The sequence below is a fragment of the Sphingomonas sp. AX6 genome (assembly GCF_902506605.1).
Lineage (GTDB): Bacteria > Pseudomonadota > Alphaproteobacteria > Sphingomonadales > Sphingomonadaceae > Sphingomonas.
In genome coordinates, this window is sequence record NZ_LR733979.1 from 2,663,179 (window position 1) to 2,777,113 (window position 113,935).

Sequence of the window (113,935 nt, forward strand, 5' to 3'; positions counted from 1 at the left end):
CCGGGTCGTCCAGCGTGATCCAGTGCGGCGTTGGTTCGCTCGCGATCAGCGTCCGGACATGGCCGCGACGATCGATTGGGCCCAAGCTGCAGAAACCATCGCGCGCATGGTGACGGCACTCGACCATGGTAGCTATCGTAATCCGCTCGGTGCGCCCAAGGCTTTGGTCGACGAGACGCTGGTCTTGGTACAGCAGCTCGAAATATTGACGACCAGGTCGGGCCAAGAACCGGGATCAGTGGTAGCCGCGGGAGCCACACCCATCATAGCGACCGCTACCAATGACGTCCGCATTCTCCACTTCACAGATTGTGACGGCAAGATCCTGGCTCAATGGCCCGGTATGGTGGGAGCGGTATTGCACGTTCCGGGCGGCGAGCAACGGATAGCCCTCAATGCCCTCGACGCCGCTGCGGCGACGTACGAAAATTGGTGGGGCAGGCATCTATCAGCTCGAGACCCGCTGCTGCTCCCGGTCTTTCGCGCCGCAGATCAAGGCACGACGCGTTACACGGTCGAACAATCTGCCACCCCCGCACTCCCGCCAAACCAGGTCCTCGCAGCTTTGATCACCTTGCTTGGCCGAACAGCGGATCGAGGCAAGATCAGTGTGGGCTATGGAGATCCGGTCCATTCGACGCGCATCGGCTCGCTGCGTCCATGGTTTGCCGACGAGTTGCCATTACAGGTCGAACTCGATTGGACTGCTCCGCTTTCTGCGGTCCAGAACGCGCTGACTTTAGAAATCGCAGCACTGCACAGGCGGGTCGGCGTGCCACGCGACTTAATTGCTCGCAGCCCCGACCTGCGCAATCAAAGTTTCGCGCATCCGGTCTCAATACGACTGGTCGATCAATTGGCCGACGCGCGGTTTGACGCGCGAACGGTGATCGGTGTCGCGATTGAAGCATCAACCGGACGATTGGCGTGGAACTACGATCCAACAAGGGTTGACGCGGGAGCCGTACGAGATCTGCAAAGCGCCTATAAGGCGCTCACAGGTGACGCCGTTGCTTTTTCGGACAAGCCAATCTGCGATCTAGCGTTGATGTCCAACGTGGACCTTGGTGAATTGAACGCCGTCAGCACTGGCCCGGACTCGCCATTCGATGCGGATTGCGGTATCCATTCTTTGTTCGCCGCCCAGGCCGCTCGAACACCTGATAAAGCCGCTGTCACCTCGCGCGGGATATCGCTCACCTATTCCGAGCTGGACGCCCGATCGAGCCGATTGGCGTGGCATCTGGCGGGTTTGGGCGTTGGACCAGATACGCTCGTCGGTCTCCACCTCGAACGGTCTGTCGATCTCGTGGTGGCGATCTTAGGAATACACAAAGCGGGAGGCGCCTATGTGCCGCTCGATCCCGCATATCCCGCCGACCGACTGGCACATATGATTTCGGATTCAGGATTGACCGCGATCGTCACACAGCATTCGCTCGCGAGGGAGTTACCAACGACAGGCGCCCGGATCATCGAACTCGACGGCGATGCTGGCCTAATCCAGGCTATGTCGGATGCCGGGTTCGACGGCGGGGCGGGCGAAGCGAACCTCGCTTATGTCATCTATACCTCGGGCTCGACTGGCAAACCGAAGGGCGTGATGGTCGAACACCGCAACGTCGCGAACTTCTTTGCGGGGATGGATGAGCGGCTCGACGATGACGGCGTTTGGCTAGCGGTCACCAGTCCGAGCTTCGATATATCGGTGCTCGAACTGTGCTGGCCGCTTACCCGCGGATATCACGTCGTGATCGCAACCGAGCGGGAGGTGCGTGGCGACGTCGCGCCATCCCAGCCTGCTGTTAACGATGCCCGTTCGCTCAGGTTCAGCCTCTTCTATTTCGCAAGCGCAGCCAACGACGGCACCAGCAACGCAGACCAGTACCGACTACTGCTGGAAGGCGCTAAATTTGCCGACACCCATGGTTTCGAAGCGGTCTGGACGCCCGAGCGGCATTTTCATGAATTTGGGGGTCTCTACCCCAACCCCTCGGTGATCTCGGCAGCGATCGCTGTCTCCACATCACGGGTGCAAATCCGTGCTGGGAGCTGCGTGGCACCGCTTCACCATCCGGCGCGCATCGCGGAAGAATGGGCGCTGGTCGATAACCTTTCGAACGGACGGGTTGGCATCGCCTTCGCATCGGGTTGGCAGCCGAACGACTTCTTGCTGCGCCCTGACAACTTCGCCGACAAGAATGCCGCGCTCATGCAAACCGTTGGCGATGTGCGGGCCCTGTGGCGCGGCGAGAAGCGCAGCTTTCCGGGACCACTTGGTACACCTGTTGAAATCGGTGTTTTTCCGAGCCCGGTGCAGACAGAGCTGCCTTTCTGGATTACATCGGCTGGTAACCCCGAAACCTTTGCCGCAGCCGGCCGGGCCGGCGCTAACCTGCTGACTCATCTGCTTGGACAAAGTGTAGCGGAGGTAGCAGTCAAGCTCGATGCCTATCGGCGCGCTTGGCGCGAGGCAGGGCACCCCAGCGACGGGCATGTGACGATGATGCTCCATAGTTTCGTTGGTGATGACGCCGACGAGGTTCGGCGCATCGCCCGCGGCCCGATGATCGAGTATCTTCGAACCTCTACCAGCCTGCTCAAACAATATGCCTGGTCGTTCCCGGCATTCCGGCGACCCGAAGGTGCCGACGCCGCTGAGCAGCCCGATCTGGCAAGCTTAAGCCCTGAGGAAACCGATGCGCTACTGGAACATGCGTTTGAGCGTTATTTCGATACCGCCGGGTTGTTCGGAACGCCGGAAAAATGCGTCGATCTAGTCCATCAACTGGCGGCGGTCGGGGTAGATGAGATCGGTTGCCTGATCGACTTCGGTATCGCGACTCAAACGGTCCTCGACCAACTGCCTCAGCTCGACATGCTGCGCCGATTGGCAACTGCGCCGCGTGCGACCAGCACCGAACAACCGCTGCACAAGCTGATTGCGCGGCACAAAGTGACGCACCTCCAATGCACACCATCGCTGGTTCAAATGCTGGCAACCGATCGCGCGTCCCGCGAGGCGCTTCGTGGGCTGAAGCGGTTGATGGTCGGCGGGGAGCCCTTCCCCGTTTCGCTTGCGGAGGACATGACCCAGTTGGTCGGCGGCACGGTAATGAACATGTACGGCCCGACCGAGACGACAATCTGGTCGGCGGTTCAATCACTCGAAACTAATTCAAGCGGCCCGCCGCCGCTCGGAACCCCCCTTGCCAACCAGCAGCTTCACGTCGTCGATAGCCGGATGCGTCCCGTGCGCCCTGGCACGCCCGGCGAGCTGCTCATCGGAGGCGCGGGGGTCGTGCGTGGTTACCACGCGCGTCCCGAACTGACTGCCGATCGGTTCGTGCTCGATCCCTTTAAGGACGGACGCGCCTATCGTACCGGAGACGTCGTGCGGCGCTCAAGCAGCGGCCGGATCGAGTTCCTCGGTCGTGTCGATCATCAGATCAAGATACGCGGCTACCGGGTCGAGCTGGGCGAAATAGAAAGCGCGCTACAGGAATACCCGCAGATACGAGAGGCGGTGGTTGTTGCACGCCATGAGGGTGGGGTCGCACGGCTGATTGCATATTACGTTTCCGACGAAACGATCGCGAACGATGCGCTGCGTACATCGATGGCCCGCAACCTTCCTGACTTCATGATCCCGTCGACCTTCGTGTCACTCCCCGTCATGCCGCGAACACCCAACGGAAAAATAGACCGCGCAGGCTTGCCCGATCCAACCGTCACGCCCGTCGCAATAGAGACTTCGCGCACCACTGACACGCCGCTTCAAGCCCAGATCGCCGCGATATGGCGCGATGTGCTCAAGGTGCCGTCTGTGGGCTTGCACGACAATTTCTTCGATCTGGGCGGGCATTCGCTGCTGGTGGTGCAAGCGCATCGACGGCTCGTCGAAATCGTTGAGTCTCCGGTCAGCCTGACCGATCTGTTCCGCTTTCCGACCGTAGAGGCGTTAAGCGCGCATCTCGGAAACGGACCGTCCGCCGGAAATCGGGTCGACACCGGCGGGCGAGACCGTGCGCGCAGTCGGCGGCTGGCGATGCAACGCCGCGCCTATGGCGGTGCCAATGTAACAGTCGGAGGGTGAGCGGGGTGTTGCAATATCGCAGTGAGTTCGATCCGGCGGCCAGCGATAATGCTGAGAACGCCATCGCGATCGTCGGGATGGCGTGCCGGTTCGCAGGCGCGCGGTCGATCAACAGCTATTGGGACTTGCTGGCCGAAGGGCGCGAAGGTGTCGAGGACTTAAGCGAAACGGCGCTTCTCGCCGCAGGGGTTTCCGCCACGACCTTGCGCAAGCCCAACTATGTCCGTCGCGCTGCGCCGCTCGAGGACATGGAATGTTTCGACGCGGGGCTGTTTGGGCTATCCCCGCGCGACGCGGCGATCATGGATCCGCAGCACCGCCACTTCCTGGAATGCAGTTGGGAAGCACTGGAAAATGCGGGCCATGTGCCGCACCGTTTCGGCGGCGCGATCGGCGTGTTCGCAGGCTCGGGGCACAACGCTTACATGCCCTATCACTTGCTCACCAACCGAAAACTGGTGCGCGATGTCGGGCTGTTCCTGCTTCGACACACCAGCAATGACAAGGATTTCCTGACAACCCGGGTATCCTATCTGCTTAACCTGACCGGCCCCAGCATCAACGTCCAGACCGCGTGTTCGACCTCGCTGGTTGCCGTCCATATGGCAGCGCAAAGCCTTCTCTCGGGCGAATGCGACATGGCGATCGCGGGCGGCGCATCGATCGAGCTGCCGCACCGTCAGGGTTACATCTACGAACAAGGCGAAATCCTCTCGCCCGACGGCCATTGCCGCCCGTTCGATGCGCAATCGCAAGGGACGGTGTTTGGCAGCGGTGTGGGCGTTGTCGTGCTTCGTCGGTTGGCCGAAGCGGTAGAGGCGGGCGACCATATATACGCAGTCATCCGCGGTTCGGCGATCAACAATGACGGCGCTGGCAAGGTTGGTTATCTCGCCCCGAGTGTTGATGGGCAGGCGCGCGCAATCGCCGAGGCGCTAGCAATCGCCGATGTCGATGCCGACACGATCTCATATGTTGAGACCCACGGCACCGGCACCCCGGTCGGCGACCCGATCGAGATCGCCGCGTTAACCGAAGCATTCCGCGAAACCAGTGACCAGGTCGGGCAATGCGCAATCGGATCGGTCAAAGCCAACATCGGCCATACCGACACGGCTGCAGGCACAGCGGGCCTTATCAAAATTGCGTTGTCGCTGCATCACGAGGCGTTGCCACCATCAATCAATTACGCAGCACCAAATCCGGCTTGCGCGTTCGGAGGCACCCCCTTTTTCGTGCAGAGCCGACTTTCCAGTTGGGCTCGGGGCGGCCGACCACGGCGTGCGGGGCTCAGTTCGCTCGGAGTGGGAGGAACTAATGCTCATGCGGTAATCGAAGAAGCGCCCATCCGCTCGGCCGGATCGACTTCGCGGCCGCTACAATTGCTGACCGTCTCTGCCCGCTCGGCGACGGCGCTAACCACCAATGCAACAGAGTTGAGCGCTCATTTCGCCAGCCATAGCACCGATCTTGCGGATGCCGCCTACACGCTGTCCAACGGACGTTCTGCACTCCCACTTCGTCGATGTGTGGTTGCTGGTAACGTAGCGGAAGCTAGCGAAGCGCTGGCGGCCGTCGCGGCGCGTACTGACACTCCGACCGCTTGCCTACCAAATCGCGAAGCGGCGTTTATGTTCTGCGGCGCAGGCTCGCAGCATGTCGATATGGCACGCCGTCTTTACGACCACGAAGCGCAGTTCCGCTCCTCGATCGACGCAGCCTTGGAAGCGCTCGACCTCATAGGCGTGCCTGAAGTTCGTCGCTGGTTGTTCCCGGTGGAGACCGACCGCGCCAAAGCCACCGCAGCGCTCGAACGCCCGTCGATCGCCCTGCCTGCGCTGTTTACGGTTCAAGTTGCGCTTGCGCGGCTTTGGATTTCGCTTGGCATTCGCCCGACCGGTATGATCGGCCACAGCTCGGGTGAATATGCCGCCGCGCACATCGCAGGGGTGATCGACCTCGAAAGCGCGCTGCGCATCGTAAGTGCGCGCGGCCGGCTATTCGAGACGGTTGAGCGCGGCGGCATGCTGAGCGTTCCACTCAGCGAAGCCGAACTTGACCCCCTCCTTCCCCCCACCCTCTCCATCGCGGCAATCAACGCACCGAAGCTATGTGTTGTGTCGGGCGCCGCCGACGAGGTTACAAAGTTGCAAGCCTCGCTGGCTGCACGGGAGATTGAGGCGCAGGTCGTCCGGATCTTGGTTGCTGCCCATTCGCCCATGCTTGACCCCATCCTCCCGCAGTTCCGCGCGCTGATGGAAACGATCACGTTACGCCCGCCGCAACTTCCTTTCGTGTCCAATTTGACCGGCGACTGGATTTCGGATGCCGAGGCAACCAGTCCCGACTATTGGGTCCGTCATCTCCGTCAGACTGTCCGGTTCACCGATGGGTTGCAGCGCTTGTTGGACGACCCTTCCCGCGCGTTGTTGGAAGTCGGCCCCGGGCGTTCGATGGCGAGCCTTGTGCGTCAACATCCAGAGCGGTCGCGGGACCAACCGGTGCTCAGCTCCCTTCCCCACCCTGACCAACCCGTTGCTGAAGATCGGTTCTTCTGGTCGAGCGTGGGCGAGTTTTGGACGCTGGGTGGCTCGATCGATTGGGATGCCTATTGGGATGGCGAACGCCGCCTGCGCGTTCCGCTTCCGACCTACAGCTTTGATCGCCAGCGGCACTGGATTGAAGCCGGAACGATTGCCGACAGGGATGTCGATGATGGAGAGGCACCTGAGCGGATCGACGATCCCGTTGACTGGCTTTTCGCTCCCGTCTGGACCCGCGGCGCGGATAAGCCCTTCAAACCTACCAAAGGCCCGGCTTTGGTTCTCGACGATGGTTTGGGTCTGGGTGCGGCCATCTCGGCGGAACTCCGAGAAGTCGACTGTGATGTAGTCCTCGTTCGGACAGGGCGTCGGTTTCGCGAAACTGCGCACGGATTCACAATCGCCCCCGCAAACCGCGACCATGCCGACGAGCTATTCCAACGGCTGGCCGCGACCAATCGCTTGCCGACGCAGATCTACCATTGTTGGTCGGTAACCGGGGACCGGCGCGTGGTGCACGATGCGCTGCTCGATCTCGGGTTTTTCAGCCTCACCGCGCTCGCGCGCACAGTCTCGCACCATGCCGATGAGATGCCGGTTCGTATCGCACTGATCACTGACCGTGCCCAGCGCGTCGCGGCGGACGCTCCACCGATGCCAGCCAAGGCTAGTATGATTGGCGGGTCGCAAGTCATTGCGACCGAATATCCCGCGCTGAAGCTATGCCCGATCGACCTCAGCCTGCCTACAGCACAAAACCGGCGCGGTCTCTCGGAGCTGGCTCGGGCAGTAATCAGCGAACTTGCCGATGTCGATCGGCCGACTCCGGTCGCGCTGCGAAGCAGAGAGCGCTGGGTGCGCGATTATCAGCAGGCCCGCTCCGCGATGGATCCACACGCGCCAGCCATCCGCGGCGACGGCGTCTATCTGATCACCGGAGGACTTGGCGGGATAGGCCTGACTATCGCGCGCGACCTGGCAGCAAAGGGCGCGCGTGTCGCGCTTTTGACCCGCACCGCATTGCCTCCTCGTAACCGGTGGCCCGACTTGCTAGCTGCGCCTGAAACCCCGGCCGCCACAGCCGATCGCATTCGCCGGCTTATGACGCTCGATGCAACGAGCGCGCGCGTCGAATTGGTCACCGCCGACGTCGCCGACCGCCGCGCGATGCGACGCGCCGTCGTGCATATCAGGCGCACGCTTGGCCCAATCACCGGCGTCTTCCACACTGCGGGCACTCTCGACGACGCCTTACTCGAGGATCGCTCGCGCGGGGCGATGGATGCGGTGCTACGGCCAAAGATTGCGGGTACGCTTGCCTTGGCCGAGGCATTGGCGCGCGAGACGCCAGAGTTTTTCCTTCTCTTCTCCTCAATTAGCGCCTTTGCCGGACTGCCAGGACAAAGCGATTATGCCGCCGCGAATGCCTTTTTGGACGCTTATGCCGATGCCCGCCTCGACGACCCCTCAACCCGCGTGGTGTCGATTGGCTGGAGTCAGTGGCGCGAAGTTGGCATGACCGCGAAGCTTGGGACCGGGCCTGGTTCCGAAGCAGCGCCCCCCGAGCTGCTGGAAGGGGGCACCGAGATAGGCCATCCATTTCTTGAACGTATCCACCGCCTTTCCCACGACTGCATGGTGGCGACCGCAACCCTCTCGCCCGATCGGCACTGGTTGCTTAACGAGCACCGTCTCGAGGGCTTGGGCGCGTTGATTCCGGGAACTGGCTATCTCGAGCTGGCGCGCGCCGCCTATTCGATGGTCGAACCCGGCGCGTTCGCGTTCAGCGACTTGCTCTTTCTGTCTCCCTTTACGGTGGCCGATGGTGCGGAACGGGAATTGCGCGTTCGGCTCGACCGTCGCAGTGGCCGTGACTGGCGGTTCGCTATCCTCGGGAAGTCGGATGACGGTGTATGGGTCGAGCACGCGACCGGTACGATTGGTAGTTTAGACGCAGAAACCCCTGAGAATTTGGACGTGGCCCAACTGCTGGCGGCATACTCCGACCATAGCAATGGCCCGCGAGGTAAAAGCGCGCTGCTGTCCTTCGGACAACGCTGGAACAACGTTACCGATAGTTCAGCAGGTGCCGGAGCCATGCTGCTTCACCAGACCCTGTCCGACGCGTTCCAGCCCGACCTCGAAGGCGTCGCGCTGCACCCTGCCCTTCTCGATCTCGCAACTGCAGGCGCCCAAACGCTGATTCCGAGCTACGATCCCGCGCGCGATTTTTTCGCCCCATTTGCCTATCGGCGGATCGCGGTTCATGCGCCCCTTCCATCACGGATCATCAGCCATATTCGCTACCGTGGTCCCAGCGACGCGAACGCGACCACGGCGGCGTTCGACATTACCATTGCTGACCAGGACGGCCTGGTGCTCGCCGAAATCGAAGAGTTTACGATGATGCGGGTGCGCGAACCGGCGCGCATGGCAAATAGTGTTCGTCCTACTCCTATCGTGGCGTCTCGCGCGGCAGCGCTTGATCGGCTGGAGGGACTTCTACCCGAGCAGGGTTTGGCAGCGATCGACCGAGTGCTTGCGGGATCGCGCGGGTCGCACTTAATTGTCTCACCCTACCCGCTCCTACCCTTGCTTGCCCATCTTCGCGCTCCTCGGGTCGCACCGAGGGTTCCCGCCCCCGACGGAGATGCCGCAGTCGAACTGCCCGTAACCGCGATGGAACGCGTCGTAGCAACATTTTGGGAAGACCTATTGGGCGTTGCGCCAGTCGGGCGTCACGACAATTTCTTCGATCTAGGCGGCCATTCCCTTCTGGCTGTTCAGTTCGCAAACCGCTTCCGCAAGCAAACGGGCAAATCGCTCCCGCTATCGGCGATGCTGGATACGCCCACCGTCGCCAATCTGGCCCTGATCGCAGACCCGGATAGTGCAGTCCTGCACGTCGAAGGCGACGCTGGTTCCCCGGTTCAGATTCCCGACATCGTGACCATCCGGCCGGGCGGAGAGAAAACACCCGTCTTCTTCGTCCATGACGGTCTCGGCGAGACACTGCTTTACCGTGGGCTTGCTCTGCGTATCGATCCCACTCGCCCAGTATTGGGGATTGAACCACGCCGCACGCCTAACGGCGGCTTCGCACACACTCGAATTGACGAAATGGCAGCGGACTATGTCGCGCGTCTGCGCGTTGCGCAGGCCAGCGGCCCCTATCTGCTAGCCGGGCTATGTGCCGGGGGAGTGATCGCGTTTGAAATGGCGCGGCAGCTCGATAAGCTCGGCGAGCGCGTGGCCTTTGTCGGGATCATCGATGCTGCCGACGTCGCGGCAACAAAGCGCAGGTTCTACCTCACCCGCCAGCGGATGGAGCGACTGTCGATACTGTTTCGCGAAGGTACACACCCGCGGACGGTTGTGACGCTTGCGCGTCGCGTCGCTAATGCGGTGATCTGGGAAATCGGCTCGCGACTGCGCCGACTGAAGGATCGCCAAAAGGTACGGCAAATAGAAGAGAGTGCCGCCGCCCCAAGCGGAGCGACAATCGAATTTTTACCGCTTTATGAGGTTGCCCACACGCGACACCAGCCCGCTGGGCTATTGTCGACGGGGCAGGTCACGCTGTTCAAGGCGAATACTGGCAATGGCACGATCGAAGATATTCCCTATCAGGAAATCTACAGCGACATTCTGCTCGGATGGGGTCGGCGCGTAGCCGATGAGGTAGGCTTGGTGTCAGTGCCGGGCGGGCATGGCAGCGCGCTTCAGGAGCCCCATGTCGCTACGCTTGCAGTTCATTTTCAAGCAGCGATCGACCGGGCGATGATCGATGCCGAACCAAGGTCGCCAGAACTTGCGGAGACCCCGATCGACGAGGCGTTGCTCACGCTGGCGGCCGAATGACCATGGTCGCGCAATCCCCCTCGATCGACGTGATTATCGTCAACTATTGTACAGGCTCACTGGTCGTCGCCAGCCTAGCCAGTTTGGAGGCAGAGCGTCTGTTGGTACCCAAGTTGCGCGCGATTGTTGTCGATAATGCTTCTCCAGACGGATCGGGCGACCTCATCGCGCAGGCGGTTGAGGCGCGCGGATGGGATTGGGTCAAAGTTTTGCGGTCACAACGCAATGGGGGGTTCGGCGCAGGCAATAATCTTGGAATCAACTGGGCACTGGAGCGCTCCGACGCCGCCGAGCTTTATTGGCTCCTCAACCCCGACACGATCGTGCAGCCATGTGCCGCCTCAGCCCTCACGCAATTCATGGAGGCGGAACCGCTGGCGGGGATCGCGGGCAGCGCATTATTGGAGGCTGACGAGACCCCTTGGCCGTTTGCATTCCGATTTCCCACAATTCTTGGCGAAGTCGAACGTGCCGCACGGTTGGGACTGCTTTCCCGCATACTCAAGAAACGCGCAGTAATGCGAGCGATGGGCAGCGCGCCTGAACGCGTCGATTGGGTTTCCGGCGCCAGCTTCGTCATTCGGCGCGCCCTTCTCGAGCAAGGGTTGCGCTTCGATGAGTCCTTTTTCCTTTATTATGAGGAGACCGATTTCTGCCTCCACGCCGCACGTGCCGGATGGGAATGTTGGTATGTGCCCGGCGCGGTCGTGCTTCACGTGGCCGGTCAAAGCACAGGCGTAACCGGTCACCAACTCGCATTGAAGCGATTGCCATCCTACTGGTTTAGGTCCCGGCAGTATTATTTCTTAAAGAACCACGGTCGGGTTTACGGCATGTTGGCCGATATTGCCTGGATGTCCGGGCACATTGTCGCAGTGATTAAAGCGCGTCTCCGTGGTGCATCATCGGTTGATCCGCCGTGGCTACTGATCGACTTTCTCCGCCATTCGGCCTTCATGCCTCAACGGCTGAACCGCGACTGGAGCGCGACGGGGGGTGCGTGAACGAGCCGCCGCAATTCTCAACGAATTGGGCATCACTGCCCAGCTAGTCGCTACGCCCGGTGCCCCACTAACGCTGTGGATGGCCACCGAATGGCCGCGGCCTGATTTGCGGCACCGGTCGCTGCTCTCCAGTGGCGAGATCGAACGTGCGGGTCGTCTGCGGAGCGCGCGGCTTCGCGATCGCTTCATCGTAGCCCACGCAGCACGCTGCGTGATCATCGATTCGATGTTTGGTGTTACTTGTTGCGACCAGATTGTGGGACTGGGGCCGCGGGGGAAACCCTGCCTGGTTGATCGCCCCGAGATCCAGTTCAATCTCAGCTACAGCCAGAACCGGTTCGCGATCGCAGTTGCACGCGATATCCCCATCGGGATCGACATCGAGCATTTGCGCACAATCGAGGATGCGGTTGCGTTGGCAACGCTCCACTATTCTCTGTCTGAACTCGACGCGCTGGCAGAACAGCCTTCTGGCAGCGAAGGGTTTGATCGGATTTTTTTGAGTGTGTGGACCCGTAAGGAAGCCTTTCTGAAGGCTCTCGGTCGGGGTCTGGGCGATTTGCCGCTCCATGAGATCGACTGCGGCGCTTTTCGAACTGAGACGGTGCGGATGGGTGATCGCCAAATCCGCACCGACACGACCCTAACCAGTTCTTATCTAGTTTCTTGGGCTTGGGAACATATCGGTTGTTTAACGGGCTCAAGCCGCAAACGGCAGCTCTGAATGCCGATCTTGATTGAGTAGCCCTTCACGAATGACATGCGCGATCATATGCGCACGATTTCTGGTCCTGGTCTTCAAACGCACGTTTTCGACATGTCGCTCAACAGTACAAGGCGAAATGTCCAGTTCAATTGCAGCCTCTTTTGCCGAAAGACCGAGTGAAACGAGGTAGAGCACCTCGGATTCACGATTGGTCAAACGAATCAGTTCTTCTATTTGTCGTGGCATTGGATCCTCCTTCTGTCATGTCCCTCCCCTAGGATCACCACCGGGATCATCATCTCAATTCGTCGTAATGTCTCGCACGATTCTGGGTAGCGGCAACCCAATGGTGCACCCGTCCGTGCACCTGTTTTGGGGGGTTGCAGGTCTTTCGAATAGGCGGCGCGATCCAAAAGGATAATTTGCGCCGGAATCGTGGGGTTTTTGCGATATCGCAAAGCATCAAGCCATTGTTCGCTCTGGAGTTTTTAACCGATTAGGCGGGTCGCCGAGGGACGGGCTTGCCAGCACGATCTTGGCCCAAATTGAGCCGAGCTGTTCCGCAGATGTGCCGGGATGTGACACTGCTGCCGCCAGCGCGCGAATCTTATGGGTCAAAAGAGAACGGTTCAGCGCAGTGCTTCGCCGTTCGCACCCGCGTCACTCTCGAAAGGGAGCATTGGAAACCGCGCCATCATCGCTGCCTGCGTCCGATTGTTCACGGACATTTTTCGAAAGATCGTCTTCACGTGCAATTTGACCGTCGCCTCGCTGACGCCCAGCCGCCGTGATATGATCTTGTTGGGCATCCCCATGACCAGGCATTCGAGAATTTCACGATCGCGCTCGACCAGCCCGTATAACGCTGCGACATCTGTCGTCTGGCGTTCCACTGGCATCGCCTGACGATCGGACAGGCTGTCGATCAGTTCGCTCGGTGCAACCTTCTCGCCCAATGCGACGAGCTGAATCATGACCAGGAACGACTGATACGGAATGTTCTGGGGAATGTAACCATACACCCCGGCCGCGAAGGCGCGGTTCATCCGGTCGAAATCGAACGATTCGACCAGCAGTACCACCCGGCATTCAGGTGCAGCAGTCATCAGGCTAGCAAGCGGATCGAGGTCGCAATCGGAACCGCGCACTGCACCGTCGTAAAGCACGATGTGTGCGCCATTCACCTGGTCGACGTCCAACTCGTCCAAACTGGCGGTTGCTTGCGCCACTCCGAACCCGTTGTCGATCAGAATGCGCTTCAGTCCTTCGCGCGTCAGCGCGTTCTTGACGACCAAGCTAGTCAATATCGAGCAGTCCATACCTTAGTGCTCCAATCCGCGAAGATGGAGAAGCTGCCCGCTGTACTAAATCGCGCCGCCCCCCCCTGTCTCTGCAGGAAATGACTGGATTACGCACGACCCCCGATACGCACGCTATACCACCGACCTACTCTTTTGAGAACGCAGAAGTTTGATCGTGGCGAGCTTCGATGAATGGGCTTAGATGCCTGAAATATAGCGAGTTTGCCGGCGCCAAGTGCTTGGAATGACGATAATGGCACGACCAGCCAGCCGATTGTCCCGGTAAGAAACGCATCGCGAGCCGAGTCGATCTCAAATGGCAGAAAACAGTCAAATGTGTCAGGCTGCTCGATGGTGTGAGAGCGATCGCACAACACCCTCCAGATCACGTTCCATAACCGCGCCGATGATAGCCCGACCATAAGCGGTCTTACCGAACCTTTCGCTGTGTTCGATCGCTTTGCTGGCGGTGATAAACCCTTGGTTGAACGCAATTTCTTCCAAGCAGGCAATCTGAATGCCCTGTCGGTTCTGAACCGTGCGGACGAACTCTCCGGCTTCGAGCAGGCTGTCGTGCGTTCCGGTATCCAGCCATGCGTAGCCCCTGCCCATCTGTTCGACATGGAGGGTTCCGGCATTGAGATAGATCCGGTTTAGATCGGTAATTTCTAGCTCACCGCGCGCCGACCCGCGGAGTTCCCGGGCATAATCGACCACCCGATTGTCGTAGAAATAGAGCCCGGTGACGACCTGGTTCGATTTCGGCGCTGCTGGTTTTTCCTCAAGGCCGATCGCCCTACCCGCTTCGTCCAGTTCGACCACGCCGTAGCGTTCGGGGTTATCGACCCGATATGAGAACACCGTCGCGCCGTGGCGGCGTGCGCTGGCGCTTTCGAGCAGGTGAGTCAAGTTGGCGCCGAAGAACAGATTGTCGCCCAGCACCAGCGCGACGTTGTCGTTCGCGATAAAATCGGCACCGATCGTCAAGGCTTGGGCGAGACCTTCGGGTCGCGGCTGTTCGGCATAGGACAGGCGAAGCCCGAGCGCCGATCCGTCGCCGAGCAGCGACTGGTAGCTTGGCAGAAATTCGGGACTGGAGATGATCAGGATATCGCGGATGCCGGCGAGCATAAGCACCGACATTGGGTAATAGATCATCGGCTTGTCATAGACCGGCAGCAACTGCTTGTTGACGGCGAGTGTCGCCGGATGAAGCCGCGTGCCGTTGCCGCCTGCGAGAATGATGCCCTTCATCGTTTCCTCCCATGATCTCGTCCAGAACCTGTCTCAGGCTTTCCTGCCATCGGCGCGGGTTGATGCCGTACGCGTCGCGAATTGCGGTCAGCCCGAGGGCGGAATTGGCAGGACGGCGGGCCGGGCGAGAATATTGCGTGCTCGCGATCGGCTCGACGTGGGCAAACGGCCCGCCGCGTGATGCCGATTGCCGGAATATCTCCGCAGCGAAATCGGCCCAACTCACCGTCCCGCTACCGGCGAAGTGGAATATGCCGGTGGGGGCATCGGGGTCATCGACGAGGCGCATCGCCACGTCGGAGATAGCGACGGCCAGCTCGCTCGCTGACGTCGGGTTGCCGCGCTGGTCATCGACCACACGAACAATTTTCTGCTCGACCGCCATCCGAAGCATGGCAGTGACAAAATTGCGGCCGCTTGCGCTGTACAACCATGACGTGCGCAAGATGACATGTCGCGCGCCAGAGGTGCGAACCGCAAGTTCGCCGCCCAACTTCGACGCGCCGTACACGTTGATCGGGTCGACGGGATCGTTCTCGAGCCGATCGCCCGTGCGCTCGCCCGAAAACACATAATCGGTGGAAGCCTGCACCAACGGAATGCCCGCGCGCGCGCATGCAGCAGCCAGCGCCGCGGGTGCCAGGGCGTTGACCGTCCATGCCGCAACCGGATCGGTCTCCGCCGCATCGACCGCGGTGTAAGCGGCCGCGTTGATGACGACCGAACAGGGGTGATTGCCGACCAGTGCAGCAATGGCATCCGGATCACTCAAATCGACCGCCGAGCGATCGACCGGATGGATCTGCCAGCAGTTCGGCCATTCGATGCGTTGCAATTCGCGGCCAAGTTGCCCGTTCGCACCGGTAACGAGAATGGTACGGCTCTTAGGCATCTTCACGCCGCAAGACCGCGGCGGCGATCGGCCTCGCGGTCGGCGATGATCGACTGCCACCATCGTTCGTTCTGAAGGTACCAGCGCACGGTTTTGCGAAGCCCGGTTTCGAAACTCTCGCGCGGTGCCCAGCAGAGTTCGGCGCCGATGCGACCGGCATCGATCGCATATCTGAGATCGTGCCTTGGCCGATCGATGACGTGGCGGATTTGCAAGGCGTAGGATCTGCCATCCGAGCGCGGACGCAATTCATCCAGCAACGCACACACCATTTGCACCACGTCAATGTTTCGTTTCTCGTTCCCACCGCCGACATTATAGGTCCGGCCAACCTGTCCGCGTTCGAGCACGGCGCACAGCGCGCGGACATGGTCCTCGACATAGAGCCAGTCGCGGACCCGGTTGCCAGCGCCGTAGACCGGCAAATCCTCTCCGGCGAGCGCGCGGACGATCATCAGCGGGATCAGTTTCTCAGGAAAATGATAAGGTCCGTAATTATTCGAGCAATTGGTGATGAGCACAGGAAGCCCGAACGTATGTCCCCATGCCGAAACCAGATGATCGGCCCCTGCTTTCGATGCGGAATAAGGAGAGCGCGGATCATAGGATGTCTGCTCGGAAAACAGTCCCGTGTTGCCCAACGATCCGAATACTTCATCCGTAGAAACATGGTGCAATCGGAATGCAGCACGAGCATCGGCGTCCAGCATCGACCAATAGCGACAGGCTTCGGACAATAAATTCAACGTTCCCACGACATTGGTGCGAACGAATGCTTCAGGACCATCGATCGATCGGTCGACATGCGTTTCAGCCGCCAGATGCACCACCACGTTCGGGCTGAAATCCTGCATCGCGGCCCGGACGGCGTTGGCGTCGCAGATATCGCCATGGACGAAGCGATGCCGGATGTTGTCAGCGACGCACGCGACTGTCGAAAGCGAACCGGCATAGGTCAGCTTGTCGAAGTTGAGCACCAAATGTGGCGTGTCTTCGATTAGATAACGCACCAGCGCCGACCCTATAAACCCGGCGCCGCCCGTAACCATGATGCGCATCGCGGCGATCCCTTTCACGCGATCGCGGCCAACCGGCGATCATCACGGTCGAACGAGATGGCGAGCTGTTTCAGAGTAGGTTGCGCGCGATCTCTGGGACTCAGTTCGGGCCTTTGTTCGCCAGGTAACGGCCACTCGATCGCCAGGTTGGGATCGTCCCAACGAAGGCCGCTTTCGTATTGCGGCGAATAGGGAGCCGAGCACTTATAAATGACCTCTGTATCTGGCTCGAGAGTCAGAAAGCCATGCGCGAAGCCGGTGGGCACGAACATCTGATCGCCGTTCTCAGCAGAAAGCTCCGCCCCCACCCACTCACCAAAGGTCGATGCCCCGCGACGTATGTCGACCGCGACGTCGAAAATCCGACCGCGTACGCAGCGAACCAGCTTATCCTGGGCAAAAGGAGGGGATTGAAAATGTAGTCCGCGAAGCGTGAAACGCGTCGCGGAGTAGGAGTGATTGTCCTGAACAAATGAGCAATCGATGCCGAGATCGCGACAGCCGTCTTGGGAATAGGTTTCGGAAAACCATCCACGTGCATTGCCATACCGGCGAGGTCTAACAATTTCGACGGATCCAGACATCGTGTTTGATACCCCATTCCAGGAACAGGATAGCGGAGGAGCGAGAGCCAGATGATCCTTCTTTTTCCCAGCCGTCGATTGAGTGGGCAGGACCAACCGGCGAGGCGTTGATTTGCGACATCCCGTTGAACCGCGCCGAGTTTATTGGAGGCTTCAACTCCTGAGAAGGTAGAGACTGTATGAGCAAGACAACGAACTAGTATGCGCCGGAAGTCCGCGAGCGCGCAGTGCGGATGGTTCTGGATTACGAGAGAGATCCTGCGTCGCGCTGGGCGGCGGTGGTGTCGATCGCGGCGAAGATCGGCTGTGCTGCGCAGACGCTGCATGAGTGGGTGAAGAAGGCCGAGGTAAATGGCGGCCGACGTGCGGGCGTGCCGACCGATGTCGCGGCTCAGCTAAAGCGCTGGCACGCGAAAACCGCGAGCTGCGCCAAGCCAACGATATCCTGCGTAATTCATCTGCATATTTTGCTCAGGCGGAGCTCGACCGCCCGTTCAAGCGATGATCGCGTTCATCGACGATCAGCGCGCAGTTCATGGGGTCGAGCTGATCCGCAAGGTCTGCCGATCGCCCCATCAACCTACCACGCACACATCGTACAACGGCGGGATTCACTGCGCCTGTCGGCGCCGGCGAGGCGCGACGTTGTGCTCAGAATCGAGGTGCGGTGTGTTCAACGCCGACTTCCGCGCCTCCGGAGTCCGCAAAATCTGGCGGCAGCCCCACCGTGAGGGCTTCGACATCGCGCCATGTATGGTCGCTCGGCTGATGCGCGAGATGAATTTGGCGGGGGTGATCCGACGCAAGTCGGTGCGCACGACGATCAGCGATCGGTGCGCGCCTTGTGCGAAGCTGGTTAGGTGATTGGTCTCACGACCTTCGAACGCAGCTGTGCGGATGTGGAAGGCGTCATGGCTGTCTATCGTCATGAGGACGTGATCCCTGTGAGCGAACCGTTATGCTTCCTGCCTTATAAAAGTTCGCAAACCATCCCTTAAAATACCGGCAGCTTTTGGGGACATGCAGCCATGACTTGAACGACCGAAATTGGGGCGCTTTGCTGAACGACGGCAGTCAGAGTTCCTGTGCAGTGGGACGGAAAATGAGCTCGTTAATATCGAGCTCCTCCGGCTGGGCGATTACAAAGGCGGCAATGCGCGCGAAGCTGTCAGCCGGAACGCCGACCGCGCCTACAAAATCCTGGTTGGCCTTTTGAATGTCAGTTTCGCTGATGTGCTCCAGCAGCTCGGTTTGAACCGCGCCCGGCGAAATGTTGGTGATCCGGATATTGTACGGCTTTAGTTCTTGGCGCAGCCCCTCCGAAAAGGCCCGCACCCCGAACTTGGTTGCGGAGTAAACAGCGGACCCGGGAAACAGCTTGTGTCCCGCAACGGACGACAGGTTGATGATGTGACCAGACTTCTGCGCAGTCATGTACGGGAGGGCCGCGGCAACCCCGTAAAGCACCCCCTTGAGATTGACGTCGATCATCTGATCCCATTCGTCGATCTTAAGCCGCTCGACCGGCGACAGCGGCATCACCCCGGCGTTGTTGATCAGAACATCGATGCGCCCGTAGGTTTGGACCGCAGTTCCGATCAGTCGGATCAGATCATCACGCCGGGTTACGTCGGTAGGCACGGCGATTGCTGTGCCCCCCGCTTCCTTGATCTGGGCCGCAATCGCTTCGATCCGCTCAGCGCGGCGGGCGCCCAGCACCATATTGGCGCCTTGGGCTGCAAGATGCCGCGCAGCCGCCTCACCCATGCCGCTCGATGCGCCGGTGACGACGATGACTTTGCCTTTAATGCCGTTCATGTTGATAGCCTTGCTTGATTCAATGGGGTAGCGATTGCGCTGAGGCGCCCTAATCGGCGAGCGCGAGAGAGACGGTCACACCTTTGGGATTGTCGAACTGCGACAGATCGCCGCTGACTTGTCCAAGGATGATGATGCCCGGCGCAGGAACCCGGCCTTGGCCGTAGTAGATGACGAAATCGCGGTCTTCCCACAGTCCAAGTGTGCCGACCGAGAATTCGGTTTGCCGTTCGCCATCAGGCAACCGCGAGGGGAGCTCGCCGGTCTTCTCTTGACGCAGATGGTCGCGCATTTCGAGGCGGAGGGGCAGCATCCTGGCGAGCGCCTTGGCAGCCTCATTATCGGCAAGCCGAGCGCGGAGTTGACCATTGCCGGTCGCAATCAGGATCTCGGTGTTAGTCATCGTACTGCCTTTCTCTCCATCGACAGTCGTCGCGTTGTTTGCGGTTGCGATCTCGCTTTCCGGTGTGGCTGACTCAGACGGCGCGCTGCATGCGCTCAAGGCCAGCGCGGCGACTAAAGCGCGCGAAGAGTGCATCACGCAGGTCCGACGTCGTAGGTTTCGTCCGGCACTTGCTCCATCCACTCGACGGGCGAGCCGTTCTCGGATTCCTGGATTGCGATGTGGGCCATAGCCGTGGTTGGGGTTGCGCCATGCCAATGGCGGGTGTCGGGCGGACACCAGATGACATCGCCAGCGCCGATCGCTTCGATCGGCCCGCCTTCCACCTGCGTCCAGCCGTTTCCTTCAAGAACGACCAGGCGCTGTCCAAGAGGATGCCTATGCCAGGCTGTGCGAGCGCCGGGCTCAAACCGCACCTGCGCCGCCCCGACCTGAGATGGGCCCTTCGGATCGAACAACGGTGTGATCGTCACATCGCCGGTAAACAGATCGGCGGAGCCAGGCGTTGGCGATCGCTCTGCACCACGACTCACTTCCATCGCGCTTCCGTCAGCGGAAGCACCGCTGGTTTTTGTCGCCTCGCTCGTTGAGGGGGCGGTCGATTGTTCAGATTCGGGCGCGCAGGCCAACAAAGGAAGCGAACAGACGGCTGCAACGAGAATTCTCATCATCATTGGTCTCCGGCGAGATGCTGTTGGAAAAAGGCCGCGAAGCGGTCGAACGGGATCACGTCCGTGCGGTCGTAAAGGTCAGTGTGGTTGGCGCCTGGAACGATCACGAGCTCCTTAGGGCCAGCAGCGGCGGCGTAGGCCGTCTCGCTGAAGTATCGTGAGTGGGCGTTCTCGCCGTGCACGAACAGGATGGGGCGGGGCGCGATTTCATCAATGTAGTTGAGGATCGGCATGTTCATGAACGACAGAGGGTTGGTGACCGTCCACGATGCGTTCGAGTTGACCGACCCCGGGTGGAAGCCGCGCGGGGTCTTGTAATAATCGTGATAGTCGACCAGGAACTGGGCCTCGCCGCCTTCCAGCTCGTTCATGGGCGGGCCGTATTCCGGGGTGTCGTTGGCGGCGTCCTCCCAGCGCTGGCGACTGAGATCTTCAAGCGTCTGCGTGCGTTCTGCCAGCGTGACACTGTCGTTGTAGCCACGCGACATCAACCGGGTCATGTCGTACATCGTGCTGACGGCGACAGCCTTGACCCGTTTGTCGACAGCCACGGCATTTAGCGCCATGCCGCCCCAACCGCAGATGCCGATAATACCGATCCGCTCGCGGTCCACTGCGGCGTCCAAGCCAATGAAGTCGACTGCCGCGCTGAAGTCTTCGGTATTGATGTCGGGTGAGGCGACATTGCGCGGGAAGCCGCCACTCTCGCCAGTGTAGGAAGGGTCGAAAGCCAGCGTTGCAAAACCGCGCTCGGCTAGAGTCTGGGCATAGAGGCCCGACGACTGTTCCTTCACCGCACCAAACGGTCCGCTGATCACGATGGCCGGCAGGCGGCGGTCAGCGCGATCCTTCGGCAGATAGAGATCGCCAACGAGAGTGATGCCGTAGCGGTTGGTGAAGGTCACCATCCTGTGATCGACCCGTTCGCTCTTGGTGAAGACCTTGTCCCACTGCTGGGTCGGTTGCAGGTCAGGTCCGTTCGGTTGTCGCTCAGATGACTGCGCCGAGGCTGGCTGGGCGACGACGAGCGCCAGGGCAGCAGCAGTGAGCAGGCCGCTATATGCAAGGACTCGTCGACTGATCGACTCGTGGTGGGGGTGAGAAAGGGTCATCGTAATTCTCCAGTTCAATTAGCAGGGGTCGCGGTACGGAAGGGATTTGACCGATCGCTCGCGGCGCGTGATCCGCGCGCGGCAAGCCAGGCAACCAGGCCTGACAAGATCAGGAGCACCGCACTGGCAAGGAAGGTGGCCTGGTAACCCCAGCCGTCGAACAGCAAGCCACCGACTGATGCCCCCAGCGTGATCGCCAGTTGCACCACCGCGACCATCAAGCCCCCACCAGCCTCGACTTCACCAGGCAGTACTCTGCTCAGCCAAGTCCACCAGGCGACCGGGGCGGCCGTGCCGATTAAACCCCACGCGGCAAGCAGGACCGCAACGCTGACGGGGGAATGACCAAGAATGACAAGTCCGCCCGCAATCGCTGCCATGACCAGCGGCATCGAGATCAAAAGACCGTAAAGCCCGCGCTTGAGCGCGATGCCGATGGCATAGGTGCCCGCCAGACCCGAGACCCCCAGCCCCAACAGCATGAGGGAAAGGGTCGTGACGTCAACCGCGGTAACAGTCTCAAGGAAAGGCCGCAGGTAAGTGAACAGCGCGAACTGGCCCATGAAGAAAAGCGAAATCGCTAGCATGCCAAACGGTACCTGGCGGCGGCGGAGCACCTTGAAGGCTGCGACACCACTTGCCCGCTCGCGGCTCGGCAGATTTGGAAGGCTTATGAAAAGCCATGCAAATGTCACCGCAGCCAGCGGGACAACGCAGAAGAAGGCACCGCGCCAGCCAATGAACTGACCAAGGTAGCTGCCCAACGGTGCCGCGATCGTGGTCGCCAATGCGTTGCCGCCGTTGAGCAAGGCCAACGCTCGCGGCACTGCCTCCTCGGGTACGAGGCGCATGACGGTGGCAGTCGACATCGACCAGAACCCACCGATAGCAACGCCGAGCAGTGCGCGGCCGACCATGAAAAACAGGTAGTTGGGCGCAAAGGCTACGAGGACACCGGACACCAGCATCGCAGCGGTGAGTCCTAGGAAAAGAGTTCGCCGGTCGATGCCCCTGCTGGCCCACGCGATGAACAGGCTGGTGGCGACGGCGAAGATGCCCGACACGGCGATACCCAGCCCGGCCTGGCCTTCGCTGACTTGCAAGCCATCAGCCACAGGGGTGAGCAGACTGACCGGCATGAATTCTGAGGCGATCAGCGTTGATACGCAAAGCGTCATTGCCAAAACTGCTGGCCAACCGCCACGGGTTGGATTGTCAGCAGTAGGTTGCTGTCGCTGATTAGGATGCTGAGCGATTTCCATGGGGTTGAGATAAGGCATCCCCATCAGATGAATTACCCATTATGATGCGTATGCGGCTGTGAGCAGGATTCATCGATGCAACGCGAGACAATGTCAGATTTGGTGGCGTTCCTTGCCGTAGCGCGGGAGCGGAGCTTCACCCGCGCGGCTGCTAAGCTCGGAGTTTCACCCTCCGCGCTCAGCCATACGATCCGCAAGCTGGAAGAGCGACTAGGGGTTCGGCTGCTAACCCGTACCAGCCGCAGCGTCGCGACAACCGAGCCCGGCGAGCGGCTGCTTGAAAGGGTCGGACCGCATTTCGATCAGGTTGCCGACGAACTTGATGGGCTGATGGACTTGCGCGACACGCCTTCAGGAACGCTGCGTATTACCACTGGGGATCAACCTGCCGAAAGCATCCTGATGCCCGCAGTGACGAAGCTGCTTCGGCTCTATCCGGACCTGACCATCGAGCTAATCATCGACAATGGCTTCGTCGACATCGTCAACGAGCGTTTCGATGCCGGTGTGCGCCTGGGCGAGACCCTTGCACAAGATATGATCGCGGTCCGTATTGGTCCCGATCTCCGCATGGCGGTCGCGGCATCACCCGACTACCTCGACACTTATGGCCGGCCCGACACGCCCGACGATTTGGGCAACCACAACTGCATCAACCTGAAGCATCAGGCCAAGGGCGGCATTTCAGTCTGGGATCTCGAGAAGCACGGACGGGTCGTCAATGTGCGCGTCGAGGGGCAGATGGTGGTCAACGACATCTCGCTCGTACGTCAGGCAGCCGTTGATGGCCTGGGCCTATGCTACTTGCCTCGCGACTACCTCGATGCGCGGATCGAAAGAGGCGAGCTCATACCCGTGATGGAAGACTGGTGCCCGCCGTTTCCGGGCTATCACCTTTATTACCCCAGCCGCCGACAGCAGTCGCCCGCTTTGGCGGCGTTTGTTGCGGCCGTTCGATACAAAGGCTGAAGCGGATTTCGTTCGAAGAGCTTAGTCGAATTAATGGTGCCCGGTTGCGTTGGCAAAGGCCTCAAAAGGGCGCTCGAAGCCGCCGCCGAGCTCAACCTAAACGACCGGTTTTGGGATCACGCCGGTACCGGTCGAATGACAGGGTTTGGGGCGCTTTGCTGACCTACATCCTGCCTTCCGGAGCGTAGCAGAGGACCCGAGCTCTTGCCGCTCGCTAGTGGCTTGCCACCAAAATTGGTAAAAATGTTGGCCTGCACATTTTTACGGTATTGCGCCTAAACGTTTGTCTCGACCAAACGCGTTCTTTGTCACGCGGACGATGCCCCATCGTCCTGGTATTTTCCGATCCCTGTCACGGGTGGATCGCGTGCCCTTTCCTCCCAGTTCATCAAAAAGTTAGCACTTTGATCCAGTGGGACAGGATCACATCGCGCTGGACAGGAACAGCTATGCTCACGTTGAAGCTCGACGAGCTATTCGGTCCTAAAATTGTTGCAGCGTTCCAAGCGCAATGGTCTTCTGAACCCGACGCGGCGCTGGCACAGGCAGAGCGTGCCGTGAGAATGATCGTAGCTCCCAAAAATGAAAGTGAGCGTTCGATCGCTCGTCTCGTGCTTGCTCTGGTTGGTCCTGAGCCTGACGGCCTTGCCTGGCTCGAGGCTTTGGCGGTGGGAAGTTTTCAACTTCGGGAAAACGTGTCCTATGCCATCGGTCGAGTGGGGGAAAGTCCGTCCAAGTTCATTGATCGGCAGCGCGAGAGAATTCGATCTCTGGCTGACCATCCGAAGGCAAAGGGTCGGGAAAAAGACTACGAGAATGCCTATTTGGACGCTCTTAGGTTGGTCGTCGCAACTACCCTGTTGGTCCAGATGCGTACTGGGGTTGCTGCGAAGGCTGCTATCGGTCCTGCATGGCCGCTAATGGTCGCAGTTGATGCGCATCTGAAATTGGCTGAAAAGCGGGCGCTGTTCATTCACGGCAATGATGCGGCACTTCAAGCCGGTATTGCAGATGCAGTGCGCACCCTCCTTGCGGACTACGCCAAAAATGACGGGCCGCAAGAAACAAGGCCGAGCGGCCAACCTACCACCAACCTGCCACCAGGGGCCGACGTCATATCGTATTTTCGGAACAAGGAGGAGCAGCGGAGCTTCGAGATATCGCCTGAGCTTCGACGGAAACGATCGCCGACAATTCCGCAATATATCTTGGAAGCGTCGCCAAACCGAAGCAGACCGGATCAGTCTTTCCGAATCTCGTACAGAGTAAATATCCACATGGTCTGTCTAGAGGAAGCACGGACTGGAAAAGCCGCATTTAGCCTTGCTCTTCGCTCCGAAAGCCGAAGGGTCGCTCGCGAAAACTGGCGGCAAAGCACCAGCTCCGGAGATCCACCGCACGACTTCGACATTCAATGTGCAATTTGGGATCACATCCGCGCGGGCGGGTATTTTCCTCTGTCCATTCCCGTAGACCACATCCGCTACCTTGAAGAGGATGCCTGCTGGCATTTCAACGAATTGGGAGATGCCTGGGTGGGGCTGGAGAAGTGGCGACAGGGAGGTTTCTTCAGATTTGAACGTGATCCTCTGTCCGTCGATGGCATCGAGATTTAATTCGAATCAAAAGTTTGCGTTGGGAGTTGCGGGGGACGGTCAGCGCGCGTACAATACAGGTACAGCGCTGTGGTACAGCGGCATATGGTCCATCTAGCGAGAAGCCCACCGAATGGGCTCTTCTGCTTGAAGGGTTCCCCTCCCGTAGGGGTCACCATCCACATTTCAGAATGTGTGGGATTGTGACGAGCCTTTGATTTCATCAGAAGCTTCGCGGCGGTGACCGACGTCGAACGTCTCTCGCCACCCTTCCCTATTCGTAGCTCGGGCTCGAATAATCGCCGACATAGTCGCTGAAGCGCGTAATCTCCGGCTCGAAACGCAGCGTCACCTTGCCCGTTGCGCCGTGGCGCTGTTTGGCGACGATCAGCTCGGCCAGACCGAAGACGCGCTCCATGTCCATTGCCCATTTGGCGTGATCTTCAAAGATCTTGGCGTCGTCGCCTTCGGTTGCGCGCTTGGGCTCCTTGGCGGCGACATAATAATCCTCGCGATAGACGAACAGCACCATGTCGGCGTCCTGCTCGATCGACCCCGATTCGCGCAGATCGGATAGCTGCGGCCGTTTGTCCTCGCGCTGTTCGACCGCACGGCTGAGCTGCGACAGCGCCAGCACCGGCACGTTCATATCCTTGGCCAGATTCTTCAATCCGCGTGAGATTTCGGAGATTTCCTGGACGCGCCCGTCGCCCGATGCCTTTGCCGAACCCGACAACAGTTGCAGGTAATCGACAACGACAAAACCAAGCTGGTTCCCCAACCGCCGCTGCAACCGCCGCACGCGGGTATGGAGCGCGCTGATCGAAAGGCCCGCAGTATCGTCGATATAAAGCGGCAGGTTCTGCAGGTCCGACGCGGCTTCCGCCAATTGCCGGAATTCCTGCTTGCTGATCTTGCCCATGCGCAGCGCTTCGGACGAAATTCGCGACTGTTCGGCCAGGATACGCGTTGCGAGCTGATCTGCGGACATTTCCAGGCTGAAGAACGCGACCTTTGCGCCGACCGATTTTTCTGGTGCGATCCCGGCATTCATATCGTCCATCCAGCGCCGCGCGGCGTTGAAGGCGATGTTGGTGGCCAGCGAGGTCTTACCCATGCCGGGGCGTCCGGCCAGGATCAAAAGGTCGGATCGGTGCAAACCACCGATCTTGCCGTTGATCGAATCGAGGCCGGTGGTGATGCCCGACAAATGCCCGCCCGAATTGAGCGCCCGGTCGGCCATCTGGATTGCCAATGTGGTGGCTTCGGCGAACGACTTTACCGCATTCTCGCTGTCGCCGTCCGCCGCGACGCGGAACAGCTCTTCCTCGGCCAGCTCAATCTGTTTGCGCGGGTCGATCGCCTCGCTGGTATCGGTCGCGCGGTCGACCAGCGTCCGCCCCACCGTGACCAGCGAGCGAAGCATGGCCAGGTCGTAAATCTGTTGCGCGAACTGCTTGGCCCCGATCAGACCTGCGCCAGAACCGGTTAGCTGTGCGAGATAGGCGGGGCCGCCCAGCTCCTTCATACCGAGATCCTCGACGAACATCGGACGCAGCGTCACCGGATTGGCGAGCATATCCTGCGCGCGCAGGATGCGGATCTTCTCGAAAATGCGGCCGTGGACGGGCTCGTAGAAATGGTCGGGCTCAAGCCGCTCGAGCATGTCGTCGGCGAGCCGGTTGTCGATCATCATGGCCCCCAGCAACGCGGCCTCCGCCTCGATATTCTGGGGCAGGCGAACTTCGCCCTCGGCAGGCTGCGGAAAATTGATCTGGGTGGCCATCGCGGCCTTGTCACAGAGCCGACCGATTCCGGCAAGCGACGATGCTGTGGATTACGGGCACGGCGCGCCCGGTTGCATTTGGCCACCGAAAGCCGCATCGCGTGGAGCAAATGTCCGATCCGCGCATCATCGACGTCGAACTCGACCAGGGCACGATCCTGTGGCGATCGGCGGATATCGAGCAGGAACGGCGCATCGCGATCTACGACCTGGTCGAGGGCAATTATTTCGAGCCGCAGCGCATCGCCGCCGCCGATCCCGGCCCCTACCGCATCAAATTGCGCGTCGAGGAAGGGCGGCTCGCGATCGACATCGCCAACGAAACGGGGACGCACCTCGAAACTCTGGTGCTCGGCATGGCCCGACTGCGGCGACCGATCCGCGATTATTTCGCAATCTGCGACAGCTATTATCAGGCGATCCGTTCGGCCACGCCGCAACAGATCGAAACCGTCGATATGGCGCGGCGCGGCGTGCATAATGAAGCAGCCGAGATGCTCAAGGAGCGGCTGGCGGGCAAGGTCGAGATCGATTTCGACACCGCACGGCGACTGTTCACGCTGATCTGCGTGCTGCATATCAAAGGCTGATTGGGGGGCGAATGCGGATCTGGCACGTCATTGCCTTGGCGGTCGCAAGCTTCGGGCTGATTGCAGCGGCTTGCTGGACCTATGCCACGGGCTGGGAGCCCGATCGCACGCGCTTTCCGGTGCAGGGCGTCGATGTGTCCGCGGCCAACCAGGGAATCAGCTGGGATGCGGTGCGCGCAAACGGCGCGACCTTCGCCTATATCGTCGCGACCCAAGGCGCGCGCGCTCGGGACGCCGCGTTTCAGTCGCACTGGGAAGGAGCCTACATGGCGCGGCTGCGGCGCGGCGCGATCCACCGCTATTCGCTGTGCGATCACCCGCGCGCGCAGGCGACCAATTTCATGGCAACCGTCCCGCGCACCACCGACCAACTGCCCGCGATCGTCGAGTTCGCATTCGACGAGCAGTGCGCGGCGCGCCCCAACCGTGAAGCGTTGCTCGACGATGTCGCCTCTTTCCTGACCACCGCAGAAGCCCATCTGGGTAAGCCCATGCTGATCGCTCCGACCGAGCCGTTCGAAGACGAATATGCCCTGAGCGAAGGCATCGCCCGTCCGATCCGAGCTTCATCGACCTGGCTCGAGCCGAATTACCTCCCGCGCGCCTGGACGCTATGGCGCGCATCAACGCTGAAGCGGATCGACGGCGTCGATGGCCCGCTCAACTGGAATGCCGTCGCGCAATGACCGATCCCGAACAAGCCCGCCTGCTCATCGACCATGCGCGCGAGGCTGCGCGCAACGCGCACGCCCCCTATTCCAATTTCGGCGTCGGCGCGGCGGTGCTGCTGACCGACGGATCGATCGTGACGGGCGCGAATTTCGAGAATGCGAGCTACGGTCTGTCGCTGTGCGCCGAAACCGTTGCGATCGCGACCTTGTCCGCAGCGGGGCAATTGCGCGATGTCGTCGCGATCGGCGTCATCGGCGGCATGATGGAGGACAATGTGCCAAGGGGCGAGACGCCGGTGCGCCCCTGCGGCCGCTGTCGCCAAGTGCTGAACGAAGCCGCGCAAATGGGCCGACGCGACCTGACCGTCTATTGCGGCGGGGCGGAGGGCGAGGCGATCGAGACACATAGACTGTCCGACCTCCTCCCCCATGCGTTCGGTCCCGCCGACTTGGGGCTCTGACGCAAATGCCGACCGCCCTCGTCATCGGTGCGGGGATCGGCGGATTGGCGGCGGCAATCGGATTGCAGAACGCGGGCTATCACGTCGCGGTCCACGAACGCGCCGCCGACCTGAAACCGCTGGGTGCAGGCTTAAGCCTGTGGTCGAACGCGGTTCAGGCGTTACGGGCTTTGAATGCCGCGGCTCGGATCGAAACCGAGGCCGAACCGATCGAGACGATGGTGCTGGCGACTCGCCAAGGTCGCGCGCTGCTCGGCCCGCGCCGGGTGACGTCGGCTGAAGGGGTTTCCGCATATCTGGTCACCCGCGCGCTGCTGCAATCGGCGTTGCAGGCCGCACTGGGCGGCGATGCGATCCACCTCGACAGCGAATTGGTCGATGTCGCGCAGGACGACGAGCGAGCGACCGCACGCTTCGCCGATGGCAGCACCGCTAGCGCCGACCTGATCGTGATCGCCAATGGCATCTGGTCGCCTCAGGCCACCGCGTTGATCGGCAACGCACCGCGCCATTGCGGCTATGGCGGCGTCTTCGCTCTGTCCGATCCCGTCGACCATCCGCAAAGCGCGCGCCGAGTCGCCGAATATTGGGGCGACCGCGAACGGTTCGGGCTGTGCGATATCGGCGGCGGGCGGCGATACTGGTTTTATATCGTCGATCAGCGGCCAGGTGCAGCGGCGATCGGCCATGACGACTGCCTGGCGCGGGCGTCCGACGGCTGGCCTGACGGGATCGTCCAGACGGTTGCTGCGACAACCGCCGATCGCTTGATCGCGTTCGATTGCCACGCGCGCGCTGCACCCCGGCGGTTGGGCGTGGGTCGCATTCTGTGCGTCGGCGATGCGGCGCATGCGATGGAGCCCAATCTGGGTCAGGGCGCGTGCCAGGCGCCGGAGGATGCGGTCGCGCTGTCGGTGGCGGCACAGCGAGAATCGCCCGAGCATGTCGTTTCCGCGGTCGAGGCCATGCGGCTGAAACGGGTGCGCTCCTTCGTCATCCAGTCCCGCCGGGGACGATACGGAACCCATGCCCCCGTGATGGTGCAGCATTGGGTTCGCGCGACGCTGTCCGCGATTCCGGCCGCGATTCACGACCGGGCGATCGGGTCCGCGCACCTTATGCCCGACTATCGCTGAACGCCCCTTGCCGATGCGGTGATTCCCCGCGAAAGCTGTCGCGACATCTTTCAGGGGGGAACCATGGCCATCCTATCGGACATCTGGATTCGCGAAGCCGCGCTTAGTCAGCGGATGATCGAGCCGTTCGTGGAAGCGCAACGCCGCGAAGGCTGTATCAGCTACGGCCTGTCCTCCTACGGCTATGACGCGCGCGTCGCGGACGAGTTCAAGATCTTCACCAATGTCGATTCGGCGGTGGTGGACCCCAAGGATTTTGCCGCGAACAGCTTCGTCGATCGCAAGACGGATGTGTGCATCATCCCGCCGAACAGCTTCGCGCTTGCCCGCACCGTCGAGTATTTCCGCATCCCGCGCGACGTGCTGACCATCTGCCTGGGCAAATCCACCTATGCGCGCTGCGGTATCATCGTCAACGTGACCCCGCTGGAGCCCGAATGGGAGGGACATGTAACCCTCGAATTCTCGAACACCACGCCGCTGCCTGCCAAAATCTACGCCAATGAAGGCGCGTGCCAGTTCCTGTTCCTGAAGGGCGACCAGCCCTGCGAGACGAGCTATGCGATGCGTGCGGGCAAATATATGGGCCAGCGTGGCGTTACCCTGCCCCGTTTGTAAGCGATCAAGTCTTCACGCTCAGCGCGCCAGTGCTGCCGACCAACAAAAAAGGGTGCCCCGCGGGGCACCCTTTTTATTTCGTTCGGTCGGCAATCTGAAAGGATCAGAAGGCCGCGCGATATTGCTCGTTACCGACGAAGCCAAGATTGGTGATCTGCGACCGTTTGATGATCGCGAGCACTTCATCGACCTTTTCGTACCGGGCCATCGGGTCGGGCTGGAAATGCAGTTCCGGCGCGGGATCGATGGTCAGCGTCTGTTCCAGATACTGGGCCAGCGTCACTTCATCGATCGGTGCGTCGTTCCAGGTCAACTGACCCTGCGGCGTCACGATCAACTTATTGCTGATCGGATCGATCAGCGGTTGATTCGGACTGTCGTTCGGCTGCGGCAAATCAACCTTCACCGCATGCGTCTGGATCGGAATGGTGATGATGAACATGATGAGGAGCACGAGCATGACGTCGATCAACGGCGTCGTGTTCATTTCCATCATCGGTTCACCGTCATCGGTGCCAGCACTCATTGCCATATCGGGCTACTCCTAAACTCTGAGGGCTTACTGCCGCGAAGTCACTGCGCCCGCGGGCGGTTCGGAAATGAATCCGACCTTCGCGAAACCAGCCGACTGCATGGTGTAGATGGTGCCCCCGATGCAGCGATAGGGTGTGTCCACGTCGCCGCGGATATGCACTTCGGGAAGTTCGAGACCTGGTGCGGTCGGACCGCCCTGACGTTCGACTTCTTCTTCCAGCTTCGTCACTGCGCGCTCGAGCAGGTTTTCGGCCGTCACCGGAGTCATGTTCCAATAGACCTGGCAGGTGTCGCCCTGGCCCATCACGGAAAGATTGACGTTCTCGGGTTTGGTGGTGGTCGGCTCGAACTGCACTTTAGGCAGGTTCAACTCGACCGATTGCACCACGACCGGAATCGCAATCAGGAAGATGATGAGGAGAACCAACATGACGTCCACCAGGGGCGTCGTATTGATGTCCGACATCGGCTTTTCATCGGAGCCATCGCCCCCAACGCTCATCGCCATCGGCGTTATCCTATCCTTGTAACGCGTCTCGCCCGAAGGCGAGTAGAGGTGGCGCGCGAACCACGCGCCACCCGATACTCAATCGATTACGTGCGCGGCGTCTGCACGCCACCGGTCTGGCCAGCCGTCGTCGTCACAGGCTTTGCTGCAACCGGCGCAGGCTTGGTCGTCGTCGTGGTCGTGGTGGTTGCACCACCAACCGCCGGACGAACCGCGCCTTCCGATGCCAGGAAGCCGAGCACGTCGGTCGAGAAGGCCGACAGGTCTTCCGCGATCGCCTTGTTGCGGCGCTGCAGCCAGTTGTACGAAAGCACCGCGGGAACCGCCACGGCCAGGCCGAGTGCGGTCATGATCAATGCTTCACCAACCGGGCCTGCGACCGCGTCGATCGATGCCTGACCTGCCGCACCGATCTTGATGAGCGCGCGGTAGATGCCGATAACCGTACCGAACAGACCGACGAACGGCGACGTCGCGCCTACGGTCGCGAGGAAGGCGAGACCGCCGCCCAGCGACGAATTGATCGACGCTTCCGAGCGTGCCAGCGAACCGTGCAGCCAGTCATGCGCTTCGACCGGGTCGGTCAGCTTCTTGTGCTGTTCCTGCGCCGCGATGCCGTCATCGACGATCTGACGGTATGCCGAGTTCTTTTCGAGCTTTGCAGCGCCTTCGCGAAGGCTGTTAGACTTCCAGAAGGTCGTGCGCATGCGCTTGCCCTGATTGATCACCTTCTGCTGTTCGAACAGCTTGGTGAACAGGATGTAGAACGAACCGATCGACATGATGACGAGAATCGCGAAGGTCGCCCAGGCGATGACACCGCCCTGCTCGAGTGCTTCCCAGAAACCGTAGGGGTTCGACCCTTCGGTGGCAGCCGCACCGGCGGCAAGAATGTTGATGAGCATGTGAATTTCTTCCTTAGAATATTCTGCTTCTTACCAGCGCCTGCGCACCGGTCGCGGGCAAGAGATTAGCGATCAAGCTGCCAGGTAACCGACAACGGGTAAGTCGACTGGACGGGCTGGCCCGCCTCATTCTGGGCCGGCGTAAACCGCGCCCTTCGCGCACCACGACACGTTGCATCGTCCAGCGCCGAATTGCCCGACGAACTCGTGATCGTGCACCCCGTCACCCGACCGTCGGCACCGATGGTCAGATTTGCGCGCGCGCGCCCTTCCGCTTCGTCGCGAATGGCCGAAGGCGGATAGTTGGCGGTACCGAAGAACCGACCGATGTCACCACGAGGACCGGCCTTCTTGCTGATCGCGGGCGGTGCCGGCGGCGCAGGAGGAGCGGGCGGCGCAGGCGGCGCGGGCGGAATCGTCGGCTGCCGGTCGGGGATGATGTCCGACGTGCGAATGGGCGGCGACGGCACGGGCACCCGAACGATCGGCTGCTGGACCACGACGGTCGTCTGCGGTGGCGGGGGGGCTGCCGACTCTGGCGGCGGCGGCGGCGGTGGCACTTCTTCGGGTGGCGGCGGCGGTTCGGTGACGTCGATGACGTTCAGCTCCTCCTGGGCCTTCTTCACATATTGATATGCGAGGCCAGAAACGAATGCATAGCCGATAATGACGTGGATGATCGCCACGATCGCGATCGCCACCACACGGTTACCACCTGCTTTTTGGTCAGCGTAGGCCATTCAGCAAGGTCACTCCTAATTAACCCTTTGGACGTCGCCCGGCCTCACGGCGACGGGAAACAAGCCCGACCGGCACACGCTTTCACGTATACCAGCCGTGGATCGAGTCTCTAACTACACGCATCCGCATCCGCAAACGCTTTGTCGGACGCAAGAAACGTACAAGCGTCGTGCACAGGATTTATTTCTGTATCACGACAGCCTTGTTCGTTAACGGTATCGCGTATGATCTCAATCGCCAAGCCTTTCGTTACGGCCACCGCAGTTTTGCTCGTTGCCGCCGTCATCCCGCCTGCCGCTTCGCAAGAAGTTTCCTCGCAAATTCAGGCGCAGGCCCCCGCAAATGTCGATTATCCGCAGCTTGCGGCGCAAGTGATCGAGGCACCGTTGATCGTCGATGCCACGGTCCGTTCGACCAGCCGGATTCGCGGCGAAGAAGCGATCGGTCTCGCTCCGGGACATGTCCGCTATTATGTGACCGCGGATGTGCTGTCGCTGATTCGCGGCACCACCGCGATCCCGTCACGAATCGGATATCTGGTGGATTTGCCGTTCGATTCGCGCGGTCGTGCGCCAAATCTGCGTCGACTGCGCGTGATTCTGTTCGCGCGACCGGTGCCGGGGCGTGCCGATCAGGTGCAGTTGCTGTCCAACGACGCGCATTATGATTGGTCGCCGGAACGCGATTCGCTGATCCGCCAAATCGCGCGCGAAGTGGTGTCACCAGATGCCCCGCCCGAAATCACCGGCGTCGGCAACGCATTCCACACGCCCGGCGACTTGCCGGGCCAGGGCGAAACCCAGATTTTCCTGCTGACTGCTCGCAACGACCCGATTTCGCTCAGCATCCTGCGCCGTCCCGATGGCAGCCGCAACTGGGCGGTTTCACTGGGCGAAATCGTCGGCGAGGGATCCCGCCCGCCCGAACGCGATACACTGCTATGGTATCGCCTCGCCTGCGGGCTGCCCGGCCAATTGCCGGAGAGCAATGTCGCGGCCGATCTGCCCGAACATGCCGCGATCGTGCGCGAGGACTATCAATATGTGCTCGAATCGCTCGGCCTGTGTCGAGGTAGCGGTACGCCGACCCCGAATGTGGGCTGGTAAGCCTTAACGCCGGTGGCGGGTGAGCGTGATGCCGATCGCTTCGCCTGCCTCGGCGATGGCCAGCTTCACGATCTTGACCTGCACGCGCGAGACGCGCGCATCCTGAACGAACAGCGTCCCGGCGATATGATCGGCGACGCCTTCGATCAGGGTGAAATGCACGCCGGGGGGCAGCGACGTGCTCGCAGCCTGTTTCAAGTCGAGATAGCTTTTCGACGCGGATAGCGGCGTATCCGGCGCAAACCGCTCCGGACAGTCGAGATCGACGGTAATCGAGAGGCGCAGCGGCTGGGGAAGGTGCGTTTCCTCCGAATAGACGCCGGTCAGCACCTGGACTTCCAGGTCGTGGACTTCGAGCTGCAAACTATCCTTCAACGCACATTCCTCAGCGACGATCGAAGCGCGCCCATAGCCGGGAGGGTTGCCCGGGGGAAGCGGCACGTCGCCCCGCGCCCCTTCATGCCGCCCAACCGCAATTTTCTTTGTCTGGCGCCGAGGCGACGCTAAAGCGCGCCGCCGCCGATTTGCGGCACATGATGAAAGCCAAAGCCTGCATTGCACCCCGATTTCGTCCCCCTCGACACGATCGACCCCACCACGGTCGAAGCCTTGCTCGACCGTGCGTTCGGGGCGGACCGACACCTGCGCACCGCGTACCGAATCCGCGAGGGGACACAGCCGATCCGCGAACTGAGCTTCGCCGCAACCGACGCGGACGCCATATTGCTGGGCACGATTCAGTGCTGGCCGGTCGAATTGCGAGCGGGGGACAGCAGCGTCCCGATGATCATGGTCGGTCCGGTCGCGGTCGATCCGCATTGGCAACAGGCGGGCCGGGGCCAAGCATTGATGCGCCACATGCTTGCCCACGTCGCCGCATCGCCGATCGAGGGTGCCGACGCGCTGATGCTGATCGGCGATCGGGATTATTACGGTCGCTTCTTCGGATTTACGGCCGAACGCACGGAAAAATGGACCTTGCCCGGTCCGTTCGACCGCGACCGCCTGCTGGCGCGGGGCGCCCAAGTGCCTGCGCTTGCCGGGGAAGTGGCACCTCGGTTCGTCCGATCGGACTTGCCGACGCCCGCGCCGATGCCCTAACGCGCGGCCATCATGAACGATACCACCCCCGACCTGTCGAGCCTGTCGCTCGCCGACATCGCGCGCCTGGCCGAAGAGCATAAGCTGCCCCCCGTCGAACGCTGGAACCCCGATCATTGCGGCGACAGCGAGATGCGCATCGCGCGCGACGGTAGCTGGTTTCATCAGGGGTCACCGATCGGCCGCCCGGCGATGGTCAAACTCTTCTCGACGATCCTGCGGCGCGAGGACGACGGCAGCCACGTCCTCGTCACGCCGGTCGAAAAGCTCGATATCGAGGTCGAGGACGCGCCGTTCGTCGCGGTCGAGATGAAGGCCGACGGCGAAGGCGACGCCGCGAGGCTGCATTTTCGACTGAACACCGACGATATCGTCACCGCCGGCCCCGACAATGCGATCCGGTTCGAAGTGCATGACGACGGCCCCCGCCCCTATCTCCACGTCCGCCGCGGACTGGAGGCGCTGATTTCGCGCGCAGTCTATTACGAACTCGCCGAACGCGCACTGGCCGACGCGGGCGGCACACCCGGCATCTGGAGCGACGGCGCGTTCTTCCCGATGGAGCCTGCCCAAGGAACGAGCGAGTGACGCTCGCCGAACGACTGCGCCATGCATTGGCCGCGGTCGATCACGACCAGCTCGTCCTGCTGACCGGCGACGACCGCGACGCCGATGTGCGGGGAACAGCCGCGCTGTATGAAGCGGCAGTGCTGATCGCGGTCACCGACCGGCCGTCGCCGGGACTGATCCTGACCCAGCGTCACGACGACATGCGCAATCACGCAGGCCAAGTCGCCTTTCCGGGCGGTCGAATCGATTCGACCGATGCCGACGCCGTCGCCGCCGCATTGCGGGAAGCGAGTGAAGAAATCGCACTGGCACCCGACCAAGTGGAAATCGTCGGGATCGCCGATCGTTATCGGACCGTGACCGGGTTCGACGTGACCCCGATAGTCGGCGTCGTTGCTTCCGACATCGTGCTGACCGCCAACGAAGCGGAAGTTGCCGACATCTTCGAAGTGCCGCTCGATTTCGTGCTGGAACCTGCCAATCATCTGGAAGCCAGCGTGGAATGGCAGGGCCGCGACCGGCATTATTACGAGATTCTGTGGCAGGATCGGCGCATCTGGGGCGCGACCGCTGCGATGCTCGTGAACCTGTCGCGGCGGCTGCGGTGGAGCACGTGACGACGCTGCCCGACGCCGACTGGCGGCACCGCGATGGGCTGGCGGCGCTGACCGATGTGCTCGGCGCTGGTGCGGCCCGTTATGTCGGCGGAGCGGTGCGCGATACCCTGCTAGGCTTGCCGGTGTCCGACGTCGATATCGCCACGCGGCACGATCCCGACATGGTCATGGCAAAGCTGCGGTCGGCGGCTATCAAGCCGATCCCGACCGGCATCGCGCACGGCACCATCACCGCGATCACCGCCAGCGGGCCGGTCGAAGTGACGACGCTGCGCCGCGACGTGTCCACCGACGGCCGCCATGCCGAGGTCGCCTTCACCGACGACTGGCGCGAAGACGCGGCGCGTCGTGATTTCACGATGAACGCACTCTACGCCGATCCGCAGACTGGCGAGATTTTCGACTATTTCGGCGGGATCGATGACCTGAAGGCAGGTCGCGTCCGCTTCATCGGTGATCCGTTGCGGCGCATCGCTGAGGATCATCTGCGTATCCTGCGCTTCTTTCGCTTCATGGCACGATTCGGGGATGCGCCCGATACAAAGGGGCTTGAGGCGTGCGTCCTTCGCGCCAACGACTTGATGGCATTATCGCGCGAACGCATCGCCGACGAGTTTCTGAAATTGCTGGTCGCGCGGGATGCGGTGCGCGTGCTGCGGTTGATGACGACCCGCGGCGTTTTGTTGCCGGTCTTGCCCGAAGTGACCGAAGCGGGCGTCGATCGCCTGGCCCGGTTGTCGAGTCGCGAATCATCGCTTGGCTTCGATGCCGATCCCATCCGCCGCCTGATTGCGGTCGGCCCGCAGGATGCGGCGAAAGCCGATGGGGTCGCAGCACGGCTGAAACTATCCAACGCCCGCCGAAAGCGGATCGCCGCCGCGATCGGCGACGTGAGCGAAGCGCCTCGTCCGCTCGCTTTCCGAATCGGCAAGGAAGCCGCGATCGACCGGCTGCTACTGGCCGATCTGGACGACGCTGCGGCGCGGATTGCCGAAATCCGCGATTGGGACGTCCCCACCCTGCCCGTCTCCGGCGGAGAGATCGTCGCGCGCGGCGTGCAGGCCGGGCCGGATGTCGCACGGCTGCTCGGCGCGATCCGCGATCAGTGGGTTTCGGAAGGGTTTCCCGATACGTCCCGAGCGCGCGACATCGCCGACTCCGCGGTCGATCAGTGGTTGCGCGCCATCAGATAATCATAGGCCGCATCGGCTTCGATCGGACGCGAGAACAGATAGCCCTGACCGTAAGTGCAGCCCATTGCCGCCAGCGTTTGAGCCAGTTCGTTCTGTTCGATCCCCTCCGCTGTCGTCTGCATCCCCAGTGCCTGAGCCAGGCTGAGAATCGCGCGGACGATCGCGATTTTGTCGCGATCGGCCAGCATCCCGGCGACGAAGCTGCGATCGATCTTCAGCAGGTCGATCGGCAGTTTCTGAAGATAGGCAAGGTTGGAATAACCGGTGCCGAAATCGTCCATCGCCAGCGTCGTGCCCAGGTCGCGGAGCGCCAGCACGGTTTGCGATACGCGGTCGGGATCGCCGACGATCACGCTTTCGGTCAATTCCAGCGTCAGACGGCTGCCCGAAATGCCGTATTTTTCCAGCACGCCCCGGACCATGTTGGCAACCTGATCGCGCTGCAACTGGATCGCCGACAGGTTGACGGCCATCCGCGTTCCGCAATCGCCCCCCGCACGCGCATCCCATTCGGCAAGCGTGCGGACACATTCCTCCATCGCCCAGCGACCCAGCGGCACGATCAGCCCCGATTCCTCGGCCACAGGGATGAAATCGACCGGCGACATCTCGATCCCCTGCGCCGTCCGCCAGCGCGCCAGCGATTCGAACGAGGTGACGCGACCGGTCGCCAAATCGCAGATCGGCTGAAACGCCAGATACAAATCGCCATTGTCGAGCGCGCGGCGCAATTCGGCCTCGATCGAGAATTGTTCGCGCGCATGGTCGAAGCTGCGCGACTGATAGACTTCGACCCGGCCCGTCGATTGCGAGCGCTTGACGGCGAACTGGGCATGCCGGATCAGATCCTCGGCGCTGTCGGCATTGTCCGCGCCCAGCGCGATGCCGATCGAGCAATCCACCTGAACCTCGTGTTCGGAAAGCCGGAACGGCGTCGACAGCGCCGACTGGATACGCTTGGCGACCTGAAACGCGTCGCCCGCGCCATCTTCTACGGACAGCAGGATGCCGAATTCGTCGCCGCCGGTCCGCGCCAGGCTGTCGCGACCGCGCAGCGCCCCTTTCAGGCGGCGCGCGACCGAAATCAGCAGTTCGTCACCGGCTAGCGATCCGATACACGCGTTGATGCGGCTGAACCGCGCCAGGTCGATCGCGATCACCGCATGATGCGCCAATGCCCCGTCGGGGAGCGATTCGAGCAGCTCCTCAAACCCCGTGCGGTTGGGCAGTCCGGTCAGCGCATCGGTCGACATCTCCCGCCGCAAACTTTGTTCGGTGCGATAGCGGATGGTGTTGTCGACCAGGGTGACGAAGCACCTGCCGCTGCCCGCGCGGTTATGGCGACGGGCGAGCGTCACGCCGTATTGGCGGCTGTCGACGGCCTCACCGACTTCCCATTCGAATTCGTCGCGCAGGTCCGTACTGCCGACAAACGCCGCGATGCGCGCGGCGTTATCCTCGACGAAGACCGACTTGCCGCCGGTCGTGCCCAACCCCGCCAACCGGAACGCACGGTTGACGACGTCAAGCCGCGCCACGCCTTCGCGCACCACCACCACGCAACAGGGCACCGGCACCAGTTCGATGCCCGAAATATGATCGCTGGTGCCGGGTACGGGTGCGGGTGGCGCGGTGATGACCGGCGCGTCGCGCAACGTCTGCGCTGCAGGTTTCCTGCGAAACATTCACCACCGGCCTAGCGTCCAGTGGTTAAAAGCTCTTGAAGAAAACGCCCTCGTAATGACCTTCAGAATCGATTGTCGCGCGGAAAACCGGTCGGCGGCATCCGTCCCGCCGCACCGCGTGCTGCGCGCCAAGACCCCATATCGGCTTCGGTCCGGGTTCGCCCCTGATCGCCGCCCATCGTCCAGCTAAGTCCTTCATCTAAGCGGAAAGTTCGAGCGTCCGACAAGCCCCCGTCTCGGTAGCGCTGGATCTGGACCCCCTGCCCGCGCACCAGTTCGCCAAGCTCGGTCAGCGGGAATACCAATAGCTTGCGGTTATCCCCCACCGCCGCGACATAATCGTCGGTCTGCGCGATCGGGCGAACGAGTTTCAGGCGTGCGCCCGTTCGCGGATTCATCACCTGCTTGCCCTTGCGCGTTTCGGCGATCGCATCGGCGGTGCGCAACACGAAACCGCGCCCGTCGGTCGCAGCCAGCAGCATCCGGGGTGAGGCGCTGGCCGGCACAAGCCCGACGATCTCGCCCTCCAGGTCGATCATCGACCGCACCGGTTCCCCAAACCCGCGACCGCCCGGCAGCTTGTCGGCACCCAGCGTGTAGAACCGCCCGTTATCGGCAGCGAGCAGCAATTTGTCGGTGGTCTGCGCGTGGAACGCGAACAGCGGGCCGTCGCCTTCCTTGAACTTGGCGGCATCCGCGGCGGTCAGGTCGCCATGACCTTTCATCGCACGGATCCAGCCACGCTGCGAGAGGATGACGGTGATCGGCTCGCGCTCGATCATCGCTTCCAGCGGAATTTCGCGCGCGGGTGCCGCTTCTTCGACCAAGGTCCGGCGCTTGCCGAGTGCGGTTTCGGGACCATAGCGGTCGCGGATTTTGGCCATGTCGCGCTTCAACCGCGTGCGCTGGCGCGCCTCCGACCCCAGCAACAGGTTCAGTTCGGCCTGTTCTTTTTCCAGCGCGTCGCGTTCCTTGCGAAGCTCCATTTCCTCGAGCCGACGCAAAGACCGTAGCCGCATGTTCAGGATCGCCTCGGCCTGACGATCGGTCAGTTCGAACTCGGCGATCATCACCGGCTTGGGCTCATCCTCGGTGCGGATGATCGCGATCACGCGGTCGAGATTGAGGAAGGCGATGATATAGCCCGAGAGCAATTCCATGCGGTCGGCGATCTTGGCCAGCCGGTGCTCGCTGCGCCGGCGCAGCACGACGAACTGGTGATCGACCCAGGCCGACAGTGCTTCGCGCAGGCTCATCACCCGCGGGGTGCGGTCCTTGTCGAGGACGTTGAGGTTGAGGGGGATGCGCGTCTCTAGATCGGTCAGGCGGAACAGCCCGTCCATCATCGTCTGCGGATCGACCGTGCGGCTGCGCGGTTCGAGCACGATGCGGATATCGGCGTCCGATTCGTCGCGAATATCGCCCAGGATCGGAAACTTCTTGTCGTTGATGAGTCCGGCAACTGCCTCGATCAGCTTGCCCTTTTGCACGCCGTAGGGGATTTCGCTGACGATGACGTGCCAGCCGCCGCCTTTTTCGCGGACCATTTCCCATTTCGATCGCACGCGAAACCCGCCACGGCCCGTAACATAGCTTTCGGCAATCCCCGCGGCACTGTCGATGACGACGCCGCCGGTCGGGAAATCCGGCCCTTTCACATGGCCAAGGATCGCGGCATCGTCGGCCTCGGGCTGCTCCACCAACATGATCGCCGCGTCCAGCAGTTCGGCGGCGTTGTGCGGCGGGATGCTGGTCGCCATGCCGACCGCGATGCCGCTGGCACCGTTCGCGAGCAGATTGGGGAACAGGCCCGGAAACAGCTCGGGCTCGCTCTCTTCGCCGTTATAGGTCAGCTTGTAATCGACCGCGTCTTCGTCGAGGCCCGCCATCAGGTCCATCGCGACCTGAGTCAGCCGCGCTTCGGTGTAGCGGTAAGCGGCGGCATTATCCCCGTCGATATTGCCGAAATTGCCCTGTCCATCCACCAGCGGATAGCGCAGCGCGAAACTCTGGGCGAGCCGAACCATCGCGTCATAGACCGACTGGTCGCCATGTGGGTGGTATTTGCCGATCACGTCGCCGACGACGCGCGCGCATTTCTTGTACCCAGATGCCGGGTCGAGCTTCAGGAGTCGCATCGCCCACAGCAAGCGGCGATGCACCGGCTTCAGCCCGTCACGCACATCGGGCAGCGACCGCGCGGTGATCGTCGAGAGGGCATAGACGAGATAGCGTTCGCTGAGCGCGGAATCGAAGGGATGATCGACGATCGCGTTGAAGGGGTCGGACAAGTCGGTGGCCATATGCCGGTGGGTTAGCAGCGCGAGCGGCGCGGCGTAAGGGGGCCACTTTCTCTCCCGAGGCCGTTTGTTTCGAGCGAAGTCGAGAAACGGGACCTGAGCGCTCGTGGTGCGTTTCTCGACTTCGCTCGAAACAAACGGGTTTTGACGGGATACTCATTCCGTCCCGCCACGTTATGGTGATGCCAGGCTGTCGGTGATCGATCGCTTGCGGAGAATGATCGAATGGCGGTTGCCAGCTATCTGAACGCGATTGAGACTGCCCTTCCTCCGCACGATGTCCACCGGGCTTTCATCGATTGGGCTACCGCGCAACTGACGAACGAGCGCGAACGGGCGATCTTTGCGCGGATGGCCGATCGCGCCGGGATTGCGCACCGAATGAGCATCTTGCCCCCTCCGAAGTGCGGCGGGACGCAGACCGATCCGGGTGGATTTTACGGCGACGCCTGGCCCGGAACCGCCGAGCGGATGCGGTTATATGCCGAGCACGCGCCTCGGCTGGCGGCGGAAGCGGCGGGCAAGCTGGGGCCGCTGGACCGCGTCACGCATCTGGTGCTCGCCAGTTGCACGGGGTTCGTCGCGCCTGGGATCGACCAGATTCTCGCTCGACAATTGGGCCTGAGCGATACGGTCGAGCGCACGCTGATCGGCTTCATGGGCTGTTACGCGGCGGTTACTGCGCTCAAGACCGCGCATCATATCGTCCGCTCCGAACCCGATGCCCGCGTGCTGGTCGTGACGGTCGAGTTGAGCACCTTGCACCTCCAGCAATCGAGCGACCTTGAATCCCTGCTCGCCATGCTGTTGTTCGCGGACGGTGCCGCAGCGGCGCTAGTGACCAGTGATGCGGCTGGACTAGAAATAGAAGCCCCCTTCGCGCTAGCCTTGCCCGATAGCGACGCGCTGATCACCTGGAACGTCGGCGACACAGGCTTTGCGATGGGCCTGTCGGGCGAAGTGCCGGGGCGTATTTCGAGCGCGCTGGCGACCGACGCGTTCCTTGCGCGCATCGGCGATCCGCAAGCGATCGACAGTTGGGCCGTCCATGCCGGGGGACGATCGGTGCTCGACGCGGTCGAAAACGGGCTGTCGCTGCCCGCTCATGCGCTGGAGGAATCACGCTCGGTGCTGCGCGATCACGGCAATATGAGTTCTTCTACCCTGATGTTCGCGCTGGAACGAATCCTGGCGGGCAAGCCCGTCGGATCGGGCGTGGCGCTTGCCTTCGGCCCCGGTCTGGCGGTCGAGGGCTTTCGTTACTGCTCGCCATGACCCGCCTGTCGGTCCGCTCGCTCGCCGAGGAGCAGATGGATGCGCCCGACCTGCCGCCTGCGACCTATGACGCGGTGCTGGCCGATCTGGCGCGGGTCAACCGGTGGACGCTGGCGGCGCGACCGACGATCGGGTTTCTGGACCGGCTGGCAAAACGAGACGACACGCTGCGCATTCTCGACGTCGGTTTTGGACAGGGCGACATGCTCCGGCGGATCGCCCGCTGGGCCGAGCAAAAGAACGTGTCGGTCGATCTGGTCGGGATCGATCTGAACCCCCGTTCCGCGCCCGCCGCACGTGCCGCCACCGCGGCCGCGATGCGGATCGACTATCGCACCGGCGATTATGCCGATCTCATGGATGAGCATTGGGACGTGATCCTCTCCAGCCTGGTCGCACACCATATGAGCCGCTCGCAACTGGTCGCCTTCCTGCGCTTCATGGAAACACACGCGCGGCGCGGCTGGCTGATCAACGACCTTCACCGCCACCGCTTCGCCCATGCCGGCTACCCTCTGCTGGCGCGCATCCTGCTGACCCACCGCATCGTCCGCGAAGACGGGACATTGTCGATCGCGCGCGCCTATCGCCCAGACGAATGGGCACCGCTGCTGGCAGAGGCGGGATTAGCGGAGGCGCAGGTCGTCCGCCGCTTTCCGTTCCGGCTTTGTGTCGAACGATGCCACTGATTGTGGGCGGCGGCCCGGCGGGTGCTGCCGCGGCGATCGGACTGGCAAGCGCTGGTCTTTCGCCGACGATATTGGAGCGCAGCAATGGCGAGCAGGACGCGCTGTGTGGCGGGTTCCTGAGCTGGAATACCGTTCGGCAACTGGCCGATCTGGGCATCGATACAGCGTTGTTGGGCGGTCATCCGGTCGATCGCCTCGCCCTGTTCGCAGGCAAGCGCACTGCCCGCTTCGCCCTTCCCGCACCGGGTGTCGGGTTGTCGCGCAGGACGCTGGACGCCGCGATGCTGGATGCGGCGCGACAGGCGGGCGCGGAAATTCGGTACGGCGTCACCGTGCGCCGGGTCGAACCGGGGACGCTTTATCTCGCCGATGACAGCATATTGCGCGCCAATCGCATCGTCCTGGCGACCGGCAAACACGACCTGCGTGGTATGGCGCGGCCCGTAGTCTGCGATGACCCAGCGATGGGCCTGCGCTGGCGGTTCCGCGCCAGCCCTGCGCTCGCCGAACGCATTGCGGGCGCGATCGAGCTGCACCTGTTCGACCATGGCTATGCAGGGCTGGTGATGCAGGAAGACGGCCACGCCAACCTGTGTCTGGCCATCCGCCATAGCGCGTTCGTAGCGGCCGGACAGCGGCCGGAGGCAGTGCTGGCGGGATTGATCGACCGCGAACCTGCCCTGCGCCAGCGTCTGGACGAGGAACATCCCGGCCCCGCACAGGCCATCGCCAACGTCCCCTATGGCTGGCGCGCGACGGCACGCGACGCGCATGGCCTATACCGGGTGGGCGATCAGGCGGGCGTTATCCCTTCGCTTGCGGGCGAAGGTGTGGGGATCGCGCTGGCGACCGGCACTACGGCGGCGCGGGCAATTCTGGAGGGCGAGGCTCCGTCCGCATTCCAGCACGATCTCGCGCGCCGCCTGCGCCGTCCGATCGCCACGGCGTCGTTGCTTTGGCACGCCGCAGAACGCCCGATGCTGGCGACAGCAGCCTTGCCAATTATTGCGCACCTGCCCGGGGTGGTCGAACGCGCGATGCGGATGACCCGGGTGTCCATAACACAGACCTCGACGAACTCGCCCGTCCTCCTATAGTCGTTGGTTAACCGGGGGATGTCGATGAATCTTAAAGTCTGGCCATGCCTGACCGCGATGTGCCTGATCGTCGGCGGATGCAGCGATCGCGGGCAACCGGCACAGGAAGAACTGGCGACGATGGACGCGGCCGAACCCGTTGCCGCCAAAGCCGGTGACGACGCGAACGGCCCGGCTCCGGTCGAGGCGGCATTGCCGCGCATCGCTTATATGTATCGCATGAGGTTCCGCATCCCGACGTCCGCGATCGCGCGGGTCCAGGATACCCATCTCGCGTTATGCGACCGGCTGGGCGCACAGCGCTGCCAGATCGTCGAGATGCAACGCACGAGCGCCGAAGAAAGCTATTTGGGCGGCTCCCTCAAACTGCGCGTCGCCGCCGATGTCGCGCGACGGTTTCAATCCGATCTCACGCGCCTTTCCGACGAAGCCGGAGGTCGCGCCATCGACAGCGCGATCGAGGCGGAGGACGTGTCCAAAGCGATGAGCGATACCCAAGCGCGGATCGCCCAACGGACGCTGCTGGTCGAACGGCTGACCGGCGTGCTGCGCAGCCGAACCGGCACCGTCGCCGAACTGGTCGAAGCGGAACGCAGCGTCGCCCAGGCACAGGAAGAACTCGATCAGGCACGCGGGTGGCTGGCCGAACTTCGCACCCGGGTCGCGACATCGACCTTCGAAATACAATATTCGACTGCCGCCCCCGCATCAGGCCCGCTGGGCAACAAGATGGCGGACACCCTGGCACAGTCGGGCAGCCTGTTCACGGCGTCATTGCAGGCATTGCTGCTGCTGGTCGTCGCGATCGTGCCGTGGCTGCTGGTGATTATTCCCGGTATCTTCCTGTTCCGCCGTCTGCGGCGGCGGGGTGTGATCGGGATGAAGGCGGATCGAGAAGAAATGTCGGAAACGCCTCCTGTACCGAAGGATTAGGCCGTCAGACCGCATCTTGCCATGCGCGGTGATAATGCGGGAACAGGACGCGGGCGATTGTCGCACGTCCGCGCCCGCGTTACCCACGGCTGATGCGTATCCTCCTTGCCGCCCCGGCGCTGGCGCTTGCCGCCTGTACCCCCGCCACCAGCCCGACCCCGCCATCGACCGACACCGCGGCCTTGATGACCTGGGGCGACCTGACCGCGCGTGTTCGACCGAAGACCGATGCGACCATCGCCTACGGCGCAGACGCGGTTCAGAAAGTCGATGTCTGGCTCCCCAGCACGCCCGGTCCGCATAAGACCGTGCTGATGGTGCATGGCGGCTGCTGGACCACAGGCATCGCCGATCGCACGCTGATGGACTGGGCGGCGGCGGATTTGCGCGATGCGGGCTATGCGGTTTGGAATATCGATTATCGCGGGATCGATGTCGGCGGCGGCTATCCCGGCACGTTTGCCGATGCAGGCGCGGCGGCGGATGCGTTGCGGGTCCATGCGGAGCGGTTTGGGCTCGACACGCGCAAGATCGTGGCGGTCGGGCATTCGGCGGGCGGGCATCTCGCCTTATGGCTGGCGGCGCGACCGAAATTGCCCCCAGACAGCCGCTTGCGAACCGCCGATCCGCTGCCCATCGCGCATGTCGTCAGTCTCGGCGGGCTGCCCGATCTCGAACGCACCGCGGATACGCCGGACAATGGCTGCGGGGTGAAAGTCGTTGCCGATCTTGTCGCGGGCGCGAACCCGGTGGACCGATATCGCGACACCTCGGTCGCGCGATTGTTGCCGATCGGGGTGCCGCAGGATCATGTCGCGGGATTGCAGGACCGCATCATCCCGCTCGACCTCAAGACCGACTTCGTCGCCAAGGCGAAAGCGGCGGGCGATCAGGCGACTCTCCACCGTATCGACCGGACCGGCCATGTCGAACTGGTATCGCCGGGCACCGCCGCGTGGGACAAGACACGCGAGCTGATCGCGAAGGCGTTCGCGGAATGATGACACTCGACGAAGCCCGCGCATTGGACGCCGCCGATCCGTTCGCCATGCATCGTGCTCGGTTCGCGATTCCCGACGGCGTGATCTATCTCGACGGCAATTCGCTTGGCGCGCTGCCTCGCGCGACCATCGACACGGCCCGCGACACGGTGGCGCACCAATGGGGCGATCGCCTGATCCGTAGCTGGGGCGAAGGCTGGATGGACGCGCCTGCCCGCATCGGTGCCAAGATCGCGGCCCTGATCGGCGCCAAGTCGAACGAGGTGATCGTTGCCGATTCGACCTCCACCAATTTGTTCAAGCTGATCGTCGCCGGGCTGCGCCACGATCCCACGCGGACGGTGGTGGTCAGCGAAGCGGGCAATTTCCCGACCGATCTTCACATCGCCGAGGGTGCGGTCGCATGCGTGCCCGGCACGACGCTCAACGCCGTTCCCCGCGACCAACTCGCCGACGCGATCGACGATAGAACGGCGCTCGTCCTGCTCACCCATGTTCATTACAAGACCGCCGAGCGCTTCGACATGGCCGCATGGACCGCCCGGGCGCATGATGCAGGCGCTTTGATTTGCTGGGACCTGTCGCATTCGGCGGGCGCAGTACCCGTCGATCTAGGCGACGCGGACTGCGCGGTCGGTTGCGGATACAAGTTCCTGAACGGCGGCCCCGGCGCGCCCGCCTATCTGATGGTGGCAGAGCGGCATCAGGCGGACTGGGCCAACCCTATCAGCGGCTGGATGGGCCACGCCGCCCCCTTCGCCTTCACCGATCCCTACGAACCCGGTCACGGCATGGAACGCTGGCGCTCGGGCACGCCGGCTATGCTGGCGATGAACGCGCTCGAGTCCGGCATCGACGAGATGGCCGGCATCGACATGACCGCATTGTTTGCGAAGAGCGCGGCACTGTTCGACAGTCTCGCCGCGCAAGGCGACGCCATCGGCCTCGAATGCGTATCGCCGCGCGAGCCCGCGAGCCGCGGTAGCCATATCGGTTTTCGCCATCCCCGCGCCCGCGAGATCGTCGACGCCCTGATCGAACGCGGCGTCATCGGCGATTTCCGAGATCCCGACATCATGCGCTTCGGCCTGACCCCGCTCTACCTCAGCCATGAGGACATCGTGCGCGCCGGGGAGATCATCGCGCAAACCGTCGCCGATTTCCCGCGCGATTGATTGCGCGCCCAACCCCGTTTCGATATAGGCGCTGGCATCATTCGCCCCGGCTGCCCCCGCGCCGCCGGGGCAATCGCTTTTGACGAAGGGGCCGCACCCGATGGCACGTCGCCGCCAGATCTACGAAGGCAAGGCCAAGATCCTGTACGAGGGTCCGGAACCCGGCACGCTGATCCAGTATTTCAAGGACGACGCAACCGCCTTCAACGCCCAGAAAAAGGGCACGATCAACGGCAAGGGCGTGCTGAACAACCGGATTTCCGAGCATATCTTCACCCTGCTCGGCCATATCGGCATCCCCACCCACTTCATCCGCCGCCTCAACATGCGCGAGCAGTTGATCCGCCAGGTCGAGATCGTGCCGATCGAGGTCGTTGTGCGCAACGTCGTCGCCGGTTCGCTGTCAAAGCGGTTGGGAATCGAGGAAGGCCAGCAGCTTCCCCGCACGATCGTCGAATATTATTACAAGGATGATGCGCTGGGCGACCCGATGGTCACCGACGAGCATATATTGGCGTTCGGCTGGGCGCAGCAGGAAGAACTGCACGACATGGCCGACATGGCGATCCGCGTGAATGATTTCATGTGCGGGCTATTCGCTGGGATCGGCATCCGCCTCGTGGATTTCAAGCTCGAATTCGGGCGCATCTATGACAATGAATTCAGCCGCATCATCCTGGCCGACGAGATCAGCCCCGATGGCTGCCGCTTGTGGGACATGGCGAGCGGCGAAAAGCTGGACAAGGATCGATTTCGCCGCGATCTGGGCGGCGAAGTCGAGGCCTATCAGGAAGTCGCCCGGCGGCTGGGATTGCTGCCGGAGGGTGGCGAGACGGCGGTGCTGGATCTCGAAACGCATCGGAAGAAGCGGGGGAAGTAAGGGGCGCTTTGCCTCTCCCCAAACCGTTGGTGTCGAGTAGGGTTCGAGCGAAGTCGAAAACCCGTATCGAGACAGGGTCGCGATTAGCTCTCTTCCCTCCCTCGATACGCTTTCTCGACAAGCCCGAAGGCTACTCGGGACAAACGGATTGGGTTGAGGGTTTGGGACTGGATTGCCGGTAGGCTCTCGCCAAGCGCCGCGCTATCCCTTCATGCATGATCTATGACGCGATCGTCATCGGCGGCGGGCATAACGGCCTGGTGTGCGCCTTCTACCTTGCCAAAGCGGGGCTAAAGACCTGCGTCCTCGAAGCGCGTTCCATCGTCGGTGGTGCCGCGGTCACCGAGGAATTCGCTCCCGGTTTCCGCAACTCGACCGCCAGCTACACGGTCAGCCTGCTCCAGCCCAAAGTCATCGCGGACATGGCCCTGCACGACCACGGCCTGCGCATGGTTCACCGCCCCGCCGCCAATTTCATGCCGCTGCCCGATGGCCGCCACTTGATCGCGCATAACGACACCGCTCAGACCCAGGCTGAATTCGCGAAATTCTCAAGAAAAGACGCCGAACGCCTGCCCGCTTATGGCGACGCGCTGGAAAAAATCGCCGATGTGTTGCGCACCTTTGCCTTGAAGGCACCGCCCCAGCCGGGCGGCGGCATCCCATCCATGATCGCCGCACTGGGCCAAGGACGCACCGCCGCGAACCTCTCGCGCGAAGCCCAGCGCGACCTGATCGAATTATTCACAAAAAGCGCCGCCGAGTTCCTCGACGGCTGGTTCGAAAGCGACCCCGTCCGCGCGCTGTTCGGGTTCGACGCGGTGGTCGGCAACCATGCCAGCCCCTACACGCCGGGTTCGGCCTATGTCCTGCTCCACCACATCTTCGGCGAGGTGAACGGGCGGCGCGGCGCATGGGGCCATGCGATCGGCGGCATGGGCGCGATTACCCAAGCGATGGCGCGCGCCTGCGAAGGCGCGAGCGTTACGATCCGCACCGAAAGCCCGGTCGCGCGCATATTGACCGACCAGGGCCGCGCATCGGCAGTTGAACTCGAAAGCGGAGAGACGATCGCGGCGAAGATCGTCGCCGCCAATCTCGGGCCAACGCCGCTGTTCCAGAAGCTCTGTGACCCAGCGGACCTGCCCGCCGATTTCCGCGCCCGCATCGCGCGCTACAAGACCGGATCTGGCACCTTCCGAATGAACGTCGCGCTCAGCGAACTGCCGCGCTTCACCGCCTTGCCCGAGCCGGGCGCGCATATGAGCGCGGGCATCATCATGGCCCCAAGCCTCGACTATATGGATCGCGCGTTCGATGATTCGAAGACGCTCGGCTGGTCGCGCCAACCCATCGTCGAAATGCTGATCCCCTCCACGCTCGACGACAGCCTCGCCCCACCCGGCGCACACGTCGCCAGCCTGTTTTGCCAGCAGTTCGCTCCCGTCCTGCCGGGTGGCCGAAGCTGGGACGACGCGCGCGAAGCCGCCGCCGATACCGTGATTGCCACGGTCGAGACCTATGCCCCCGGTTTCAAGGCAAGCATCGTCGCGCGCCAGATTCACTCGCCGCTCGACCTCGAACGTAAATTCGGCCTTGCGGGCGGCGACATCTTCCATGGTCGGATGAGTCTCGACCAACTATGGGCCGCGCGGCCCGTGCTCGGCCATGGCGATTATCGCAGCCCCATCCCCGGCCTCTACATGTGCGGATCGGGCACGCATCCTGGCGGCGGCGTCACCGGCGCACCGGGGCATAATGCTGCGCACGCGATCCTGCGCGACCGATCGATGCTCGGGCGACTTGTCGGCAAGCGCCGCCACGCCTAATCGCCAAGCCCATGACCGATACGCCGCTCAAACTCTACAACTCGCTCACCCGTGCAATCGAGGAATTCCGCCCGATCCGCGACAATGAGGCGCGCGTCTATACCTGCGGCCCGACGGTCTATAACTACCAGCATATCGGCAATATGCGCGCGTTCCTGTTCGCCGACACGCTTGGTCGCGTGCTGAAATGGAAGGGTTACAAGCTCCGTCATATCATCAATATCACCGATGTCGGCCATCTGACCAGCGACGCCGATGCAGGCGACGACAAGATGGAAAAGGCTGCGCGCGCCGAACAGAAATCGATCTGGGACATCGCCGCGCATTACACCGCGGTGTTCAAGGCGGACATCGAACGGCTGAACATCACCCAGCCCGCCGAATGGACGGTCGCCACCGACTACGTCCCCCAGATGATCGAATTCGCCAAGCAAATCGCCGACAAGCATTGCTACGAAATCGACAGCGGGCTGTATTTCGACAGCTCAACCGTGCCCGATTACGGCCGCTTGGCGCGCGCGACCACCGGCGACGGCGAGAGCCGTATCGACCCGGTATCGGGCAAGCGCCACCCCCAGGATTTCGCGATCTGGCGGAAATCGCCACCGGGCGAGCAACGCCAGATGGAATGGGAGTCGCCCTGGGGCAAGGGCGCGCCCGGCTGGCACCTCGAATGCTCGGTGATGAGCCTGGAGCAACTCGGCCACCCGTTCGACATCCACACTGGCGGCATCGACCACCGCGAGGTGCATCATCCGAACGAGATCGCCCAGAACCAGGCGCATTGCGGGTGCGACAGCGCAGAGCCCGGCTTCACCGGCGCACGCATCTGGATGCACAACAACTTCCTGGTGGATCGCGGTGGCAAGATGTCGAAATCGACCGGAGAATTCCTGACGCTGCAAGTGCTGGTCGATCGCGGCATCCACCCGCTGTCGTACCGGTTGATGTGCCTGAGCGCGCATTATCGCAGCGAACTGGAATTTACGTGGGAGAATGTGGTTGCCGCACAAACGCGGTTAAAACGGATTATTCAGACGCTCGAAAGGCTGCGTGACGCGACACCCAAGAATAGCGGCGATACCGCGACCTATCTGGCGCGCTTTGACGAGGCGGTCAGCGACGATCTCAACACGTCGCGCGCGCTGCCCGTGTTGGACGCGCTGCTGGCGGACAAATCAATTGCACCTGGGAAGCGTCTGGCGGCTGCCACGGAGATCGACGGCGTGCTGGGTCTTGAAATCTCATCGATTACCCGCGCGGATCTCCGCGTTCGCCCTTCATCGGCTTCGATCGATGCAGACGTCATCGAAGCCAAGCTGATCGAGCGCAAGGAAGCGCGCGCGGCCAAGGACTTCGCCCGATCCGACGCGATCCGCGACGAACTGGCCGCAGCGGGTGTCGAGGTAATGGACGGCGACCCGCTCGGCTGGGACTGGAAGATCGCCTGATCCTCCCCGACACGGGGAGGGGGACCATCCGAAGGATGGTGGAGGGGGCGGGCCACGAGCGTTGCGCTGCGTTGCACTCCCCCTCCGTCAGCACTTCGCGCTGCCACCTCCCCGTGCCGGGGAGGAATTGGTTGCGATCGGCAACTGACCGGTTAGGCTCCGCGACATGAAAGCCGTCCTCCCCGCGCTCGCCCGTCCGATGCTGGAACCAAAACTCCCGTCCAGCCTCGACGTCCACTGGTTCGCCCACCGTGACGACGCTCTCGAACATATTCCGACCGCCGAAATCGGCTGGGTGGACATGCACCAGCCCGGCTGGACCAGCGAAGTCGCCGCGGCCGGCACCAACCTTAAATGGCTGTCGACCATCTATGCCGGGATCGACGCCTTCGACACCGATCTGCTCAAGCAACGCGGGACGATCCTGACCAATGGCGCCGGGATCAATGCAATCGCGGTCGCGGAATATGCCGTGCTCGGCATCCTCGCCGCCGCGAAACGCTATGACGAGGTCGTCCGCATGGCAGACCGCAAGGAGTGGAGCATTGCCCCACCGGGCCAGGTCGAACTCGACGCCACGAATGCGCTCGTCATCGGCTATGGTTCGATCGGCAGACTGATCGGCGATCGACTTGCGGCGTTCGGGGTCGAGGTGACTGGCGTCACCCGGTCGGGCCGCGACGGGACGCTGAAGCCCGGCGAGTGGCGCGCACGGATTGGCGACTATGACTGGATCGTCCTCGCAGCGCCATCGACCGGGGACACCCACGCCCTGATCGGAAAGGCCGAACTCGCCGCGATGAAGCCCGGCGCTTGGCTGGTGAATATCGCGCGCGGCGACATGGTCGATCAGGAAGCACTGATTGAGGCGCTGGAGAAACGCCGCATCGCCGGGGCCTTTCTCGACACCGTCACGCCTGAACCGCTTCCGCCTGAGCACCCACTCTGGACTGCGCCGAACACGTTGCATTCGATGCACCTGTCCGGCCGCAGTCAAACCAAGATGTTTCAGCGCACTGCCGCGTTGTTCCTGGACAATCTCGACGCTTATTTGACGGATCGCCCGATGCGGAACGTGGTCGATCTCGACGCGGGCTATTGACGCGACCGGGGTAAATCAGCCGCTCGATCCCGCGCGATAGCTTTTCTTTGCTTGCCTCGATTTACCCAACTAGGGTAAGTGAAGGCCATGAGCACACTCGCAGGTTCCAAAATCCGCCGCTTCCGCGAAGAACGCGCCCTTTCCCGCGCGGCGTTCGGCGCGTGGTTCAACACGCCAGGTTCCACGGTTCAGGGCTGGGAGGAGGAAGGCAAGCGCGCCAGTTCCGCCATCGCCAACCAGATTGCGGCCAACGGCATCGCGCACCATGCCGACTGGCACGTCAACGCGCGCAACTCGGGGGACATGATGAACGACAGTTGGAGCCCGGATAGCTGGACCGGTACAGCCTTCGAGGCGCGACAATTGCCCGACTATCCCGACGCAGCAGCACTGAAGTCGGCGACCGACACGATCTCCTCCTTCCCGCCGCTCGTCTTCGCAGGCGAAGCGCGCAACCTGACCGGTGATCTCGCGCGCGTGTCCGAAGGCCGTGCCTTTCTGCTTCAGGGCGGCGACTGCGCGGAAAGCTTCGCCGAATTTCATCCCAACAATATCCGCGACACGTTCCGCGTCATCCTTCAGATGGCGGTTGTGCTGACCTTTGCGTCCAAACTGCCAACGGTGAAGCTCGGGCGCATGGCGGGCCAATTCGCCAAGCCGCGATCGACCCCGATGGAGACCATCGATGGCGTCGAACTGCCCAGCTATCGCGGCGACATCGTCAACGACATCGCCTTCACCCCCGAAGCACGCATTCCCGATCCCCAGCGCCTGATCCGCGGCTATACCCAGTCGGCGGCAACGCTGAACCTGCTGCGTGCGTTCGCCAGCGGCGGCTATGCGAATCTGCATCAGGTGCACCGCTGGACCCACGATTTCATGGGCCGTTCGCCATGGTCCAAGAAATATGCCGATGTCGCCGACCGCATCGGCGAAGCGCTCGACTTCATGGCCGCGTGCGGGATCGATGCCGACAGCGTGCCGCAACTGAAGGCCACGGAATTCTATACCAGCCATGAAGCGTTGCTGCTGCCCTACGAGCAGGCACTGACCCGCCAGGATTCGCTGACCGGCGACTGGTACGACACCAGCGCGCATTTCCTGTGGATCGGTGATCGGACGCGCTTCGAAGGATCGGCGCATGTCGAATATCTGCGTGGCATCGGCAACCCGATCGGCATGAAATGCGGACCGAGTCTGGAGCCCGACGCGCTACTCCGCCTGCTCGATACGCTCAATCCTCAGCGCGTCGCAGGACGGATGACGCTGATCACCCGCTATGGCCATGACAAGATCGAAAAGGGCTTGCCAGCCCTGATCCGTGCCGTGAAGCGCGAAGGCCATCCGGTGGTGTGGAGCTGCGACCCGATGCACGGCAACGTGATCAAGGCGGCGAACGGCTACAAGACGCGGCCCTTCGACCGCATTCTTGCAGAAGTCCGCGGCTTCTTTGCCGTCCACCGCGCCGAAGGGACGTTTGCGGGCGGCATCCACACCGAAATGACTGGCCAGAACGTCACCGAATGTACCGGCGGCGCGATCGACGTGACCGAACAGAGTCTGGCCGACCGCTACCACACGCATTGCGACCCGCGTCTGAACGCCGGGCAGAGCATCGAACTGGCATTCCTGCTCGCCGAAATGCTCAACCAGGAAATGGCGGAGCGGCGAAAGGCGGCTGCTTGACGCTCCCGCACCACCCGCCTAGAGCCGCGCCTCCGCTGCTCAAAAGCACGGCCCCTTCGTCTAGCGGTTAGGACGCGGCCCTCTCACGGCTGAAACACGGGTTCGATTCCCGTAGGGGTCACCAAATCCACATGTCGGTAACGGGATGTCGCCTATGCTCGGCGATCCGCCGGGCGTTGTGCTGCCGGACTTAAACATCTGGCAAACGCTGCTCGGCCATCCCCCATCCCGCCAATCGCCTGGACGAAGCACGTCCGATCAGCGTCTCGACATCATCGACCGAGAACGCATTTCCCCCTTCCAGCTTGTCCAGTTCGTCCCAGGCAATCGGGGCCGCGACCGGTGCGCCGTCCCTGGCACGCGCCGAATAGGGAAGCACGGCAGTCGCCCCGCGCTGGTTGCGCAGCCAGTCGATAAAGATGCGGTCCTTGCGCTTCGCCTTGGACATGGTGCCGACGAAGCGGTCGGGTTCGTTGCCCGCGAGTGCCAGCGCGAACCGCCGCGCGAAATCCTTGACCGCGGGCCATTCGGCGTGCGGCGTCAGCGGCACCGCGACGTGCAGCCCCTTGCCTCCCGACAGCATCGCAAAGCTTGTGAGGCCGAGATCATCGAGCGTTCGACGAATATCGTGCGCGGCGCTGCGGACATCGGCGAAGCCGAGCCCTTCGTCAGGGTCGAGGTCGAACACCAGCCGGTCGGGCTTTTCCACGTCGTCGATGCGCGACCCCCAGCCGTGGAACTCGATCGTTCCCATCTGAACGCACGCCACCAGCGCGTCGATCGATGGGGCGTAGAGATAGGGCTCGATCCCGCCGTCCTTTTCGCGGATATCGACCTGGCCAACCGTGTCGCCAAAGCTGCCCGCGTCGTGTTTCTGAAAAAAGCATTTTTTGCCGCGCCCTTGCGGGCACCGCACCAGGCTGATCGGTCGGTTGATCGCCCAGGGGGCCATCGCCGGGCCGATCGCCTCGTAATAGGCGGCGAGGTCGCCTTTCGTCACCTTCGATGCCGGAAAGATCAGCCGGTCAGGATTGGTGATCCGGATCGCGGATGTCGGCGGGGGTGTTGGCGCAGGCCTTTCGACCAAAACCTGATCCGCCTGTTTGTCTTCCCGCAGTCCCAAAAAGCTCGCGTGACGCACCACGTCGTCAGCGGTGAATTCTGCAAAGGCAACCTCGGCGACCAAGTCGGGGGTCACCCAACAAACCCCGCGCGCCGCCGCCTTGGACATCTCGACCGGCGGCGTCTTTCGCGCCCATGATTTCAACCTGGCGATCAGCATGTCCTCGGTCGCCGTGTCGAACCCGGTGCCAACCTTGCCCGCGTAACGCAGCGTTTCGCCGTGTCGCGTGCCGATCAACAGCGAACGAAGCGTCCGGCCCTTCGAGTCCGATTTCAGCCAGCCGAGGATGACGAATTCCTGTCGCCTGGTGCATTTGACCTTCAGCCAGTTGCGCGTCCGGCCCGCGCGATACGGCGCATCGGCGCGCTTGGAAATGATCCCCTCCTGCCCCGCTTTGCACAGCGCATCGAACAATTGCTCGCCTGCGCCCAACACATGTTCGGCATAATGGATCGCGCCGTCGCCGGGTGCATCGGCGAGCAGCGCCGCAAGCTTCTGCTTGCGCTCCACATTCGATAATTTGGTCAGACTTTTGCCGGACAGCGACAGCACGTCGAATGCGAACAGCGTAAAGCCGCCTTCGCCCGATTTGAGGGCGCTCTGAAGCGCCGAAAAGCTGGGATTGCCGTTGGCATCCAGCTTGACGATCTCACCGTCGATCAACGCGGGTGGCAGGTCGAGCGCGGTCGCGGCTTCGACGATGCCGGCGAACTTGTCGCTCCAATCGAGGCCGGAGCGGGTGAACACCCGCGCCCGACCGCCACCAACCGAGAGCACACAGCGATAGCCGTCATATTTCACCTCGTGCAACCAGCCATTGCCCGCAGGCACGGCATCCACCAGCGTCGCGAGTTGGGGCGCGCGGAAGGCGGGAAGCTTTCCCGACGCTGCTTTGCGGGTGGCCGCCGCTGGTTGGGCAGCCGGGGAAGGCGCCTTGCCACTCGCAATCTCGGCCATCGTTCGGCCGCTTTCGATGCTGGTCAGTTCGCGCGCGACCAGATTGTCCGATCCACCGGCATGCGCGTCGGCGACCTTTCGCAACAGCCAGTTTTCGCGCTTCTCGTTGCCGCGCGGTTTCATCCGCACCAGCAGCCATTCGCCCTTCATCCGCTCGCCATCGAGCGTGAAGTGCAGATGTCCCTCATCGATCGTCTTGGACGGGTCCTTGCCCGGCACCGGGTGCCACATGCCCCGATCCCACAGCATGACGGTGCCGCCGCCATATTCGCCCTTGGGGATCACCCCCTCGAACGTGGCATAGCTCATCGGGTGGTCTTCGGTACGGACCGCAAGCCGCTTGTCGTCAGGATTGACGCTCGGCCCCTTCGTCACTGCCCAGCTTTTGAGCACGCCGTCCAGTTCCAGCCGGAAATCGAAATGCAGCCGCGTGGCATCGTGCTTCTGCACCATGAAGATGCGGTTTTTGGCCCGCGCCTTGCCGCGCTTGCCTGCGGGCTCCGCCGTCTTCGCGAAATCGCGCATCGCATTGTACGGCGCGAGGGGGTCGGGCTTGGCCATCGCGGCTTTACGACCCACACGTCATCCCAGCGAGAGCTGGGATATCAGGCGAAGATCGGTGACGGAACCGCTTGATATCCCAGCTTTCGCTGGGATGACGGATTATCCGGCGGATCATGCCCGCTTTCTTGCGGGCGCCTTCTCAGGCGGCTTTTTCGCGGCCGTTTTCGCCGCGGGCTTCTTAGCAGGCGCCTTCTTCGCTGCCGCAGGTTTCGCCCCTGGCTTCTCCAACGATTTCTTGAGCGCCGCCATCAAATCGACGACGTTGGATCCCGATGGACGCGGCCCGTCATCCTCTTCGGCCACGATCTTGCGACCCTTGGTCTTTTGCTTGCGCGCGACCAGCTCCTTGACCGCATCGGTATAATGGTCGGTGAACTTGGCCGGATCGAATGCCTTGGTCTTCTTCTCGATCAAACTATTGGCCAGGTCGAGCAGGTCGTCGTCGGGTTTGGCATCCGGTATGTCGCGGAAATAGCCCTGGGCGCGGTTGACCTCGTCGGCATAACGCAGCGTCTCCAGCACCATTCCGCGCCCGCACGGCTTCAGGCTGACGATATATTCGCGGCCGCGCATTGCCAATTGTCCCAACGCCACCTTCTTCGATTTCCGCAGTGCCTCGCGCAGTACGATATAGGCTTCTTCGGCCAAGTCGTCGGCGGGCACCACGAAATAGGGCTTTTCGTAATAGAGCACGTCGATCTCTCCGGAATCGACGAACTGCACCAGCTCCAGCGTCTTCTTGCTTTCCAGCTTTACCGCCTCGATTTCGTCATTGTCGAGCAGCACGTAATTGCCCTTCGACACCTCGAACCCCTTGACGATATCGTCGGGATCGACCGTGCCAATCCCGGCCACGGTCTTTTCATAACGGATGGGCTTGCCGCTGGGTTCGTGGATTTGACGGAACGCGACACTCGCTCCCGATTTGGTTGCGGGGAAGATCTCGACCGGAATCGACACCAGCGCCAGCCTGATCTGACCTTTCCAATATGCACGCGCCGCCATGTTCGAATCGCCTCCGTTACGATTGCGATTCAATTCCCGGAAGGGCGTCGGGGTTCCACGCAAATCGCGACAGAGATCGACCACGCTGATCGGACCCGCCAAAATGACGGTAAATCGCGAAAGATGGGCGTTGCGTTACAGGCGATCGCCCAACCGCCGGACGGTCCCATGACCTATGGCGAAAAACGAGGATGGTGGAGCCGAGGGGGATCGGCGAAGAACCCCGTAAGCGTTGATAAACAAAGGCCTTTTCTAGACCGCTGTAACGGTTGGGATTGCCGGATGTAACATTTTGAAACCGCTGGCAAGGCGCAGCGGAAGCCGGAAACCACCTCAAACTGACGATTTTTTCGACATTTTTGCCGACCGTCGGATATTGGTGATTGCTAACTTTGAACGGCCACCTTTCAAAAATTTCGTGACCGGGTCTTCCATTAGAAAATATGCACTAACTCCCACGATAATGGATAATAGGAAGCTAATTGCAGATACTAATATTATGCTCCAAGAGCTAGGCATATAAATAGATAACCATAATGCAACAGGCACAGTCACTAAATACATTACAATCATATGTGTCAAATAGATCGAATAGGAAGCATCACCCAAAACCTTTATCCACTGGGGCCAAAATATTTTATTCTCAAGCGTCAAAAAGGCGAGAAATATAGCCCCTGCTGGCAAACCAAAGAGTAAAACTCGATTTTCTGATCCAGTTAAATGGGCGGCAAAGCTGCCAAGCACCATCGCAAAAGCCATCAGCGTGATTACACGATGTCGCGCCGGGTTTGACGAGCACGCTAATGCACCGATGGAGGCCCCAATAAGAAACTCAAACAGTAAATCGTTTCCGAACAATTCACTCCATACAGAGGAGCCGAATGAGGAAGTTATGTAGAGAAAAGCGATGATTAAAGATAGATTTAGTAGTAAGCTTCCTTTTCTTATTAAAAGTGCAATTGCGAAGCAGGCATAGAAAACTATTTCGTATATCAACGTCCAGCCAACAACAACAATCGGTTGCAGGTGACCATACTCACTAAACGATGGCCAAAAAAGAATTCCCATAACCCTATACAGCTGCAAGTCAAACGGCCTGACACCAGTTTGAATGTAGACTAAAGATATTGGTATAAGTGTCACTATCGTGACGATTGCGTACATTGGCCAGATGCGAAGGACACGCTGCCTAAAAAAGTGTGTAACCGTTTTCTTTTGCTTCAGATATGGCTCAGAAATCCAAACCATCAGAAATCCGCTGAGTATAAAGAATATGTCTACGCCAATACTTCCAAGCTCAATTGCCCACTGAGATGGAATTATTTGGGCAGACTTTGCATCGTCCGGATACCGGTGAATAGAGATGAGTATGGCGTGATGCACGACTACAGCGGCTGCAGCTACGCCACGTAGCGCCTGCAACGATACAAGCTCTCTCAAAACGATCCTCGGGCAATTTCAGTTGCTTGGGCTCTAACTTGGTCCATCCCTGCAGGTCGTTACACATGAGTGCAAGTTTGTTAAAGCGCTCACTCAGCACAAACATCCGCCCATCGCCCGGCCACCGCACATGGGTTTGTCAAAGACGATACGACGCCCCACGCCTAATTTCATTCCGGTATTTAATAATCGTCGAGATAACGGCCGCTCCCCGCTCGCACAGCCTACGACCTATTTTCGACGGAGAATTGCGAGAGGGTAATCAGACAAGTGTTAGCGCCTTAGCTCCCCCGTATCCCTGCCACTCGGCTGGCGATTATGACACGCGTGGCGCGTCCTGCATTATCGCGCGCGGTTCTTCATCCCTGCAGGGCGTGTCACTAAATCCACGCTCCATCTTAGCCAGATCGATGATGGCCGGACCGGGAACGACTTGCTCGCCTCACTGTTCATGGGTATACGTTCGTTGACTAGTGAACAGGGGCTGCCGAAATGAACCTCCGACGCATGACCAAAGCTGTGGCCTACCTACGTGTCAGCACGGACAAGCAAGGGCTGAGCGGCCTAGGCATGGAAGCTCAGCGGGAAGCCGTGGCACGATACGTCGCCGCAAACGATCTCGAGCTTGTCGGGGAGTATATCGAAATTGAGACTGGCAAAGGTGCCAATGCCCTGTCCAAGCGTCCGAAGCTTGTTGCCGCCCTTGCTGATGCGAAGAAGGCCAAGGCTGGCCTGATTATCGCCAAGCTGGATCGACTGGCACGTAATGTCCATTTCATCTCAGGGCTGATGGAGACAGGCGTAGAGTTTGCCGTCGCCGATATGCCGAACGCGGATCGCTTCCAGCTTCATCTGTTCGCTGCCCTAGCTGAGAAAGAGGCCGAAGTCATAAGCCAACGGACCAAAGCCGCGCTAGCCGCTGCCAAGGAACGGGGAACGGTACTGGGGAAGCACGGTAAAACCCTAGCCGCTGCCAACAAGGCTGAGGCGATGGACCGGCTTGAACCTCTCTCCGCTAATCTACTGGCATTGAAGGCTGAGGGCTTGTCCATGCGTAGAATGGTCGAGGCCTTGAATGACCGGGGCATCCCTTCGCCAGCCGGGGGCCGGTGGCATCCATCCAGCTTGCACAAGGCGCTTGCTCGATTGGAACGGGGGCACTCGACAAGCTGACGGGGGCGGGCGGATTGAATGCCCGCTAGATTGCCTCAGGACGCTCGACAGGCTTGGTCGGAAGACTTTAGGCTATCGACTAGCCGGTTCCACTAATATGGGCCTCTACGGGGCGGTGAGAAGCCGGTCCCTTTCAGTACCGTATTGCAGTACAAAAACTATGACACCTCTCCCGGCATTTGGCCGGGGAACGCCCGACAGTGCGTAACTGTAGATACCATAGAGGCGTGCCGATAAGGCGCGGGTATCACGACGGCGGCTCTGCAAGCTAATTCTCAATCCACTCAGGATCATGCGAACTTTGCATCGGCCCAGTCCCTATATCTATCTGCTGAGGATAGACCGAGTAAACCCATGGATATCCATGGAAACCGGAGAGGGACGACGGCGGATGCAGCTAATAACTCATCCATCTAGGATCATATTAATACATGTGTCCTACGCGAAAATCTGATCCTTACTTTGGCGCGCGATACCATTCCTCCGGTTAAATGCAGTGAGCATTCATAAAAGCTAACCAGTCTTAATGGATCTAAGCCTATGCATTCTGGTTCTGTGATAATGGTTCTCGGGATGCCGAGCTGCAACCCTGCATTTAATCTGAGGAATGATAGCAATATCAAGCTACCTATCGACGGCGGATAGATAGCAATTACTCTGCTCTAAGCAGCCACGCCTTTCCTGATAGTTCAAGTGGCTTTCAGCGGCCTTCCGGTGGCTTACGCGGAAGGTAAGGCTTGCTTGATCCTGATCGTATCGGCTCCCGCTCGAGGAGCATTAACGGGATCAACTATCATCACCTGCGTTTATGTTTCCGTTTAATACGGAAGCAAGCGGGATATCTCTCTTTCACATTGGGACAAGTTCCTACTGACACAAGGATCATCTATGACAATCGCAACCGTCGATACCAGCAGGATCGATAACAAGCGCGTTGCTGAGTATCTTGCCTCGACCGACCGTCGCGTAACCATAGGCGTTCGTTTCACTCTGGAAGCCCTTGGTATCCAGCTTCCCAATTTCTTGCAGCGTAAACCGGCAGGTCGACCGGGACGTGCGGCACTTATGGCCGCTGCCGATAAGGATAGCGGGACCATCTACAGCTACCGGGATGAAAAACTGCGCATTGGCGCATTCGCTCCCAAGAGCACTCGATAAAGCCGGCCCAATTTAACAATAGGAAATACCATGAAAAATGTACGTAGCTCAGCGGCGATTGTTGCTGAGATTGAAGCCCTGCGCGCTGATCTACGAAAGGTGAATGCCGCCGTCGATATCATCGGTAAGCCTGCTGTCAGCAAGGTCGAACAGATTACTGATGCCCTTAAGGTAGCGCAGGATAAGCTTGCCGACGCCTTGGCGGATGAAGTTGTCGAAGCTCGCAATAAGCGCCTATCGAGCTTCACTGATATCCGCGTCGATTATGCTCGTGGCAATAGCGTATTAAGCACTGCATTTACGATCCATTACAACCGCAGTAGCTACGACTATCGGATTGGGATGAGTGTTCCCCAATCCCACAAATGCAATGGGTTTGCGGCTCTTGATGACCATGCGTTTGAGTACCTATTGAATGTGAAGCCTGAGGCGATCCCAGCCGAGATACTGGCGCTGGCTCCCGGTGATCCACATGCCGCCTTTGATGTTTACCTCGCAGGAAAGAGGCGGGGATATCTCAAGGCTCTCGTTGTTTAATGCCAGATTGGCATGACCGGGGAACGGGCATGGCACCAGAGCCATCCCCCCCGGATTACGTTCCGAAGGCTCACCTTTTCCCGCAGACGCTAGATGACCTGATGCAGCGAGCAGGCCCCTATGACCGCGCTGCAAAGGCTCATGTCGAATGGACCGGGGTTTCCGTCTGGCTAATGAAGACCGATTGTAGTGCCCAGCTTGAGGCCGCTGGATTACCGTTCGCCGTCGCTGATCTATCGGTTCTCCTAGTCAAGGAAGCTGAAGAACATGACGCGGGTTGGCCCCGCCTGTCAGGCCCCAGCGCAATCCCTGCACTCTACGGCTACTCCCCAGACAGCCAATGCGAAGCCCGTCGTTCTGCCGCTCAAGTTCGCTCGATGTGGGAAGCCCAAGGCGGTCCGTATGTTCGGCCTAGCGATTGCAAGTTCGCCTTTCAGTACCTTGCCGCCTGCATCCGTAAGGGCGTTATCCCGCCCATTCCGGCCTTTGGCGACGTTGGTCCCAGCTCGACGGAGAAACCGGCGAGGCCGCACATTCTAAACATGTACAAGGAAAACACATGACCGCATTGACTGCCCGCCAATCCCTAAAGGTGAAGGCGGCTCTATCCCTTATTGCTATACACGGTCACAATCCCCGCACTGTACAGAAGGAAGCCCAGGCCCAAATTGCCAAGGGCCATCCGGCGAAAGTGGCGTACTCTGCCGCCCTCAATGCCTTCACGGCTCGAGTGCCCGCCTTGCGGGATACCCTGTCGATCGCTGTCGAACTTATCGAACATAGCGATGATGCTACCGTTACCCGATATGACACGGCGCTGTCTGCCTACAATGACAGTGGTGACGAAAGCCATCTCGATAGTCTCGCTCCGATGATCCTTGAGGACGCTAAGGCGCTGGCAAATAGCATGGGCGAAGTAACTGAGGCCGATGCCGCTGACTGGACCGTTGACGATGCTTTAGGCAGCACGGTCGAAGCCTATGCTGACACCCCCGATGTACCGGAAGCTTCCACGATCCCGCCCGGTTCAACGATCAATAGCTCGTTCGGCTTCAATGGCCTTCCCGCCCCAGCTTCGCAGGCTCCCACCGCGCCCGCTCAGGCACCGGCAACGGGGCCGCAGTGGGTCATGGGTCCAACCGGCTATGTTCTGTCTGAGCAGGCTCCCAGCGGCCCTGCCGTGGGCGAGAGTGCAAGCGGCTATGATCCCTACAAAGGCGGGCAGGATATCACCGGCATTCGCGTACCCCAGACCGGGGAAAAGGCCCGTCGCTCGCATGGCACCCCGGTAGGGGACATCAAGTTCGTCCAATCCGCTACCGGCGTCCGCATCGCGCCGACCGGAGAAAAGGCCCGCCAAGAGGCTGGCGTTCCGCTCGGACCCGACGCCTAAACGCCTGCCCTGTATCTGGCCATGTGAAACTCGCTGGGGCTCGCTTGGCAATCTCGGCCCTACAGATACCCGAACGCATCCTATCGGCTCCTAGCGAGGCTGAGCTGGGCAATTCGGGTATCTGTATGTTCGGGCTTCAGACCTTTCCGACCAGCAGCCCCGGCACACGGTAAGTTGCCATCGCCTCGGCCAAGCCGTGTAGATCATACCCACTGCCGTAATCGTCCGCCACGTCTTTGCCAGCATGGCCCATGATCTGCCTTTGAACGCCCTCCGGCATTCTAGCCCTACGACTGTAATCTTTGAACGTATGGCGAAACGAATGAAAAACCTTTCGCTTATCGGTAATGCCGCAGACTTTCCGCATATATGGGCCGAACCATTCGCCCCATTTGGCCGTAAGACGGCCATAGATATTGGGCACTAGGTCAGGAAACACCCTTCCCTGTTGATCTTTCAAGGCCTCGACGTAGGCGATGAAACCGAGCCGCTCTAGCTCAGGATGCAACGGCACAAGTCTTTCACTTGCTGCATTCTTGATCCGGTTAGCCTGTCCCCGTTCGTCGGTACTTTCGGTGATATGCAGGAACCATCCGGCCAGCATCTTGCCATCTTTATCGGGATAATTTCGACGCTGCACGTCGGACACTCGAAGCTGTCCAATTTCTTCCAGCCGCGCTCCGGTAAATAGACCTAGCAGAGGAAGCCAATACGCCGCCTCACCTTTGCCGCCCTTAGGTCGATCCCCATTGGCATAGACCGGGCTGGCGAAGATGGCCTGCAATTCGTCCAGTGCGAACGGGAGCCGCTTCCCCTTACCGCTATCCGCAACCTTAACGCTAATGCCCTCAGCTACGTTCGCTGGCGCTAGATCGTTCTGATACGCCCAGCCCAGCAGGGTCCGCAGCCGGGAGAGCTTCATATTGGTATTGGCGACGGACTGCCCCTCAGCAAGCAGCTTGTCTTTGAACGCCAACACGTCCTGCCGGGTAATCCGCTCAACCGGCTTCCGTTCAGTGCGAGCATAAAACCATTCGGCAACGGAGCGATGCGTGTCCTTGCCCTTGGGAACGACACCGCGCTCTGTAGCCCAGCGATCTAGGATATCCTTGTCGAGATACAAGCCGGACGCGGTAGAAGGCTGGCACTCTATGGCCTGAGTTTCCTTTACCGATGCGCGGGCAATTCGGCCGTAGCGAGAACGTAGAGCGGCTATGTCCGCCCCAGCTTTCTCTCGCTCATGCTCGACTAGCAGCCTGCCCGCCCTAGCAATGTCGGCTATTGATCCCTCAGGTTCTCTGCCCTCACTCAGGTCATTCATGACCCGGCCAAGTCTCTCAGCTTCCGTATCAGCGGCGAATAGCTCGTTGGCTATATCGTCGGCCTGTTGCTGGTCATGCTCCCACTGCCGCCTATCTCGCTCGATTTGAGCAGCGGACCTAGGAGGGGTCGTCTGGGACTTCAGCTTCCCGGCTAGGGACCGGGCAGCGTCCGCTAGCAGCTTGTCAGTCTCGACAGTGTGAGCAGGGATGCGCCGCTTCGCCTCACTTCGATCCTTGGACCGAAGCGACAGCATAAACTCAGCCCGACCGCCAAAGACAGGCCGAAGCTCCACGGGAATTGCCCGCCGAAAATAATAAACTGAACCGCGTTTCGCGAGGTAGGTACACATGGCTATCGCCCCTGTTACATCTGTAACAGCCGCCTGTAAAAAGCCTATGTTCCACTGATTTTAGCTGTCAAATCAACAGCTTAAGCAGGATGGTGGAGCCGAGGGGGATCGAACCCCTGACCTTTCGCATGCCATGCGAACGCTCTCCCAGCTGAGCTACGGCCCCATCCGCTGGACAGGCGTGGCACCTAATCGGGCCTCGCCGGTTTGGCAAGCGGGCTTTCGCGCCGCTTGCCGTTATTTCCGAAATATCAGTTGTTGTCGTCCTTGTCGTCCGACGTATCGACGCCCAGGTCGTCGTCGCCGCCCAGATCGACATCATCGTCGGCCGAGGGCTCTTCGTCCTCGTCCACGTCCAGATCGTCGTCACCGAGATCCGAATCCTTCTTCACGGGCTCCTTCTCGGGCTTGGCGGCCTCGAAGGGCAGCGGCTGCTTCGACTTCAGGATCGGTTCAGGCGTCCACTGATTACCGCATTCGATGCAGACGACGGGATCGTCCTTGCCCAGATCGTAGAACCGCGTTCCGCATTTCGGGCAGCCACGTTTCGTGCCCCATTCCGGCTTCACCATGTGTCGCCTCTGTCCTTATCGAAGAGAAAAAGAGAATCGAAAGAGAATCGATGGATACGCGCCAAAGCGAGCCTTGGCAGCGCGAAAGTTGGCGCGCCTTGCCATAGCCGGGGGCCGCTGTCAAAGACGCGCCACCCATGCACAGCCCCCCCCCCCAGCCCCGCAGCATTGCCCGCGCCGAGCGTTTGCGCGGGATCGTGCGCGTGCCGGGCGACAAGTCGATCAGCCACCGCTCGCTGATGCTGGGCAGCTTGGCGGTGGGCACCACGCGGATCACCGGATTGCTGGAAGGCGAAGACGTACTCGCCACTGCCGCAGCGATGCGGGCGATGGGCGCGACGATCGACCGCAGCGATGATGGCGTGTGGACCGTCGATGGCGTCGGCGTTGGTGGTCTGCTCCAGCCGACACAAGCACTCGACATGGGCAATTCGGGCACGTCGACCCGGCTGCTGATGGGTTTGATCGCGAGCCACGCCATCACCGCGACCTTTACGGGCGACGCGTCCTTGTCGTCGCGACCGATGGGCCGGGTGATCGAGCCACTGTCGTTGATGGGTGCGGACATTACCGCGTCGCCCGGTGGACGCCTGCCGGCGATGGTGCGCGGGCTGACGCCTGCGATTCCGATCCAATATACCCTGCCCGTCGCCTCGGCGCAGGTGAAGTCGGCGATCCTGCTTGCAGCGCTGAACACGCCGGGCATCACCCGCGTCATCGAACCGGTGCCTACCCGCGACCATAGCGAGCGGATGCTGAGCGGATTCGGGGCGGAGATAACCAGCGAAGATGGCCCCAATGGCCGCATCATCCAGGTCCGCGGAGAGGCCGAGCTTCGCCCTCAGGACATCACCGTCCCCGGCGATCCCTCGTCGGCGGGATTCTGGATGGTCGCCGGGTCGATCGTGCCGGGCGCGGACATCAGGATCGAGAATGTCGGCATGAATCCGACGCGCACCGGCCTGCTGACGGCGCTAAAGGCGATGGGCGCAGACATCGAAGCCCTGAACGAGCGCATCGTCGGCGGAGAGCCGGTTGCCGACCTGCGCGTGCGTCACGCCAGCCTAACCGCGATCGACGTGCCGCACGATCTCGCGCCGTCGATGATCGACGAATATCCCGCACTGTTCGTCGCCGCCGCCTTCGCTGCGGGCCGCACAGTCGCCCGCGGCGCGCACGAGCTACGCGTCAAGGAATCGGACCGGATCGCCACCATGCGCGTGGCGCTGGAGGCGTGCGGCGTCGCTTGCGAGGAATTTGAGGACGGCCTTGCGATCACCGGCACCGGTGGTGATCCGATTCCCGGCGGCGCACGGGTCGCCTCGAAACTCGATCATCGTATCGCAATGTCGATGGTGGTGGCTGGACTCCACGCGGCTGCCGCGATTGGCATCGACGACATATCGCCGGTCGCGACCAGCTACCCCGATTTCTTCTCCACCCTTGACGCCCTCGCCTCCTGAGTAGTTGTATCCCGCCATTATGATTATTGCCGTCGACGGACCCGCCGCATCGGGCAAGGGCACGATCGCCCGTGCGCTTGCGCGCCATTACGGGCTCCCCCACCTCGATACCGGGCTGCTGTACCGCGCGGTCGCAGCCAGCGTGATGCGCAACGACCTGACGCCTGAGCGCGAGGCGGACGCCGTCGCCTGCTGCGATTTCGATGATTCGCTGATGGATGACCCCTGGCTGCGCACCGATGAGGTCGGACGCGTCGCGTCGATCGTCTCTGCCCACCCGCTCGTCCGTGCGTCACTGTTCCAGCGTCAGCGGCGGTTTGCGCAGCAACCGGGCGGCGCGGTGCTCGACGGACGCGATATCGGGACCGTGATTGCGCCCGATGCCGACGCCAAATTGTTCGTGAAGGCAACCCCCACGATCCGCGCGCGCCGCCGCCATGCCGATCTGCGGGCGCAGGGTTCCCACGCCAGCCTGGACAAGGTGCTGGCCGATATCCGGTCGCGCGACGACCGCGACATGGGACGGGGTGCGGCCCCCTTGCGCCAGGCCGCCGATGCTGCCTTGCTCGACACCAGCTTTCTCTCTATAGACGCCGCCGTCCAGCGGGCGATTGCGCTCGTGGAGGCTCGGACGGCGGCGAAGGCGATGACAGCCTAGCCACTGACAGGCGCGAGGCGGATCGGCAAAGACCGGTCGCGCCGACGCGCCCGTTTTCGTTGTCACGCTCCTCATGCGAAGGCTTTGGCCCGAAGGACGCCGCGACCGGTATTCGGCCGACGCGGCATATCGGCCACAAGACCGCCGGACTCAACCGGCTGGCCGGACAAGACGTGACAGGAACCACCACCAACATGGCCACCACGGCATCCCCCTCGCGCGACGATTTCGCAGCGCTTCTCGAACAGACCCTTGGCGATAGCGACGGCTTTGAAGGCCGCGTCGTCATCGGCACCGTTACCGGCATCGAAAACGACCTCGCCATCATCGACGTCGGCCTCAAGAGCGAAGGCCGCGTGCCGCTGCGCGAATTCGCCGCACCGGGCCAGCCCGCAGAGCTGAAGGTCGGCGACGAAGTCGAAGTCTATGTCGATCGCGTCGAGAATGCGAACGGCGAAGCGATGCTCAGCCGCGACCGCGCCCGCCGCGAAGCCGCATGGGACAAGCTGGAAACCGAATTCGCCAAGACCGCCCGCGTCGAAGGCGTCATCTTCGGCCGCGTGAAGGGCGGCTTCACCGTCGATCTGAACGGTGCCGTGGCCTTCCTGCCCGGCAGCCAGGTCGATATCCGCCCGGTCCGCGACGTGCAGCCGCTGATGGACATGCCGCAACCGTTCCAGATCCTGAAGATGGACCGCAAGCGCGGCAACATCGTCGTGTCGCGTCGCGCGATCCTGGAAGAAACCCGCGCCGAGCAGCGTTCGGGCCTGATTCTCAGCCTGGCGGAAGGCCAGATCATCGACGGCGTCGTCAAGAACATCACTGATTATGGTGCGTTCGTCGATCTGGGCGGCATCGACGGCCTGCTCCACGTCACAGATTTGAGCTACAAGCGGGTCAACCATCCGTCGGAAATGCTGAACATCGGCGACACCGTGAAGGTGCAGATCATCCGCATCAACAAGGACACGCAGCGCATCTCGCTCGGCATGAAGCAGCTTGAGAGCGATCCGTGGGATGGCGCGACCTCGAAATACCCGGTCGGCGCAAAGCTCAATGGCCGCGTGACCAACATCACCGAATATGGTGCGTTCGTCGAACTGGAAGCAGGCATCGAAGGCCTGGTCCATGTCAGCGAAATGAGCTGGACCAAGAAGAATGTGCATCCCGGCAAGATCGTATCGACCAGCCAGGAAGTCGAAGTCGTCGTCCTCGAAGTCGATCAGGAAAAGCGCCGCATTTCGCTTGGCCTCAAGCAGGCGCAGGACAATCCGTGGGATGCGTTCGCCGCCGCCCATCCGGTCGGCACCGAAGTCGAAGGCGAAGTCAAGAATGCGACCGAATTCGGCCTGTTCATCGGTCTGGACGGCGATGTGGACGGCATGGTCCACATGTCGGACATCGCATGGGGCATTTCGGGCGAAGACGCGCTCAACCTGCACCGCAAGGGCGAGATGGTGAAGGCCGTCGTCCTCGCGATCGAAGCCGACAAGGAGCGGATCTCGCTCGGCATGAAGCAGCTTGAGCGTGGCGGTCCGGTTGCGGCCGGTGCGGGCGACAAGCTGAACAAGGGTTCGATCGTCACAGTCACCGTCCTCGAAGTTCGCGACGCGGGCCTTGAAGTGCAGACCGGCGACGATGGTGCGACCGGCTTCATCAAGCGTACCGATCTGGGACGCGACCGCGACGAGCAGCGCCCCGAGCGCTTCCAGGTCGGTCAGAAGTTCGACGCGCTGGTATCCGGCTTCGATCGGTCGAAAAAGCCGACCTTCTCGATCAAGGCGATGCAGATCGCCGAAGAGAAGCAGGCCGTCGCGCAATATGGTTCGTCGGACTCGGGTGCGTCGCTGGGCGACATCCTCGGCGAAGCGCTAAAGGCACGCGAAGAAAAGAAATAAGTGGTATAAAGGGGCGCGGCGCGGATTTTTCCGCCCGCGCCCTTTCTTTATCCGGATCAGTTGTTATTGATCCAGATCAAGTGGGTCGGCGTTTTTGACCTTGGGCTTTGAACCGGGTTGTCGCCATGGGCCGGGCGGCATCCTTTGATTGAGGAGAGCCGTATGATTCGATCCGAACTCGTGCAGCTCCTGATGCGCGACAATCCCGATCTGTCGGCACGCGATGTCGAACGGATCGTTACCGTATTTTTCGATGAAATCACCCAGCGCCTGTCCGCCGACGGTCGCGTCGAACTACGCGGTTTCGGCGCATTCTCGACCCGTGCCCGCGACGCCCGAACGGGCCGCAACCCGCGCACCGGCGAATCGGTCGAGGTCGAGGCGAAACGCGTCCCCTATTTCAAACCCGGCAAGGAAATGCGCGCGCGCCTGAACGTGTAGCGCGCACCTAACTTCTGATGGATATTTGCCCAACACATCAGGGCGTGATGACGTCGGGCGGCCCGGCTTGATCGGCATTCCCGCGCAGGCGGGTATCCATAACTTGCGACAGCGCTAATGGATTCCCGCCTACGCGGGAATGACGGATTGGGTGGTTGCGCAATTCACCATCAAATCCTTTTACTACAGCAGCCCTCCACGCTTGACCCCGCGCGTTCAATCCGCTTCGTGCATGTTACCGCGATGGTCGGATTTCGGTTCGGGTCGAGGCGAAAATGATGCTTCGCGAGAACTGGCGCGCAGCGTGCTTTCTGCACGTGAGCACCGGAAGCGCAGCGAAGCGTCGTTTGCAGCCCGTCCCGGACCGAAAGCCGACCGTCGCGCAGGCGGACGTGGCGGAATGGTAGACGCTGGGGACTTAAAATCCTCTTCCCACAAAGGAGTGCGGGTTCGAGTCCCGCCGTCCGCACCATCTGGCCCGACGGGGCCGGGGTGGTGCAAGCCCGTTAACCAAATCGCAAACCGCGCCCGTTAAGCTGGGCGATGCAACGATTTAGGAGGGGGTGCGATGGACCGCGATCCCGAACCGAAGACCGACAACCGCCGCGCGCGTGCCGATCGCAGGACAACACCCGATCCCGCTTATGTGGGTGAGGAACGTCGCAAGGGCGACCGCCGCTCTCGTAACGGCTGAGCAGCACGGGCGAACGGCCACGCCAACAGGGTCAATCGCGTTTGCCCTTTGCCGGTGGCGCGTCGTCCTCTTCCTCGAACAAAGGCAGGCCGCGTTTTCGCCGGTCGACGAACTCGCCGATGCTGGCGCTGGTCGCATTGAGCAGCGGATAGCTTCGCGCCTGCGTCATCCATTCGGGACGCTGGGTTGGCCCGCCGTTCCACGTGTCGAGCAGCAGAACCGCCAGCATGAACGCCAGGCTCGCGATGATCAGCGCCTTGACCGCACCGAACCCCAACCCCAACACCCGGTCGATCGGGCCGAGGATCGAATTGCGGGTCCGGCTGCCGATGGCGTTGGCGATGATCCGCCCGAATGCGTAAGTTCCGCCTGCGACCAGCACGAAGGCGAGCGTCGCCGCGCCCGAACTGGTCCCGACATAGTCGCGCAGAAACTCGGTCGCGGGCAAATGCAGCATTCGCACTGCCAGCACGACGAGGACGAACGCGAACAGCGCCAGCACTTCGAACACGAAACCACGCATCCAGCCGAGCACGGCAGCGCCCCCGACCAGAACCAGCATCAGAATGTCGAGCGAGGTAAAGCCCATATCGCCAAGCGCTAGCCGCGCCCCAGCATATGGTCAACGAAGGACGACAGGCTGGCAAAGGAGGACAGCTTCATCGTCGCGCCGTCATTGGGTTGGGCCGCGGGGACCAACGCGCGACCGAACCCCAGCTTCGCCGATTCGCGCAAGCGAAGCGCACCGTGCGCGACGGGCCGGATTTCGCCCGACAAGGCGACTTCGCCGAACGCCACCGAATCGCTCGCGACCGGACGTTCGCTGAGTGCCGAGATCAGCGCGGCCGCAACCGCCATGTCGGCGGCAGGGTCTTGCACGCGGTAGCCACCCGCGATGTTCAGATACACTTCGCTGGTCGAGAAACTAAGTCCGCACCGCGCCTCCAGCACCGCCAGGATCATCGCCAACCTGCCCGAATCCCAGCCAACGACCGCCCGCCTGGGCGTCGCCCCGCTGGCCAGCCGCACCACCAGTGCCTGGATTTCGACCAGCACCGGGCGCGTGCCTTCCAGCGCAGGAAACACCACCGTCCCGGTCACGCTTTCGTCGCGGCTCGTGAGGAACAAGCTCGACGGGTTGGCAATCTCGGTCAACCCTTCAGTGGCCATCGCAAAGACGCCGATTTCGTCGGTGCCGCCGAAACGGTTCTTGGTCGCGCGCAGGATGCGATACTGGTGGCTGCGCTCGCCCTCGAACGCCAGCACGGTATCGACCATATGTTCCAGCACGCGTGGCCCTGCGATCGTCCCATCCTTGGTGACATGGCCGACCAGCACCAGCGCGGTGCCGTGCTCCTTGGCGAAACGGATCAGTTCCTGCGCCGACGCCCGCACCTGGCTCACCGTCCCCGGTGCCCCTTCGATCAGGTCGCTGTGCATCGTCTGGATCGAATCGATCACCAACAGGTCGGGAGTCGCCGCCCCGCCCAGCGTTGTCAGGATGTCGCGAACCGACGTTGCCGCCGCCAATTGCACCGGGGCATTGCCCAGCCCCAGTCGCCGCGCGCGCAACCGCACCTGGTCTGCCGCCTCCTCGCCTGACACATACGCAACGCTCTTGCCCGCCAGCGCCAGTTTCGCGGCCGCCTGCAATAGCAGCGTCGATTTGCCGATCCCCGGATCGCCGCCGATCAGGATCGCCGATCCCTCAACGAAACCGCCGCCCAATGCGCGGTCAAGCTCGGCGATGCCGGTCGCCATCCGGTCGGGCAGCGGAATGTCCGAATCGAGCCCCGACATCAGGATCGGGCGCCCACCCGATTGCAGATTATGCTTGGCCGCAAACGGCGTCACATTCGTCCCCGCATCCTCGACCAGCGTGTTCCATTCGCCGCAATCGCCGCATTGCCCCGCCCATTTGGACGCGACAGACCCGCATTGCTGGCAGACATAACGCTTCTGAAGTTTGGCCATATCGGAACGCGTAGCGCGTGTGGAACGAAAAGGGAATATCCCGCGCGGTTGCGTTCGCCCGCCCCTTGCGGCATCGGCGTGGTGGCAGTCGAAAAGGAACGATCATGGCGACCAACGCGGCACCCGCTCGCCCCAAAAAACCGCGCCGCATCGTGCGGCGGCTGTTCGTGTGGGGTTTGAAACTGTTCCTGTTGTTCGTGGTCGCGTCGCTGCTATGGGTTGTCGCTTACCGCTTCATCAACCCGCCCGTCACCTTCACGATGATGGGCGACTGGTTCGAAGGGCGCAGCATCACCAAACAATGGATGCCGCTGAACGAAATCGACCCGGCGATGGCGCGAGCGGCTATTGCGGCGGAAGATTCGGATTTCTGCTCGCATTCGGGTTTCGACTATGCGGCGATCGCCTCGGCCGCCGCGAGAAACGCGCAGGGCGGACGAACTCGCGGCGGATCGACCATTTCCCAGCAAACCGCGAAGAATGCGTTTCTTTGGCAAGGGGGCGGCTTTTTTCGCAAAGGGCTTGAGGCTTGGTTCACCGTTCTGATCGAGCTGGTGTGGGGCAAGCAGCGGATCATGGAAGTGTACCTGAACGTCGCGGAGACGGGCATCGGCACATACGGCGTCAATGCGGGATCGCAGCGATATTTCGGGCATGGCGCGTCGCAGATGAGCAATCGCGAGGCCGCACAGATCGCCGCGGTGCTGCCCTTGCCCAAGAAGCGCGCGGGCAAATCGCCGTCAGGGTTTACCGCGCGCTATGCGAGCACGATCCAGCGGCGGATTTCGGTGGTGTCAAACGAGGGGCTCGACGACTGCCTTTAAGTCAGGCGACGCCAGCCACAGTCGTCATTGCGAGCGCAGCGAAGCAATCCAGCAAACCACGCGTGCGACGCTCTAGATTGCTTCGCTCTAGATTGCTTCGCTGCGCTCGCAATGACGGTTGGGCTCAGGCGAAGTCAGTTCACGCTAACGACCAGTGCCGGCAAGCGGCGGACAGATGCTGTCGACCATCGGCACCAGCCCGGGCTCGTTCGCCCCGCTCAGGAACAGCGTTTTCTGATCGGCGACCGCGATGTCGGGTCCGTTGCGCCATCCGCCCAGTTCGCGCCCCGGCCGCCCGCACGGATTGCCCAGCCGGGCAATCAGGCGTCGGAAGAAATTTTCGTCGCCGGGCTTGGCGGCGATATCTACCGCGCGGCGATCGGCTGACGGGCGGCAGGCGGTCCCGAGATCGTGCGCGACACACGCCCCGCCATTGCCCTCTATCCTTGCGATCAGCGCATCCAGATCAATCGGCGTGGCAATCGCCGCCCTCGTCCCGCCGATCCGCGCCCAATCGACCGCGCGCCGAAGGTAGCGCTCTGGCGTCGCGCTTTCACCCTGCCGGTGGCGTTCGAGATGCAGGTTGCAGGCGCGCTCATCGAGCACGCCGCTGCCGCTCGATTGCGATACCGCGCAGGAAATTGCGCGACCGCTGTGGCCGATCGTCAGTTCGATGCGGGTGACACCGCCGACCGCTTCCGCCGGATAGCTCGGCGGGATGTCGGACGCGGTCGCCAGCGTGCCCGAAGACGCACAGCCGGACAGCGCGACCGCTACGCCCGCACATAGCAGCGCCCGCACCGCGCCGAAACAGGATCGGCTGCGATGCGGGCGTGCTTCATTCATCGGGATCGAACGGCTTATTCGACCGCCTTCTTAGCCGCGTCGCCAACCTTCTCCGCTCCATCGCCGACACTTTGCGCAGCTTCGGTGATCGCGCTGGTCTGAGCGTCTTCATTGTCGGCGCGGTTCATCAGGAAGAATGCGACGACGACAACACCGATCAGCAGCGCGAGCCCGATCAGCATCCCGCCGCCCCCGCCGCGCTTTTCGACGACGGTGGTGTGGGTATGCGTGGGTTCGACACCATCGGTAGTGGTGGTCGTGGTACGTTCGTCGGTCATTGGGTCCCTCCTTTTACTCGACTGAGGGGCCAAACGAGTGCCCGGATGATATTGTTCCAAAAGCGAAATGGTTAGCGGCACCGCCAATCAGAACGGCAGCTTGAAGCCCGGCGGCAGGGGAATCCCCGATGACAGCTTCGACATTTCCGCCTGCGACGCCGCATCGGCCTTGGCCCGCGTATCGTTGATCGCGGCGGTGATCAGGTCTTCCAGCATCTGCTTTTCGCTCGGCTGAAGCAGTGAATCGTCGATCTGGATGCCGATGATCCGGCCCTTGGCCGACGCCTTCACCTTGACCAGTCCGCCGCCCGACACGCCCTCTACCTCGATCGCGTCAAGATTGGCTTGCGCCTTTTCGAGTTCGCTCTGGACGTTCTGGGCCATCGCCATGATGTCTTCGAGGCTTTTCATCACATTCTCCGTGCCGGTTTGGCCGGCTGGATCAGCTCGGCCTCTGGAAAGTTTTCGATCGCCGCAGCGACGACGGGGGAACGCAGCGCGGCGTCATAGGTATCCGCCTTGGCCGCTTCCGCCTGTTCGCGAAGCGACGGCTGGGCATTGCCCTCGCCAACGCGGATTTGCCAGGCGGTGCCCGTCAGCTCGCGCAGCACCGTCGCTAGTTCCTTCAGCAAATCGGCATCGACCGGCCCGGTTTCAATATCGGGCGGCACCATCCGGATGACGCGGAGGTTCAGCCGCACCTTGTTCGCCAGCAACTCCTTGTCGTTCTTCGACAGGAAATCGAACAGTTCGGCGACATCACGCGGCAGGGTCTGTTCGGCTTGCGCGGTCGGGGTTGGCGGCGGCGCGGACGGCGCTGGCGCGGCCGAAGCCGGACTGGCCATCGGCGCGCCCTCGGCGATCTGGCGCGCAAGATCGCCCGGATCGGGCAGTTGCGACGCATGGATCACGCGCAACAGCGCCATTTCCGCCGCCTCGATCGGCAGCGCGGCGCGCACCACCTCGTCATGGCCCTTGAGCAGCAATTGCCACAACCGGTGGAGCACCGCGTTGGACAGCTTGCCCGCCCATTCGGTCAGCGCCTTGCGCTCGTCCGCCGACCGCGCGACATCGGGAGCAGCGCCGACGCGCTCCAGCGTGATCGCGTGGACCGTCTCCATCAACCCGGCGAACACCCCCGCCGGATCGATCCCCAGATCATATTGCCCGCGCAGATCGGCCAGCGTCCCCGACGCGTCGCCCGACACCATCTTGCCGAACAACGCCCGCACCGCGCCGCGATCGGACAAGCCCAGCATCCCGCGCACCGCGTCCGCCTGAACCCCGGCCCCGTCGAGATCGGCATGGGCAATCGCCTGGTCAAGAATCGACAGGCCGTCGCGCACGGACCCTTCGGCAGCCGCGGCGATCAGGCGCAGCGCCTCGGCTTCGGCGGGCACGCCTTCGGCCTCCAACACGCGCGCGAAATGCGCCTCCAACGTTTCGACCGACACCCGGCGCAGATCGAAGCGCTGACATCGCGACAGCACCGTGATCGGCACCTTGTTGACCTCGGTCGTCGCCAGGATGAATTTAACGTGCTCGGGCGGCTCCTCGAGCGTTTTCAACAACGCGTTGAACGCGTTCTTGGACAGCATATGGACTTCGTCGATGATGTAGATCTTGTAGCGCGCGCCGAACGCTGCCAGCCGCGCGGCGTCGATCACGCCGCGCATGTCGTCGACCCCGGTGTGCGAGGCGGCGTCCATCTCGATCACGTCGATATTGCGCCCCTCGGCAATCGACACGCAGGGTTCGCACACGCCACAAGGAGAGATGGTCGGCCCACCCTGCCCGTCCGGCCCGATGCAATTGAGCGCCTTGGCGATCAGCCGCGCGGTCGACGTCTTGCCCACCCCGCGCACGCCGGTCATCAGAAACGCATGCGCCAGCCGCTCGCGTTTGATGGCATTACCCAGCGTCGTCACCATCGCGTCCTGGCCGATCAGTTCGGCAAAGGTCTGCGGACGATATTTACGCGCAAGCACGCGGTACGCTTCGGGTTTCACCGGCTGCGCTGGTTCGCCAAGATCGAGAGAATCGGACATCGCCTCCTGACTAGCGCCGCCGCGCGCCGAAGTCGAAGCGTCTCATCGCGTCGATGCCGACGATATGGCCGCCTTCACACCCGGTTTGACAGCGGGCGACCGTCGCCGCCACAATCGCGCGATGTCGATTGCCGCGCTTCTTGCCCTCACGATCCTGTCGCCCGACCCCGCCGACGCCGTCGCCGAATGCAGCCGCGCGCTTGCCGAGCGCCCGGCGCGACCCGAGGACGGGATCACCGTCACGCCGCGGCGCGATCTGGTCTGTTTCGACGGGCGGATCGACCAGCGCTTCGCAACCGCGTTCATCGCCGCCAGCAAGGCCCAGGGCGACGCGCCCGCGACCTTCGTGGTGCGATCGGTCGGTGGCGAAGTCCATTCGGCGATGAGCATGGGCGAGGAAATCCTGCGCCGCCGCGGCAATGTGATCGCGCATCGTTATTGCCTGTCGAGTTGCGCCAATTACCTGCTTCCAGCGGGTCGAACCCGGACCGTCTGGGAAGGCGCGGTGCTGGGGTTTCACGGCGGCGCGGTGGCGCTGAGCGATGCTGAAATACTCGCTGCCATCAAGGCAAGCGGCGAAGCAAGCGACGCGGTTCCCAAGGCACAGATCAAATCGCTGGTGGCGCAGATCCGCAACGACACGAAAGCGACAATCGCGCGGCAGGGCGATTATCTCGAAGGGGTCGGCGTCCGCCGCGATTTTTTCGAATGGATGGCGCGGTTCGACGGGATGCCGCGGACGGCGCTCGATAACCTGTGCGAGGGGTCAGCGGGGCCACCGGCTTTCGTCGTGCTGTCACCCGAATTGCTGGCGCGCTTCGGCTATCGCATCGACGAGGATCGCGGTCCGGCCGACGATGCTCAGACCGACGCCGCGCTCATCATGGCGGGGTTGCCGCCCGGGCTGGCCTGTCACGTCGATGTCGAGGAAGCGCCGACCTGAGGCGACACGGTGGGAGCCGGAACGACCCGCGGCGAAATCGTTGTGGCTGCTTCCTTCCGGATCTGACCAGGTTGGCGACGACCACGTCCGCCCGACTCCCGCGGCGCAGATAGGCGCTGCCCGCGCGGATTGCAATGTCAGGCGAAGCGCCGCGCGATCAACGCGCCGACCTTGGCATGCGCAGCATTCGCGGCCTCTGGATCGAGCCCCGGTGCGTCGAGATAGCAGGCGACCAAAATCGGCGCGCGATCTGGCGGCCACATAATCGCGATGTCGTTGAAATAGCCCTCTCCGCTGGTGCCCGTCTTGTCGCCCGCGCGCCAATCAGCAGGGAACCCGCTACGGAGCCGTTCGCGACCCGTGGGGGATGCCACCATCCAACCGATCAGGCGGTCGCGCGATGCTGGGGTCAATAGTTTTCCGGTCAGGACGGCGCCCATCAATCCGACCATCGCGGCAGGGGTCGTGGTGTCGCGGACGTCGCCACCCCGCACCAGGTTGAGTTCGGGCTCTATCCGGTCGAGCCGCGTGACCGCATCGCCCCGCGCCCGGACGAATCGCGTGAACCCCGCCGGACCGCCGATCAACGCCAGCAGCAAATTGGCGGCGACGTTATCGCTGATTTCGACCGCGCCCTTGCACAACGCCTCGACACTCAGTTCGCCCCGGTCGAGCGCGGCCTCTACGACGGGTGCATAGGGCACCAGGTCGGCGCGTGTGAACCGCACCGACTGGTCGAGGTGCAGCGTTCCGGCGTCGACCTGAGTCAGGATCGCGGCAGCGAGCGGTGCCTTGAATGTCGAGCACATCGCATAGCGCGATCCGGCGTCGATCCCGATTGCAGCACTCGTCGTGGTGTCAAATGCGTGGACGCCCAGCCGCCCGCCGACCTCCGCAGCGATCGCCGCGAGTTCGGCGTCGTCGTCCCCGCCCCCGCGCGGCATGGCACACGCGGCAACCGCGCTTGCGCCGATCACGCTCAGCATCGTGCGGCGGTCCATCGCTACCTCCCCTGCATATCGCGATGTTCGCCCGGCATCCGCACCGTCAGCCCGTCAAGCGACGCGTCGAGCAGTATCTGGCACGCCAGCCGACTGGTCCGTGTCGCGCCTGCGGCCAGGTCGAGCATATCCTCTTCCTCCTCGCTGGCGCGCGGCAGCCGGTCGAAATCCTCTGCCGCGACGATGACGTGGCAGGTCGAACAGGCCATCTGGCCTTCGCAAGTGCCCTCCAGCGGCTGGCCGTCATTCTGCGCGACTTCGAGCAGGCGCGCACCTTCCGCCGCCTGAACGTCGCGTGTTCTCGCCCCATCGGCACTGACGAATCGAACCATAATCATGCGAACTGCGCCTTGGCAGCAGCGTCGATCCGGTCAAGCGCACTCAGCAATTCGTCCTCCATCGTGTCGCGCCCAAAGCCCAGGCGGATGCTGGCGCGTGCTTGCGCATCGGACAGCCCGATCGCGCGCAACACGTGGATGGGGCGTCCCGAACCGCTGGCGCACGCCGACCCGGCGGAAAACGCGATGTCGCGCAAGTCCGACATCAACCGCGCAACGTCCAGGCCGTCGCGACGCAAGTTGAGGTTGCCGCGATACCGATGCGCGGTCGATCCGTTGAGCGTCCAGTCCGGCAGCCGCGCCATCGCCCGCACGAACAAGCGGTCGACATGCGCCGCGTCTTCAGCCTGTCGGTCGCGCATCAATCGCGCCGCCACCCCGAAACCGACGCACAGCGCGGGACTAAGCGTTCCCGAACGCCCCAGCGCCTCCTGCCCGCCGCCGTGCATCAGCGGGTCGAGCGAAACGCCGTCCCGCACCCACAAGGCACCGATGCCCTTGGGGCCATGTACCTTGTGCGCGGAAATCGCGACCAGATCGACGCCCTCCGGCATCGCCACCCGGCCATAGCCCTGAACCGCATCGCACAGCGTCATCGCACCGACGGTTTTCGCCATGGCCGCGAGTTCGGCGATCGGCTGGATCACCCCAATCTCGTTGTTGACCAGCATCGCCGCGACTAGTCCCGTGCCAGGGCCAATCGCATCGCGCGCCGCGTCTAGGTCGACTTGCCCGTCCCGCCCCACCGGCAGCACTGTCACCGCCCTTCCCTTCGCGCGTTCGGCCAGTGCGGTATCAAGCACGGCGGCATGTTCGGTGGCGATCGTGACGATACCCCCGGTCGTGCCCTTGATCGCCCAGTTCAGCGCCTCGGTCGCGCCACTGGTAAAGGCGATCCTGCCGCCCGGCGGGAGCAACGCGGCAACCGAATCCCGCGCGGCCTCAACCGCCGCTTTGGCCCTGCGTCCGGCGGCATGGGCGGAGTGCGGGTTGGCGAAATCATCGCGTAGCCACGGCAACATCGCCTCGAACGCTTTCGGCGCCAGCGGAGTCGTCGCCTGATAATCGAGATAGATCATGCGGCGCGGTGCGTCGCTTCGCACGCCATCGTGGTCCAGGCAGCAGCAAAGGCGTCGATCTCCGCCGCCGTGGTCGTCTGGCCGAAACTGACGCGCACCACCTGCCCCGCCTCGATCGGGTCGAGGCGCAGTGCCTCCATGACGGGGCTCGCCTTCAGCGTTCCCGACGAACACGCACTCCCCGCCGACACCGCGAAACCGGAAAGATCGAATCGCACCAGTTGAGCCGCCGACTGCATGCCGGGCATCCGATAAGTGGCGACCAGTGGACTGCGCAGCGACGGCCCGCAAATCGCGACTCCTCCAACCGCCTCCAGCGCCGCATCGAGCCGGTTGCGGTTGGCAATGTGCGCGCTCACCCAATCCGCGACGCCTTCGGTGCGCGGGCCGATTGCCTCAAGCGCCGCCGCAAAGCCGAGCACACCCGCCAGATTTTCCGTTCCCGCGCGATAGCCGCGCTCCTGCCCTCCGCTGGGAATCAGCATCGCAGGATCGCGCACCAGCAAAGCGCCGACACCCGGCGGACCGCCCAGCTTGTGCGCGGAGACGGCGATCAGATCGGCGTCCGGCGTCGGCAGCCGTCCCGCCGACTGCGCGCAATCTGAAAACAGCAATCCGCCGGCGGCATGGACGGCCTTTGCGATCTCACCGATGGGCTGGACCACACCGGTTTCCGAATTGACGTGCTGGACGGCAACCACCGGACGCTCTCCCGCCCGGCGCAACGCAGGACCGAATGCGTCGCGATCGATCCGGCCATCCGACGATACCGGGAACCGCTCCGCACCGGGAACCGCGCGCAGGACTGAATCATGTTCGACCGCAGACACGATCCGCACACCGCCCTGTGTCCGTCCCAGTGCAATGGCGATCGATTCGCTCGCCCCCGACGTCAGGATGACTTCGCCGTCCCAATCGAGCGCCGCCTTGATCCGCGCCCGCGCATCCTCCAGCGCGGCGCGTGCGGCGCGACCTTCGGCATGGGGCGACGACGGGTTCGCCCAGCGGCGCATTCCGCCCTCCACCGCTGCAATCGCCTCGGGCAGCATCGGCGTCGTCGCGGCATGGTCGAGATAGATGCGGTTGCCCAAGTCGTTAACCCGATCCTGTGATTGCGTGATAGGCGGTGTGGCCTATATAGCCATCACCCGTTTGCGCGCCACCGCGCACGCCATCATCTTTCGCAGTCAGGTGCCATGCCCGAAGTCATTTTCCCCGGTCCCGAAGGCCGTCTCGAAGGCCGTTTCTCCCCCGCACCGCGTCCGCGCGCGCCGGTGGCCATGATCCTCCACCCGCATCCCGCATCGGGCGGGACGATGAACAATCACATCGTCCAGGAACTCTACAAAACCTTCCAGCGCCGCGGGTTTGCGACCCTGCGCTTCAATTTCCGCGGAGTCGGCAAGAGCCAGGGGACGTTTGACAACGGCATCGGCGAATTGTCCGATGCGGCCAGCGCGCTCGATTGGGTGCAGAGCTTCCATCCCGAAGCATCGACCACCTGGATCGCAGGCGTCAGCTTCGGCGCATGGATCGGCATGCAACTCTTGATGCGCCGTCCCGAGATTCGCGGCTTCATCTCGGTCGCGCCGCCTGCCAACATGTACGATTTCACCTTCCTCGCGCCCTGCCCCTCGTCGGGCATCATTATCCAGGGTGAGGCCGACGAAGTCGTGACGCCGGGCGCGGTGCAAAAGCTGGTCGACAAGCTGCGCACGCAAAAGCACATCACCATCCATCACGACACCATTCCGGGCGCCAATCATTTCTTCCAGAACGAAATGAAGCAGTTGATGGGCAGCGTGGACAATTATCTCGACATGCGGCTCGACCCGAACTCACCGATCAAGTGATCCAGACCCCTGCTCCGGCGAAAGCCGGATCAGGGGTAATCGGGCTGCTTCGCGCGTGGCCGCGCTCCGGCTTTCGTCGGCGCACCGACGCGTCAAAGCGTCATGATGAATATGTTGGCCAGAATCACGACGGCCAGCACCAGCATCAACGCAGCCTTCCCGCGATTTTCGCCGCGCAGCAACATGCGGAATCCAAAAATCAGCAGCGCGAACACGGCGATCATGCCCAGGGCGGGTGCGGCGACAGCGATCAATTGAGCGAAATCTGACATGGAAGCGGTCTAACGCACGTCGTTGCGCCGTGCATCCGATTCGTAGGGACCTGATTCGTCCGCGGATTGGGCGGCTCGTCGGTACGGCGATCGGGCGTTGTCGCACCGCTCGCTCTTTCATTCGATCGATCACCCGCTATAGCCGCCGCCATGCAGACCATTGCCGACCTTGCCGACGAATACGCCTTTCTCGAACCCGACGACCGCTATCGCCTGTTGATCGATCTGGGCCGCGCGCTTGAGGACATGCCCGATCCGCTAAAGACCGACGCGACCTTGGTGCGCGGATGTTCGGCGGCGGTGTGGGTCTATCCGACCGGCACCGACGACGAACGCCTGCATTTCCTTGCCGACAGCAACGCCGCGATCACCAAAGGCATCATCGCGCTCGTCCTGCTGACGGTTCAGGACAAACCTCCGGCGGACATTCTGGCGACCGATATCGAAGCCGAACTGGCACCCTTCGACCTAAAAAACCAACTCAGCTCCAACCGCACGCAAGGCATCCCGAACATGATCGCGCTGATCCGTGCGACGGCGGAGCGCTACGCCGCCGCCTGACGATTATTTGGCGAACGCGGCGATGCCATAGGCGCAGGGTGCGGCATCACAATCGGCCATGCGCGCCACCACCTGATAGCGCCCGGCGCTCTCCGTCTCGAAATTGACGATCGGGGAATCGTCCGCCGCCTCGTCTTCGGCGACCGACCGACCGGTGGGGTCGAGTATTTCGAGGTCCAGGTCCTCGCAATCGTCGTCGCAAACGCCCAGCATGGCGTACTGCGTGCCTGCGGTCAGTTGGATGCTATGCCGTGCCTCTGCATCGTCGGCGATCGAACCCCGCTCCCGCCAGCCGGTCGGCTTGAAACCCTGCGCTCCGAACAGGTCATTCGCAGTCTCAAGCAGAGTAGACACCGTATCAGACTGGCCGATGGCGGGCGCGGCAAGTGTGCCGACCGCCAGAACGAATGACGCCGCGATCAATTTCATTTTCATCGAAACCCCCAAAGTTTCGCGACCCACCACCAATCAGCACCCCCGTTGGTTCGGAGTCAATCGGGTATCGGCGGTTGCTCGCCACCCGCGGGCGTGACGCCCAGCCCCAGTTCCCGCGCCACCGTGCCGATATCGGCACCTTGCGCCACCAGCACCCATTCGCGGGGACGTGCGCCATCGACAACCGTCACCGCACGCTTGGGGCATACGCCCAGGCATTTGACCTCGACGATCCCGACCGACGACTTGCGGCCCTTCGTTGCACCCATTTCCTTGCGCAGCGCCTTGGCGAGCGGCAACTTCCCCTTCGGCCCGAACCCGCCGTCCAATTTCTTGGAGCATTTCGCGCAGACCAACAGCGTCCGCGCCCAATTGGATCGGACCCGCGTCTTCAATCCGGCGGACGCCATTCGCGGCGTTCTTCCGCGGCCTTCAGCACGTCATAGGCCGCCTGAATCGCATGGAAGCGCTTGGCGGCCTCTGCATCGCCGGGGCGCACATCGGGGTGATTCGCCTTGGCCTGACGCCGATACGCGGTCTTGATACTCTCGAAATCGGCATCGACTTCGAGTTCGAGTACGTCGAGCGCGCGCATTTCATCGCGCGACAATGTGCCGTCGCCCGGCCCTGCCCAGCTATTGGTTTTCGATTCGGAAAATCCCCCGGCATCGCGCCGCTCGTCCGCCTCGCGCTGCGCGGCTTCCTCTGCGGTCAGGCCTTCGAAATAATTCCAGCCGCGATTATATTCGGCGGCGTGGGCTTCGCAGAAATACCAGCGGTCGGGGCTGTTGGGCGATTTCGGCGCGGGGCGATCGCCCACTTCCCTGCAACCATGCCGGTCGCACAGCCGAACCGTCGTCGCCGCGCGTTCGGACTCATACCCCCGCCAGCGGGGAAAGCCCCAGTCGTTCGATCGTGTGAAACGCGCCATGGTCAGCCAGATAGGTGGGGAAGGCCGTGGACGCTACCCTCCAAAAAAAACCGTCACCCCAGCGCAGGCTGGGGTATCAGGCCGCAGGGGCAACCGATGAGGCCTGATATACCAGCCTTCGCTGGCATGACGCCGTAAGAATTAGGCCGCATCGGCCCCGAACAAAGTGAAACTTGCGGGCAGCCGCTTCACGGCCTTCCCCTCGGTCACCTTTTCGACCGCATTGATGACCGCGATCAGGTCGCGTTGCTGATACGGTTTGGACAAACAGCCAAGCGCAAGCCCCTCGATATTTCCCGGACACGCGCCGGTCACGAAAACGACATGGATGCCCTTCCCGCTCGCAGCCCGCGCGACATCGATGCCATTGCCATCGGCCAGCCCGACATCGACCAGCAACAGGTGGATCGGCTCCTCGACTTCCTCGATGCAGCGCAGTGCATCGGCGACGCTGTCGACCGTCGCGACGATGTCGAATCCTTCGCCTTGCAGGAAATGCTCGTTGTCGAACGCCACCAAGGGTTCGTCCTCGACGATCAGGATACGCTCGATCCGCCGCTTCTTCTTGCCGAACAACATGCCCGTTTCCCGCTCACTTTCATGGACGACCAAAGCGCCCTATAGCCCTGCGTCTCTGAACCGCCGACAACCTGCTTTGTTGCACGGTCGGCGCGCACCCATTCGCATTCGGAAAACATTTAGCATCGTGTCCCTCCCCCCGTCCAAGCCCCCAGAGGGGCAACGCATCGCCAAATTGCTCGCCCGTGCCGGAATCGCGTCACGGCGAGAGATTGAACGCATGATCGCCGATGGCCGCATCGCGCTCGACGGCGTGGTGCTCGACACGCCCGCGACCATCCTGACCTCGCTCACCGGCGTCACCGTCGATGGCCAGCCCGTCGCCGCGCCTGCCCCCGCTCGCCTGTTCGCCTTCCATAAACCCCCCGGCTGCCTGACCACCGAATATGATCCCGAAGGTCGCAAGACGATCTACGATCATCTGCCCAGCGAATTGCCGCGCGTGATCCCGGTCGGTCGCCTGGACATGAATACCGAAGGGCTGTTGCTGCTGACCACCGACGGCGAGCTGAAGCGCCAGCTCGAACTCCCCGCGACCGGTGTCGAGCGCAGCTACCGCGCTCGCGCGTACGGCAACGTCACCCAGGAGCAGCTCGAAGAACTCATGCTCGGCATCGAGATCGAGGGGATGCGCTACGGCCCGATCAACGCCAATCTCGAACGCCGCACGGGTGCCAATGCGTGGATTGAAATGACGCTGACGGAAGGGAAAAACCGCGAAGTCCGCCGCGTCCTCGAACATCTCGAACTCGAAGTCAGCCGCTTGATCCGCACGCGCTACGGCCCGTTCATGCTCGACGACCTGCCCGTCGGCCAGGTGACCGAGATTCGCCAACACGATCTGGTCGCGTTCCGCAAATCGCTCGAACTGCCGGCCGACAAGCGCAATGCGTTGCGTTCCGACCCCGGCGTGCCGATCGCCAAACCGCGCCCCGCGCCCGCGGTCGAACCCGAAGGCAACCTCCGCAAGAATCCACGCGGCCCGCGCCCGGCACCGGTCCGCACCGACACTGCACCGCCCCGACCCCCGCGCGCGGGGGCCAACCCCGCTGACCCGAAAAAGCCGATCGGCTTTGGCGCCCGCCAGCGCAACCGCTTCAAACCCCGCGACGAAGCGCCCGCCCCAGCCAGCACCGAACCCTTTCAGCGCACCGCCCGCCCCGGCCCGGTTGCGCGTGCAGGCGCGCGCATCCGTCCCAAAGGCGAAGAACTCGAAACCCGCCGCTCCGCACCAGTGCGCGACGATCGCACGCCCGGCGCCCGCGCCGAGCGAACCGACCGCCGCCCGCCCCCGCGCACCATCGGTCGCCAACAAAGCGGCGAACATCCAGACTACGATCCGCGCGCCGCCCGCGGCGACAACCGATCGCCCTGGGAAGGCCCGACCGGCGACAAGCGTCCCGCACGCCCGACCGATCGCGCACGACCGGCCAAGCCTTATGGCGCAAAGCCCTATGCGCGCACTCATAACGACGATCGTCCACGTCGCCCTGATTCCACCCGCACCGACCGGCCGGACGCGCCTCGCGGCGAACGCCCCCAACGCGGCGCAGGCTGGGCCAAGCCTAAGGCCCCCGGCTCCAAACCGGGCGGCTTCAAACCCGGTGGCCCGCGCAAGGGAGGCCCCCGCAAATGAGAATAATCGCCGGCCAATGGCGCGGTCGCCCACTGGTCACGCCAAAGGGCGACGCCACCCGCCCCACCGCCGACCGCACCCGCGAAGGCCTGTTCTCGATGCTGGTCAGCCGCGTCGGCAGCTTCGAAGGACTGAACGTCGGCGATTTCTTCGCAGGCTCGGGCGCGCTGGGGCTAGAGGCGCTGTCGCGCGGCGCGGCGTCCTGCCTGTTCGTCGAACAGGTCCGCGCAGCAGTGGATGCCATAAAGGGCAATGCCGACAAATTTGGCATCCGCCCCGACATCCGCCCCACCTCGGTCATGGCCCTCGGCCCCGCCCGCGCGCCACTCGACCTAATCCTGATGGACCCGCCCTACGACACCGGCGCAGGCATCGTCGCCCTCGACAAACTAGCCCGCCTCGGCTGGACCGGCCCCGCCACCATCGTCTCGATCGAAACCGGCGCGAAGGAAGTGGTCGGGGCGAAGGGCTTCGAGATTGACGCGGAGCGGGTTTACGGCAAGGCGAAGATTACGCTGCTACGAACGATCGCAAGCGAGGTTGATGAGGGGTAGCCTCTATCCCCACACGTCATGCCAGCGAAAGCTGGCATATCCGGCGACAGGAGACCGCTACCAAACGACGGAACATGACATGAAGCTTTGCGAACCCCAGCTTTGCCTATCTCGTAAGCGGTGCAATCTTGACAATATGCATTGCTTACAGCGGCGTTGCCCATTGGGGCATTATCCCAAATTACCACATCAGCTATCTGGCAAGCCTACTCGTCGCGCTGCCAACTGCTTATTTCGCCTATGCGCGGCAACGTCGGTTGGGGACCAACTTGATCGATAGCCATATCATTATTGCGTGTTCGATGCTCTGGGTTCTCGGCTTTGCCGAATTACCCAGCATCTGGAATGCGATAGCGATCGCGGCAATCGCAATTTCACTCGCCTCATCGATCATAGCATTGATCGCGCAGCGGTTTCCGCGATCAGTCCGCTAATAACTCCCCGCTTCACTCGCGCCGCGGTACCAACCACAACCCGCCCAAACTCAACACGCCCGCAACCGCCAGATACACGCCGACATACCCGATCCCCCCGAAATCGGTCAGCGCCTGCGCAAAAATCGGGGTCAGCGCGCCGCCGATCACTCCACCGACATTGAACGCCATCGACGCCCCCGTGTACCGCACCCGCGCCGGAAACAGCCCCGGCAGCCATGCGCCCAGCGGACCATAAACGAACCCCATCGCCAGCAGCGCAATCGACAGCCACAGCCCGATGGTCAGCAAATCGCCGCCGCCCATCATCGGCAGCATCAGCGCACCCGACAGGATCACCATCGCGCACCCCCAGGCCAGCACCGTCCCCGGCGTCGTCCGATCCGCCCACCAGCCCGACGCGATGATCCCTACCGCCATGAACAGGATCGCGATAAGCTGAACCGACAGGAACGCCGACCGCGAAAAGCCCAACGTCGTCGTCCCGTATCCCAGCACGAACGCGGTCGCGATGTAATAGAGCGCAAAGCACGCCACCACCCCGAACGTCCCCGCCAGCGTCACGCGCAGGTGCGAACGGAACAGCTCCGCGATCGGCACCGCGGCGGGCGGGTCGCGCTCCATCGCTTCGCGGAATGCGGGCGTCTCGTGCAGCTTCAACCGCACCCACAGTCCCAACCCGACCAGGATCGCGGACAACAGGAACGGCACCCGCCAGCCCCACGACACGAACTGCGCATCGCTCAGCACCAGCGCCAGAATCAGGAACAATCCGTTCGCCGCGATAAACCCGATCGGCGCGCCTAGCTGCGGCACCATGCCGAACCGCCCGGCCCAGCCCTTGGGCGCATTTTCCATCGCCAAGAGCGCCGCGCCGCCCCACTCGCCGCCCAGCCCCAGCCCTTGGCTGAAACGCAGGATGCACAGCAGCAACGGCGCGATCCACCCGACCATTTGATAGGTCGGCAGAAACGCAATCAGAAACGTCGCCCCACCCATCAGCATCAATGAAGCGACCAACGTCGACTTGCGTCCCACCCGGTCGCCGAAATGCCCGAACACCAGAGCGCCCAGCGGCCGCGCCACAAATGCCAGCCCCAGCGACGCATAGGCCGCCATCAACTGCGCCGACGCGCTCTCGGCTGGAAAGAACAACGGCCCGAACACCAGCGCCGCAGCCGTCGCATAGATATAGAAATCATAGAATTCGACCGACGTTCCGACCAGACTCGCCCCCAGCACCCGCCGGTTCGCCACCATCGGATGCCGTGTGTCCGCTGCCACCGCGCTTGCCATATCGCCTCCGCTCTCTCCAACCCAGACGCACCCCTCGCGTGTCCCCTCCCGCGTTGCAAGCGGACAGTTGTGGCGAGCCGCGCCTCCCGAAACACCGCGGTTTCCATCGTTCGAACCGGACTGCACGCTCGAACGCCCCCCGCTTTGGCGTCGGGATGGCCTTGTTAATCCTGGGTTTGCGCCTTAGCTATCGACGCATGGCCAGCGCCCCCGCCCTGATCGACGGCCATGGCCGCCACATCACCTATCTCCGGATATCGGTCACCGATCGCTGCGACTTGCGCTGCCGATATTGCATGGGCGACGACATGCGCTTCATGGCGCGCGAACGGTTGCTTTCGGTCGAGGAGATCGCGGCCATCGCCGACGCGTTCATCGCGCGGGGGGTGCGGCGCATCCGCCTGACCGGCGGCGAGCCGCTGGTGCGGGGCGAGACGATGGCGATCGCGCGAATGCTGGGCGCACGGATCGGCGGCGGCCTGGACGAACTGACCATGACGACCAACGCCACGCGGCTTTCCGATCATGCGCAGGCACTGGCGGATGCGGGGATGCGGCGGATCAATGTCAGCCTCGACAGTCTGAACCCCGACACGTTCCGGCACATCACCCGCCACGGCGATCTTACGCGCGTGCTGGACGGCATCGCCGCAGCAAAGGCGGCGGGGATTGCGGTCAAGATCAACGCGGTCGCACTCGCCGATATGAACGAAGCCGAAATCCCGGATATGCTCGCCTGGTGCGTGGATCAGGGGCATGACCTCAGTCTCATCGAAACCATGCCGCTGGGCGCGATATCGGAGGATCGCGCCGACCGGTTCGTGCCACTGACCCGCGTGTTCGACGCCCTCTCGTCACGGTTCGCGCTGGTCCGCGACACGCATCGCACCGGCGGCCCGGCACGCTATTGGCGCGTCGGCGACAGCGGGACGCGACTGGGCCTGATCTCTCCGCTTACCGCCAATTTCTGCGACGGCTGCAACCGCGTGCGGCTGGATGCAGAGGGGCGATTGCACCTTTGCCTGGGCAATGAAGGCCATGTCGATCTCAAGACCGCATGGCGACAAGGCGGCGCGCAAGCGCTTGACGCGGCGCTCGACGCGGCGATGATCGCCAAGCCCGCCGCCCATGATTTTCACATCGAGCGGGGATCGCGCCCCGCCGTTCAGCGCCACATGAGCGTTACCGGGGGATAGACTTGCGCCGCGCACTTTTAGCATCACCGACTGCGCCGGCGCAGGCCGCCGAACGCGATCTGCGCGACGCCTACCCCTGGGTGCCGCTGGATGAGGCGGAACAGGTCGTGGCACTGGGCGGCGACGGCTTCATGCTGCAAACGCTGCACACCATGATCGAGGCGCGCAGCAGCGTGCCCGTGTTCGGGATGAATCTGGGCACCATCGGCTTCCTGATGAACGACTGGCACCTGGCGGGGCTGGACGAACGGCTGGCGCGTGCGAAGCCATTCCGCGTGTCGCCGCTAGAGGCCACGATCGAGACCGTGAATGGCGACCGCCGCGTGCTCGCCGCGATCAACGAAGTGTCGATGCTCCGCGAAACCCGCCAGACCGCAAAACTCGAGGTCACAGTCAACGACCGCGTCGTCCTCCCCGAACTGGTGTGCGATGGCATTCTGGTGGCAACCCCGGCGGGGTCGACGGCTTACAATCTGTCGGCACATGGCCCGATCCTCCCGCTCGGCTCCAACCTGCTCGCGCTGACCCCGATCAGCCCGTTCCGCCCCCGGCGCTGGCGCGGCGCGATCCTGCCGGAAAAGGCACGTATCGGGTTGCGCGTGCTGGAAGCGGACAAGCGCCCGGTCAGCGCCGTCGCCGACCAGCGCGAGATCCGCGACGTCGCGCGCGTCGATATCGCGATCGACCGGATGCGCGCGCTGACCCTGTTGTTCGATCCCGAACACGCGTTGGATGAGCGGATCACGATGGAGCAATTCATCGCGTGAAGGGTCTTGCATCGCAAATCTGAGCGGTTATAGACCCGCGCACGGCATCATTCCCTGATAGCTCAGCGGTAGAGCTCTCGACTGTTAATCGAGCGGCCGTAGGTTCGAATCCTACTCAGGGAGCCACTCTTCGTGGCCGAAATCGCATCCGCATCGCGATTATTTCCGTATTTCCAAATCTGTATCAACCTGAACCCCCGCTTTGTTCATTGGCGGGCAATCGGATTTGTGGCACCTTCTGCCTCAAATGGATCGGCAGCACGATTACGGATGCCGGACGTTGAATTCGTCATGAACTTAATTAGCCGGCTCGCCGCATTTCCGCCGCGTCCGGCGATGGAGGTATCGACATGCGTACCCACCGCGCCAAGGTTCTTGCCGCCGTGCTGCTTGGCAGCGCGGTGCTTGCCGCCTGCGCCACCCCAACCCCGTACCGTCCGTTAACCGGTAGCGGTGCCTATGCGACCGGCTATTCGGACACGAGGATCGAATCGAACCGCTATCGCGTCAGCTTCGCGGGCAACAGCCTTACCCAGCGCGAAACGGTGGAGCGCTATCTGCTGTTCCGCGCGGCGCAACTGACGCTCGAACAGGGCGGCGATCATTTCGTGCTGGTCGATCGCGACACCGAACCGCGCACCGACGTCTATTCGACGCCATCCGCATTCGGCGGCGGACCCTGGGGCGGATGGAGCCCCTATTGGAGCTATTACCGGCCCAGCTTCGGCTGGCGTCGCTGGAGCCCGTTCTGGGGTGATCCGTTCTGGGATCGCGGAGTCGATGTTCGCAGCGTCACCCGCTACGACGCGACCGCAGAAATCGTCGTGGGCCGCGGTCCGAAACCCGCGAGCAACGTCCGCGCCTTTGATGCACGCGACGTGATCGAAAATCTGGGACCGGGGATCGTGACGCCGCAACCGCGCTGATCGATCGGACCTTCTGATACAGGAAACCCTCCGCCGGGATGCCGACGGAGGGTTTTTCTTTGTGCGTTTTCCCTCCCCGTTCGTGCTGAGCTTGACGAAGCGCCGTCCTTTCTTCGCGCCGAGAAAATCAGCATCTCGAAAGGCTCAATGCGAGCGGGTTTAGGCCGATCGACCTGCAGTCCAGACCTCGCCCCAAGCCCACCCGTCACCCCGGCCGCAGTGCCGGGGTCCACCGGGCGGCAGGCGCAACGCTCGTCGTTCGACCCCGCGCAAGCCGCTTAGTGGACCCCGGCACTGCGGCCGGGGTGCCGGAGTAATTTTGCTGCATGTCGATTTGGCCTCATAAGCCAATCGGTATTACGCCCCCTGCAACGCCCCGTGGCAGTGCTTGTACTTGCGCCCCGAACCACACGGGCACAGCGCATTGCGCTGAACCCGGCCTTCCCAGGCCGCGGGGTCGTCGCCCAGATCTTCCGCTCCCTGCGGGATCACTTGCATCGGCGGCAGACGCGTGCCGATCATGCCGCTGCCCGCATCGAAATCGTCGCTGTTATCCTCGCCCGTGAACGGGTCGATGTGCGTGGTGATGAAATCGGGCAGATCGGGCAGCGGCGGGGGTGCCGCCATGCGGAACTGCGCCAGCGCCATCACGCGCGTCACATCCTCGCGGATCGACGACAACATGCGTTCGAACAGCGCGAACGCCTCGTGCTTATATTCGTTGATCGGCGTTTTCTGGGCATAGGCGCGCAGATGGATGACCGCGCGCAACGCGTCGAGCGTCGCCAGATGCTCCTTCCACTGATGATCCAGATTCTGGAGCAGGATCGATTTTTCGGTCGCGCGACGGCTTTCGTCGGGTAGTTCCGACAGCTTGCCCTCGACGAGCGCATCGGCCTGCTCCTGCAAGCGCAGCTCGATCGTCTCTGGCTCGATCGCTTCCTCGTCTGCAATCCACTGCTCGATCGGCGCGTCGATGTTGAGCACGTCGAGCGCCTTCTGCTTCAGCCCGGCGACATCCCACTGCTCGGGATAGCTTTCGGGCGGGCAGTGATCGGCAACAATCGCGTTTACCGTCTCGCGGCGCATATCGACGACGACGTCATCGACCGTGTCGGCGTCCATGATCTCGGCGCGCTGTTCGTAGATCACCTTGCGCTGGTCGTTCATCACGTCATCATATTCGACGACCTGTTTGCGCGCTTCATAGTTGCGCGCCTCGACCTTCTTCTGCGCGGTCTCGATCGCCTTGGTCAGCCACTTGCTGCCGATCGCCTCGCCATCGGCGATGTTGTTGCGCATCATCTTGGCGAACAGCGTATCGGGTCCGAAGATCCGCAGCAGATCGTCGTCGAGGCTGAGGTAGAAGCGGCTGAGGCCGGGATCGCCCTGACGACCCGAACGCCCGCGAAGCTGGTTGTCGATACGGCGCGATTCGTGGCGTTCGGTGCCCAGCACGAACAGACCGCCCGCCGCCAGCACCTGTTCGCGCTCTGCTGCGATTTCCGCCCTGATCCGCTCGATCGCGGCATCGCGCTCTAGGCCTTCTTCCATATCGGCCAGTTCGCCATCGACCCGGAATTCGAAATTGCCGCCAAGCTGAATGTCGGTGCCGCGACCCGCCATGTTGGTCGCGATCGTCACCGCGCCCGCGCGGCCCGCCTGCGCGACGATATGTGCTTCCTGCTCATGGAATCGCGCGTTCAGAACCGCGTGCGGCACGCCTTCTTGTTGCAGATATTCGGACAGCATTTCGGACTTTTCGATCGACACCGTGCCGACCAGCACAGGCTGACCCTTTTCGGCATGAACCTTGATCGACCGCGCGATGGCGATGAACTTGTCCTGGATCGTCTTGTAGAATTCGTCGTCCTCGTCGACCCGCTTGACGGGCAGGTTGGTCGGGATGGTGACGACGTTCAGCTTGTAGATGCTGTGGAATTCCCCCGCTTCGGTCGCGGCGGTGCCGGTCATACCCGACAGCTTGGGATACATGCGGAAATAATTCTGGAAGGTGATCGACGCGAGCGTCTGGTTCTCGGGCTCGATCTTGACGCTTTCCTTGGCCTCGACCGCCTGATGCAGCCCGTCCGACCAGCGCCGCCCGTCCATCATCCGGCCGGTGAATTCGTCGATGATGACAACCTTGTCGTCCTTGATGATGTAATCGATGTCGCGGCGGAACATCTTGGTCGCGCGCAGCGCGTTGTTCACATGGTGGACGACCTGAGTGTTTTCGAAATCGTACAGGTTCGATCCCTGGAGCAACCCGGCATCCTCCAGCAGGCGTTCGACTTTTTCGGTGCCGTCTTCGGTCAGGATGATCGACTTGGACTTTTCGTCCTTTTCGTAATCTTCGTCCACCAGCTGCGCGACCAGCGCGTTGACCGACACGTAAAGCTCGCTGCGATCCTCGGTCGGGCCGGAGATGATCAGCGGGGTGCGCGCCTCGTCGATCAGGATCGAATCGATTTCATCGACGATCGCGAAGTTGAAGGGCCGCTGCGTCATCGACGCGCGATCATACTTCATATTGTCGCGCAGATAGTCGAAGCCGAATTCGTTGTTCGTGCCGTAAGTAATGTCGCTGTGATACGCTTCGCGACGCTCGTGATCCGACAGGTCGGGCACGATCACACCGACGCTCATCCCCAGGAAGCGATACACCTGCCCCATCCACTCGGCGTCGCGGCGGGCGAGATAGTCGTTGACGGTGACGACATGCACGCCCTTGCCCGGCAGCGCGTTCAGATACACGGCGAGCGTCGCCATCAGCGTCTTGCCTTCGCCCGTGCGCATCTCGGCGATTTCGCCGCGCTGGAGGACGAGGCCACCGACGAGCTGCACGTCGTAATGCCGCTGGCCCAGCACGCGCTTCGACGTTTCGCGCACCGTGGCGAAGGCTTCGGGGATCAAAGCGTCGAGCTTTTCGCCATTTTCCAGTCGCTCGCGAAAGCGCTGGGTCTGGGCGGCAAGGTCTTCGTTCGACAGGGCTGCGATCTGGTCTTCGAACCCGTTGATCTTGTCGACGATCTTGCCGAGCGAAGCGACATAACGGTCGTTGGCCGACCCGAACATGGATTTGGCAATGGCGCCGAACATGGGCGTTTTCCTGATGATATGAGAATATGGGGGTGCCGCCGCGCCGTAAGGCGGAATACGACGGCGATGCTGGGGTCGGCACGCGGTCAGCCGCGCGCGAAATGCGCTATTCGAGCGCGGAGTCGACGATCTGGCGAACCGGAAGCGCGGGCGCGGTCATCGCCAACGGCGCACCGGGTGAAACCTGCGCGAGCGAAGGCAGCGGGCTGGCAAGCACGCGGTGGCCGCTGACGACCGCCGCGGCCGCGCGCTGGACGATGGCCTCTGCCACCGCCTGGCTCTGCTGGACTTCGGCCGCCGGAATCCCGCGCGCACCCGCCATCGCACCGGGCAGGCCCGACAACATGGCTAGGAGGATGAGCAACAGGTTCAAAGGTCTGGTTCGTCCAATTTTCGGCACGGGCAACCGCGCCAGCAACGCCCGACATAGGAAGTCGTTGCCGCTGCGTCCAATCCTAATGCGCGAGGTCACCCGCCATCATTCGTGCGAAATCACAATCGGCCCCCACCCACACCGTCACCCCGGCCAAGGTGCCGGGGTCCACCGGGCGGCAAATGCTAAGACAAGAAGCGCTGACGCTGCGCGAGCGGCACAGTGGACCCCGGCACTACGGCCGGGGTGACGGGGGCGGCTCCGAGCGCTACTTCATCAGCCGAGCGATCGCCTTCTTGGTCGTCGGGCCATAGGGCGGCTTAAGCCCACCCAGCTTGGCCACATCCAGCTTCGATTGCTGGAACACGCTGCGCGCATGGCTGAACGTCCGGAACCCGTCATGCCCGTGATAACTCCCCATCCCCGACGGCCCGATACCGCCGAATGGCAGCTCCTCCTGACTGACATGGAAGACCACGTCGTCGAGCGTCACCCCGCCCGAAATGGTGCGGTCGAGCACGCGGCGTCGCTCGTCCCCGTCCGGACCAAAATAATAGAGCGCCAGCGGGCGGTCGCGGCGGTTCACTTCGCCAATCGCGTGGTCGATCCCGGCATAGGTCCGCACCGGCAGGATGGGGCCAAAGATTTCCTCCTGCATTAACGTCATGTCGTCGGTCGCGCCGCGGACGATGGTCAGCGGCATCTTGCGGCTGTTCGACCCGCCGAAATCCTCGTTCGCAGGATTGACGGTGATGACCTCCGCGCCTTTGCCCCGCGCATCGTCGATCCAGTCGGACAGGCGCTGGTGATGCCGATCGCTGATGATCGCAGTGTAATCGGGATTGGCGAGCAAGGTCGGATACATCGCCGATGCCGCAGATTTCAGCCCTTCGACTGCCGCCGCTTCCTGATCCTCACGCACCAGCATGTAATCGGGGGCGAGACATATTTGCCCGGCGTTGAGCATCTTGCCCATCGCGACGCGCTCGGTCGCCTTGGCGACGTCCGCGCCCTTGCCCAGAATGACGGGCGATTTGCCGCCCAATTCCAGCGTCACCGGCACCAGATTGTCGGCGGCGGCGTGGAGGATATGCTTGGCGATTCCGGTCGCGCCGGTGAAGATCAGGTGATCGAAGGGCAAGGACGCGAACGCCTTTCCCACCTCCGGCCCGCCGCTGACGAATGCCAGTTCGCTGTCGTCGAAGAATTGCGGCGCGACCTCTTCGAACAAGGCGGCGACCGTCGGTGTGAATTCGGACGTCTTGACCATCGCCCGGTTGCCAGCCGCGAAGATCCCCGCCAGCGGCCCCATCACCAGATTGACCGGGAAGTTCCAGGGCGAAATCACCCCGACCACCCCCTTGGGTTGATACTCGATGCGCCCTTTCGCGCCGAGCAGCCCCAGCGGGAATAGCACCGGGCGCCGTTCGTCGCGCATCCATTTGTCGACATGGCTGCGTGCATGTTTGAGCGGTGTGATCGACGCCGCAATGTCGGTGATCATCGATTGTTCGCGGCTGCGATGGCCGAAATCCTCGGACAGCGCGTCGCAGAAGCGTTCGCCATTGGCGTCGATCATCGCAATGGCGCGGCTCAGCCGGTCCTTGCGCGTCGCGGCGGTGACAGGGAGCTCGTCCATGAAGGCCGCGCGCTGCGTTGCGAGTATGTCGTTCAGATCAGCCATTCGCGCCACTCCCCTGCTCGCCGCCGCCCGGCTCGGTCTTGCGGATCAGATACCGGTATACGCCAAAGATGTTGATCCCGAACAGCACCGCATTCTGCGTGCCGAGCGCGCCGTCGCCTGCCATCACCGACGCCACAATCCACGCGATCGACGATCCGACGAAGATCACGAATCCCCATCCCGTCACCCGCCGCCCGCTGTCGAGCGACACCATGAAGGCGGCAATGATGCCGCTGATCGTTGCCGCCCATTTGATGCCCTGCACCAGCGGATCGTCTTCCATGCGCCTTTTCCTTTACCCCCGTTGGAACGCCCCCAACGCCGCCTTCGTTCGAAGGGTCCGCTTGCAAAAGCATGTCGGCTTGGTGAAAGCGGGCGAAACAGTTTTTGGGGAGCCCCGCCATGTCCGCCGATCCGATCGTCATCCTGTCCTATGCCCGCACGCCGATGGGCAGTTTTCAAGGGTGCCTGTCGGGCGCGAGCGCGACAGAATTGGGCGCCGCCGCCGTGCGCGGTGCACTGGAACGCGCCGGGGTGAGCGGAGAGACGATCGAGCGCATCTATATGGGCTGCGTGTTGCCCGCCGGATTGGGCCAGGCCCCCGCGCGTCAGGCCGCACTCGGCGCTGGCCTGCCAAGCCATGTCGAGGCCACGACGCTCAACAAGATGTGCGGCAGCGGGATGCAGGCCGCGATCATGGCGGCAGAAGCGCTCGGCGCAGGTTCGGTTGACCTGATGGTCGCAGGCGGAATGGAGAGCATGACCAACGCGCCATATCTGTCGATGCGGCACCGTGCGGGTGCGCGGATCGGGCATGACAAGCTGATGGATCACATGTTCCTCGATGGCCTGGAAGATGCCTATGAGCCGGGGCGCGCAATGGGCAGTTTTGCCGAGGAAACCGCCGCCGAGTATCAATTCACCCGCTCCGCGCAGGACGATTATGCCGTCGCCAGCCTGGAACGGGCGCAAAAGGCGCAGAAATCGGGCGGCTTTGACCGCGAGATCGTCGCGGTCGAGGTGAAGGGGCGCAAGGGTAGCGAGACGATCAGCCTCGACGAACAGCCGCTGAAGGGCGACGTCGCCAAAATCCCGACGCTCAAGCCCGCTTTTTCAAAGGACGGCACGATCACCGCCGCCAACGCCTCCTCGATTTCCGATGGCGCTGCAGCGCTGGTGATGACGCGTCAGTCGGTCGCGGACAAGCTCGGCATTCAGCCGGTGGCACGCATCGTGTCCCATGCGGCGCACGCCCATGCCCCTGCCCGCTTCACCACCGCGCCCGTCTCCGCCATGCAAAAGGCGCTCGAAAAGGCGAACTGGCAGACCGGCGACGTCGATCTGTTCGAAGTCAACGAAGCCTTTGCCTGCGTCGCGATGATCGCGATGCGTGACCTGTCGATCGGGCATGACGTCATCAACATCCATGGCGGCGCGTGTGCGCTTGGCCATCCGATTGGCGCATCGGGCGCGCGGATCATGGCGACATTGCTATCGGCACTTGAAACCAACGGACAGAAGCGCGGCCTCGCCTCGCTCTGCATCGGCGGGGGCGAGGCGACCGCCATCGCCGTCGAGATGATGCGCTAAGGACGCGAGGGGGTGCCGCTTCTGATCGATCCCGCGCTTGCCAGCACATTGGTGTTGGTCGGCGCGTTGGCGCTGTTCGTCACGGACAGGGTGCGTCACGATCTGGTGGCGTTGCTCGCGCTCATCGCCACGATCGCATTGGGGCTGGTCGCACCGCGCGAAGCATTTTTAGGATTTGCCGATACCGCCGTGATTACGGTCGCAGCGGTTCTGGTGATCGGGCGAGCGATCGAACTCTCCGGCATTGCCGCTGCCGTCGCCCAACGGATCATTCCCGAACGTGCGGGCTTCACGCTCAGCCTGACGATGCTGCTGGTCGTCGCCGCGTTTCTTTCGGCGTTCATGAACAACATCGCCGCGCTCGTCATCACCATGCCGATCGCGACGGGTATTGCGCGCCGCGCAAAGATGACACCCGCCGCGACGCTGATGCCACTGGCATTCGCCACCATTCTGGGCGGCACCACCACCTTGATCGGCACCCCGGCCAACCTCATCATTTCGTCCGCGCGACGCGAGCAGGTCGGTGAACCGTTTGGGTTCTTCACGATGACGCCCGTCGCAACCATCGTGTGCGCGGTCGGCATCCTGTACATCGTCCTGATCGGATGGCGGCTGTTGCCCGGGCGCCGAACCGAGGAAAAGGAGATCAAGCCGCCGTGGCGGGTCTTCGAATTGACCGTCCCCGGCGGGACGATCGCGCGCACGCTGGCGGATTGGAAAGACGATCTGCGTCTGGTGCCTGCACGACTTCTCGCGTTGTTCCGGTATGGCAGGCGGCAGTCGCTGAACGGCGACACCATGGTCGAGCCTGGGGATCGGATGCTGATCCTGTCCCGCACTGCCCAACGCGCCGTTGCGGAACAGACTGAACTCGAATCGCCCTATGCCACCGATAGCGATACCGAAGTCACGGCACGCGTCGCGGTGGCCCACGGATCGTTCCTGATCGGGATCAGCCACGAAGATGTCCGGTTGCGCAGCGATGGAAAGCTGCGCGTCGTCGCGGTGGGCCCGCGCGCCGCGCGGGAAAAAGTGCCGCTGGCGATGATGCGGATCCAGGCCGGGGACCAGTTGTTCGTTCGAGGCGAACCCGCCGACATCGCCGAATTCATGGCCCGCGCTCGGTTGCTGGAGATCGATCGGCTCGACCAGCGATCGCTGCTGTTCGGCAAAGCCGCGCCGATCATCGGCATCTTTGCGTTCTCGATCGGATTGGTGGTTGCAGGTGTGCTTCCTGCGGCGGTCGCCTTTGTCGGGGCGGCGGTGCTGCTCGCCTTGCTCAGGCTAATCCCGTCGGAGGAAAGCTATTCGGCGATCGACTGGCCCGTGATCGTCCTGCTCGGTGCGATGATCCCGGTCGGGCAAAGCTTCGAGACCAGCGGTGCTGCCGATATCGTTGCGACTTGGTTGAGCGAAAACATGGCAGGGCAGACGATGTTCGTCGTGCTGGCCGCGATGACGTCGCTCACCATCCTCCTGTCGATGTTCATCAACAACGTGGCGACCGCCGTTATCGTGGCACCACTCGGGATCGGCGTGTCGCGCACCTTGGGGATCGATGTCGATGCGATGCTGATTGCGATTCTGATCGGCACCTCTGCGGATTTCCTGACCCCGATCGGACATCAGAATAACGTGCTGGTGATGGGACCGGGCGGATACAAATTCACCGACTATGCCCGGATGGGCGCGCCTTTGGTGGTGATCGTCGTGATCGGGTCGGCTGCGCTGCTGAGTGCATTCTATGGGTGAGATGAACCAGACTTCGTCGTTGCGAGCGAAGCGTAGCAATCCATCGATCCGCTTGCTGCCCTGGATTGCTTTGCCGTGCTCGCAATGACGGGCAAGTAAGGATTGCTCGTCTTCCTAAAGCCGCTCGCCGGGATCGACGCCCCATAGCCGTGCCTGCTGGACATATCCGCTGCGACGCCCGACTTCATAGCGGCACCAGCCGCGATCGCAGTCGCTGATCCGTCCGACCACGCCGGGGGCCGCGCGCCAGTTGATCCGGGCACCGGGCGATGCCGATGCGCGCATTTCGATCGCCTGACCAACGACGATCGCGGTGCGCCGGTCGGCCAGCAACCCGACCTGCATCCAGCCTTGCGTGCCGCCGGGATCCTCGACCTTGCGCCAGTCCTTATAGATATCGACGACCTTGATCGGCAGGTCGGCGCGGCGATATTCCCAGCTGACCGGATAATTCTTTCCCGGTCCGGTGCGCATTCGCGCTTCGCTTGCCGAGACGGAGGCATAATAAGGCGGCTTGCGGCGTTGCGCATCGGCAGCGTCGATCGCGACCAGCGACAGGCAAGCGACCCCGCTTATGATTGCCGTCCATCCGACGCTGCGCATTCAAATCCCCTTTGTCTCGTGACTTAGCCCTAACGCCGAAACCGCGAACGGTTCAACCGTTGACTGGGGCCGATGCGCGCCGCATCGATACAGGATGGAACAGCGCCCGCCCCTCGCCCGTCCTGCCATCGTCGTCACCCGTGGCCTGCCCGACCGTGTCGAGGCCCGTATGGCGGAACTGTTCGACGCGACCCTCAATCCCGAAGATATCAAGCTGGACCGGGAAGCGTTGCTGAACGCGGTCGCCGATTGCGACGTGTTGGTCCCCACCGTCACCGACATGATCGACGCGGAACTGATCGCGGCGTCCGGCGATCGGTTGAAGCTGATCGCCAATTACGGCGCGGGCGTGAACCATATCGACCTGAGGGCTGCGCGCGCGCGCGGGATCGTCGTCACCAACACGCCAGGCGTGCTGACCGAGGATACTGCCGACATGACGATGGCGCTGATCCTGTCGGTCCCCCGCCGCCTGGCCGAGGGCGAGAAACTGGTCCGCTCGGGCGAATGGAAGGGCTGGTCGCCGGGCGGGATGTTGGGGCACCGTATCGGTGGCAAGACGCTGGGGATCATCGGCATGGGCCGGATCGGCCAGGCAGTGGCGATGCGCGCGCGCGCGTTCGGGCTGTCGGTCCACTATCACAACCGCCACCGCCTGCCTGCGGTGCTGGAGGCGCAACTGGCCGCGACATGGCAGGAAGATTTCGACGACTTGCTGCGCGCAGCCGATATCGTCACCATCCATACCCCGCTCAACAGTGATAGCCAGAACATGATCGACGCGCGTCGCATCGCGCTGATGCAACCCCATGTCTTCGTTATCAATGCGTCACGTGGCGGGATCGTCGACGAAGAGGCACTGGTCGAAGCATTGGAAGCTAAGCAGCTTGCCGGTGCAGGCCTCGACGTGTGGCAGCATGAACCAGCGATCGACCCGCGGCTGCTGGCGCTGCCCAATGTCGTGATGACCCCTCACATGGGTTCGGCCACCTATGAGGGCCGAGAGGCGACCGGCGACAAGGTCATCGCCAATATCCGCATCTGGGCCGACGGACATCGGCCGCCAGATCAGGTGCTGGAGGGCTGGTTGCCACCGCGTTAACCATGCGGGGTAACGCTCTGATTTCAATCGGCTGATACCGGTATCCCATTCGGTATATCGTCGAGCGTCGGAGCAACAGTTATCGTCAAGCAGCGCGAACCACGACGCAAGGTGCTGGTGAACGCGCGGATGCGGGTCGGCACCGATTGGCGCGACGTGTCGATTCGCAACGTGTCCTCGCGCGGTCTGATGCTCGTGTCCGACGAGCCGCCGCCGCCTGGTGCCTATATCGAAATTCGCAAGACCTTCATGACGATCGTCGCGCGCGCGGTCTGGGCACGCGACGGTTTCTTTGGCGTGCGAACGCAGGACGACATCGATTTCGACGAGTTGATGGAAAATGCCAAGGGACCACCCAAGGGATGGAAACCCGGCATGGACCGCCGAACGGGCGACCGCGTCGCCGCGCACCGCCCGGCGGAGACGGCGGAACGGGGTCGGCAATTCGCGCGTGTGTTTCAATTCGTCGCGATCACCGGCGCGGTGGTCGGGGTTGCGGCGCTGCTCGCGCTTAGCCTGTGGGAAACGCTGATGCGCTTCGTGGAACCGGTGACCACCGCGCTGGGGTAGCGCTCAAGCTGGCCGCTCGCTTTTTTCACTCGCCCACCCCGTTCGTTTCGAGCGAAGTCGAGAAACGCTTACTGGTCGTTTGTCCCACGTTTCTCGACTTCGCTCGAAACGAACGGGGATGGCGCCACGGGAGCCCGGATCAGTCTCCAGTCAGAATCCGATCGACCAGTTGCTTCACGGTCGGCACGAAGCCGTTGGAATAAAACGGATCGCGCTGAAAATTGAACGCCGAATGCCCGGCGAACATCAAATTCTGATCGGTGTCGCCGCCATGCGCGATATCCTGCAACGTCTTTTGTATGCAGAAGCTGCGCGGATCGGCCAGCCGCCCGGTCGAATTGGTCTCGCTGTCCTTCCACGACGAAAACGCGCAGTGCGACAGGCACCCCATGCAATCGGCCTGGTCCTTTCGGATTTCGGCCTTTTCGGGCGGCGTCACGAACACCAGAGTATTGTCGGGCGTCTTCAGCGCATCGGTGAAGCCCTGGCCGAACCATTCGCGCGCACGCAGCAGGTCGCCGCGCGTCACCCAGAAATTCTTGCCCTTCACCCCCACGTCGAGCTGGAACAAATGATCGCCCGCCTCCTGCGTCGAAAACGCGATCTGGCGTTCCGAACGCCCTTCCAGGCTGCGCAGGAACGGGTTGCGTACCGCGCTCGAATAGAAACCGGTCGGCGAGAACTGGTGCAACAGCACATCGCCTTCCTGGATTTCCATGAGCTTGGTCTTCCAGCCTTCGGGGATGGGGCTTTCCTGCGTCAGCAACGGCCGGGTGCCGTACTGGAATGCGATCTGACCAAGTTCGGGATTGTCGATCCAGTTTTCCCAGTCGCGCAAGTACCAGACGCCGCCTGCCATCACGATCGGCACGCTGTCGGCGATGCCACCTTCGCGCATCGTTTCGCGCAGTGCCTTAACGCGCGGATAGGGGTCTTGTGGGGCGCGCGGGTCTTCGGCGTTGGACAGGCCGTTGTGACCGCCCGCGAGCCACGGGTCTTCGTAGACAACCGCCGACAAATATTCCGCCGCCTTAGAATAAGCGCGCTTCCAAAGCGCGCGGAAAGCACGGCCCGAACTAACGATCGGCAGATAGCTGACATTGTACGACGCCGCGATCTCGCTCAACTTGTAGGGCATGCCCGCGCCGCACGTGACGCCCGCGACCATGCCGCGCGTGCGCTCCAGCACACCGTGGAGGATGGGCTGAGCGCCGCCCATTTCCCACAGCACGTTGATGTTGATCGCGCCCTTGCCGTTCGACATTTCATAGGCGCGCTTCACCTGCTCGACGGCACCGTCGATGGCATAGGTGATCAATTCTTCATGCCGCTCGCGCCGGGTCAGCGCCTTATACACCTGGGGCACGATCTTGCCCTCGGCATCGTAACTGTCGGCGTTGACTGCGCTGACCGTGCCGATGCCGCCCGCTGCTGCCCATGCGCCGGCCGATGCGTGGTTGGTGGCCGACACGCCTTTCCCGCCTTCGACGAGGGGCCATACTTCCTGGCCGTTATAGACGATGGGCTTCAGGCCTTTGAACACGCAACCTCCGACAGAACATATGTTTGGACGTGACCCTAGCGCGATTGCCGGGTCGAATCGAGTTTTATGGCGTCAACCGAGCGCGCCCGGCTTCCCGACTATATTCGAGTAAAGTGCGCCGTAAGATGCGATCATCGCCTTTTCATCGAAAACGGCACTCGCCCGCTTGCGGTTCGCCTCGCCGATCTGGGCACGCACTTCGGGGTGTTTGGCGAGCGCATCGAGGCGGTCACGCAAACGAACCGCGGTCCAATCCTTCGATACAAACGGCTGATTGTCCTCCGACACCATCGCATGAATATCACCCACCGCAGGCGATACGATCGGCAGACCCGCCGCCATCGCCTCCATCACCGCGATCGGCTGCTGTTCGGACTTGGAAGTCAACGCAAAGATATCGAAATTGCCGATGTAACGATGCGGTTCGGGCAGGAAACCCGGCATCAGCAATTCGTCCTCGAACCCCATCAGCTCCGCTGCTTCGAGAATGTTTTCGCGCTCCGGCCCTTCGCCGATGATGACGACGCGGACCTTGGCGTTCATGCCGGCGGCGGCGCGTACCAGCATCGGCAAATCCTTGACCGCGCGCAGACCTGCGACGGTGCCGACCACGATCTCTCCGGGCTTGCGCTTGAAGCCGGGGATCGCCTTGGGATCGGCGCGCTTTGCGTATAGCCCGGTCGGGATGCCGTTGGAGATGCGATGCACCTTGCCGGCAGGCTGTTTCCAGTAACGGGTCGCGATCGCCTCCAGCCGGTGCGACGGCACCACCAGCGCATCCGCCGCACCCAGCGCCATCCGGCGATACAGGTTGCGGACATGGCTCAACCGCACCGCTTCATCGGCGTTGAACCCATCCTCGTGATGGACGATCGGCGGCAGCGCGCCTGGCTTCGTTCCAAACACCCGCTTGGCCATCACCCCGTCGACCGCGCCCCAATTATAGGTCAGCACCAGATCGAAGCGCCGCATGTAGCGGGCAATCGCCTCGTATCGCTTGACCGAAGGCTTGCCGGTCAACGGCGGCGGGTCCATCTCGATTTCCCACTTGATACCCTTGGCGATCAAGCTGGAGGCACTCGTTTCTCCGGGCACACCCGACACGATGGTATGCCGCGCTTTGTTGCCGAATGCGTTCATCAGCCGGACCGCGCGTGCTTCCTTGCCGCCGCGACCAAAGCTGGAGTGGAGATGGAGAATGTTGAGCGCCATGTTGGCGGTTGCCCTTAACGGGTGATCCGGGGTTCGTCACCTGTCTAGCGGCTATCCCGATACACCTGCGAAAGGAGAAGCGTTGGCGGCAAACGCCAGCGCGGGTTGCCAAGGGCTCCCGCTGCCGCAGGAGTACGCCCGGCTTATGGCGTGCGGGCGGCGACCTTCGCCAGCAGCCGGTCGATCGCTGCCACCGCCTCGGGTTCCTCCAGCGTCGGTGCGTGGCCGATGCGCGGGATCGTCACGAGTTCGGCCTGTGGTGCGCGTTCGATCATCGCCTGCGCCCCGTTCGCGTTCAGAATGTCCGACTTCTCTCCTCGCACGACCAGCATCGGCACATCGCCCATCGCGTCGAACGCGCGCCACATGTCGGGCCCCGCCTCGCTTCCGGGTAGTCGGAACGGTTCGGCGATCTTCATGTCGTAATCGAGCACGATCCGGCCTGCCGAATTAAGACGGTGGAGCCGCTTTGCCATCACCAGCCAATCCTCGATCCCGTAATCGGGATAAATCGCGGCATTCGCTTCCTGTACCCCGCGGGCGGCGTGCATCCAGGTGGGATAGGTGGCGGGTCTGCCGACGTAGGTGCGGATGCGGGCAAGTCCTTTCGCGTCGAGATCAGGCCCGACATCGTTGAGCAGCACGCCGGCGAAACGCTTTCGTGCCGTCCCCGCGAGCAGCATCGTCAATATGCCGCCTAACGAGGTGCCGAACGCGACGATCCCCGGCAGCGCAAGTTCGCCGAGCAGCGCTTCCAGATCCTGCACATAGGTCAGCGGGACATAGGTCATCGGATCCTTGGCAAACGCGCTTTCGCCGCGTCCGCGCAGATTGACGACGATCACCCGCCAGTCGCCGGCGAGCCGCTCTGCCACACCCTCGAAATCTCGGACGTTGCGTGTCAGTCCGGGCAGGCACAGGATCGCAGGACGATCGGCCCGCCCGGCATAGTCGCGATAATGAAGCCGCAGCCCGTCATTCGACCACCAATAGCCATCGACATAGGGGACCGTGGCGGCGGGCGGGTTGCGCGTGGACAGCATTGCCACCCATATCGCCGCATGGTCATTCCCCCGCAAGCCTTGCCTTCATCCGCCTCCTATCGCCCCGATCCCGCGATCCTGACGCTGGGCGACGGGTTTTTCGATGCGGTCGAAGCCGCCGATTTCCCGCAAACGGTCTTGCGCTACCGCAATCAGCGCTGGGCCGAGGGCGTCGGGCTGGGCGCGCTGACGGACGCCGACTGGCTTACGCATTTCGGGCGGTTCGCACCCCTCCCCGACAATCTCCCGCAACCGCTGGCGCTTCGCTATCACGGGCATCAATTCCGCACCTACAACCCCGACATCGGCGATGGACGCGGGTTCCTGTTCGCCCAGATGCGGGATGACGGCGGACGCCTGCTCGATCTGGGCACCAAGGGATCGGGGCAGACACCCTATAGCCGCTTCGGCGACGGGCGACTGACGCTGAAAGGCGGCGTCCGCGAAGTGCTTGCGACCGAAATGCTCGAGGCGCTGGGGGTCAACACGTCGAAGAGCTTTTCGCTGATCGAAACCGGCGAGGCGCTGGAGCGCAATGACGAGCCCTCGCCCACCCGTTCCGCGGTGCTGGTCCGGCTCAGCCATAGCCATATCCGCATCGGCATGTACCAGCGGCTGGCCTATTTTCGCGACGAAGACGGCTTGCGGAAACTGGTCGATTACACGCTGACGCAACTTTTCGACGAAACGCCTGGCGACGACGCGCCCGTCCGGCTGCTGTCGCTGGTCGTCGAGCGTACCGCAAGACTTGCCGCATCCTATATGGCGGCGGGATTCGTCCATGGCGTGCTCAACAGCGACAACATCAACGTGACGGGCGAGAGCTTCGATTACGGCCCGTGGCGCTTCGCCAAGGCCTGGGATCCGGCCTTCACTGCCGCCTATTTCGATCATGCCGGGCTCTACGCCTTTGGACGTCAGCCAGAGGCCATTCACTGGGATACGATGCAACTCGCGGTCAGCCTGCGCCAGTTGGTTGAGGCCGAGCCGCTGATCGCGGCGCTCGATACGTTCGGCGACCATTACCAGCCGGCCATCGGCGATGCGTTGCTGTGGCGGCTTGGCGTCAAGCCGCGCGAGGTCGAAGAAAACCGGGCGCTGGTGCAGAGCGTCGAACGCGGATTGCGCATCAGCGGCGTCACGCTCGACCGTTTCTTCCACGAAAGCTTCGGCGGACAAATTCCCGACGACATGCCTGGCTTCGACGAAGCCCGCGCCGCCCTCGCCCCCTACGCACCGCGCAAGGGCCGCGGCCATCCACATTGGTCGGACACCCCATGCGATCTCCACATCGAAACCGTCGAGGGCATCTGGTCGGCGATCGACACCCGCGACGACTGGACACCCCTCCACGCCAAGATCGCGCAAATCCGCGCGCTGGGCGAGGCGCTGGCATGACGCCACATCTTTCATCGCCCCGAATTTCGTGCAATTGCGAGCAGATATGAGCGGACAGGAACTGATCTCCACCGAACCGGCGACCGGCGCGATCCTCTGGCGCGGCGTGTCGGGCAATCCCGATGCCGAAATAGCCGCGGCACGCGCAGGCTGGGTCGAATGGGCGGCCAAGCCGCTCGCCTTCCGGATCGAAACGCTGCGCCGCTTCGCCAATGTCGTCCGCGCCAAGACCGATGCCTTTGCCGACATCATCGCGCGCGAAACCGGCAAGCCGCTATGGGAAGCGCGCACCGAAGTCGAAACCGTGATCGCCAAGGTCGATATCTCGGTCACTTCCTATTCCGAGCGCACGGGCCAGCGGCGGCAGGAGGCCGCAGGCGGTCGCCTCTCGGTGCGTCACAAGCCGCACGGTGTGCTGGCGGTGCTCGGCGCGTATAATTTTCCCGCGCATCTGCCCAACGGACACATTGTCCCCGCCCTGCTGGCGGGCAATGCGGTAGTGTTCAAACCGAGCGAGAAAACGCCCGCAAGTGGCGAGTTTCTAGTCGAATGTTACCGCCAGGCGGGAGTGCCCGAAAACTGCATCCGGCTGCTGCTGGGTGGCGTCGATCAGGGCAAGGGATTAGCTGCACATCCTGATATTGACGGCCTGCTGTTCACGGGGTCGGCACGCACCGGCATCGCGCTCAACCGCCAGTTCGCGGCCCAGCCCGAAAAGATCCTCGCGCTGGAAATGGGCGGCAACAATCCGATCATCGTGTGGGACACGCCCGACCTCTACACCGCCGCGGTGCTGGTCGTGCAATCGGCCTTCACTTCCGCGGGCCAGCGTTGCACCGCTGCCAGCCGGTTGATCGTCGATCAGAAGCTAGCCGAGCCGCTGCTGGCAGAGATCGACAAGATCGTCTCGCGTATCATCATCGGCGAACCGCATGCCGACCCGCAGCCCTTTATGGGGCCAGTGATCGACAATGATACCGCCGACATGCTGACCGAAAGCTTCCTGACGCTCTCGACGCGGGGCGGGCGGCCGATCAAACATATGCGCCGCCTGATGGACGACCGCCCGTTCCTGACCCCCGGCCTGATCGACATGACCGACGCCAGCGAACGCCCCGATATCGAATTGTTCGGTCCCCTGCTCCAAGTGATCCGGACGCAGGATTTCGACGAGGCGATCAGCCACGCCAACGACACGCGCTACGGCCTGTCGGCGAGCCTGATCAGCCAGACGCCGCAACTGTACGACCGGTTCTGGGCGAACATCCGCGCCGGGATCGTAAACTGGAACAAGCCGACCAATGGTGCGTCGTCCAGCGCACCGTTCGGCGGCATCGGCTGGTCGGGCAATCACCGGCCCAGCGCCTATTATGCCGCGGATTACTGCGCCTATCCCGTGGTTTCGTCCGAGTCCGATCAGGCGCGCGCATCGATCGGCATCGGCTTGCGCGACGGCTGATCTAACTTCACAGCGGATTTACGGTGAGCGGCGGAATAGATTGAAACTGGACGATTTATTATCGGCGTTACCCAGCGTCGTTTGAACCGCTTCATCACCCGTGCCCACCGGCTCCAGCATGAAGCCCGCAATTGCCTGGCCATTGCCGTTTCCCAATCCGGCGATTTCAGCGCCGACCTGATCGACGAAGCCGTGCAGCTGAATGCGCGCGCCTGCGAACTGGCGCGGGGTAATGCGCATCACGCTGCACGCGTGCCCTCCGACGCCAGTTTATTGATACTTCGTCATTCCCGCGAAAGCGGGAATCCATATGCCTCGGCATCGGTTATGGATTCCCGCTTTCGCGGGAATGACGGCTCTGGCTAGTGTCGAAACCTAGGTTTTCATCCTCGACCCAAGTTTGGCTAGGCGTTCCCCAAGCAACCATCATTTGAGATGACTCGTGGTCGCGCCCATCTCCCTTTCATGGCTAGTCTCCTCGATCCCAACGCGCGTGGCCGCGTCATTCTGGTCGGTGCCGGTCCGGGCGATCCCGGCCTGCTGACCGTCCGCGCCGTCGAAGCGCTGAAATCCGCCGATGTCGTCGTCCATGACGGGCTGGTCGATTCTCGCGTGATCGACATCGCGCCACCGCACGCGCTGCGTATATCCGTCGCCAAGAAACGGTCGCGGCATACCGTGCCCCAGGACGGCATCAACGCGCTGATCGTCGCGCATGTGAAGCTGGGCCAGCGCGTCATCCGGTTGAAGGGCGGCGATCCCTTCATTTTCGGGCGCGGCGGCGAGGAAGTCGAAGCGGTCCGCGCGGCGGGCTTGCCGGTCGAGGTCATTCCCGGCGTCTCTGCCGCGCTCGGCTGCGCGGCGCAGGCAATGCTCCCCCTCACCCACCGCGACTGGTCGAGCGCGGTCAGCTTCGTCGCGGGGCAGTGCAAGGGATTGTCCGAACAGAATTGGTCGGGGCTAGCGGGCAAGGGCCGCACGCTCGTCATCTATATGGGCGTCGCGACCGCCGCCGATATCGCCGACAAACTGATCGCCGATGGCGTCGCCCCCGACATGCCGGTTGCAGTGCTGGAAAAGGGCACCTGCGATGGCGCACGGGCGCTGCGGACATTGCTTGCCGATCTCGGCCCGATGGTCGGTCGCGAGGACGTGCAGAGCCCGGCGATCATCGTCGTCGGCGAAGTGGCGCTGCTCGCCGACGCCGAGGATAAACTGTTGAGCTGGGCCAAGGCAGCCGAGGCGATGGCGTCATGAAAATCCTGACCGGAAACGATCTGGGCACAGGCGATGTGGTGTGGTGGAACGGTCAAGGCTGGTCGCGCCATGTCGAGGATGCGATCGACGTCGGCGAAGGCGGCGAAAGCATCGCCCGCGCCGAGGAAGGCGCGCGCCGCGTCAACGTCCCCTATGTCATCGACGCGACCGCAACGCCCGAGGGGCCGCGGCCTGCGCATATCAAGGACCGCGTCCGCGCGCTCGGCCCGACGGTGCGGCCCGATCTGACGCTGAAACCTGCCGACCCCCACGCCGGCAACTGGGTGATCTGATGTATAAATATGACCAGTACGACCAGAGCATCGTCGATGCCCGCGTCGCCGAATTCCGCGATCAGGTGGAACGCCGTTTGTCCGGCGCGTTGTCGGAGGAGCAGTTCAAACCGCTGCGGCTGATGAACGGGCTCTACCTTCAGCTCCACGCCTATATGCTGCGCGTTGCGGTGCCCTATGGCACGCTCGACAGCCGCCAGATGCGGATGCTGGGGCATATCGCGCGCAAATATGATCGCGGATACGGTCATTTCACCACGCGACAGAACATCCAGTATAACTGGATCAAGCTGGACGAGGCGCCCGATATCCTTGCCGACCTCGCCTCGGTCGAGATGCACGCGATCCAGACCAGCGGCAATTGCATCCGCAATATCTCCTCCGATCAGTTTGCCGGAGCCGCCGCCGATGAGGTGACCGATCCGCGCCCATGGGCCGAACTGATTCGCCAATGGAGCAGTTTTCACCCCGAATTCAGTTATTTGCCGCGCAAGTTTAAGATCGCGGTGATCGCCGCGACTGAGGATCGCGCGGCGATGCGGCTCCACGATATCGGCATAGAGATCGTGCGAAACGCGGACGGAGAGTATGGCGCGCGCATCTTCGTCGGTGGCGGCATGGGCCGCACGCCGATGATCGCGCCCGAAATCAAGGCCTTCGTGCCGATTGCTGACTTGCTGTCTTATCTCGAAGCGTGCCTGCGCGTCTACAATCGCCACGGCCGCCGCGACAATATCTACAAGGCACGGATCAAAATCCTGGTCGGTGACCTCGGGCCGGAAGAATATGCGCGTCAGGTCGAAGAGGAGTTTGTCGCGGTAAAGGCGCTCGGGATCGATCCGCCCCAGGCTGAATTCGACCGCATCGCCGCCTATTTCGCCGACCCCGCGTTCGAAACCGATGCCCCGACCGACATCGACCGCAGCGACCCCGATTTCGCGGTGTGGATCGATCAGAATGTCGTCGCGCACAAGGCATCCGGCTATTCGATCGTCACGATCAGCCTGAAACCGACCGCGGGCATTCCCGGCGACGCGTCTGCCGATCAGATCGACCTGATGGCCGATCTCGCGGAACGCTACAGCTTCGACGAATTGCGCGTCACACACGCCCAGAACATCGTTCTGCCGCATGTTCGCACCGCCGATCTATACGCGGTGTGGACGGCGCTGAACGAAGCCGGGTTGGCGGACGCCAATATCGACCTGATCAGTGACATCATCGCCTGCCCCGGCCTGGATTATTGCAGCCTGGCCAATGCACGTTCGATTCCCGTTGCGCAGAAGATTCAGGCGCGTTTCGCCGATCTGGGGCGTCAGCGCGAATTGGGCGAACTGAAGCTCAAGATTTCGGGCTGCATCAACGCTTGCGGCCACCATCATGCCGGGCACATCGGCATATTGGGCGTCGATCGCAAAGGCGTCGAAAACTATCAATTGCTGTTCGGCGGATCGGGTGCCGAGGATGTCAGCCTCGCCAAGATAACCGGCCCCGGTTTCTCGGAGGACGGCATCGTCGATGCGATCGAAAAGGCGACCGATGTCTATTTGCGCGAACGCGAGGGCGGCGAACGCTTCGTCGACACCTATCGCCGCGTTGGAATGCAGCCGTTCAAGGAGGCGATTTATGGGTGATTTCCTCCGTTATCGCGACGATGCCGCGCATGAAGAACCCGCCGTCACGCTCGACGCGTTCCTGACCCAGGACGATGCAAGCGCGGTGCGACTGGAAGCTGGCGAGGACGCGCGTGCGTTGATCCCGCACTTGTCGCGGCTTGAGATGGTGGAGGTGGCCTTCCCCGGCTATCGCGACGGTCGCGGCTACACCGCTGCGCGCGTGCTCCGCGAGAACGGCTATACCGGCGAGCTCCGCGCGCAGGGCGACGTACTGGTCGATCAAATTCCATTCATGCGCCGCTGCGGCTTCGACAGCTTCGCACCCGAAGCGCCTGTCGACGAAGCCGTGCTAGCGCGCGCGCTCGACCGCTATGACTATCTCTATCAATCGGCGGCGGACGGCGTCGTGCCGGTGTGGAAGCTGCGGCATGGCTGAGGCAACCGCGCGCCGCATCGACGTGATCGACACGCGTCCCCGCTTCACCGCGGCGGACGCGCACCGGCTGAACAACATGTTCCGCGGGGTCGATACGCAAGAGATGCTGCGCACGGTGCTGGGCGAAAACATGCTTGGCGATGTCGCGGTCGTATCATCGTTCGGCGTGGAATCGGCAGTGCTGCTCCACCTGATCGCCTCGGTCGATGCCAGCGTGCCCGTCTTGTTTCTGGAAACCGGCAAGCATTTCCCCGAAACCCTGGCGTATCGCGATGAACTCGTCGATCGACTGGGGCTGACGGGACTGCGCAACTTACACCCCGATCCGGACATGCTGGCGAAGAAGGACGAGAACGGCCTTCGCTGGTCCTACGACCCCGACGGCTGCTGCGAAATTCGCAAGGTATTGCCACTCGAAAAGGCCCTTGCCGGGTTCGACGCCACATTTACCGGGCGCAAGGCATTTCAGGCCGCAACCCGCGCGACTTTGCCGCGGTTTGAACTTGACACCTCGGATGCCGCCGGTCGGCTGAAGGTCAACCCCATCGTCACATGGTCGCGTGAACAGCTTGACGCCTATTTCACCGAACACGATCTGCCGCGCCATCCGC

The 113,935-nt window shown here is 62.5% G+C and carries 106 protein-coding genes, 4 tRNA genes, 1 other RNA gene, 2 pseudogenes and 1 other annotated feature (2 of these 114 running past the window's edge); of the genes and pseudogenes, 61 read left to right on the forward strand and 52 right to left on the reverse strand.

The window, feature by feature from the left end:
- The 4 genes from ENHY17A_RS12835 to ENHY17A_RS12850 all read left to right on the forward strand — a co-directional run.
- On the forward strand, positions 1–4,096 hold the 3' portion of the coding sequence (locus ENHY17A_RS12835) for a MupA/Atu3671 family FMN-dependent luciferase-like monooxygenase (RefSeq protein WP_201296399.1). 599 nt of this gene lie to the left of the window's left edge; only the last 4,096 of its 4,695 coding nucleotides appear in the window; its start codon lies beyond the left edge, outside the window; it ends in the stop codon at positions 4,094–4,096.
- A gap of 5 nt (positions 4,097–4,101) precedes the next feature.
- Positions 4,102–10,500, forward strand: coding sequence for a type I polyketide synthase (locus tag ENHY17A_RS12840; protein WP_236547966.1), 6,399 nt, complete (start codon positions 4,102–4,104; stop codon positions 10,498–10,500).
- Positions 10,497–11,504, forward strand: a complete 1,008-nt coding sequence (locus ENHY17A_RS12845) for a glycosyltransferase family 2 protein (protein ID WP_159713264.1) — start codon at positions 10,497–10,499, stop codon at positions 11,502–11,504. The genes ENHY17A_RS12840 and ENHY17A_RS12845 overlap by 4 nt, the downstream gene beginning before the upstream one ends.
- 79 nt (positions 11,505–11,583) lie before the next feature.
- Complete coding sequence (locus ENHY17A_RS12850; protein WP_159713266.1) at positions 11,584–12,228, forward strand: 4'-phosphopantetheinyl transferase family protein; 645 nt, start codon at positions 11,584–11,586, stop codon at positions 12,226–12,228.
- Here ENHY17A_RS12850 and ENHY17A_RS12855 read toward each other — a convergent pair.
- The 6 genes from ENHY17A_RS12855 to rfbC form a co-directional block, all read right to left on the reverse strand.
- On the reverse strand, positions 12,205–12,456 hold the full coding sequence (locus ENHY17A_RS12855; protein WP_159713268.1) for a response regulator transcription factor: 252 nt from the start codon (positions 12,454–12,456) through the stop codon (positions 12,205–12,207). The genes ENHY17A_RS12850 and ENHY17A_RS12855 overlap by 24 nt on opposite strands.
- A 383-nt stretch (positions 12,457–12,839) precedes the next feature.
- Positions 12,840–13,514, reverse strand: a complete 675-nt coding sequence (locus ENHY17A_RS12860; protein ID WP_159713270.1) for a LuxR C-terminal-related transcriptional regulator — start codon at positions 13,512–13,514, stop codon at positions 12,840–12,842.
- Positions 13,515–13,850: 336 nt separating this feature from the next.
- A complete protein-coding gene (rfbA, locus tag ENHY17A_RS12865) occupies positions 13,851–14,765 on the reverse strand; it encodes a glucose-1-phosphate thymidylyltransferase RfbA (RefSeq protein ID WP_159713272.1) in 915 nt (304 codons plus the stop codon).
- The gene (gene rfbD, locus ENHY17A_RS12870) at positions 14,677–15,657 is read right to left on the reverse strand and encodes a dTDP-4-dehydrorhamnose reductase (RefSeq protein ID WP_159714617.1); all 981 of its coding nucleotides are present in this window, start codon (positions 15,655–15,657) and stop codon (positions 14,677–14,679) included. The genes rfbA and rfbD overlap by 89 nt, the downstream gene beginning before the upstream one ends.
- Positions 15,658–15,659: 2 nt before the next feature.
- Positions 15,660–16,715, reverse strand: coding sequence for a dTDP-glucose 4,6-dehydratase (gene rfbB, locus ENHY17A_RS12875; protein WP_159713274.1), 1,056 nt, complete (start codon positions 16,713–16,715; stop codon positions 15,660–15,662).
- 14 nt (positions 16,716–16,729) lie between these two features.
- Positions 16,730–17,299, reverse strand: coding sequence for a dTDP-4-dehydrorhamnose 3,5-epimerase (gene rfbC / locus ENHY17A_RS12880; protein WP_159713276.1), 570 nt, complete (start codon positions 17,297–17,299; stop codon positions 16,730–16,732).
- A 233-nt stretch (positions 17,300–17,532) separates the two neighbouring features.
- On the opposite strand from rfbC, the pseudogene ENHY17A_RS14780 reads away from it, so the two are divergent.
- Positions 17,533–18,145, forward strand: a pseudogene (locus ENHY17A_RS14780) (IS3 family transposase); the annotation flags it as partial.
- Positions 17,759–17,874, forward strand: a sequence feature (AL1L pseudoknot). It overlaps the preceding pseudogene by 116 nt.
- A 228-nt stretch (positions 18,146–18,373) precedes the next feature.
- Here ENHY17A_RS14780 and ENHY17A_RS12890 read toward each other — a convergent pair.
- The 5 genes from ENHY17A_RS12890 to ENHY17A_RS12910 all read right to left on the reverse strand — a co-directional run bounded on the left by ENHY17A_RS12890 (position 18,374) and on the right by ENHY17A_RS12910 (position 22,589).
- The gene (locus ENHY17A_RS12890; RefSeq protein ID WP_159713280.1) at positions 18,374–19,117 is read right to left on the reverse strand and encodes an SDR family oxidoreductase; all 744 of its coding nucleotides are present in this window, start codon (positions 19,115–19,117) and stop codon (positions 18,374–18,376) included.
- Between the two features lie 49 nt (positions 19,118–19,166).
- The gene (locus ENHY17A_RS12895; RefSeq protein ID WP_159713282.1) at positions 19,167–19,520 is read right to left on the reverse strand and encodes a cyclophilin-like fold protein; all 354 of its coding nucleotides are present in this window, start codon (positions 19,518–19,520) and stop codon (positions 19,167–19,169) included.
- Positions 19,521–19,654: 134 nt separating this feature from the next.
- A complete protein-coding gene (locus ENHY17A_RS12900) occupies positions 19,655–20,194 on the reverse strand; it encodes a (R)-mandelonitrile lyase (RefSeq protein ID WP_236547967.1) in 540 nt (179 codons plus the stop codon).
- The gene (locus tag ENHY17A_RS12905; RefSeq protein WP_159713284.1) at positions 20,191–21,303 is read right to left on the reverse strand and encodes an alpha/beta hydrolase; all 1,113 of its coding nucleotides are present in this window, start codon (positions 21,301–21,303) and stop codon (positions 20,191–20,193) included. Before ENHY17A_RS12905 ends, ENHY17A_RS12900 begins: the two co-directional genes overlap by 4 nt.
- Before the next feature lie 14 nt (positions 21,304–21,317).
- On the reverse strand, positions 21,318–22,589 hold the full coding sequence (locus ENHY17A_RS12910) for an MFS transporter (RefSeq protein ID WP_236547970.1): 1,272 nt from the start codon (positions 22,587–22,589) through the stop codon (positions 21,318–21,320).
- A gap of 51 nt (positions 22,590–22,640) precedes the next feature.
- Here ENHY17A_RS12910 and ENHY17A_RS12915 point away from each other — a divergent pair, with 51 nt between their 5' ends.
- Both ENHY17A_RS12915 and ENHY17A_RS12920 read left to right on the forward strand, forming a co-directional pair.
- Positions 22,641–23,534 carry a LysR family transcriptional regulator gene (locus ENHY17A_RS12915; RefSeq protein ID WP_159713286.1) on the forward strand — a complete coding sequence of 298 codons (894 nt, stop codon included), beginning with the start codon at positions 22,641–22,643 and terminating at the stop codon, positions 23,532–23,534.
- A 449-nt stretch (positions 23,535–23,983) separates the two neighbouring features.
- Positions 23,984–25,150 (forward strand): hypothetical protein, encoded by a 1,167-nt coding sequence (locus ENHY17A_RS12920; protein ID WP_159713288.1) that lies wholly within the window; start codon positions 23,984–23,986, stop codon positions 25,148–25,150.
- 253 nt (positions 25,151–25,403) lie between these two features.
- On the opposite strand, the gene ENHY17A_RS12925 is transcribed toward ENHY17A_RS12920, so the two are convergent.
- Complete coding sequence (locus ENHY17A_RS12925) at positions 25,404–26,915, reverse strand: replicative DNA helicase (protein WP_159713290.1); 1,512 nt, start codon at positions 26,913–26,915, stop codon at positions 25,404–25,406.
- 110 nt (positions 26,916–27,025) lie between these two features.
- On the opposite strand from ENHY17A_RS12925, the gene ENHY17A_RS12930 reads away from it, so the two are divergent.
- The 5 genes from ENHY17A_RS12930 (at position 27,026) to dcd (ending at position 30,391) form a co-directional block, all read left to right on the forward strand.
- Entirely contained in the window at positions 27,026–27,505 is a 480-nt protein-coding gene (locus tag ENHY17A_RS12930) for a UPF0262 family protein (RefSeq protein WP_159713292.1), read from the forward strand.
- A gap of 11 nt (positions 27,506–27,516) precedes the next feature.
- Positions 27,517–28,191, forward strand: coding sequence for a GH25 family lysozyme (locus tag ENHY17A_RS12935; protein ID WP_159713294.1), 675 nt, complete (start codon positions 27,517–27,519; stop codon positions 28,189–28,191).
- On the forward strand, positions 28,188–28,637 hold the full coding sequence (locus ENHY17A_RS12940) for a cytidine deaminase (protein WP_159713296.1): 450 nt from the start codon (positions 28,188–28,190) through the stop codon (positions 28,635–28,637). The genes ENHY17A_RS12935 and ENHY17A_RS12940 overlap by 4 nt, the downstream gene beginning before the upstream one ends.
- A 5-nt stretch (positions 28,638–28,642) precedes the next feature.
- Positions 28,643–29,773, forward strand: a complete 1,131-nt coding sequence (locus tag ENHY17A_RS12945) for an FAD-dependent monooxygenase (protein ID WP_159713298.1) — start codon at positions 28,643–28,645, stop codon at positions 29,771–29,773.
- Between the two features lie 63 nt (positions 29,774–29,836).
- The gene (gene dcd / locus ENHY17A_RS12950; protein ID WP_159713300.1) at positions 29,837–30,391 is read left to right on the forward strand and encodes a dCTP deaminase; all 555 of its coding nucleotides are present in this window, start codon (positions 29,837–29,839) and stop codon (positions 30,389–30,391) included.
- A gap of 103 nt (positions 30,392–30,494) precedes the next feature.
- On the opposite strand, the gene ENHY17A_RS12955 is transcribed toward dcd, so the two are convergent.
- The 4 genes from ENHY17A_RS12955 to ENHY17A_RS12970 all read right to left on the reverse strand — a co-directional run bounded on the left by ENHY17A_RS12955 (position 30,495) and on the right by ENHY17A_RS12970 (position 33,078).
- Positions 30,495–30,923, reverse strand: coding sequence for an ExbD/TolR family protein (locus tag ENHY17A_RS12955; protein ID WP_159713302.1), 429 nt, complete (start codon positions 30,921–30,923; stop codon positions 30,495–30,497).
- A 27-nt stretch (positions 30,924–30,950) separates the two neighbouring features.
- Positions 30,951–31,433, reverse strand: a complete 483-nt coding sequence (locus tag ENHY17A_RS12960) for an ExbD/TolR family protein (RefSeq protein WP_159713304.1) — start codon at positions 31,431–31,433, stop codon at positions 30,951–30,953.
- A gap of 86 nt (positions 31,434–31,519) precedes the next feature.
- Positions 31,520–32,338 (reverse strand): MotA/TolQ/ExbB proton channel family protein, encoded by an 819-nt coding sequence (locus ENHY17A_RS12965; RefSeq protein ID WP_159713306.1) that lies wholly within the window; start codon positions 32,336–32,338, stop codon positions 31,520–31,522.
- A gap of 65 nt (positions 32,339–32,403) precedes the next feature.
- On the reverse strand, positions 32,404–33,078 hold the full coding sequence (locus ENHY17A_RS12970; RefSeq protein ID WP_159713308.1) for an energy transducer TonB: 675 nt from the start codon (positions 33,076–33,078) through the stop codon (positions 32,404–32,406).
- A 225-nt stretch (positions 33,079–33,303) separates the two neighbouring features.
- Between ENHY17A_RS12970 and ENHY17A_RS12975 the strand changes: the two genes are divergently transcribed.
- A complete protein-coding gene (locus ENHY17A_RS12975) occupies positions 33,304–34,185 on the forward strand; it encodes a hypothetical protein (RefSeq protein ID WP_159713310.1) in 882 nt (293 codons plus the stop codon).
- 3 nt (positions 34,186–34,188) lie between these two features.
- Here the strand turns inward: ENHY17A_RS12975 and ENHY17A_RS12980 are convergent, their stop codons facing one another.
- Positions 34,189–34,560: a dihydroneopterin aldolase gene (locus ENHY17A_RS12980; protein ID WP_159713312.1), complete on the reverse strand. Its 372-nt coding sequence runs from the start codon at positions 34,558–34,560 to the stop codon at positions 34,189–34,191.
- A 180-nt stretch (positions 34,561–34,740) separates the two neighbouring features.
- On the opposite strand from ENHY17A_RS12980, the gene ENHY17A_RS12985 reads away from it, so the two are divergent.
- From ENHY17A_RS12985 to ENHY17A_RS13000, 4 genes are read left to right on the forward strand one after another with little or no spacing between them, the layout of a single operon-like run.
- Positions 34,741–35,286 carry a GNAT family N-acetyltransferase gene (locus ENHY17A_RS12985; RefSeq protein ID WP_236547971.1) on the forward strand — a complete coding sequence of 182 codons (546 nt, stop codon included), beginning with the start codon at positions 34,741–34,743 and terminating at the stop codon, positions 35,284–35,286.
- A 12-nt stretch (positions 35,287–35,298) separates the two neighbouring features.
- Positions 35,299–35,874, forward strand: coding sequence for a DUF1285 domain-containing protein (locus tag ENHY17A_RS12990; RefSeq protein WP_159713314.1), 576 nt, complete (start codon positions 35,299–35,301; stop codon positions 35,872–35,874).
- The gene (locus ENHY17A_RS12995) at positions 35,871–36,473 is read left to right on the forward strand and encodes a CoA pyrophosphatase (protein ID WP_159713316.1); all 603 of its coding nucleotides are present in this window, start codon (positions 35,871–35,873) and stop codon (positions 36,471–36,473) included. Before ENHY17A_RS12990 ends, ENHY17A_RS12995 begins: the two co-directional genes overlap by 4 nt.
- Positions 36,461–37,666 carry a CCA tRNA nucleotidyltransferase gene (locus ENHY17A_RS13000; protein ID WP_159713318.1) on the forward strand — a complete coding sequence of 402 codons (1,206 nt, stop codon included), beginning with the start codon at positions 36,461–36,463 and terminating at the stop codon, positions 37,664–37,666. The genes ENHY17A_RS12995 and ENHY17A_RS13000 overlap by 13 nt, the downstream gene beginning before the upstream one ends.
- Here ENHY17A_RS13000 and ENHY17A_RS13005 read toward each other — a convergent pair.
- Together ENHY17A_RS13005 and parC are read right to left on the reverse strand one after the other, a co-directional pair.
- The gene (locus ENHY17A_RS13005; RefSeq protein WP_159713320.1) at positions 37,642–39,351 is read right to left on the reverse strand and encodes a putative bifunctional diguanylate cyclase/phosphodiesterase; all 1,710 of its coding nucleotides are present in this window, start codon (positions 39,349–39,351) and stop codon (positions 37,642–37,644) included. The two genes, ENHY17A_RS13000 and ENHY17A_RS13005, sit on opposite strands and share 25 nt — an antisense overlap.
- A 62-nt stretch (positions 39,352–39,413) precedes the next feature.
- A complete protein-coding gene (gene parC, locus ENHY17A_RS13010) occupies positions 39,414–41,654 on the reverse strand; it encodes a DNA topoisomerase IV subunit A (protein ID WP_159713322.1) in 2,241 nt (746 codons plus the stop codon).
- 222 nt (positions 41,655–41,876) lie between these two features.
- Between parC and ENHY17A_RS13015 the strand changes: the two genes are divergently transcribed.
- The 12 genes from ENHY17A_RS13015 to ENHY17A_RS13070 all read left to right on the forward strand — a co-directional run bounded on the left by ENHY17A_RS13015 (position 41,877) and on the right by ENHY17A_RS13070 (position 54,893).
- The gene (locus ENHY17A_RS13015) at positions 41,877–42,926 is read left to right on the forward strand and encodes a type III polyketide synthase (protein WP_159713324.1); all 1,050 of its coding nucleotides are present in this window, start codon (positions 41,877–41,879) and stop codon (positions 42,924–42,926) included.
- Positions 42,923–43,615: a methyltransferase domain-containing protein gene (locus tag ENHY17A_RS13020; RefSeq protein WP_159713326.1), complete on the forward strand. Its 693-nt coding sequence runs from the start codon at positions 42,923–42,925 to the stop codon at positions 43,613–43,615. The genes ENHY17A_RS13015 and ENHY17A_RS13020 overlap by 4 nt, the downstream gene beginning before the upstream one ends.
- On the forward strand, positions 43,606–44,712 hold the full coding sequence (locus ENHY17A_RS13025) for an NAD(P)/FAD-dependent oxidoreductase (protein WP_236547973.1): 1,107 nt from the start codon (positions 43,606–43,608) through the stop codon (positions 44,710–44,712). The genes ENHY17A_RS13020 and ENHY17A_RS13025 overlap by 10 nt, the downstream gene beginning before the upstream one ends.
- Before the next feature lie 24 nt (positions 44,713–44,736).
- Entirely contained in the window at positions 44,737–45,645 is a 909-nt protein-coding gene (locus ENHY17A_RS13030; protein WP_159713330.1) for a DUF4349 domain-containing protein, read from the forward strand.
- Between the two features lie 92 nt (positions 45,646–45,737).
- The gene (locus ENHY17A_RS13035) at positions 45,738–46,646 is read left to right on the forward strand and encodes an alpha/beta hydrolase (protein ID WP_201296402.1); all 909 of its coding nucleotides are present in this window, start codon (positions 45,738–45,740) and stop codon (positions 46,644–46,646) included.
- Entirely contained in the window at positions 46,646–47,821 is a 1,176-nt protein-coding gene (locus ENHY17A_RS13040; RefSeq protein WP_159714632.1) for a kynureninase, read from the forward strand. Before ENHY17A_RS13035 ends, ENHY17A_RS13040 begins: the two co-directional genes overlap by 1 nt.
- A gap of 100 nt (positions 47,822–47,921) precedes the next feature.
- Complete coding sequence (gene purC, locus ENHY17A_RS13045; protein ID WP_159713332.1) at positions 47,922–48,701, forward strand: phosphoribosylaminoimidazolesuccinocarboxamide synthase; 780 nt, start codon at positions 47,922–47,924, stop codon at positions 48,699–48,701.
- A gap of 215 nt (positions 48,702–48,916) precedes the next feature.
- Positions 48,917–50,530: a phytoene desaturase family protein gene (locus tag ENHY17A_RS13050; protein WP_159713334.1), complete on the forward strand. Its 1,614-nt coding sequence runs from the start codon at positions 48,917–48,919 to the stop codon at positions 50,528–50,530.
- Between the two features lie 11 nt (positions 50,531–50,541).
- On the forward strand, positions 50,542–51,981 hold the full coding sequence (gene cysS / locus ENHY17A_RS13055) for a cysteine--tRNA ligase (RefSeq protein ID WP_159713335.1): 1,440 nt from the start codon (positions 50,542–50,544) through the stop codon (positions 51,979–51,981).
- Between the two features lie 166 nt (positions 51,982–52,147).
- On the forward strand, positions 52,148–53,083 hold the full coding sequence (locus tag ENHY17A_RS13060) for an NAD(P)-dependent oxidoreductase (protein WP_159713336.1): 936 nt from the start codon (positions 52,148–52,150) through the stop codon (positions 53,081–53,083).
- An 87-nt stretch (positions 53,084–53,170) separates the two neighbouring features.
- Positions 53,171–54,769: a class II 3-deoxy-7-phosphoheptulonate synthase gene (locus tag ENHY17A_RS13065; RefSeq protein WP_159713337.1), complete on the forward strand. Its 1,599-nt coding sequence runs from the start codon at positions 53,171–53,173 to the stop codon at positions 54,767–54,769.
- Between the two features lie 49 nt (positions 54,770–54,818).
- Positions 54,819–54,893 (forward strand) — tRNA-Glu (locus ENHY17A_RS13070).
- 66 nt (positions 54,894–54,959) lie between these two features.
- Here the strand turns inward: ENHY17A_RS13070 and ligD are convergent.
- The 3 genes from ligD to ENHY17A_RS13085 form a co-directional block, all read right to left on the reverse strand.
- Positions 54,960–57,410, reverse strand: coding sequence for a DNA ligase D (gene ligD, locus ENHY17A_RS13075; RefSeq protein ID WP_159714635.1), 2,451 nt, complete (start codon positions 57,408–57,410; stop codon positions 54,960–54,962).
- A gap of 114 nt (positions 57,411–57,524) precedes the next feature.
- Positions 57,525–58,418 (reverse strand): non-homologous end joining protein Ku, encoded by an 894-nt coding sequence (gene ku / locus ENHY17A_RS13080; RefSeq protein WP_159713338.1) that lies wholly within the window; start codon positions 58,416–58,418, stop codon positions 57,525–57,527.
- Positions 58,419–58,751: 333 nt separating this feature from the next.
- A complete protein-coding gene (locus ENHY17A_RS13085) occupies positions 58,752–59,840 on the reverse strand; it encodes an acyltransferase family protein (protein ID WP_159713339.1) in 1,089 nt (362 codons plus the stop codon).
- Positions 59,841–60,365: 525 nt separating this feature from the next.
- On the opposite strand from ENHY17A_RS13085, the gene ENHY17A_RS13090 reads away from it, so the two are divergent.
- The 4 genes from ENHY17A_RS13090 (at position 60,366) to ENHY17A_RS13105 (ending at position 64,119) form a co-directional block, all read left to right on the forward strand.
- The gene (locus tag ENHY17A_RS13090) at positions 60,366–61,031 is read left to right on the forward strand and encodes a recombinase family protein (protein ID WP_159713340.1); all 666 of its coding nucleotides are present in this window, start codon (positions 60,366–60,368) and stop codon (positions 61,029–61,031) included.
- Positions 61,032–61,919: 888 nt separating this feature from the next.
- A complete protein-coding gene (locus ENHY17A_RS13095) occupies positions 61,920–62,189 on the forward strand; it encodes a hypothetical protein (RefSeq protein WP_159713341.1) in 270 nt (89 codons plus the stop codon).
- A gap of 30 nt (positions 62,190–62,219) precedes the next feature.
- Complete coding sequence (locus tag ENHY17A_RS13100; RefSeq protein ID WP_159713342.1) at positions 62,220–62,726, forward strand: hypothetical protein; 507 nt, start codon at positions 62,220–62,222, stop codon at positions 62,724–62,726.
- A 559-nt stretch (positions 62,727–63,285) separates the two neighbouring features.
- A complete protein-coding gene (locus ENHY17A_RS13105) occupies positions 63,286–64,119 on the forward strand; it encodes a hypothetical protein (protein ID WP_159713343.1) in 834 nt (277 codons plus the stop codon).
- A 136-nt stretch (positions 64,120–64,255) separates the two neighbouring features.
- On the opposite strand, the gene ENHY17A_RS13110 is transcribed toward ENHY17A_RS13105, so the two are convergent.
- The 4 genes and pseudogenes from ENHY17A_RS13110 to ENHY17A_RS13120 form a co-directional block, all read right to left on the reverse strand.
- Positions 64,256–65,242: a site-specific integrase gene (locus tag ENHY17A_RS13110; RefSeq protein WP_159713344.1), complete on the reverse strand. Its 987-nt coding sequence runs from the start codon at positions 65,240–65,242 to the stop codon at positions 64,256–64,258.
- A gap of 375 nt (positions 65,243–65,617) precedes the next feature.
- A pseudogene (locus ENHY17A_RS14915) lies at positions 65,618–65,791 on the reverse strand (DUF6538 domain-containing protein); the annotation flags it as partial.
- 90 nt (positions 65,792–65,881) lie between these two features.
- A tRNA-Ala gene (locus ENHY17A_RS13115) sits at positions 65,882–65,957 on the reverse strand.
- 85 nt (positions 65,958–66,042) lie between these two features.
- Entirely contained in the window at positions 66,043–66,363 is a 321-nt protein-coding gene (locus tag ENHY17A_RS13120; protein WP_159713345.1) for a TIGR02300 family protein, read from the reverse strand.
- Between the two features lie 137 nt (positions 66,364–66,500).
- Here ENHY17A_RS13120 and aroA point away from each other — a divergent pair, with 137 nt between their 5' ends.
- The 6 genes from aroA (at position 66,501) to ENHY17A_RS14850 (ending at position 71,517) form a co-directional block, all read left to right on the forward strand.
- The gene (gene aroA, locus ENHY17A_RS13125; RefSeq protein WP_159713347.1) at positions 66,501–67,826 is read left to right on the forward strand and encodes a 3-phosphoshikimate 1-carboxyvinyltransferase; all 1,326 of its coding nucleotides are present in this window, start codon (positions 66,501–66,503) and stop codon (positions 67,824–67,826) included.
- A gap of 19 nt (positions 67,827–67,845) precedes the next feature.
- The gene (gene cmk / locus ENHY17A_RS13130) at positions 67,846–68,484 is read left to right on the forward strand and encodes a (d)CMP kinase (RefSeq protein ID WP_159713349.1); all 639 of its coding nucleotides are present in this window, start codon (positions 67,846–67,848) and stop codon (positions 68,482–68,484) included.
- 194 nt (positions 68,485–68,678) lie between these two features.
- Positions 68,679–70,382: a 30S ribosomal protein S1 gene (gene rpsA / locus ENHY17A_RS13135; protein ID WP_159714638.1), complete on the forward strand. Its 1,704-nt coding sequence runs from the start codon at positions 68,679–68,681 to the stop codon at positions 70,380–70,382.
- Between the two features lie 162 nt (positions 70,383–70,544).
- Positions 70,545–70,823 carry an integration host factor subunit beta gene (locus ENHY17A_RS13140; protein ID WP_159713351.1) on the forward strand — a complete coding sequence of 93 codons (279 nt, stop codon included), beginning with the start codon at positions 70,545–70,547 and terminating at the stop codon, positions 70,821–70,823.
- 386 nt (positions 70,824–71,209) lie between these two features.
- Positions 71,210–71,295 (forward strand) — tRNA-Leu (locus tag ENHY17A_RS13145).
- Positions 71,296–71,391: 96 nt separating this feature from the next.
- Positions 71,392–71,517 carry a hypothetical protein gene (locus tag ENHY17A_RS14850; RefSeq protein WP_268893999.1) on the forward strand — a complete coding sequence of 42 codons (126 nt, stop codon included), beginning with the start codon at positions 71,392–71,394 and terminating at the stop codon, positions 71,515–71,517.
- Between the two features lie 31 nt (positions 71,518–71,548).
- Here ENHY17A_RS14850 and ENHY17A_RS13150 read toward each other — a convergent pair whose 3' ends face one another.
- Together ENHY17A_RS13150 and radA are read right to left on the reverse strand one after the other, a co-directional pair.
- A complete protein-coding gene (locus ENHY17A_RS13150; RefSeq protein WP_159713353.1) occupies positions 71,549–72,106 on the reverse strand; it encodes a CvpA family protein in 558 nt (185 codons plus the stop codon).
- Positions 72,107–72,117: 11 nt separating this feature from the next.
- Positions 72,118–73,491, reverse strand: a complete 1,374-nt coding sequence (gene radA, locus ENHY17A_RS13155; RefSeq protein ID WP_159713355.1) for a DNA repair protein RadA — start codon at positions 73,489–73,491, stop codon at positions 72,118–72,120.
- A 104-nt stretch (positions 73,492–73,595) separates the two neighbouring features.
- Between radA and mtgA the strand changes: the two genes are divergently transcribed.
- Positions 73,596–74,315, forward strand: a complete 720-nt coding sequence (gene mtgA, locus ENHY17A_RS13160) for a monofunctional biosynthetic peptidoglycan transglycosylase (protein ID WP_201296403.1) — start codon at positions 73,596–73,598, stop codon at positions 74,313–74,315.
- Positions 74,316–74,459: 144 nt separating this feature from the next.
- On the opposite strand, the gene ENHY17A_RS13165 is transcribed toward mtgA, so the two are convergent.
- The 4 genes from ENHY17A_RS13165 to ENHY17A_RS13180 all read right to left on the reverse strand — a co-directional run bounded on the left by ENHY17A_RS13165 (position 74,460) and on the right by ENHY17A_RS13180 (position 77,487).
- Entirely contained in the window at positions 74,460–75,161 is a 702-nt protein-coding gene (locus ENHY17A_RS13165; RefSeq protein WP_159713357.1) for a hypothetical protein, read from the reverse strand.
- Between the two features lie 14 nt (positions 75,162–75,175).
- Positions 75,176–75,439 (reverse strand): hypothetical protein, encoded by a 264-nt coding sequence (locus tag ENHY17A_RS13170; protein ID WP_159713359.1) that lies wholly within the window; start codon positions 75,437–75,439, stop codon positions 75,176–75,178.
- Between the two features lie 87 nt (positions 75,440–75,526).
- The gene (locus ENHY17A_RS13175; RefSeq protein WP_159713360.1) at positions 75,527–75,850 is read right to left on the reverse strand and encodes a YbaB/EbfC family nucleoid-associated protein; all 324 of its coding nucleotides are present in this window, start codon (positions 75,848–75,850) and stop codon (positions 75,527–75,529) included.
- Complete coding sequence (locus ENHY17A_RS13180; RefSeq protein ID WP_159713361.1) at positions 75,850–77,487, reverse strand: DNA polymerase III subunit gamma/tau; 1,638 nt, start codon at positions 77,485–77,487, stop codon at positions 75,850–75,852. Before ENHY17A_RS13180 ends, ENHY17A_RS13175 begins: the two co-directional genes overlap by 1 nt.
- A 121-nt stretch (positions 77,488–77,608) precedes the next feature.
- On the opposite strand from ENHY17A_RS13180, the gene ENHY17A_RS13185 reads away from it, so the two are divergent.
- Positions 77,609–78,430, forward strand: a complete 822-nt coding sequence (locus ENHY17A_RS13185) for a hypothetical protein (RefSeq protein ID WP_236547974.1) — start codon at positions 77,609–77,611, stop codon at positions 78,428–78,430.
- 5 nt (positions 78,431–78,435) lie between these two features.
- On the opposite strand, the gene ffs is transcribed toward ENHY17A_RS13185, so the two are convergent.
- From ffs to ENHY17A_RS13210, 5 genes are all read right to left on the reverse strand, one after another.
- Positions 78,436–78,533, reverse strand: an RNA gene (gene ffs, locus ENHY17A_RS13190) — signal recognition particle sRNA small type.
- Positions 78,534–78,567: 34 nt separating this feature from the next.
- On the reverse strand, positions 78,568–79,431 hold the full coding sequence (gene bla / locus ENHY17A_RS13195) for a class A beta-lactamase (RefSeq protein WP_159713363.1): 864 nt from the start codon (positions 79,429–79,431) through the stop codon (positions 78,568–78,570).
- Between the two features lie 2 nt (positions 79,432–79,433).
- Complete coding sequence (locus ENHY17A_RS13200) at positions 79,434–79,769, reverse strand: 2Fe-2S iron-sulfur cluster-binding protein (RefSeq protein ID WP_159713364.1); 336 nt, start codon at positions 79,767–79,769, stop codon at positions 79,434–79,436.
- Positions 79,766–80,848 carry a cysteine desulfurase family protein gene (locus ENHY17A_RS13205; RefSeq protein ID WP_159714644.1) on the reverse strand — a complete coding sequence of 361 codons (1,083 nt, stop codon included), beginning with the start codon at positions 80,846–80,848 and terminating at the stop codon, positions 79,766–79,768. The genes ENHY17A_RS13200 and ENHY17A_RS13205 overlap by 4 nt, the downstream gene beginning before the upstream one ends.
- A complete protein-coding gene (locus ENHY17A_RS13210) occupies positions 80,845–81,939 on the reverse strand; it encodes a cysteine desulfurase family protein (protein ID WP_268894000.1) in 1,095 nt (364 codons plus the stop codon). The genes ENHY17A_RS13205 and ENHY17A_RS13210 overlap by 4 nt, the downstream gene beginning before the upstream one ends.
- Positions 81,940–82,044: 105 nt before the next feature.
- On the opposite strand from ENHY17A_RS13210, the gene ENHY17A_RS13215 reads away from it, so the two are divergent.
- Positions 82,045–82,701: an alpha/beta hydrolase gene (locus tag ENHY17A_RS13215; protein WP_159713365.1), complete on the forward strand. Its 657-nt coding sequence runs from the start codon at positions 82,045–82,047 to the stop codon at positions 82,699–82,701.
- Between the two features lie 92 nt (positions 82,702–82,793).
- Here the strand turns inward: ENHY17A_RS13215 and ENHY17A_RS14855 are convergent, their stop codons facing one another.
- On the reverse strand, positions 82,794–82,925 hold the full coding sequence (locus ENHY17A_RS14855) for a hypothetical protein (RefSeq protein WP_268894001.1): 132 nt from the start codon (positions 82,923–82,925) through the stop codon (positions 82,794–82,796).
- Between the two features lie 198 nt (positions 82,926–83,123).
- On the opposite strand from ENHY17A_RS14855, the gene ENHY17A_RS13225 reads away from it, so the two are divergent.
- Positions 83,124–83,534 (forward strand): SufE family protein, encoded by a 411-nt coding sequence (locus ENHY17A_RS13225; protein WP_159713367.1) that lies wholly within the window; start codon positions 83,124–83,126, stop codon positions 83,532–83,534.
- 3 nt (positions 83,535–83,537) lie between these two features.
- Here the strand turns inward: ENHY17A_RS13225 and ENHY17A_RS13230 are convergent, their stop codons facing one another.
- The 4 genes from ENHY17A_RS13230 to ENHY17A_RS13245 form a co-directional block, all read right to left on the reverse strand.
- Positions 83,538–83,969, reverse strand: a complete 432-nt coding sequence (locus ENHY17A_RS13230) for a hypothetical protein (RefSeq protein WP_159713369.1) — start codon at positions 83,967–83,969, stop codon at positions 83,538–83,540.
- 56 nt (positions 83,970–84,025) lie between these two features.
- Positions 84,026–84,379, reverse strand: coding sequence for a hypothetical protein (locus ENHY17A_RS13235; RefSeq protein ID WP_201296404.1), 354 nt, complete (start codon positions 84,377–84,379; stop codon positions 84,026–84,028).
- On the reverse strand, positions 84,361–84,900 hold the full coding sequence (locus ENHY17A_RS13240; RefSeq protein ID WP_159713373.1) for a J domain-containing protein: 540 nt from the start codon (positions 84,898–84,900) through the stop codon (positions 84,361–84,363). The genes ENHY17A_RS13235 and ENHY17A_RS13240 overlap by 19 nt, the downstream gene beginning before the upstream one ends.
- Before the next feature lie 141 nt (positions 84,901–85,041).
- On the reverse strand, positions 85,042–85,479 hold the full coding sequence (locus ENHY17A_RS13245) for a response regulator (RefSeq protein WP_159713375.1): 438 nt from the start codon (positions 85,477–85,479) through the stop codon (positions 85,042–85,044).
- Positions 85,480–85,606: 127 nt separating this feature from the next.
- On the opposite strand from ENHY17A_RS13245, the gene ENHY17A_RS13250 reads away from it, so the two are divergent.
- From ENHY17A_RS13250 to ENHY17A_RS13260, 3 genes are all read left to right on the forward strand, one after another.
- Positions 85,607–87,115, forward strand: a complete 1,509-nt coding sequence (locus tag ENHY17A_RS13250; RefSeq protein ID WP_236547975.1) for a pseudouridine synthase — start codon at positions 85,607–85,609, stop codon at positions 87,113–87,115.
- Positions 87,112–87,669, forward strand: a complete 558-nt coding sequence (gene rsmD / locus ENHY17A_RS13255) for a 16S rRNA (guanine(966)-N(2))-methyltransferase RsmD (protein WP_159713397.1) — start codon at positions 87,112–87,114, stop codon at positions 87,667–87,669. The genes ENHY17A_RS13250 and rsmD overlap by 4 nt, the downstream gene beginning before the upstream one ends.
- Before the next feature lie 128 nt (positions 87,670–87,797).
- Positions 87,798–88,103, forward strand: coding sequence for a hypothetical protein (locus ENHY17A_RS13260; protein ID WP_159713399.1), 306 nt, complete (start codon positions 87,798–87,800; stop codon positions 88,101–88,103).
- A 12-nt stretch (positions 88,104–88,115) separates the two neighbouring features.
- Here the strand turns inward: ENHY17A_RS13260 and ENHY17A_RS13265 are convergent, their stop codons facing one another.
- Complete coding sequence (locus ENHY17A_RS13265; RefSeq protein ID WP_159713401.1) at positions 88,116–89,399, reverse strand: MFS transporter; 1,284 nt, start codon at positions 89,397–89,399, stop codon at positions 88,116–88,118.
- A 197-nt stretch (positions 89,400–89,596) separates the two neighbouring features.
- On the opposite strand from ENHY17A_RS13265, the gene moaA reads away from it, so the two are divergent.
- The 4 genes from moaA (at position 89,597) to ENHY17A_RS13285 (ending at position 92,288) form a co-directional block, all read left to right on the forward strand.
- Entirely contained in the window at positions 89,597–90,595 is a 999-nt protein-coding gene (gene moaA / locus ENHY17A_RS13270; protein ID WP_159713403.1) for a GTP 3',8-cyclase MoaA, read from the forward strand.
- The gene (locus ENHY17A_RS13275; RefSeq protein WP_159714651.1) at positions 90,592–91,362 is read left to right on the forward strand and encodes an NAD kinase; all 771 of its coding nucleotides are present in this window, start codon (positions 90,592–90,594) and stop codon (positions 91,360–91,362) included. Before moaA ends, ENHY17A_RS13275 begins: the two co-directional genes overlap by 4 nt.
- Positions 91,363–91,413: 51 nt before the next feature.
- A tRNA-Asn gene (locus ENHY17A_RS13280) sits at positions 91,414–91,488 on the forward strand.
- A 224-nt stretch (positions 91,489–91,712) separates the two neighbouring features.
- Complete coding sequence (locus tag ENHY17A_RS13285) at positions 91,713–92,288, forward strand: CC0125/CC1285 family lipoprotein (protein ID WP_159713405.1); 576 nt, start codon at positions 91,713–91,715, stop codon at positions 92,286–92,288.
- Positions 92,289–92,645: 357 nt separating this feature from the next.
- On the opposite strand, the gene secA is transcribed toward ENHY17A_RS13285, so the two are convergent.
- The 4 genes from secA to ENHY17A_RS13305 form a co-directional block, all read right to left on the reverse strand.
- Positions 92,646–95,390: a preprotein translocase subunit SecA gene (gene secA, locus ENHY17A_RS13290; protein ID WP_159713414.1), complete on the reverse strand. Its 2,745-nt coding sequence runs from the start codon at positions 95,388–95,390 to the stop codon at positions 92,646–92,648.
- A 106-nt stretch (positions 95,391–95,496) separates the two neighbouring features.
- Positions 95,497–95,763 (reverse strand): hypothetical protein, encoded by a 267-nt coding sequence (locus tag ENHY17A_RS13295; RefSeq protein WP_159713416.1) that lies wholly within the window; start codon positions 95,761–95,763, stop codon positions 95,497–95,499.
- A gap of 268 nt (positions 95,764–96,031) precedes the next feature.
- Positions 96,032–97,447, reverse strand: coding sequence for a coniferyl aldehyde dehydrogenase (locus ENHY17A_RS13300; protein ID WP_159713418.1), 1,416 nt, complete (start codon positions 97,445–97,447; stop codon positions 96,032–96,034).
- On the reverse strand, positions 97,440–97,730 hold the full coding sequence (locus tag ENHY17A_RS13305) for a hypothetical protein (RefSeq protein WP_201296405.1): 291 nt from the start codon (positions 97,728–97,730) through the stop codon (positions 97,440–97,442). Before ENHY17A_RS13305 ends, ENHY17A_RS13300 begins: the two co-directional genes overlap by 8 nt.
- A gap of 119 nt (positions 97,731–97,849) precedes the next feature.
- Here ENHY17A_RS13305 and ENHY17A_RS13310 point away from each other — a divergent pair, with 119 nt between their 5' ends.
- Entirely contained in the window at positions 97,850–99,037 is a 1,188-nt protein-coding gene (locus ENHY17A_RS13310; RefSeq protein WP_159713420.1) for an acetyl-CoA C-acyltransferase, read from the forward strand.
- Positions 99,038–99,049: 12 nt separating this feature from the next.
- On the forward strand, positions 99,050–100,792 hold the full coding sequence (locus tag ENHY17A_RS13315) for an SLC13 family permease (protein WP_236547977.1): 1,743 nt from the start codon (positions 99,050–99,052) through the stop codon (positions 100,790–100,792).
- A 114-nt stretch (positions 100,793–100,906) separates the two neighbouring features.
- Here ENHY17A_RS13315 and ENHY17A_RS13320 read toward each other — a convergent pair whose 3' ends face one another.
- Positions 100,907–101,395 (reverse strand): SH3 domain-containing protein, encoded by a 489-nt coding sequence (locus tag ENHY17A_RS13320; RefSeq protein ID WP_159713422.1) that lies wholly within the window; start codon positions 101,393–101,395, stop codon positions 100,907–100,909.
- Positions 101,396–101,489: 94 nt separating this feature from the next.
- Here ENHY17A_RS13320 and ENHY17A_RS13325 point away from each other — a divergent pair, with 94 nt between their 5' ends.
- The gene (locus ENHY17A_RS13325; protein ID WP_159713424.1) at positions 101,490–102,497 is read left to right on the forward strand and encodes a 2-hydroxyacid dehydrogenase; all 1,008 of its coding nucleotides are present in this window, start codon (positions 101,490–101,492) and stop codon (positions 102,495–102,497) included.
- An 81-nt stretch (positions 102,498–102,578) separates the two neighbouring features.
- Positions 102,579–103,067, forward strand: a complete 489-nt coding sequence (locus ENHY17A_RS13330) for a PilZ domain-containing protein (protein WP_328799153.1) — start codon at positions 102,579–102,581, stop codon at positions 103,065–103,067.
- A gap of 139 nt (positions 103,068–103,206) precedes the next feature.
- Here ENHY17A_RS13330 and ENHY17A_RS13335 read toward each other — a convergent pair whose 3' ends face one another.
- The 3 genes from ENHY17A_RS13335 to ENHY17A_RS13345 all read right to left on the reverse strand — a co-directional run bounded on the left by ENHY17A_RS13335 (position 103,207) and on the right by ENHY17A_RS13345 (position 106,865).
- Positions 103,207–104,610, reverse strand: a complete 1,404-nt coding sequence (locus ENHY17A_RS13335) for an NAD(P)H-dependent flavin oxidoreductase (protein WP_159713428.1) — start codon at positions 104,608–104,610, stop codon at positions 103,207–103,209.
- 72 nt (positions 104,611–104,682) lie between these two features.
- On the reverse strand, positions 104,683–105,822 hold the full coding sequence (locus ENHY17A_RS13340; RefSeq protein ID WP_159713430.1) for a glycosyltransferase family 4 protein: 1,140 nt from the start codon (positions 105,820–105,822) through the stop codon (positions 104,683–104,685).
- Between the two features lie 143 nt (positions 105,823–105,965).
- Positions 105,966–106,865: an alpha/beta fold hydrolase gene (locus ENHY17A_RS13345; RefSeq protein ID WP_159714660.1), complete on the reverse strand. Its 900-nt coding sequence runs from the start codon at positions 106,863–106,865 to the stop codon at positions 105,966–105,968.
- A gap of 18 nt (positions 106,866–106,883) precedes the next feature.
- On the opposite strand from ENHY17A_RS13345, the gene ENHY17A_RS13350 reads away from it, so the two are divergent.
- Positions 106,884–108,263: a protein adenylyltransferase SelO family protein gene (locus ENHY17A_RS13350; RefSeq protein ID WP_159713432.1), complete on the forward strand. Its 1,380-nt coding sequence runs from the start codon at positions 106,884–106,886 to the stop codon at positions 108,261–108,263.
- 46 nt (positions 108,264–108,309) lie between these two features.
- Positions 108,310–109,722, forward strand: coding sequence for a succinylglutamate-semialdehyde dehydrogenase (astD, locus tag ENHY17A_RS13355; RefSeq protein ID WP_159713434.1), 1,413 nt, complete (start codon positions 108,310–108,312; stop codon positions 109,720–109,722).
- 18 nt (positions 109,723–109,740) lie between these two features.
- On the opposite strand, the gene ENHY17A_RS13360 is transcribed toward astD, so the two are convergent.
- Positions 109,741–109,965: a hypothetical protein gene (locus tag ENHY17A_RS13360; RefSeq protein ID WP_159713436.1), complete on the reverse strand. Its 225-nt coding sequence runs from the start codon at positions 109,963–109,965 to the stop codon at positions 109,741–109,743.
- A gap of 222 nt (positions 109,966–110,187) precedes the next feature.
- On the opposite strand from ENHY17A_RS13360, the gene cobA reads away from it, so the two are divergent.
- The 5 genes in view from cobA to ENHY17A_RS13385 are tightly spaced (each overlapping or abutting the next) and all read left to right on the forward strand, a layout consistent with a single transcriptional unit that may run on beyond the window.
- Complete coding sequence (cobA, locus tag ENHY17A_RS13365; RefSeq protein ID WP_159713438.1) at positions 110,188–110,979, forward strand: uroporphyrinogen-III C-methyltransferase; 792 nt, start codon at positions 110,188–110,190, stop codon at positions 110,977–110,979.
- A complete protein-coding gene (locus tag ENHY17A_RS13370; RefSeq protein WP_159713440.1) occupies positions 110,976–111,272 on the forward strand; it encodes a DUF2849 domain-containing protein in 297 nt (98 codons plus the stop codon). The genes cobA and ENHY17A_RS13370 overlap by 4 nt, the downstream gene beginning before the upstream one ends.
- Entirely contained in the window at positions 111,272–112,906 is a 1,635-nt protein-coding gene (locus tag ENHY17A_RS13375) for a nitrite/sulfite reductase (protein ID WP_159713442.1), read from the forward strand. The genes ENHY17A_RS13370 and ENHY17A_RS13375 overlap by 1 nt, the downstream gene beginning before the upstream one ends.
- The gene (locus ENHY17A_RS13380; RefSeq protein WP_159713444.1) at positions 112,899–113,324 is read left to right on the forward strand and encodes a DUF934 domain-containing protein; all 426 of its coding nucleotides are present in this window, start codon (positions 112,899–112,901) and stop codon (positions 113,322–113,324) included. Before ENHY17A_RS13375 ends, ENHY17A_RS13380 begins: the two co-directional genes overlap by 8 nt.
- Positions 113,317–113,935: the 5' portion of a phosphoadenylyl-sulfate reductase gene (locus ENHY17A_RS13385; protein WP_159713446.1), read on the forward strand. 161 nt of this gene lie beyond the right edge of the window; the window shows 619 of its 780 coding nt (coding positions 1–619); it begins with the start codon at positions 113,317–113,319; its stop codon lies off the right edge, out of view. The genes ENHY17A_RS13380 and ENHY17A_RS13385 overlap by 8 nt, the downstream gene beginning before the upstream one ends.

Excerpts from the sequence above, each read along its gene's own strand:
- radA (WP_159713355.1), bottom strand. The coding sequence starts at position 73,491 with ATGGCCAAACTTCAGAAGCGTTATGTCTGCCAGCAATGCGGGTCTGTC.
- ENHY17A_RS13350 (WP_159713432.1), top strand. The coding sequence starts at position 106,884 with ATGGTCATTCCCCCGCAAGCCTTGCCTTCATCCGCCTCCTATCGCCCC.
- ENHY17A_RS13380 (WP_159713444.1), top strand. The coding sequence starts at position 112,899 with ATGGGTGATTTCCTCCGTTATCGCGACGATGCCGCGCATGAAGAACCC.
- parC (WP_159713322.1), bottom strand. The coding sequence starts at position 41,654 with ATGGCCACCGACTTGTCCGACCCCTTCAACGCGATCGTCGATCATCCC.
- ENHY17A_RS12940 (WP_159713296.1), top strand. The coding sequence starts at position 28,188 with ATGACCGATCCCGAACAAGCCCGCCTGCTCATCGACCATGCGCGCGAG.
- ENHY17A_RS13320 (WP_159713422.1), bottom strand. The coding sequence starts at position 101,395 with ATGCGCAGCGTCGGATGGACGGCAATCATAAGCGGGGTCGCTTGCCTG.
- ENHY17A_RS13300 (WP_159713418.1), bottom strand. The coding sequence starts at position 97,447 with ATGGCTGATCTGAACGACATACTCGCAACGCAGCGCGCGGCCTTCATG.
- ENHY17A_RS13035 (WP_201296402.1), top strand. The coding sequence starts at position 45,738 with ATGCGTATCCTCCTTGCCGCCCCGGCGCTGGCGCTTGCCGCCTGTACC.
- ENHY17A_RS13265 (WP_159713401.1), bottom strand. The coding sequence starts at position 89,399 with ATGGCAAGCGCGGTGGCAGCGGACACACGGCATCCGATGGTGGCGAAC.
- purC (WP_159713332.1), top strand. The coding sequence starts at position 47,922 with ATGGCACGTCGCCGCCAGATCTACGAAGGCAAGGCCAAGATCCTGTAC.
- ENHY17A_RS12845 (WP_159713264.1), top strand. The coding sequence starts at position 10,497 with ATGACCATGGTCGCGCAATCCCCCTCGATCGACGTGATTATCGTCAAC.
- ENHY17A_RS12850 (WP_159713266.1), top strand. The coding sequence starts at position 11,584 with ATGGCCACCGAATGGCCGCGGCCTGATTTGCGGCACCGGTCGCTGCTC.
- ENHY17A_RS13140 (WP_159713351.1), top strand. The coding sequence starts at position 70,545 with ATGATTCGATCCGAACTCGTGCAGCTCCTGATGCGCGACAATCCCGAT.
- ENHY17A_RS13040 (WP_159714632.1), top strand. The coding sequence starts at position 46,646 with ATGACACTCGACGAAGCCCGCGCATTGGACGCCGCCGATCCGTTCGCC.
- ENHY17A_RS12975 (WP_159713310.1), top strand. The coding sequence starts at position 33,304 with ATGATCTCAATCGCCAAGCCTTTCGTTACGGCCACCGCAGTTTTGCTC.
- ENHY17A_RS13240 (WP_159713373.1), bottom strand. The coding sequence starts at position 84,900 with ATGGCGCGTTTCACACGATCGAACGACTGGGGCTTTCCCCGCTGGCGG.
- ENHY17A_RS12890 (WP_159713280.1), bottom strand. The coding sequence starts at position 19,117 with ATGAACGGCATTAAAGGCAAAGTCATCGTCGTCACCGGCGCATCGAGC.
- ENHY17A_RS12955 (WP_159713302.1), bottom strand. The coding sequence starts at position 30,923 with ATGGCAATGAGTGCTGGCACCGATGACGGTGAACCGATGATGGAAATG.
- ENHY17A_RS13340 (WP_159713430.1), bottom strand. The coding sequence starts at position 105,822 with ATGGCGCTCAACATTCTCCATCTCCACTCCAGCTTTGGTCGCGGCGGC.
- moaA (WP_159713403.1), top strand. The coding sequence starts at position 89,597 with ATGGCCAGCGCCCCCGCCCTGATCGACGGCCATGGCCGCCACATCACC.
- ENHY17A_RS12990 (WP_159713314.1), top strand. The coding sequence starts at position 35,299 with ATGAACGATACCACCCCCGACCTGTCGAGCCTGTCGCTCGCCGACATC.
- ENHY17A_RS12905 (WP_159713284.1), bottom strand. The coding sequence starts at position 21,303 with ATGACCCTTTCTCACCCCCACCACGAGTCGATCAGTCGACGAGTCCTT.
- ENHY17A_RS12965 (WP_159713306.1), bottom strand. The coding sequence starts at position 32,338 with ATGCTCATCAACATTCTTGCCGCCGGTGCGGCTGCCACCGAAGGGTCG.
- ENHY17A_RS14855 (WP_268894001.1), bottom strand. The coding sequence starts at position 82,925 with ATGATCGCCGTGTTCGCGCTGCTGATTTTTGGATTCCGCATGTTGCTG.
- ENHY17A_RS13175 (WP_159713360.1), bottom strand. The coding sequence starts at position 75,850 with ATGAAAAGCCTCGAAGACATCATGGCGATGGCCCAGAACGTCCAGAGC.
- cysS (WP_159713335.1), top strand. The coding sequence starts at position 50,542 with ATGACCGATACGCCGCTCAAACTCTACAACTCGCTCACCCGTGCAATC.
- rfbA (WP_159713272.1), bottom strand. The coding sequence starts at position 14,765 with ATGAAGGGCATCATTCTCGCAGGCGGCAACGGCACGCGGCTTCATCCG.
- ENHY17A_RS12960 (WP_159713304.1), bottom strand. The coding sequence starts at position 31,433 with ATGGCGATGAGCGTTGGGGGCGATGGCTCCGATGAAAAGCCGATGTCG.
- rfbB (WP_159713274.1), bottom strand. The coding sequence starts at position 16,715 with ATGCGCATCATGGTTACGGGCGGCGCCGGGTTTATAGGGTCGGCGCTG.
- ENHY17A_RS12855 (WP_159713268.1), bottom strand. The coding sequence starts at position 12,456 with ATGCCACGACAAATAGAAGAACTGATTCGTTTGACCAATCGTGAATCC.
- ENHY17A_RS12970 (WP_159713308.1), bottom strand. The coding sequence starts at position 33,078 with ATGGCCTACGCTGACCAAAAAGCAGGTGGTAACCGTGTGGTGGCGATC.
- ENHY17A_RS13120 (WP_159713345.1), bottom strand. The coding sequence starts at position 66,363 with ATGGTGAAGCCGGAATGGGGCACGAAACGTGGCTGCCCGAAATGCGGA.
- ENHY17A_RS13305 (WP_201296405.1), bottom strand. The coding sequence starts at position 97,730 with ATGGAAGACGATCCGCTGGTGCAGGGCATCAAATGGGCGGCAACGATC.
- ENHY17A_RS13150 (WP_159713353.1), bottom strand. The coding sequence starts at position 72,106 with ATGGGCTTTACCTCGCTCGACATTCTGATGCTGGTTCTGGTCGGGGGC.
- ENHY17A_RS13235 (WP_201296404.1), bottom strand. The coding sequence starts at position 84,379 with ATGGCGTCCGCCGGATTGAAGACGCGGGTCCGATCCAATTGGGCGCGG.
- rsmD (WP_159713397.1), top strand. The coding sequence starts at position 87,112 with ATGAGAATAATCGCCGGCCAATGGCGCGGTCGCCCACTGGTCACGCCA.
- bla (WP_159713363.1), bottom strand. The coding sequence starts at position 79,431 with ATGGACCGCCGCACGATGCTGAGCGTGATCGGCGCAAGCGCGGTTGCC.
- ENHY17A_RS13095 (WP_159713341.1), top strand. The coding sequence starts at position 61,920 with ATGACAATCGCAACCGTCGATACCAGCAGGATCGATAACAAGCGCGTT.
- ENHY17A_RS13065 (WP_159713337.1), top strand. The coding sequence starts at position 53,171 with ATGAGCACACTCGCAGGTTCCAAAATCCGCCGCTTCCGCGAAGAACGC.
- ENHY17A_RS12895 (WP_159713282.1), bottom strand. The coding sequence starts at position 19,520 with ATGACTAACACCGAGATCCTGATTGCGACCGGCAATGGTCAACTCCGC.
- ENHY17A_RS13215 (WP_159713365.1), top strand. The coding sequence starts at position 82,045 with ATGCCCGAAGTCATTTTCCCCGGTCCCGAAGGCCGTCTCGAAGGCCGT.
- secA (WP_159713414.1), bottom strand. The coding sequence starts at position 95,390 with ATGTTCGGCGCCATTGCCAAATCCATGTTCGGGTCGGCCAACGACCGT.
- ENHY17A_RS13225 (WP_159713367.1), top strand. The coding sequence starts at position 83,124 with ATGCAGACCATTGCCGACCTTGCCGACGAATACGCCTTTCTCGAACCC.
- ENHY17A_RS13230 (WP_159713369.1), bottom strand. The coding sequence starts at position 83,969 with ATGAAAATGAAATTGATCGCGGCGTCATTCGTTCTGGCGGTCGGCACA.
- ENHY17A_RS13185 (WP_236547974.1), top strand. The coding sequence starts at position 77,609 with ATGTCGATTGCCGCGCTTCTTGCCCTCACGATCCTGTCGCCCGACCCC.
- ENHY17A_RS12920 (WP_159713288.1), top strand. The coding sequence starts at position 23,984 with ATGCTCACGTTGAAGCTCGACGAGCTATTCGGTCCTAAAATTGTTGCA.
- ENHY17A_RS13030 (WP_159713330.1), top strand. The coding sequence starts at position 44,737 with ATGAATCTTAAAGTCTGGCCATGCCTGACCGCGATGTGCCTGATCGTC.
- ENHY17A_RS13310 (WP_159713420.1), top strand. The coding sequence starts at position 97,850 with ATGTCCGCCGATCCGATCGTCATCCTGTCCTATGCCCGCACGCCGATG.
- rpsA (WP_159714638.1), top strand. The coding sequence starts at position 68,679 with ATGGCCACCACGGCATCCCCCTCGCGCGACGATTTCGCAGCGCTTCTC.
- ENHY17A_RS13015 (WP_159713324.1), top strand. The coding sequence starts at position 41,877 with ATGGCGGTTGCCAGCTATCTGAACGCGATTGAGACTGCCCTTCCTCCG.
- astD (WP_159713434.1), top strand. The coding sequence starts at position 108,310 with ATGAGCGGACAGGAACTGATCTCCACCGAACCGGCGACCGGCGCGATC.
- ENHY17A_RS13370 (WP_159713440.1), top strand. The coding sequence starts at position 110,976 with ATGAAAATCCTGACCGGAAACGATCTGGGCACAGGCGATGTGGTGTGG.
- ENHY17A_RS13050 (WP_159713334.1), top strand. The coding sequence starts at position 48,917 with ATGATCTATGACGCGATCGTCATCGGCGGCGGGCATAACGGCCTGGTG.
- ENHY17A_RS12910 (WP_236547970.1), bottom strand. The coding sequence starts at position 22,589 with ATGGGGATGCCTTATCTCAACCCCATGGAAATCGCTCAGCATCCTAAT.
- ENHY17A_RS13245 (WP_159713375.1), bottom strand. The coding sequence starts at position 85,479 with ATGTTGTTCGGCAAGAAGAAGCGGCGGATCGAGCGTATCCTGATCGTC.
- rfbD (WP_159714617.1), bottom strand. The coding sequence starts at position 15,657 with ATGCCTAAGAGCCGTACCATTCTCGTTACCGGTGCGAACGGGCAACTT.
- ENHY17A_RS13170 (WP_159713359.1), bottom strand. The coding sequence starts at position 75,439 with ATGACCGACGAACGTACCACGACCACCACTACCGATGGTGTCGAACCC.
- dcd (WP_159713300.1), top strand. The coding sequence starts at position 29,837 with ATGGCCATCCTATCGGACATCTGGATTCGCGAAGCCGCGCTTAGTCAG.
- ENHY17A_RS13345 (WP_159714660.1), bottom strand. The coding sequence starts at position 106,865 with ATGCTGTCCACGCGCAACCCGCCCGCCGCCACGGTCCCCTATGTCGAT.
- ku (WP_159713338.1), bottom strand. The coding sequence starts at position 58,418 with ATGGCGGCGCGTGCATATTGGAAAGGTCAGATCAGGCTGGCGCTGGTG.
- ENHY17A_RS12925 (WP_159713290.1), bottom strand. The coding sequence starts at position 26,915 with ATGGCCACCCAGATCAATTTTCCGCAGCCTGCCGAGGGCGAAGTTCGC.
- cmk (WP_159713349.1), top strand. The coding sequence starts at position 67,846 with ATGATTATTGCCGTCGACGGACCCGCCGCATCGGGCAAGGGCACGATC.
- ENHY17A_RS12915 (WP_159713286.1), top strand. The coding sequence starts at position 22,641 with ATGCAACGCGAGACAATGTCAGATTTGGTGGCGTTCCTTGCCGTAGCG.
- ENHY17A_RS12900 (WP_236547967.1), bottom strand. The coding sequence starts at position 20,194 with ATGATGATGAGAATTCTCGTTGCAGCCGTCTGTTCGCTTCCTTTGTTG.
- aroA (WP_159713347.1), top strand. The coding sequence starts at position 66,501 with ATGCACAGCCCCCCCCCCCAGCCCCGCAGCATTGCCCGCGCCGAGCGT.
- ENHY17A_RS12935 (WP_159713294.1), top strand. The coding sequence starts at position 27,517 with ATGCGGATCTGGCACGTCATTGCCTTGGCGGTCGCAAGCTTCGGGCTG.
- ENHY17A_RS13200 (WP_159713364.1), bottom strand. The coding sequence starts at position 79,769 with ATGATTATGGTTCGATTCGTCAGTGCCGATGGGGCGAGAACACGCGAC.
- ENHY17A_RS13285 (WP_159713405.1), top strand. The coding sequence starts at position 91,713 with ATGCGTACCCACCGCGCCAAGGTTCTTGCCGCCGTGCTGCTTGGCAGC.
- ENHY17A_RS13005 (WP_159713320.1), bottom strand. The coding sequence starts at position 39,351 with ATGTTTCGCAGGAAACCTGCAGCGCAGACGTTGCGCGACGCGCCGGTC.
- rfbC (WP_159713276.1), bottom strand. The coding sequence starts at position 17,299 with ATGTCTGGATCCGTCGAAATTGTTAGACCTCGCCGGTATGGCAATGCA.
- ENHY17A_RS13025 (WP_236547973.1), top strand. The coding sequence starts at position 43,606 with ATGCCACTGATTGTGGGCGGCGGCCCGGCGGGTGCTGCCGCGGCGATC.
- ligD (WP_159714635.1), bottom strand. The coding sequence starts at position 57,410 with ATGGCCAAGCCCGACCCCCTCGCGCCGTACAATGCGATGCGCGATTTC.
- ENHY17A_RS13060 (WP_159713336.1), top strand. The coding sequence starts at position 52,148 with ATGAAAGCCGTCCTCCCCGCGCTCGCCCGTCCGATGCTGGAACCAAAA.
- cobA (WP_159713438.1), top strand. The coding sequence starts at position 110,188 with ATGGCTAGTCTCCTCGATCCCAACGCGCGTGGCCGCGTCATTCTGGTC.
- ENHY17A_RS13180 (WP_159713361.1), bottom strand. The coding sequence starts at position 77,487 with ATGTCCGATTCTCTCGATCTTGGCGAACCAGCGCAGCCGGTGAAACCC.
- ENHY17A_RS13375 (WP_159713442.1), top strand. The coding sequence starts at position 111,272 with ATGTATAAATATGACCAGTACGACCAGAGCATCGTCGATGCCCGCGTC.
- ENHY17A_RS12945 (WP_159713298.1), top strand. The coding sequence starts at position 28,643 with ATGCCGACCGCCCTCGTCATCGGTGCGGGGATCGGCGGATTGGCGGCG.
- ENHY17A_RS13205 (WP_159714644.1), bottom strand. The coding sequence starts at position 80,848 with ATGATCTATCTCGATTATCAGGCGACGACTCCGCTGGCGCCGAAAGCG.
- ENHY17A_RS14850 (WP_268893999.1), top strand. The coding sequence starts at position 71,392 with ATGGACCGCGATCCCGAACCGAAGACCGACAACCGCCGCGCGCGTGCC.
- ENHY17A_RS12930 (WP_159713292.1), top strand. The coding sequence starts at position 27,026 with ATGTCCGATCCGCGCATCATCGACGTCGAACTCGACCAGGGCACGATC.
- ENHY17A_RS13020 (WP_159713326.1), top strand. The coding sequence starts at position 42,923 with ATGACCCGCCTGTCGGTCCGCTCGCTCGCCGAGGAGCAGATGGATGCG.
- ENHY17A_RS13105 (WP_159713343.1), top strand. The coding sequence starts at position 63,286 with ATGACCGCATTGACTGCCCGCCAATCCCTAAAGGTGAAGGCGGCTCTA.
- ENHY17A_RS13090 (WP_159713340.1), top strand. The coding sequence starts at position 60,366 with ATGACCAAAGCTGTGGCCTACCTACGTGTCAGCACGGACAAGCAAGGG.
- ENHY17A_RS13325 (WP_159713424.1), top strand. The coding sequence starts at position 101,490 with ATGGAACAGCGCCCGCCCCTCGCCCGTCCTGCCATCGTCGTCACCCGT.
- mtgA (WP_201296403.1), top strand. The coding sequence starts at position 73,596 with ATGGCGACCAACGCGGCACCCGCTCGCCCCAAAAAACCGCGCCGCATC.
- ENHY17A_RS13165 (WP_159713357.1), bottom strand. The coding sequence starts at position 75,161 with ATGAATGAAGCACGCCCGCATCGCAGCCGATCCTGTTTCGGCGCGGTG.
- ENHY17A_RS13100 (WP_159713342.1), top strand. The coding sequence starts at position 62,220 with ATGAAAAATGTACGTAGCTCAGCGGCGATTGTTGCTGAGATTGAAGCC.